This is a genomic window from Oceanicella actignis (assembly GCF_008124525.1).
Taxonomy (GTDB): Bacteria; Pseudomonadota; Alphaproteobacteria; order Rhodobacterales; family Rhodobacteraceae; genus Oceanicella; species Oceanicella actignis.
Genome location: NZ_VNHJ01000001.1, coordinates 390601 through 504159 on the forward strand (window position 1 = coordinate 390601; position 113559 = coordinate 504159).

A 113559-nucleotide genomic window follows, 5' to 3' on the forward strand; every position below is an offset into this window, starting at 1 on the left:
GTCGATCGGCATCGGCTTCGCGGTGCCCTCGGCCATCGTCACCAAGGTGGTTTCGCAGCTGCGCGAGTTCGGCGAGACCCGCCGCGGCTGGCTGGGCGTGCAGATCCAGACCGTGACCGACGAGATCGCCGAGGGGCTGGGCCTTGACGCCGCGCGCGGCGCGCTGGTCTCGGGCGTGGTCGAGGGCGGCCCCGCCGCGCAGGCCGGCCTGCAGGTGGGCGACGTGATCCTGTCCTTCGACGGCAAGGACGTGAAGCAGATGCGCGACCTGCCGCGCATGGTCGCCGACGCCGAGGTGGGCAAGCCCGTGCGCGTGACCGTCTGGCGCAAGGGCAAGACGCACACGCTCAAGGTCACGCTCGGCCGGCTCGAGGAAAGCGAGCAGGCGGCCGCCGGCTCGGACGATGCGCCGCCCGCGCTGGGCGCGGTCGAGGCGCTGGGCATGAAGCTGACGGCCCTGACCCCCGAGCGCCGCGCCGCCGCCGATCTGCCCGAGAATGTCGAGGGCGTGCTGATCGAGGCGGTCGATCCCGAGGGGCCCGCCGCCGAGAAGGGCCTGCGCCCGGGCGACGTGATCGTCGAGGTCGGGCAGGAGCCGGTGCGCAGCCCCGCAGATGTCCGCCGCAAGGTCAAGGAGGCGAAGGAGGCCGGCCGCAAGGCGGTGCTGCTTCTGGTCCATGCGCGGGGCGATCTGCGCTTCGTGGCGGTGCCGCTCGAAGACTGACGCGCCGCCTGGACGCCAAGCGCGGCCCATGGCCCCGCCCGGTTCATCCGGGCGGGGCTTTTCGTTCGGGCGCCTCGTCGGGCCGCGCCGGGCGCCGGTCAGGGGCGGCGCCGGGGCCGGCGCGTTCGGGATCGGCGCGGCAGGGGCGGCGCCTCAGGGGCGGCGCGTCAGGGGGGCGGCGCCGCGGCGGGGGCGCGGCCGGAACGTCATTTGCAACGTCCGGGCCGAGCGGGGCGGCGCGTGCCGGGGCGTGCGGGCCTTGCTCCCCGATCGCCATCGGGGCGGCGGGCGCCGGGGCGTGCGGGCCTTGCGCCTCGATCGCCATCGGGGCGGCGTCGTGGGTCGGCTGCGCGCTCATGCGCACGGGACGCCGCCTTGGGCGGAGCAGGACGCCAGGCGGAACGGCGCGCTGGCGCGGGGCGGCGCCGGGGGCGGGCGGCGTCGCCAAACCGGAGCGCAGGCGACCACGGCCGGCGACCGCGGTCGTCCGGGGCGGGCGGCGCTGCCGCGTCCCGCAAGCCGGGCGTCGTTCCTTGTCCCTGTCCCGCGCCTTTGTTCAGGGCCCGCTTTCTTGTTCGTTCCCTTTCAGCGGCGCCTTGCGGCCTTGGCCGCCCGGCTCCCGCGCGCCGCCGGGGTCCGATGGGCGGCGCCTTGCGCCTGCGGGCGCGGATTGCGCCGGGCGGCGGACCAGCGGCGCGCCCGCGCTGCGTTTGCGCCGCCGGCGATCGCGGCGGCCGGCGCGGCGGGGGCCGGTCGGGCGGTCAGCGGAATTCGCGCGCGGGGAAAAGGCGGCGCGCCTGGGCGCGCGGGTGGCCTGCGGGGCCGCGCGGCGCGCTGGCGGGGGATGCGCGGCGCGCGGCGGGGGATGCGGCATCGGACGAGGCGGGGGCCTCGGGCGGCGCGGCCAGCTCGTCGAGCAGCGCGCTCAGATCCTCGACCCGGTCGGCGACCAGATGCGTCACCTCGCCGTCGCGCTGGATGCGGCCGCGCACGCGCAGCAGCCGCCCGGCGATGACCGCGCGGCGAAAGCGCTCGTAGACCCTGGGCCAGACCACCACGTTGACCACGCCGGTCTCGTCCTCGAGCGTCAGGAACACCACCCCCTTGGCCGTGCCCGGCCGCTGGCGCACCAGCACCAGCCCCGCCGCATGGACCCGCGCGCCGGGCGGCGGGCGGTCCAGCGCGGCGGCGGGCAGCGGCGCGGGCGCGCGACCCATCCCCTGCGCCAGGCGCGGGCGCAGCAGCTCGAGCGGATGCCGGCGCAGGCTCAGGCGCAGGGCGGCGTAGTCGGCGGCCACCTCTTCGCCCGGGGCGACGGGCGGCAGGGCGATGGCGGGTTCGTCCAGCCCCTCGCCCTCGAGCGTGGCGTCGAACAGGGGCAACGGCGAGGCCGCCGCGCGCAGGGCGCGGACCTGCCACAGCGCCTGGCGCCGGGTCAGGCCGAGGGCGGCGAAGGCGTCGGCTTCGGCCAGGCGCTCGAGCGTGGCGGCGCCGATCCCGGCGCGGCGGCGCAGATCCTCGGGCGCGGCGTAGCCGTTGCCGCGCGCGGCGGCGATCCAGCGCGCGTCCTCTTCGGGCACGCCGCGCGCCTGGCGAAAGCCCAGCCGCAGCGCCAGCCCCCCCGCCGAGCGCGCCGATGGTTCGAGCGTGTTGTCCCAATAGCTGGCGTTGACGCAGACGGGGCGGACCTCGACGCCATGGGCGCGCGCGTCGCGCACGATCTGGGCCGGGGCGTAGAAGCCCATGGGCTGCGCGTTGAGCAGCGCGCAGGCGAAGGCGGCCGGGTGATGGCGCTTGAGCCAGGCCGAGGCGTAGACCAGCAGCGCGAAGCTGGCGGCGTGGCTTTCGGGAAAGCCGTATTCGCCGAAGCCCTCGATCTGGCTGAAGCAGCGCTCGGCGAAGTCGCGCGCATAGCCCCTTGCGGTCATGCCCTCGACGAAGCGCTCGCGGAAGGCCGAGACGGTCCCGCTCTTGCGGAAGGCGGCCAGCGAGCGGCGCAGCCGGTCGGCCTCGGCGGGCGAGAAGCCGGCGCCGATGACGGCGATCTGCATGGCCTGCTCCTGGAACAGGGGCACGCCCAGCGTGCGCGCCAGCACCTCGCCCAGCGCGTCGGAGGGAAACGAGACCGGCTCTTCGCCGCGCCGCCGGCGCAGATAGGGGTGGACCATGTCGCCCTGGATGGGGCCGGGGCGGATGATGGCCACCTGGATGACCAGGTCGTAGAAGCAGCGCGGCTTCATGCGGGGCAGGAAGTTCATCTGCGCGCGGCTTTCGACCTGGAACACGCCCAGGCTGTCGGCCCGGCACAGCATGTCGTAGACCGCGGGATCCTCGGGCGGCAGGGTGGCCAGGGTCCAGCGCGGGCCGCCATGGGCCGCGATCAGGTCGAAGCACTTGCGGATGCAGGTCAGCATGCCCAGCGCCAGCACGTCGACCTTGAGGATGCCCAGCGCGTCGATGTCGTCCTTGTCCCACTCGATGACGGTGCGGTCCTCCATGGCGGCGTTCTCGATGGGGACCAGCTCGTCCAGCCGGCCGCGGGTGATGACGAACCCGCCCGTGTGCTGCGAGAGGTGGCGCGGAAAGCCGATGATCTGGCGGCACAGTTCGAGCGTCTGGCGCAGGCGGCGGTCGGCGGGGTCGAGGCCGATCTCGCGCAGGCGCGCCTCGTCGACGCCCTCGGCCGACCAGCTCCAGACCTGCGAGGCCAGGGCGCCGGTCACGTCCTCGGACAGGCCCATGGCCTTGCCCACCTCGCGCACGGCGCGGCGGGCACGGTAGCGGATGACGGTGGCGCACAGCCCCGCGCGGCTGCGGCCGTAGCGGGCGTAGATGTGCTGGATGACCTCCTCGCGGCGCTCGTGCTCGAAATCCACGTCGATGTCGGGGGGCTCGTCGCGGGCTTCGGAGATGAAGCGCTCGAACACCATCGCGGCGACCTCGGGGGCGACGGCGGTGATGCGCAGCGCGTAGCACACCACCGAGTTCGCCGCCGAGCCGCGCCCCTGGCACAGGATGCCGCGGCTTTCGGCGAACTCGACCAGGTCGCGCACGGTCAGGAAGTAGCGCGCGTAGCCCAGCCGGGCGATCAGCGCCAGCTCGCGCTCGGCCATGGCTTGCACGCGGGCGGGGACGCCCTGGGGGTAGCGGCGGGCCAGGCCCTGGCGGGTCAGGCGCTCGAGCCGGGTCTGGGGGTCTTCGCCGCCGGCGACCTCGTCGGGGTATTCGTAGCGCAGCTGGTCGAGCGAGAAGGCGCAGGCGCGGGCCAGCTCGGCGGCGCGGTCCACGGCGCGCTCGTGGTCGGCGAAGATGCGGCGCATCTCGGCCTCGGCGCGCAGGCGCCGTTCGGCGTTGCGCAGGGCGCGGCGGCCGAGGCGGTCGATGACGGTCTTCTCGCGGATGCAGCGCAGCACGTCCGCCAGGCGCCGGCGCGCGCCATGGTGCATGATGGGGTCGGCCGTGGCGACCAGCGGCGCGCCGGCCTCTTCGGCGGCGGCGGCCAGGGCGGCCAGGCGTTCGCGGTCGCGCCCGTCATGGCGGGGGGCGGCGGCCAGGAACGTCTGCCCGGGAAGCCGGCGCGCCCAGCGTTGCGCCGCTTGCGCCGCGGCGCCCGCGCCGGCCGGGTCCGTTTGCGCGTCTTGCGCCGTTTCGGGCGGCGCCGTCAGCAGCAGGAACATGCCCTGGGCGTGGGCGGCGACGTCTTCGGCGCGCAGGATGCAGCCGCCCTTGCGCGCGCGCCGCTTGCCCAGGGTCAGCAGGCGCGTCAGCCGCCCCCAGGCCGCGCGGTCGCGGGGCAGGGCGACCAGGGTTTCGCCGTCCTCGAGCACGAGCCGCGCGGCGGGGATCAGGCGCGGCGGGCGCAGGCCCTGCTCGGCGCATTCGCGCAGGGCCCGGTGGGCGCGCACCACGCCGGCCACCGAGTTGCGGTCGGCGATGGCGATGGCCTCGAGTCCCATGCGCGCGGCGCGCAGGACGTATTCCTCGGGATGCGAGGCGCCGACGAGGAAGGTGTAGTTCGAGGTGGCGCAGAGTTCGGCGAAGGCCATGGCGGAGGAATCCCGGCGCCCGCGGGGTGCGGGCGTGCGTATGTTCTCAATTTGTTCTTGTTTGTGCAAGCCGAGTCCGACCCCTGATGCGCGGCGGCGGGGCGGGGCGGCTCCGGCCCTTGCAAGCCGACGCCCGGGCGCGGCGCGGGGCGCCGTCGCGCGCGGGCCGACGGAGGGCGCAAACCCGCCGGCGTCGCTCTTCCTGCCGGCGGCGCGCCAGGCCGGGTGCGCGTCAATGCGGCCGAGGGCGCGGCGCGTGCGGCGGCGGGCGGCGGTCCAAACCTCGGCGGGGGGCGGTTCGGCCCCTGGCGCGGGCCGGACGAGCGGCGCGGGCGGCGCGGGCGGCCCGGGCGGCCCGGGGGGGGCGCCTGTCGGGCGCGGGCCGGCTCCCGCTTGCCTTGGGGGCGCCTTCGGCGGGGCGACGAGGGGCGTCGGCTCGGCCCGCGCGGCTCGGCCCGCCTGGTTCGGTTTGCCAGCCCGTCCGGCGCGAGCGGCGCGGTGCGGCTGACGCGCCTCGGTTGGCGCGCGTCAGCCGGCGCAGCCCGTCCGGCGCGGCTCGCCCGGCGCGCGTCAGCCGGCGCAGCCCGTCCGGCGTGGCGGCGCGCGGTGCGGGCGGCGCGCGGTGCGGGCGGCGCGGTCCGGGCGGCGCGCTTCAGCCGTCCAGCATGCGCTCGACCATCTCGGACAGATCGCGCGAAAGGCCCGGCTCGGCGGCGATGCGCTGCAGCTGGGCGCGCGCCAGCGCCTGGCGCCCGGCATCGAGGCGCCGCCATGTCTCGAACGCGCCGGCCATGCGCGCCGCCGTCTGGGGGTTGACCTTGTCCATGCGCAAGAGCCAGTCGGCGTAGAAGCGGTAGGGCGCGCCGTCGGCGGCGTGGAAGCGCGCCGGGTTGGCCATGGCGAAGGCCCCCACCAGCGAGCGCAGCCGGTTGGGGTTGCGCCACTGGAAGTCCTCGGCCTCGGACAGCGCCTTGACGCGGGCGAAGGCGTCGGGCTGGGGCGAGGTGGCCTGGATCATGCGCCACTTGTCCATCACCAGCGGATCGTGCGCCCACTGGCGGCGGAAGGCCTCGAGCGCCTCGTCGGCCTGCGGCGCGCCGTTGTGCGTCAGCGCCGTCAGCGCCGCCAGCTTGTCGGTCATGTTGTCGGCGGCGGCGAACTGCGCCGCCGCGTCGGCCTGGCCCTGCGGACGGCGCGCCAGAAGGGCCAGCGCGCCGTTGGCCAGGGCGCGGCGGCCGGCGTCGGCGGCCTCGGGGCTGTAGGGGCCGACGGGGCGGTGCAGGGCGCGCAGCGCGGCCAGGTCGTCGGCCAGCGCGTCGGTCAGCGCGTCCTTCCAGCGCTCGCGCGCGGCGTGGACGACCTGCGGATCGACCACGCCGTCGCGGTCGAACAGGGCTTGGGCGATCTCGTCTTCCGAGGGCGGGGCCAGGATCAGGGCGCGGAAGGCGGGGTCGAGCGTTTCGTCGCGCAGCGCCTTGCCCAGCGCCTCGACGACGCCGGGGGCGATGGGCGCGGGCGTCAGCGTCGGGACTCCGTCGCGCAGCGCCGTCTGCGCGGCGATGGCTTCGGCGGCCAGCGCGGCGCCGGCCTGCCAGCGGTTGAAGGGGTCGGAATCATGGGCCAGCAGGAAGGCGCGCTCGGCCGGATCGGCGTCGCGCTCGAGGATCACGGGCGCCGAGAAGCCGCGCAGCAGCGACAGCGTCGGCCGCTCGGGCAGCTCGATGCGCCAGCTTTGCTCGGCCTCGGTCAGCTCGAACAGGCGCCGGGGCGCGATCTCGTCGCCCGACTGGCCGAGAAAGCCGCACGCGACGGGAATGACCATGGGCTTCTTGTCGGGCTGGCCGGGCGTGGGCGGCACGCGCTGGGACAGGGTCAGCGTCAGCGCGCGCCCGTCCCATTCCTCGCGCACGCGCAGGCGGGGCGTGCCGGCCTGCTCATACCACAGCTTGAACTGCGACAGGTCGCGGCCCGAGACGTCCTCGAACACCTTCAGCCAGTCCTCGACGGCGCAGGCCTGGCCGTCATGGCGCTCGAAATACAGGTCCATGCCCTTGCGCCAGGTCTCTTCGCCCACAAGCAGGCGCAGCATGCGGATGACCTCGGCGCCTTTCTCATAGACCGTGGCGGTGTAGAAGTTGTTGATCTCGCGATAGCTGTCGGGCCGCACGGGATGGGCCAGCGGGCCCGCGTCCTCGCGGAACTGGCGCGCGCGCAGCTGGCGCACGTCCTCGATGCGCTTGACCGCGGCCGAGCGCTGGTCGGCGGTGAACTCCTGATCGCGGAAGACGGTCAGCCCCTCTTTCAGGCACAGCTGGAACCAGTCGCGGCAGGTGATGCGGTTGCCGGTCCAGTTGTGGAAATACTCGTGGGCGACGATGCTCTCGATCAGCTCGTAGTCGCGGTCGGTGGCGGTCTGGGGGCTGGCGAGGACGTATTTCGAGTTGAAGATGTTCAGGCCCTTGTTCTCCATCGCGCCCATGTTGAAGTCGTCCACGGCGACGATGTTGAACACGCTCAGATCATATTCGCGGCCGTATTTCTCCTCGTCCCAGCGCATGGCGCGCTTGAGCGCGTCCAGCGCGTAGGCGCAGCGGTCCTCGTCGCCGGGGCGCACCCACACGTTCAGCGCCACCTTGCGCCCCGAGGCGGTGACGAAGGCGTCCGAGACGGCGCGCAGATCGCCCGCCACCAGCGCGAACAGATACGAGGGCTTGGGCCACGGATCGCGCCAGCAGGCGTAGCGGCGGCCGCCGGGCAGGGGGCCGCTCTCGCCCGGCTCGCCGTTCGACAGCAGCGTTCCCAGCTCGGCCGGGGCCTCGATGCGCACCGAGAACACCGCCATCACGTCGGGCCGGTCGGGATAGTAGGTGATCTTGCGAAAGCCCTGCGCCTCGCACTGGGTGCAATACATGCCGTTGGACAGGTAGAGCCCCTCGAGCGCGGTGTTCGCGGCCGGGGCGATCACGGTCTCGCATTCCCACACGAAGGCGTCGGGCAGGGGGGCGTCCAGCGTCAGCCCCTCGGCGTCCAGCGTCAGGCGGTCGGTGACGTCCTCGCCGTTGACCGAGGCGCGCAGCAGCCGCAGGCCCCGCCCGTCCAGCCGCAGCGGGCCGCCGGGGCCGTCGGGGTTGCGGGTGAAGTCGATGCGCGCGCGCACGCGCGTCGCGTCCGGGTGCAGGTCGAAGGTCAGATCCGTGGTTTCGACCAGCCAGGCGGGGGGCCGGTAGTCGGCCAGCCGGATGAGGGGGGCCTTGGGCGTGTCGTCGCGCCGGTCTGCGGGCATGTCGCTCTCCAGTCCAAAGGGTTCGCGGCACAGTTATGCAAACGCGCGCCCGGCTCAAGCGCCGCGCGCGCTTTCCGTGTGGTGAAATCGCATGTCATTTGCGTGGCGCCGCCGGCCGGGCCGCGCTTAGCTGCGCGCAGCAGGCGCCGACAGGCGCGAATCCGCCGCGAAGTATCCGCCGCAAGAAGGAGCCGCGAACCCATGACCGAGCGCATCGAGGCCGCGGGGCTGAAGGTCGCCCGCGAGCTGCACGACTTCATCGAGAACGAGGCCCTGCCCGGAACGGGCGTGACCTCGGAGGCCTTCTGGTCGGGCCTTGCGCGCATCGTGCGCGAGAAGGGGCCCGCGAACCGCGCCCTTTTGCAGCGGCGCGACGAGCTGCAGCGCAAGATCGACGCCTGGCACCGCGAGCGGCGCGGCGCGCCCCATGACGCGGCGGCCTATCGCGCCTTCCTCGAAGAGATCGGCTATCTGCTGCCCGAGGGGCCGGATTTCGAGATCACGACCGCCAATGTCGATCCCGAGATCGCGCAGGTGCCCGGCCCGCAGCTGGTGGTGCCGGTGACGAATGCGCGCTACGCGCTCAACGCGGCGAATGCGCGCTGGGGCTCGCTCTATGACGCGCTTTACGGCACCGACGCGCTGGGCGATCTGCCGCCGCCGGGCGGCTACGACGCGGCGCGCGGGGCGCGGGTGGTGGCCTGGGCCAAGGCGTTCCTGGACGAGGCCGCGCCGCTGGCCGGCGGCCGGCATGCGCAGGTCGAGGGCTATGCCGTGCGCGACGGCGCGCTGATCGCGCGCGGCCCGTGGGGCGAGACCGGCCTTGCCCGCCCCGAGGCCTTCGTCGGCTGGCGCGGCGCGCCCGACTCGCCCGAAGCGGTGCTGCTGCGCAACAACGGCCTGCATGTCGAGATCGCGATCGACCGCGCCGGCGCGGTCGGCGCCTCGGACCCGGCGGGGGTGCAGGACGTGCTGCTCGAGTCGGCCGTCTCGACCATCATGGATTGCGAGGACAGCGTCGCGACCGTGGACGCCGAGGACAAGACCCGCGCCTATCGCAACTGGCTGGGGCTGATGAAGGGCGACCTGGCCGAAGAGGTCGAGAAGAACGGCCGCCGCTTCACCCGCGCGCTTGCGCCCGACCGCGTCTTCACGCGCCCCGACGGCGCCGAGGGCCGGCTGAAGGGGCGCTCGCTGATGCTGGTGCGCAATGTGGGCCTGCTGATGACCACCCCCGCCGTGCTGGGCCCCGACGGCGCCGAGATCCAGGAGCAGCAGCTCGACGCCATGGTCACGGCGCTGTGCGCCATGCACGACCTCGGGCGGCGCGCGAACTCGGCGACCGGCTCGATCTACACGGTCAATCCCAAGATGCACGGCCCCGACGAGGTGGCGCATGTCGCCTCGGTCCTGGCCATGGTCGAAGAGGCGCTGGGCCTTGCGCCCTGCACCATCAAGATGGGCATCATGGACGAAGAGCGCCGCACCACGGTCAACCTCAAGGAGTGCATCCGCGCCGCCCGCGACCGGGTCGTGTTCATCAACACCGGCTTCCTCGACCGCACCGGCGACGAGATCCACACCTCGATGGAGGCCGGGCCCATGGTCCGCAAGGCTGACATGAAGAGCCAGCCCTGGATCCTGGCCTACGAGGACTGGAACGTGGATGTGGGCCTGGCCTGCGGCCTGCGCGGCAAGGCGCAGATCGGCAAGGGCATGTGGGCCATGCCCGACATGATGGCGGCGATGCTCGAGCAGAAGATCGCCCATCCCATGGCCGGCGCCAACTGCGCCTGGGTGCCCAGCCCGACCGCGGCCACGCTGCACGCCACGCATTATCACAAGGTCGACGTGCTGGCCCGCCAGGCCGAGCTGGCGGGCCGGCGGCGCGCGCGGCTGGACGACATCCTGACCATTCCGCTCGCCCCCGCGCCCGACTGGTCCGACGACGAGATCCAGGCCGAGCTCGACAACAACGCGCAGGGCATCCTGGGCTATGTGGTGCGCTGGGTCGATCAGGGCATCGGCTGCTCGAAGGTGCCCGACATCAACGATGTCGGCCTGATGGAAGACCGCGCCACCTGCCGCATCTCGTCCCAGCACATGGCCAACTGGCTGCATCACGGCGTGGTGGACGAGGCCCGCATCATGGAGACGATGAAGCGCATGGCCCAGGTGGTGGACCGCCAGAACGCCGGCGATCCGGCCTATCGGCCCATGGCGCCCGATTTCGACGGCCCGGCCTTCCGCGCGGCCTGCGAGCTGGTGCTGCGCGGGGTCGAGGCGCCCTCGGGCTACACCGAGCCCACGCTGCACGCCTGGCGCCTGCGGCGCAAGGCCATGGACCGCGGAGAGGCGGCATGAGCGCCCTGACGCTGGAGGCCGCGCGGCGCGTCGTCGACGGCGCGCTGGCGCATGCGCGCGCGGCCGGCTTCAAGCCCATCGCCGTGCTGGTGCTGGATGCGGGCGGTCATCCCCTGGCCTTCGCGCGCGAGGACGGCGCCTCGCCGGGGCGCTGGGCCATCGCCCATGGCAAGGCGCATGGCGCGATCATGCTCGGAACGGGCTCGCGCGCGCTCATGGCCCGGGCCGAGGCGCAGGCCTATTTCGTGGCCGCCGCCAACGGCGCGCTGGGCGGCGCGCTGGTGCCGGTTCCGGGCGGCGTGCTGCTGCGCGCGGCCGATGGCGAGGTGATCGGCGCCGTCGGCGTCAGCGGCGAGACCTCGGACAATGACGAGGCCGCCGCCCTGGCCGGCGCCGCCGCGGCGGGCCTGCGCGCCGATCCCGGCTGATCCTGACGCGGCCCGGCGCATCGGCGGGGCGCAATCGCGCAAGCATTCGGGCGCAAGGCATCCGGGCGCAAGCGCGGGGCGCGAAGCGGCGATGCGCCGGGCGGCCCGTTCGCGGCCGCCGCGCCCCGCGCGCCCAGGGTCCGGCGCCGGCGCTGCGCGGGGCGGGGGCCGCGTCCGTGCGCAGGCATCGCCCGTGCCGATCCTCCGCCTGCGCCTTGCGGGGCCGGGGCTCCGCCCCTGCGGCCGGCCCCCACGGCGCGACGGCGCGCCGATGGCGCCGGCCCGCCAGGCCCCGCTTCGCGGGGCGCGGTCGCCGCGACCTGCATGCGCCGGCTTCGCGCCGAGGCCAGGCGTCCCGTCGCGTCCCCTCGGCGGACGCCCGGCGGCCCCGCGCCCCGGCCGTTCTCCCGGCGGCCTTGCGCCCTGGCCCGCCGCCCCGCGCCTTGGCCTCTCGCCCGACGGCCCCGCCGCGCGTCGACGCGCCGGTCCGCCGCGGCCTTGCCCCCGCGCCCGGCGGCCTTCGGCCTGGCGCTCGGGCGTGGGTCGCTTTCGCCAGGCCGCGCGGCAGGCTATGCTTTCGGGAAACGGCGACGCTCGCGCCGGACAAGCGGAGGAAAACCGACATGCAGCCGATCCAGGTGCAAGGCGTTCATCACATCACCCTGACCGGCGCCGACCGGCGCAGCGCCATCGACTTCTGGCAAGGCGTGCTGGGCATGCCCTTCGTCTTCGAACAGCCCAACCTGGACGCGCCCGAAGAGAACCACCTTTACTTCGACCCCGGAGACGGGCGCCTCATCACCATCTTCACGCATGAGGGGCGCAAGCCCTCGGGCCGCCCGGCGCCGCAGGGGCCGGGCTGCGTGCACCACCTGGCGCTGACGGTCAGCCGCGCCGTCTTCGCCCAGGCGGCGCAGGGGCTCAAGGCGCGGGGCCTGGCCCATTCGGGGCCGAAGGATCGGGGCTTCATGGACTCGATCTACTTCCGCGAGCCGCTCGGCCTTCTGATCGAACTCTCCTGCTGGCGCTTCACGCCGCCCGAGGGCTTCGACCACGCCCGCGTGCTGGCCGAGGCCCACCGCCTGCGCGTGGCGCGCGGCGCCCCGGCCATAGCGGACGAGCATGTGGCCGAGGCCATCGCCGCCCTCGCCGCCGCACGCGGGCGCTGAGGGCTGCGGCCGGCCGGCCCCGCAGAGCCAGACGTTTTCCCCGACGTTTCCCCAAAGGTTTCGATCCAGACCCGGAGCTTGTCGGCATGACCGCCCCCTTCGACGATCCGCGCGCCTTCCTGGCCGAGCTGTTCCACGCCGCCGTCGCCGCCGCCGACCCCGAGCGCGCGCTGGCGGCGCATCTGCCCGCCCCGCCGCGCGGGCGCGCCGTGGTGGTCGGCGCGGGCAAGGGCGCGGCGCAGATGGCCGCCGCGCTCGAACGCCTCTGGCAGGGGCCGCCGCTCGAGGGCGCGGTGGTCACGCGCTATGGCCATGGCTGCGCCACGCGCCGCATCGAGGTGCTCGAGGCGGCGCATCCGGCGCCCGACGAGGCCGGCCTGGCCGCGTCCGAGCGCATGTTCGCGCTGGCGCGGGGCCTGGGGCCGGACGATCTGCTGATCGCGCTGATCTGCGGCGGAGGGTCCGCCCTGCTGCCCGCGCCGCCGCCGGGGCTGACGCTCGAGGACGAGATCGCGGTCAACCGTGCGCTGCTGAACTCGGGCGCGCCGATCGGGCAGATGAACGCGCTGCGCGTGTGCATGAGCCGCATCAAGGGCGGGCGGCTGGCGGCGGCGGCGCATCCGGCGCGGGTGGTCACGCTGGCCGCGTCGGACATTCCGGGCGACGATCCGGCGCTGATCGCCTCGGGGCCGACCATTCCCCAGCGCACCGGGCGCGCCGAGGCGCTGGCCGTTGCGCGGCGCTGGCGGCTGGACCTGCCCGAGGCGGCGCGCGCCTGGCTCGAGCGGGGCGACTGCGAACCGCCGCAGGCGGGCGATCCGGCCTTCGCCCGGGACGAGGCGCATGTGGTCGCCTCGGCGGGGCTTTCGCTCGAGGCCGCGGCGGCGCTGGCCGAGAAGCGGGGGGTGCGCGCGGCGATCCTGTCCGACTCGATCGAGGGCGAGGCGCGCGAGGCGGCGCGCGTGCTGGGCGCCGTGGCGCGCGAATGCGCGTTGCGCGCGCGCCCCTTCGCGCCGCCGGTGGCGCTGCTTTCGGGCGGCGAGACCAGCGTGCGCGTGCGCGGCAAGGGCCGCGGCGGGCGCAACGGCGAGTTCGCGCTGGCGCTGGCGCGAGAGCTGGACGGGCTCGAGGGGGTGTGCGCCCTTGCCGCCGACACCGACGGCATCGACGGCGCGGGCGACAATGCGGGCGCATTCTGCGACGGCGCCAGCTGGTCGCGCCTGGCCGGCGCCGGCGCGGACCCCGCCGCGCTGCTCGACGACAACGACGCATGGTCGGCCTTCGCGCGGCTGGACGACCTGTTCGTGACCGGGCCGACGGGCGTGAACGTGAACGACTTCCGCGCCATCCTGATCGCGCCGCGCGGCGGCTGAGCGCGGAACGCGCGCGTTGGCGCGGGGCGGGGCGCGTGACAGGGTCCGCGGCCAAGGCCGGACCGCGCGATGGTTCGGCCCGCGTCATGCGCAACGCGCGCGCCTGGCCGGCGGGCGTTTTCGGAATTCGTTCGCGTTCCTTGTGAAGTCTTTAAGATGATGGAACCTTTGACATGTTTCGCATTCTCATTGCCGCGGGCATCGCGGCCGCCGCGCTCTCGGCCGAGGCCCACGCGGCGCCGATCTCGGCCAACTTTCGCGCCGAGCTGAGCCTTCCCGAAGCCAGAGGTCCGGACGCGCGGGTCTTCGAAGCTCTGGCCGAGCCGGTCGCGGGCGCGCCCGATCTGGACGCTACGGACGAAATCGCCAATCCCGAAGGCTACAGCGGATTCGCCACGGTGGATCTGGACTCAAGCGGCCACATCACCTTGACCGGCGACCAGTCCGAGGCGGGCTTCGCGGACTACCAGCTTGCGGTGTTCACCATCTCGGACATCGTTTTCGACGCCGGCGAGACCATTCTGGGGGTCGAAGTCGGGTCTTCCGGCCTGCTCGATCCAGACCCGGACTTCGTGGTGATCGCGCCGCTGGTCGAGTTCACGGCGAACAGCGTCACCATCACCTACGACGTGGGCGACGGCGAGCTTTTCCAGTTCCTCGACGGCGGCGCGTCGACCTTCGCGCTGAAGACCGGCGCCGCGGCGGTTCCGCTTCCGGTCGGCGGGGCGCTGCTGCTCGGCGCGCTGGCGGCGCTTGGGGTTGCGCGGCGCAGGCGCGTCGCGGCCTGACGTCGGAGCCGAGTCCGGCCTGGCCGCGCCTTCGGGCGAGGATCCGCGCAAGCGACGGCGCGGCGCGCAGGATGCGGGCCGCGCCGTTTGCTTTGGATCATTGCGCCGCGCGGCGGATGGGGCGAAGCTTGGCGCGCATCATGACCCGCATCATCGACGGAGCGACGACGCCATGTACAAGAACATCCTGATCCCGGTCGCGCTGGACCATGACGACGCCGCGCGCGCCTCGCTCGAGGTGGCGCGGGCGCTGGCGGCCGAGGGCGCGCGGCTGACGGTCATCCATGTGATCGAGGAAACGCCCTCCTACGTCGCGGCCTACATTCCCGAAGAGACCCTGCGCCACAACCGCGAAGAGGCGCGCCGCCACGTCGCCGCGCTGGCCGAGGGCGTGGGCGCGGCCCATGAGGTGGTCTCGGGTCACGCGGCGCGCACGATCGTGCGCTATGCCGAGGATCACGGCGCGGACTGCATCGTTCTGGCTTCGCACAAGCCGGGGCTCGAGGACTATTTCCTGGGCTCGACCGCCGCGCATGTGGTCCGTCACGCGCGCTGCTCGGTGCATGTGATGCGCTGACGCGCGGGGCGCATGTGCCGCGATGACGCGCGGGGCGCCCGTGATGCGCCGACGCGCGGGGCGCCTGTGATGCGCCGACGCGCCGGCCCATGGCGCGGCCCGCGCGCCGGGCCGCGCGGGGAAGAAGGGGCGCGCGGCGGCGCGACGATATCATGACATCATGACGCGCGAGGCCGCGCGCGGCGCCGGCGCGCGGCTCGTTCGGCCGGGCGGCGCCGGCCTCTGCCGCGGCCGACCAGCGAAACCGCGCGAAGAAGGTGGCGCGCGTGGCTGGGCGACGACGCGCGGCGCGTGGACCGGCCGGACCGCGCGATGCGGTTTCGCGACGCGCCGCCGCGCGGCGGGCCGAAACGCGGCCGCCCCCGCGCGGGGCGGGGGCGGCGATCGGCCTGGCCTGACGGTCAGCGGCGCGGCAGGCCGCGCTCGCGCGGGGTCGGGATGTATTCGACCCCGCCGGTCTGGCGCACCGGCTGGGGGTAGAGGGTCATCAGCTCGAGCACCTCGTCGGGGATCTCGGTGTTGACCGGCAGCCCCATCTCGCGCGCCTCGTCCGCCGAGATCGGATAATCATGCGTCCATGCGCCGGTGGCGAGGCGCGCGGCCAGCGCCTTGGCGGCGTCCGGCTCGAGGTGCTTGGACAGCAGGTCCGTCGCCGCCGCCTCGACCTGCGAGATCGCCTTGCGGCCGACATCGGCCATGATCAGCGTCTGGTCGTCGACCTCGGCGATGGGCTTGTCCTCGACCGCCTTGATGATCGAGGCCGCCGGCAGCTGGCCCAGCTGCGGATCGACCGGGCCGAGCACCGCGTGGCGGCTCATCACGATCTCGTCCGCCGCCAGCGCGATCAGCGTGCCGCCGGACATGGCGTAGTGGGGCACGAACACCGTCACCTTGCCCTTGTGGTCGCGCAGCGCGCGGGCGATCTGCAGCGCCGCCAGCACCAGCCCGCCCGGCGTGTGCAGCACCAGGTCGATGGGCATGTCGTCATCGGTCATCTGGATGGCGCGCAGCACCTCTTCCGAGTCCTCGACGTTGATGAAGCGCATCACCGGAAAGCCCAGAAGGCTCATCGTTTCCTGGCGGTGCACCATGAGGATGACGCGCGATTCGCGGCTTTTCTCGATCTGGGCGATCTTGCGCGCGCGCATGGCGTCCAGATAGCGGCGCTGCAGCACGGGCTGCATGGCCGAGACGATGAAGAAGATCCAAAGAAGGTCGATGGGGTTCATGGCCGCTCCTCCGCCGCCCCGCCGGCCAGAAGGCGCGCGAGGTCGATTTCGTCGCCGCCGGCGAGGCCGGCGCGGGTGAGCCGCGCGACCATGAAGGCGCGCGCATGGACCACATGCGCCGCCGCGGTCTGCCGCGGAATGTCGAGGATATGCGCCAGGTCGGGCTCGTCGAAGCCTTCGATCTCGCGCAGCACCAGCGCGCGCCGCCAGAGGGCGGGCAGATCGCGCAGGATGGCGGCGACGAGGCCGCCGCGTTCGAGCGCTGCGTCGGCGGCCTCGATCTGCGCATCCTCGGCGGACATGGCCGACGGATCGGGCAGGATGTCGGCCAGGGACAGATCCTCGTCCGGCTGGTGGAATTCGTAGAACTCCTCCTGCACCATGTCCTCGGCCTGATCCTCGGCGTCGCGGGCCGGGCGCGCCTGAAGCGACAGCGCGTCGACGAAGACGCGGCCGTTCTCGGCCTCGCGGTCCAGCACCTTGAACAGGGTGCGCAGCAGCGCCCGCTCGACCTCTTCGGGCTTCAGGCCCGGGGTCCATGCGGCGCGGGTTTCGGCCAGCGTCTCGTCGATGACGTCGGTCAGGGTCGGATAGGCGGGTTCGAGCTCGCCCATGGCGCGCATGAAGGCCAGCTCGCGGCGGGCGATGCGCTCGAGCCGCGAAAGGTCGAGCCCGGCCAGCCCCGCCTCGGCCTCGCGCGCGATTTCGGGCGGCAGGGCGGCGACGCGGGCCTTGAGCGCGTGCAGACGCTCGCGCCGGGCGCGGCGGCGCCAGCTTTCCTGCCCGCGCAGGCGCTCGAGGGCGCGCTGGGCGCGGCGGCGCAGATGCTCGACGGCCTGCTCGACGACCGAGCCAAGGTCGCGCCCGGTCGCGCGGGCCTCGGCGACGTTGCGGCGCGGCAGGTGCAGGTGCAGGCGCACCTCGATGGGCGCGGCGCCCTTGCCCTCGTCCGTGACGACGGCGCGCAGGGGCTCGTGCGTCCAGCCGGCCGCGGCCAGCAGCGGCGCGATGCGGCGCGCGGCCAGCTCGCGCAGCGCGGCCTCGGCCTCGGCGCGGCGGGCGTCGTCCAGCCCTCGGGCGACGAATTGCAGGGGGATGCTGGCGTCGGTCATGGCGTTTCTCGTTCCTTTCTTGTCGTTTTGTCCGTCTTCGTCCGTCATCGCGCCGCCTTCAGCCCCACGGTCCCCGGACCCTGCGGCGGCTGCCGTCGGGGGCGAAGCCCATGCGCCCCTCGTCGGCGAAGTAGGGCCGGCGCGCCGAAGCGGGCAGCCGCACCCAGGGCGCCAGGACCCAGCCGGCAACGAAGCCGCCGATATGGGCCCACCAGGCGACGCCTCCGACGTCGGCGCTCTGGCCCAGGGTCATCAGGCCCGGCAGGATCTGGCTCAGGAACCAGAAGAGGGCGAAGGCGATGGCGTGAACCTCGAAGAATATGGGGATGAAGCCCAGCGGCGCCATGATGACGATGCGCGCAAGCGGGAACATGCGCACATAGCAGCCGATCACCCCGGCGATGGCGCCCGAGGCGCCCAGCGCCGGCAGCATCGATGTGGGGTTCATGGCCGCATGCGCCCACGAGGCGGCCACCCCGCACGCCAGGTAGAAGGCCAGGAACCGCCCCGGGCCGAGGCGGTCCTCGACGGCGGGGCCGAACAGCCACAGCGTCCACATGTTGGCGATCAGGTGCATCCAGCCGCCATGCAGGAACATGTTGGTCGCGAAGGGCGCCCAGTCGGCCGGGCCCTGCGGCGGCGCGGCCTGGGCGAGCGGCCCGAAGAAGCGCGCCGGGATCAGGGCGTATTCGCGCAGGAACGCTTCGAGCAGGTGCGGGGGCAACGAGATCTGGTGCAGGAACACCAGCACGTTGACCCCGATCAGCGTCCAGACGACGAAGGCGGGATTGCGGGTCGGGACCGAGTCCTGAATGGGGAACATGCGCGCTCCGTTGCTGCGGGCCGTGCGCGCCGCGGCGGGCGGCGCGGCGCTCGGGCACGCTAGCGCATTCGCGCCGCCGTCGCCACAGCCGGATCTGCGGCGCGCTCACAGGCCGAAGGGATAGGTGTCGTCCTCGCCGCCCTGCACGCGGGCGGGCAGGGGGGTGACGGCCGATCCTTCGGCGAACCAGAGCAGGGCGTCGAACTGTTCGGACATCAGCGCGTGGCTGTAGTGGCTCCAGCGCTCGGTCTCGGGGCGGTAGATGACGCCGATGAAGCGCTCGAGCCGCGGCTCGGCCAGCACGGCGCGCGCCGCCTCGTTGACGCCCGCGCGCAGGTCCAGAAGGCAGCGCGCGCCGCCGGCCTCGCGCAAAAGGGCCTCGTGGCTGTCGGGGCGCGAGGGGCGCATCGCCTTGATCTCCATCGGCCCGTCCCAGTCCGTGGCCGCCGCGACCGTGCCGCGGTCGGCGCAAAGGCCGATCAGCGCGACCTCGCGGCCCCATTCCTCGCGGCACAGCTGGCCGATGTTGAGCTCGCCGCGCGCGGCGCCCATCTCGGTGGCGCGGGCGTCGCCGATATGCGAGTTGTGCGCCCACACCACCGCCTTCGCCTCGGGGCCGACATGCGCCAGCGTCGCGCGCAGCGTCTCGAACATGTGGCGGTCGCGCAGGTTCCACGATTCGCGCGCGCCGTAATACATCACGCGGTAGTAGCGTTCGGCGTCGGCCACCAGCTGCGCGTTGCGCTCGGCGTCGAAGAACTGATCGCCGTCCTGGCGGGCGTAGTCCAGCCGCTTGCGCATCAGCTCGGTCAGCACGCGCATGACGGGCTCTTCGCACGCGGCATGGCCCGCGGCCAGCGCCGCGCGGCCATAGGCGGCGGGCTCGGACGCCCAGGGCGCAAGGCAGCCGTAGCGGCGCCGGGCGGCGGCGGCGGCCTCGGGATCGACGCGGTCGAGATAGGCCAGGACCTCGGCCATCGAGGTGAACATGCTGTATAGGTCGAGCCCGCAGAAGCGCGCGCGCGCCTCGGGCGCCAACGCGGCGTTGCGTCGGCGCAGCCAGGCGACGAAGGCGTCCACCTCCTTGTTGCGCCACATCCAGGTGGGGAAGCGGGCGAAGGGCGCGACGTTGCGCCCGCGCGCGGGCAGGCCGCGCACATGGCGGTCGATGGCGGCGGCGTCCGGCCAGTCGGCCTCGACGGCGACGATGTTGAAGCCGTGCCGCTCGATCAGCCGGCGGGTGATGCGGTCGCGCGCGCGGTAGAATTCCGAGGTGCCGTGCGTGCTTTCTCCCAGCAGCACGACGCGCGCGTCGGCGAAGCGGTCGAAGGCGGCGGCGAAGGCGTCGTCCTCGATCTCGGGCAGCGGCTCGGCCGCCTGGCGCAGGATGGCGACGGGATCGCGCGGCGCGGCGGGCCGGACGTCGGCCCCGCTCGGCGCAGGCGCGGCGGCGTCGGCGGCGCGTCCCAGGTGGTGCTGGAACCACGCCCCGGCCAGCTGCGCGACCTGCTCGAGCGCGCCGGGCTCTTCGAACACATGGCCCGCGCCGGGGATGATGCGCAGGAGCTTCTCGCAGCGCAGCTCGGCCAGCGCGCGGCGGTTGAGCGCGAGGGTCTGCGGATCGTTCCCGCCGACGATCAGCAGGGTGGGCGCGGTCACCTCGGCCAGACGCGGGCCGGCAAGGTCGGGCCGCCCCCCGCGCGAAACCACCGCCGACACGCGCTCGCCCAGCTCGGCCGCGGCCAGCAGCGCCGCCCCCGCGCCCGTGCTGGCGCCGAACAGACCCAGCGGCAGCTCGGCCATGCCCGGCTCGGCGGCGACGCGCAGTTCGGCCTCGAGCAGCCTTTCGGCCAAGAGCGGGATGTCGAACACGTTGCGCCGGTCCTCGGCCTCGGCCGGGGTGAGCAGGTCGAGCAGCAGCGTCGCGAAGCCCAGCCGGTTCAGATGCTCGGCCACGGCGCGGTTGCGGGGGCTGAAGCGGCTGGAGCCGCTGCCATGAGCGAAGATGACGACGCCGCGCGGATCGGCCGGCACGCTCAGCTCGCCCGCAAGCCCGGCCGGAGGGACCGTGATCTCGCGCCGCAGGATCGGGCCGGCGGGGTCCTCGGCGGCCTCGGCCCAGACGCTGCGCAGAAGGCCGACGGTCTCTTCGTCGGTCAGCTGGTGGAAGTCGCGGTAAAAGCAGCCGACGCCGCGGAAATGCCGCGCCGGCAACAGGCAGACCACATCGTCCGCCAGCCGCGCCAGCTGGGGGATCTGCTCGGCGGGCGCCACCGGGACGGCCACGATCACGCGCGCCGCGCCCTGCGCGCGCAGCGCGGCCAGGGCGGCCTTCATGGTCGCGCCGGTGGCCAGACCGTCATCGACCACGATCGCCGTGCGTCCGGCGGGGCTGATTCGCGGGCGCTCGCCCAGGTAGCGCGCGCGCCGCCGGCGCAGCTCGGCCAGCTCGCGCGCGCGGGCGCGCTCGAACCACGCCGCATCGGCGCCCGCGGCGCGCATGACCTCTTCGTTGACGATGGTCCGGGGCGGGTCGCCCTCGACCACGGCGGCGGCGGCCACCTCGGGCGCGCCGGGGGCGCCGATCTTGCGCACCATCACCAGATCGAGCGGCGCGCCCAGCGCGTGGGCGATCTCGACCGCCACGGGCACGCCGCCGCGCGGCAGGGCGTAGACGACGGGGTTTTCGGGCGCCATCGCCGCCAGGCGCGCGGCAAGCCGGCGCCCGGCGTCGGCGCGATCCTCGAAGGGAAAGTCTTCGGCGTTCATGGCGGGCTCTCCTGTCGGGTTCTCGTTCGTCGCCAGCATGCCATGCGGCGGCGGCGGCGCCTTGACCCAGCGCAAGGCCGCCGCCATGGTCGCGCCCGGCGCCGAGCGCATGGCCGCTCGCGCCGCCCTTGTCCGCGCCCGGCGAAGGAGGACGCCCATGAGCCAACGCCTGCGCCCCGATCTGCGCCCGTGTCTTGCGACGCCCCGGGATCTGCCCCTGGTCGAGGAAGCCCTGCGCGCGCTGGCGCGCGATCTGGACGATCCGTTCCGCGCGTCGCCGCACGAAGTGGCCCGGGCGCTGTTCGGCCCCGAGGCCTTCGCCGAGGCGCTGATCGCGGCCGAGGGCGCGCGCCCGGCGGGGGTGTGTCTGTTCTGGCCGGTTCTCTCGACCGCGACGGGCGGGGCGGGGGTGCATGTCTCGGATCTGTGGACGGCCCCGAGCGCGCGCGGCGCGGGCCTTGGCCGCCGCCTGCTGGCCGCCGCCGCGGCGCGGGCGCGGGCGCGCTGGGGCGCGCGCTTTGCGCGGCTGAGCGTCTATGCCGACAATCCCCGCGCCGAGGCGCTATACCGGCGGCTGGGCTTCGAGCGCGAGCTGCGCGCCGCGCCCATGGCCCTGAGCGGCGCCGCCTTCGCGGCCCTCGCCCGCGAGGGAGAGGCATGAGCCTTGCGATCGCGCATCTGCCCTCGCCCAATCACGGCCCGCGGCGGGGCGCGGCGGCGCCGGACATGGCGGTGCTGCACCACACGGCGATGGAGCGGCTCGAGGACGCGCTGGCGCGGCTGCGCGATCCGGCGGCCGAAGTCTCGGCGCATTACGTCATCGCGCGCGACGGACGCATCTTCGCCCTTGTGCCCGAAGAGCGCCGCGCCTGGCATGCGGGGGTCTCGTTCTGGGCGGGCGAGCGCGACGTGAACTCGCGCTCGATCGGCATCGAGCTGGACCATCCGGGGCCGCTGGCCGGGGCGCCGCCCTATTTCGCGCCGCAGATGCTGGCGCTCGAGCGGCTGTTGGCCGACATCATGGCGCGCTGGGGCATCGTCCCGTCGCGGGTGGTGGGGCACTCGGACGTCGCGCCGGGGCGCAAGAGCGATCCGGGGCCGAAATTCGACTGGCGGCGCCTGGCGCTGCGCGGGCTGGCGCTGTGGAGCGACGCCGACGGCGCGGGCCGCCGCGACGATCCCGAGGCGAACCGCGCCGCCATCCTGCGCGCCGCCGCGCGCCTGGGCTACGCCCCGCCCGCCGACGCCGCGCAGGAGGCGGCGCTGATGCGCGCCTTGCAGCTGCGCTTCGCGCCGCACGCGCTCGGGGCGCCGCCGGGGCCTCTTCTGGCCGCGCGGCTCGAGGAGGTTGCCGAGCAAGCGCAGGGCCCGGCGCCGCCGGCCTGATCTTGCCGCGCGGGGCCGGCGCCCGGCCTGCCGCGCACAGGCGCGAGCGCCGCCCCGGTGCACGCCGCGCGGGCGCGGGGCCGGCGCCGCGCTTGGGCGGGGCTGCGGCCGCTTGTCCGATCGCGGCCGGCAGGCGAGGGGCGCGGCCGCCCCTGGTCCGGCGCCCTGCGCGCGCGCCGTCGGCCGCGTCTTGCGCGCGGCGCCGCCGTCCGGCCGCGACGGGGCGCTTTTCTTGCCGCCGGCTATTGTCAAACCGGGGCGCGGGCGCCTACATCCATGGCGTGCGGATGGCCGGGCGGCCGCGGCGCGCGGCTGGACCGCGCGGCGAGGAAAGTCCGGGCTCCACGAAGACGCGGCGCCGGATAACGTCCGGCCGGGGAAACCCGAGGGAAAGCGCCACAGAGAACAGACCTCCGTTCCGGGTTCGTCCCGGGGCGGGAAGGGTGAAACGGTGGAGTAAGAGCCCACCGCGCCCCCGGCGACGGGGGCGGCACGGCAAGCCCCGCCGGGAGCAAGGTCAAGTTGCGAGGGAGGCGGCCTTCGGGCCGCCGATGGGTCGTCTTCGCCCTCCCTCCGTGGTGGACCGCGAGAACGCCCGGGCGACCGGGCGTCCAGATGAATGGCCGCCCAGGGGCCGCAAGGCCCTGGACAGAACCCGGCTTACAGGCCATCCGCACGCATCTGACCGCTCACGCGCATCGCTCCGCGGCGCAGCAGGGCTGCGGCCGCGCGGCGCGGGGCCGGGCCCGACCGCGCGCGGGGCAGCATTCGGGCCGGGCATTCGGGCCGGGCATTCGGGCCGGGCATTCGGGCCGGGCATTCGGGCCGGGCATTCGGGCCGGGCATTCGGGCCGGGCATTTGGGCCGCGCATTCGGGCCGAGCATTCGGGTTCGGCATCCGGGTTCGGCATCCGGGTTCGGCATTCGGGCGGAGCATTCCTGGACGGGATCGAATCGACGCCCGGACGTCCGCGCCGCCGCCGATGGCCGCAAGCGGGCGGCGGATGGGGGCGCATGGGTTGCCATGGGACGCCATGGTCCCCGGGCGTCGGCGGGCGTTACTTCCTACATCTGCCATTGTTCTTGCAATGTTCGCCAACATTTGGGGTTTGCGGCGCGGATTAACTTTTGTTAACACCCCTGTTCGCCATTTTTTTCCATGTCATCCCATTTTTGACCGTTGAGAACCATGATTTCCCATGCTACAAGATTCCTGCGGCGGCCAAGGGGTCGGACAAGAAAACGAGCAGGTTTCATACAGGCCCTCCCGCCGCGCGGAAAAACCGACGCCCCGAAAGAAAACCAAGGGGGCGCGAAGCGCGAAGTCGGACACATCCCGAGGGACCAGCGGGTCGCGCTCTGAGGCAGGCGCGGCCCGCTTTTCCTTCCGGCCCCGACGGGCCGGGCGCGCGGACCAGAGGAGAGGGAGCGGCCCATGTGGCAGCGCTTCACATCCAGTTCGGTCCACAAGGTGGACGCCAAGGGCCGGGTCTCGGTCCCGGCCCTGTTCCGCCGCGTGCTCGAGCAAAGCGCCGTTCCCGGCGGGCTGGTGGTCATTCCCAACCTGCGCGGCTCGGAATGCCTCGAGGTCTTCACCCACGAGTTCATGGATCGCCTGGCGCGCAACATCGCGCGCATGAAGCCCTTCTCGAAAGAGCGGCGGCGGCTGGAATACGAGTTCCTGGCCAACGCGCTGCCCATGCAGATCGACGAGACCGGGCGCATCGTGCTCTCGCCCCAGCTCAAGGCGGCGGCGGGCATCCGCGACCAGGCGCGCTTCGTGGGGCTGGGCGACAGCTTCCAGATCTGGGCGCCCGACCGCTTCGAGCGCATGATGGCCGATCTGCGCGAGGCCGAGGACGCCGACGGCGCCGACCCCCTCGACGCCATGCCCTGGGACGATGCGGGCGATCCCTTCGGAGGCGGCGCATGAGCGGCGACGACGCGCTGGCCCGCGCCCGGGCGGCGCACGCGCCCGTCATGCTGGACGAGGTTCTGGCCGCTCTGGCCCCCGAGGGCGGAGGCGCGTGGGAGGGCGCGTGGCTTGACGGCACGCTGGGCGCGGGCGGCTATGCGCGCGCCATTCTCGAACGCGGCGCGCGGCGGCTGGTGGCGATCGACCGCGACCCCGAGGCCGTCGCCCGCGCGCGCGAATGGGCCGGGATCTATGGCGAGCGGCTGGTCCTGGTCCACGGCGCCTTCGGCGATCTCGACCGTCACGCGGCGCCGACGCTGGCCGAGCTGGGCGCGCCGGGGCTGGCGGGGGTGGTGCTGGACATCGGCGTGAGCTCGATGCAGATCGACCAGCCCGAGCGCGGCTTCTCGTTCCAGAAGGACGGCCCGCTGGACATGCGCATGGCGCAGGAGGGGCCCTCGGCGGCCGATCTGGTCAACCGCGCCGAAGAGGCCGACCTGGCCGACATCCTGCATCATTACGGCGAGGAGCGCGCCGCGCGCCGCATCGCGCGCGCCATCGTCGCCGCCCGCCGCGAGGGGCCGATCGAGACCACGCTGCGCCTGGCGCGCATCGTCGAAAGCTGCCTGCCGCGCCCGCGTCCCGGCCAGCCGCACCCGGCCACGCGCAGCTTTCAGGCGCTGCGCATCGCGGTTAACGACGAGCTGGGCGAGCTGATCCGCGCCCTGTCCGCGGCCGAGCGCGCGCTCGCCCCCGGCGGGACGCTGGCGGTCGTCACCTTCCACTCGCTCGAGGACCGCATCGTGAAACGCTTTTTCCAGCAGCGCGCGGGCGGCGCCCCGGGCGGCTCGCGCCATGCGCCGCGCCTCGAGGGGCCGGCGCCCTCGTTCCGCCTGCTCTCGCGCAAGGCGGCGACGGCCTCGGAGGAAGAGCTGGCGCGCAACCCGCGCGCGCGCTCGGCCCGCCTGCGCGCCGCGCGCCGCACCGACGCGCCGCCCGTTCCGGCCGACCCCGCCTCGCTGGGCGCGCCGCGCCTTGGCGATCTTGCCGGTCTGATGAGGAGGATTTCGCGATGAGAAGCCTGCTCTACGTTCTGGCCCTGGCCTTCGTCGCCGCGGTGGCGGTCTGGGCCTATCGGGTGAACTATCAGACGCTCGAGGCCGCCGAGCGCGTGGCCGCCCTTCGCGAAGAGATCGCGCGCGAGCGCGAGGCGCTCGAGATCCTGCGCGTCGAGTGGGCGCATCTGAACGCGCCCGAGCGCCTGGCGCGCCTGGCGCGCCGTCACGCCGATGCGCTGGGGCTGGCGCCCATGGGGCCCGATCATTTCGCCGAGACCGCCATGGCCGCCTTTCCGCCGCCGGCGCCGCTGCCCCCCGCGCCGCCGCCGGTCGAGCCGCCGCTGCTGGCGCCCGACGGGTTCATGATCCTGTCGGCGCTCGAGGTCACACGCCACTTCGGCCGCCCCTCGCTCGAGGTGGCCAGCCTGTCGGCCGGCGCCGAGGCCGAGGCCGCGCCGGACTTCGACGCGCCGCCGGTCTCTTCGCGCGCCGGCGCGGCGCAGCTTGTCGCCTTTGCGCCGGCGCCCGCCGCGCGCGCGGGCGGCGGCGCGGCCCTGGCGGCGCTGGATCTTGGCGCGGCCTTCGGCATGGAGCGGGCCCGATGATGCGCCGCGCCGCGCCCGAGCCGGCCGCCCCCGGCGCCGCGGCCGGCGCGGGGGGCGAGCTGGCGCTGTTCGAGCGCCCGGCGCCGCCCGACGCCCGGGCCGGCGGCGGCCATGGCGCGGGAAATGGCACGGGACATGGCGCGGGGCAGGGCGCGGGGCAGGGCGGGGAACATGGCGCGGGGTGGGCGCCCGATCCCGACCTTGACGACGCCGCGGCCCTGGGCGGCGCGCGGCTGGCCGACGTGATCGCCGCGCGCAGCCAGGGGCGCGACCCCAACGCCGAGGCCGCCCGCCGCCGGCGCGAGCGCGAGCGCCGCCGCCAGGCCGAGCTGCGCCGGCGCGCCCAGTGGCGCGTGTTCATGCTGTGCGGCGTGTTCCTGCTGGCCTATGCCGCGCTGGCCGGGCGCATGGCGCATCTGGCGGGCTCGGACCCGGCCGAGCCCGGCGTCATGGCCGCGGGTCCGGGCTTCAGCGCCGTGCGCGCCGAGATCCGCGACCGCAACGGGGCGGTCCTGGCGGCGAACGTGCCGGTCTGGTCGCTCTACGCCCGCCCGGACGAGATGGTCGATCCCGCCGCGGCCGCGCGCGGGCTGGCGCGCATCTTTCCCGATCTGGACGAGAAGGCGCTGCTGCGCCGCTTCACCGACGGGCGGCGCTTCTTGTGGATCAGGCGCGCCATCACCCCGGCCGAGCGCCTTGCGGTGCATGACCTGGGCGAGCCGGGGCTGAAGTTCGGCCCGCGCGAGGCGCGCGTCTATCCCGCCGGGCGCGCCGCCGCGCATGTGCTGGGCGGCGCGAGCTATGGCAAGGAGGGCGTCGCCGCGGCCGAGATCGTGGGCGTGGCCGGCGTCGAGCGCCATTTCGACGCGCGCCTGCGCGACCCCGCCCGCGCTGCCGAGCCGCTGCGCCTGTCGATCGACCTGCGCGTGCAGGCCGCCTTCGCCGAGGTTCTGGACGAGGCCATGAAGCGGCTGCACGCGCGCGGCGCTGCGGGCGTGCTGATGGACGCGCGCAACGGCGAGGTGCTGGCCCTGGTCTCGCTGCCCGATTTCGACCCCAACCGCCGCCCGCCGCCCCCGGTGCGCGGGCGCCCCGACGATCATCCCACCTTCAACCGCGCCGCGCAGGGGGTGTATGAGCTGGGCTCGACCTTCAAGCCCTTCACCGCGGCCATGGTCATGGAGGCGGGGCTTGCCGGTCCCGACACGCTGGTGGACACGCGCGGCCCGCTCTACTGGGGGCGGTTCCGCATCTCGGACTTCCACCGCATGCCCGACCAGATGACGCTGCGCGAGGTGCTGGTGGAAAGCTCGAACGTGGGCACGGCGCGGCTGGCGATCCTGGCCGGGGCGCGGCGGCTGCAGGACTTCCTGGCCCGTCTGGGCCTGTTCGAGCCGCTGCCGGTCGAGCTGCCCGAGGCGCGCTCGGCGCGGCCGCTGACGCCGCCGAACTGGTCCGAGATCTCGACCATGACGGTGTCCTACGGCCATGGCATCTCGGTCACGCCGCTGCACCTGGCGGCGGCCTATGCGACGCTGGCCAACGGGGGGCTGCGCGTGCGCCCGACCCTCGTCGCCGGCGCCCGCCCGCCGGGCGAGGAGGCGCGCGTGATCTCGGCCGAGACCTCGCGCAGGCTGCGCGAGATGCTGCGCGCCGTCGTCACCGAGGGCACGGGCCGCAACGCCGACGTGCCGGGCTACGAGATCGCGGGCAAGACCGGCACCGCCGAGAAGCCGCGCACCGACGGGCGCGGCTATGACCATGACAAGGTCATAGCCACTTTCGCCGGGTTTTTCCCCGCCCATGATCCGCGCTATGTCATCGTGGCGACCACGGACGAGGCGGTCGAGTCCTCGGGCCGCCGCCCGCGCCGCACCGCGGGCTGGACGGCGGCGCCGATCGTGGCCGAAGCCGTGCGCCGCATCGCGCCCATCCTGGGCATGCGGCCGCTGCCCGCCCCGCGCGCGACGGCCGATGCGGGGGGCGCGCCGGCGCGCGCGGCGCTGCGATGAGCGCCCCGGCCCGCTCGCGCCGCCCCCGCCCGGGCGCCCGCGATCTCACGTGGAACAGGAGCTTCGATGACCGCCGCCGCGCATGACGACGCCCTTTCGCTCGCCGCCCCGTCCCCGCGCCGGCTGGACGAGCTGGGCCTTGCCGCGCCGCCCGCCGCGCCGGCGGACGCCCTGGCGCGCGGGCTGACCGAGGACAGCCGCAAGGTCGCGCCGGGCTGGGTGTTCTTCGCGCTGGACGGCGTGCGCGCGCGCGGGGCCGATTTCGCGCCCTTCGCCCTGCGCCAGGGGGCGCTGGCGGTGGTGTGCTCGGCCGAGGGCGCCGAGCGCATCCGCGCCCTGTGGGCCGCCGAGGGCCGCGCCGAGCCGCCCGGCGGCCTGCCGCTGGTCGTCCGCCCCGACCCGCGCCTTGCCCTGGCGCGGGCGGCGGCCGTCTGGTTCGGCGAGCAGCCGCGCGTGATGGCCGCCGTCACCGGCACCAACGGCAAGACCTCGACCGCCAGCTTCCTGCGCCAGATCTGGACGGCGCTGGGGCGGCGGGCGGTCAACATCGGCACGACCGGCGTCGAGGGCGCGGTCGAGGCGCCCCTGGGGCACACGACGCCCGACCCGCTGACGCTGCACCGGACGCTGGCCGCGCTGGCGGCGCGGGGCGTCGATCACGCGGTCATGGAGGCCTCGTCCCATGGGCTGGTCCAGCGGCGGCTCGACGCGGTGCGCCTGCGCGCGGCGGCGCTGACCAACATCACGCGCGATCACATGGACTACCACCGCGACCATGACGACTACGTGGCCGCCAAGCTCAAGCTCTTCGACCGCGTGCTGGCGCCCGGCGGAACGGCGGTGCTCAACACCGACGATCCGGCCTATCCGGCCGCGCGCCTGGTGGCCGAGGGCCGCCGCCAGCGCGTGCTGGGGGTGGGGCGCTCGGAAGAGGCGCTGCTGCGCCTTCTGGACGTGCGCTTCACGCCGACGGGGCAGGTCCTGCGCTTTCACTGGGCGGGCGACGCGGCCCCCGCGCACGAGGCGCGGCTGGAGCTGATCGGCGCCTTCCAGGGGATGAACGCGCTCATGGCCGCGGGGCTGGCCATCGGCTGCGGCGAGGAGCCGGCCGCGGTCTTCGCCGCCCTCGAGGGGCTGCGCGGCGTGCGCGGGCGCATGGAGCTGGTCGCCCGCCGCGCCAATGGCGCGCCGATCTATGTGGACTACGCCCACACCCCCGACGGGCTGAGCGCGGCCATCGCGGCGCTTCGGCCGCATGTGCGCGGGCGCGTGGTGGCGGTGTTCGGCGCCGGGGGCGACCGCGACGCGGGCAAGCGGCCCTTGATGGGGCGCGCGGCGCTGGCGGCGGACGCGGCGATCGTGACCGACGACAACCCGCGCTCGGAGGACCCCGCGGCGATCCGCGCGCAGATCCTGGCCGGCATGGCCGGCGCCGATCCCGCGCCGCTCGAGATCGGCGACCGCGCCGAGGCGATCCTGGCCGGGGCGGACATGCTGGGGCCCGAGGATTGCCTTCTGATCGCCGGAAAGGGGCACGAGACGGGGCAGATCGTCGCCGGCCGCACGCTGCCCTTCGACGACGCCGCGCAGGCGCTCGCGGCCGTGGCGGCGCTGGACGGCGACGCGGGGCGGGAGATCGGGACGGAGGAGGGCGCATGACCGCGCCGTTGTGGACATCGCAAGAGGTCGCCGCCGCGACGGGCGGGCGCGCGCTCGCGCCCTTCGCGGCGCGGGGGGTGTGCATCGACAGCCGCGCGGCGGCGCCGGGGGATCTGTTCGTGGCGCTCAGCGACCGGCGCGACGGGCACGACTTCGTCGCCGCGGCGCTGGCGGCGGGGGCGGCGGGGGCGCTGGTCTCGCGCATGCCGCCCGGGGTGGCGGCCGACGCGCCGCTGGTGCTGGTCGAGGACACAATGCGCGCGCTGACGGCGCTGGGCGCGGCGGCGCGCGCGCGCTCGCAGGCGCGCGTGGCGGCGGTGACCGGCTCGGCCGGCAAGACCAGCGTCAAGGAGATGCTGCGCGCCATGCTTGCGCCGCAGGGGCCGACCCACGCCGCCGAGAAAAGCTTCAACAACCATTGGGGCGTGCCGCTGACGCTGGCGCGCATGCCGCGCGAGACCCGCTTCGCCGTGATCGAGATCGGCATGAACCATCCGGGCGAGATCGGCCCCCTCTCGCGCCTGGCGCGCCCGCATGCGGCGATCGTGACCACGGTGGCCAAGGCGCATCTGGCCGCGTTCGACTCCGAAGCCGGCATCGCCCGCGCCAAGGCCGAGATCTTCGAGGGGCTCGAGCCCGGCGGGGCCGCGATACTCAACCGCGACAACCCCCACTTCGCCCTGCTGGCGCGGCGCGCGCGCCGGCGCGGGGCGCGGATCCTGCGCTTCGGCGCGGCGCAGCGCTGCCATGCGCGCCTGATCGGGGCCGAGGACGGGCCCGGCGGATGCGCCGTGCAGGCGCGCCTCATGGGCCGGCCGGCGCTGTTTCGCGTCGGCGCGCCGGGGCGGCACATGGCCATGAACGCGCTGGCCGCGCTGCTGGCCGCGCAGGCGCTGGGCGCCGATCCGGGGCGCGCGGCGCTGGAGCTGGCCGCCTGGACCCCGCCCGAGGGGCGCGGCATGCGCTGGCGCGTGGCGCTGGACGAGACCGGGCTCGACGGCGCCATTCACCTGATCGACGAGAGCTACAACGCCAACCCCGCCTCGATGTCGGCGTCGCTGGCGGTTCTGGCCGCCGCGCGCCCCGAGGACGGGATCGGCCGCGTCCCGCGCGGGCGGCGCATCGCCGTGCTGGGCGACATGCTCGAGCTGGGCGAGGAGGAGCGCGCCCTGCACGCCGCCATCGCCGACGACCCGGCCATGCAGGCGATCGACCGCGTGCATTGCGTGGGTCCGCGCATGAAGGCGCTGCACGAGGCGCTGCCGCGCGCGCGCCGCGGCGAATGGACCGAGGACAGCGCCGCCATGGCCGCCATGATGCGCCGGCTGCTTGACGCGGGCGACGTGGTCATGGTCAAGGGCTCGCTCGGCGCGCGCATGGCGCGAGTCGTCGAGGCTGTGATGAAGCTGGGGCGGCCCGAGCCGGCCAGCGCGGATCAAGAGGCGCTCTGAATGCTCTACCACCTGCTCACGCCCCTGTCCGACGGCGGCGACCTGTTCAACCTGTTCCGCTACATCTCGTTCCGCGCGGGGGGCGCGTTCCTGACGGCGCTTCTGTTCAGCTTCGCCTTCGGCCGGCCGATCATCGACGCCCTGCGGCGCCTGCAGAAGAAGGGTCAGCCCATCCGCGACGACGGCCCCGAGCGCCACCTGATCGAGAAGGCCGGCACGCCCACCATGGGCGGGGTGATGATCCTGGGCTCGCTGGTCTTCGCCACGCTGCTGTGGGCGCGGCTCGACGTGGGGCATGTGTGGATGGTGCTGTTCGTGACGCTGGGCTTCGGCGCCATCGGCTTCGCGGACGATTTCCTGAAGGTCTCGTGCTTCAACACGCGCGGCGTGCCCGGGCGCGTGCGCCTGGCGGCGGGCTTCGCCATCGCGGCGGCGGCGGCGGTCTGGGCCATGTGGCTTCAGCCCGAGGCCCTGTCCGGGCGCCTGGCGCTGCCGGTGCTCAAGGGCGCGCTGATCGATCTGGGCTGGCTGTTCGTGCCCTTCGCCATGATCGTCATCGTCGGCTCGGCCAACGCGGTGAACCTGACCGACGGGCTCGACGGGCTGGCGATCATGCCGGCGATGATCGCCGGCGGCAGCTTCGGGGTCATCGCCTATGTCGTCGGGCGCGTGGACTTCACCGAGTATCTGGGCCTGCACTACGTTCCCGGCACCGGCGAGATCGCCGTCTTCTGCGCCGCGCTGATCGGGGCGGGGCTGGGCTTTCTTTGGTACAACGCGCCGCCGGCGATGGTGTTCATGGGCGACACGGGCTCGCTGGCGCTGGGCGGCGCGCTGGGCGCCATCGCGGTGGCCACCAAGCACGAGATCGTGCTGGCGATCATCGGCGGGCTGTTCGTGGTCGAGGCGCTGAGCGTCATCATCCAGGTGCTCTACTTCAAGCTCACGGGCAAGAGGGTGTTCCTGATGGCGCCCATCCACCACCATTTCGAGAAGAAGGGCTGGCAGGAGCCGACCATCGTCATCCGCTTCTGGATCATCTCGGTGATCCTGGCGCTGATCGGCCTCGCCACGCTGAAGGTCCGATGATCCCGGCGCGCGGATATCAGGGCCGCCGGGTCGGCGTGCTGGGGCTGGGGCGCTCGGGCCTGGCGGCGGCGCGCGCGCTGGCGGCGGGCGGCGCGCAGCCGGTGTGCTGGGACGACGCCGAACCCGCCCGCGCCGCCGCCGCGGCCGAGGGGTTCGAGCTGGGCGATCTGACGCGCGAGGGCGCGGCGTGGGAGGGCCTGGCGGCGCTGATCGTCTCGCCGGGGATCCCGCATCTTCACCCCGCGCCGCACCGGGCGGTCGAGATCGCCTTCGCCCGCGGCGTGGCGGTGGACAACGATGTGGGGCTGTTCTTCCGCTCGGCCGCGACCGAGGACTGGGCCGCTTTCGACAGCCCGCCGCGCATCGTGTGCGTGACCGGCTCGAACGGGAAATCGACCACCACCGCGCTCATCGCCCACATCCTGCGCCGCGCCGGGCGCAAGGCGCAGATGGGCGGCAACATCGGGCGCGGGGTGCTGGACCTCGACCCGCTCGAGGACGGCGAGACGGTCGTGCTCGAGCTGTCGAGCTATCAGATCGAGCTGGCGCGGGCGCTGGCGCCGGACGTGGCGGTGTTCCTGAACCTTTCGCCCGATCATCTCGACCGGCACGGCGGCATGGGCGGATATTTCGCCGCCAAGGCGCGCCTGTTCGAGCTGGGCGGCCCCGAGCGCGCGGTCATCGGCGTGGACCAGCCCGAGGGCCGTTTCCTGGCCAACCGCATGCGCGAGAACGAGGGCGACGGCGCCCCGGTCATCGCCGTGTCGGCGCGGCGCGTCGAGGATGCCGGCTGGAGCGTGACCTTCCGCAAGGGCTTCGTCGCCGAGCGCCGCGGCGGGCGCCAGGTGGCCGCCGTCGACCTGCGCCCGGCGCGGGCGCTGCGCGGCGCGCACAACTGGCAGAACGCGGCCTGCGCCTATGCCGCCTGCCGGGCGCTGGGCCTGTCGCCGCGCGCCATCGAGGCGGGGCTCATGGACTTTCCCGGCCTTCCCCATCGGCTCGAAACGGTGGGCGAGGCGGGCGGGGTGCCGTTCGTCAACGACTCCAAGGCCACCAACGCCGACGCGGCCGAAAAGGCGCTGTCCGCCTTCGAGCGCGTGCGCTGGATCGCCGGCGGCGTGCCCAAGGAGGGCGGCATAGCGCCGCTGGCGCCGCTGTTCGGACGCGTGGCCAAGGCGTATCTGATCGGCCAGGCGGCGCCGGAATTCGCCGCCCAGCTGGGCGAGGTTCCGCACGAGATCTGCGGCGATCTCGAGACCGCCTTCGCCCTTGCCGCGCAGGAGGCCCGCCCCGGCGAGGCGGTGCTGCTGGCGCCGGCCTGCGCCAGCTTCGACCAGTTCCGCGACTTCGAGGCCCGCGGCGACGCCTTCCGCGCGCTGGCGCGCGCGTGGATCGCGCGTCATGATGGCCGCCTCGCCGCGGCCGATGAGGAGGATGCCCGATGACCGACATGACGTTCGGCGCCGCGCCCGCCCGCGACGACGTGGAATCGGTGCTGGCGCGCTGGTGGCGCACGGTCGATCGCTGGAGCGTGGGCGCCGTGCTGGCGCTGGCGGTGATCGGCCTGGTGCTGGGGCTGGCGGCCTCGGTGCCGCTGGCCGAGCGCAACGGGCTGGCGCCCTTTCACTACGTCACCCGCCAGGCGGCCTTCGCCGCGGCGGGGCTGGGGCTGATGTTCTGGCTGTCGCTGCAGTCGCCGGCGATGGTGCGGCGCATCGGCGTGATCGGCTTTGCGGGGGCGTTCGCGGCGCTGTGCCTGCTGCCCTTTCTGGGCACCGATTTCGGCAAGGGCGCGGTGCGCTGGTATTCGCTGGGCTTCGCCTCGCTTCAGCCCTCCGAGTTCCTCAAGCCCTTTCTCGTCGTGTTCTGCGCCTGGCTCATGGCCGCGGGGTTCGAGCGCAACGGTCCGCCGGGCAAGACGCTGAGCCTGCTCGTCGCGGCGACGGCGGCGGGGCTGTTGGCGATGCAGCCCGATTTCGGCCAGGCGATGCTGACGCTGACCGCCTGGGGGGTGATGTATTTCGTCGCCGGCGCCTCGCTGCCGCTGCTGGCGGGGCTGACGGCGCTGACGGGGGCGGCGGGGGTCTTCGCCTACACGCGCTCCGAGCACCTGGCGCGACGCATCGACGGCTTTCTGGCCGCCGAGGTCGATCCGCGCACGCAGCTTGGCTATGCGGCGGACGCGATCCGACAGGGCGGGTATTTCGGCGTCGGGGTGGGCGAGGGCTCGGTCAAGACCATCCTGCCCGACGCGCATACCGACTTCATCATCGCCGTGGCGGCCGAGGAATACGGCCTCGTGCTGTGCCTGTTCGTCATCGCGCTGTTCCTTTTGCTGACGCTGCGCGCGCTGGCGCGGCTGGCGCATGAGCGCGACCACTTCGTGCGCCTCGCCGGCTGCGGGCTGGCGGCGCTGATCGGGCTTCAGGCCTTCGTGAACATGGGGGTTGCGGTGCGGCTTCTTCCGGCCAAGGGCATGACGCTGCCCTTCATCTCGTATGGCGGCTCGTCCATGCTGGCGGCGGGCATCGTCATGGGCATGCTGCTGGCGCTGACGCGAAGGCGCCCGCAGCGCGACGTGACCGACGCGCTCGAGGGCGAGGGCTGAGCGCGCCCGGCTCGTCCCCGCGTCCCGACCGTCGCGGGGCCGCGTCCGCCCCCGCCCAGCCCGCCACCGAAGCGCGAAGCCCCCGGCCGGCCCCGTTCGCCCGCCCGCGGCGCCGCCGCGAAGCACAGCAGGATCGCCGCATCATGACCCCGCTCATCGTCATCGCCGCCGGAGGCACCGGCGGGCACATGTTTCCGGCCCAGGCCCTGGCCGAAGAGATGCTGCGCCGCGGCTGGCGCGTGGCGCTCAGCTCGGACGCGCGCGGCCTGCGCTTCGCCGGCGGCTTCCCGCCCGAGGTCGTTCGCCGCCGCGCCCGCGCCGCCACCTTCGCGCGCGGCGGGGCGGCGGCGAAGCTGGCGGCGCCGGGGCTGATCGCGCTGGGCGTGGCCGAGACCGCCGCCTGGTTCGCGCGCGCGCGCCCGGCCGTGGTCGCGGGCTTCGGCGGGTATCCGTCCTTGCCGGCGCTGGCGGCGGCGACGCTGACGGGCCGCCCGCGCCTGATCCACGAGCAGAACGGCGTGCTGGGGCGCGTCAACCGCCTGTTCGCCCCGCGCGTGGCGGCGGTGGCGTGCGGAACATGGCCGGTGGCGAACGCGCCCGCGGGCGCGCGCCTGGTTCGCACGGGCAACCCGCTGCGCGCCGACGCGCTCAGGGCGGCCGCCATTCCCTACGCGCCGCCCGCCCCGGACGGGCCGCTGCGCCTTCTGGTCTTCGGCGGCAGCCAGGGCGCGCGGGCGTTCTCGCGCCTGACGCCCGCGGCGGCGGCGCTTCTGCCCGAGGACATGCGCGCGCGGCTGCGGGTGACGCAGCAGGCCCGCCCCGAGGACGCCGAGGCCCTGCGCGCGGCCTGGGCGGCGCTGGGCGTGCAGGCCGAGGTCGCGCCCTTCTTCGACGACCTTCCCGCCCGCATGGCGCGCGCGCATCTGGCGCTGAGCCGCGCGGGCGCCTCGACCATGGCCGAGCTGACCGCCATCGGCCGGCCCGCCATCCTGATCCCCTACCCGCAGGCGATGGACGATCACCAGAGCGCCAACGCCCGCGGCCCGGCCGAGGCGGGCGCGGCGGTCGCGCTGCGCGAAGACGGGTTGACGGCCTCGGCGCTGGCGTCCCATATCCACGCCATCCTGTCCGACCCCGCGCGGGCGGCGGACATGGCCGCGCGCGCGCGCGCTCTGGGAGTGCCGGACGCCGGGGCGCGTCTGGCCGATCTGGTCGAGCGCGTCGCCGCGCGCGCCCCGATCGCCGCCGCGCCCGGCCCTGCGCCCGTTTCCGCCGCCCCGTCCCGCAAGGAGCCCGACCGATGAGCCCGACCGCCGCTTCCGCTCGCCGCGCCGCCGCAGGCACCCGCCTGCCGCAGGACATCGGCCCGATCCACTTCGTCGGCATCGGCGGCATCGGCATGTCCGGCATCGCCGAGGTGATGCTGAACCTGGGCTATGACGTGCAGGGCTCGGACCTGCGCGACGGCCCGATCCTGGAGCGGCTGCGCAAGCTGGGCGCGCGCATCGCCATCGGCCAGCGGGCCGAGAACCTGGACGGCGCCGAGGTGGTGGTGATTTCCTCGGCCATCAAGCCCGGCAATCCCGAGCTGGACGCCGCGCGCGCGCGCGGCCTGCCGGTGGTGCGCCGCGCCGAGATGCTGGCCGAGCTCATGCGCCTGCGCTCGAACGTGGCGGTGGCCGGCACGCATGGCAAGACGACGACGACCTCGATGGTGGCGGCGCTGCTGGATCGCGGCGGGCTGGACCCGACGGTGATCAACGGCGGCGTCATCCACGCCTATGGCTCGAACGCGCGCCTCGGGGCGGGCGAGTGGATGGTGGTCGAGGCCGACGAAAGCGACGGCACCTTCGTCAAGCTGCCCGCGACGCTCGCCATCGTCACCAACATCGATCCCGAGCATCTGGACCATTACGGCGATTTCGACGGCGTGCGCGCCGCCTTCGAGCAGTTCGTCTCGAACCTGCCCTTCTACGGGGCCGCGATCTGCTGCATCGACCATCCCGAGGTGCAAAGCCTGGTCGGGCGCGTGGACGATCGGCGCGTGGTCACCTACGGCTTCTCGCTGCAGGCGGATGTGTGCGGGGTGAACCTGCGCTATGTCGACGGCGCGGCGCGCTTCGACGTCATCGCCCGCGCCGGGCGCGGGGTGCGGGCCGGCGCGCACGAGCGCCGCCTCGAGGGGCTGACGCTGCCCATGCCGGGCGATCACAACGTGCAGAACGCGCTGGCGGCCATCGCCGTGGCGCTGGAGCTGGGCCTGTCCGACGACGCCATCCGCGAGGGGCTGGCGGGCTTCGGCGGCGTCAACCGCCGCTTCACCCGGGCCGGCAGCTGGAACGGGGTGACGGTGATCGACGATTACGCCCACCACCCGGTCGAGATCGCCGCCGTGCTGCGCGCCGCGCGCCAGGCGACGCGCGGGCGCGTGATCGCGGTGCACCAGCCCCACCGCTACAGCCGCCTGAGCTCGTTGTTCGAGCAGTTCTGCAAGTGCTTCAACGACGCCGACGTGGCGGCCATCGCCGACGTCTACCCGGCCGGCGAGGCGCCGATCGCCGGCGCCGACCGCGACGCGCTGGTGGCGGGGCTGCGCGCCCATGGCCATCGCTGCGCCGTGGCGCTGGAAAGCCCCGAGGCGCTGCCCGATCTGGTGCGCGCGCATGCCGCGCCGGGCGATCTGGTGGTGTGCCTCGGGGCGGGCTCGATCACCCAGTGGGCGCATGAGCTGGCCGAGCGGCTTGCGCAGGGCGGCGATTCCGCCCCCGACCCCGCCCCCGATCCCGCCCCCGGGGCCGATCACGACCCCGGGGCCGCGGCCGACGCGGCGCAGGGCTGAGGCCGTGCGTCCCGCCGCCGACGGCGTCCCGCCGCAGGGCCTGCCGCGCCGGCTCGGGCCCGGGCTGCTGACGCTTTACGGCGTCGGCATCATGGTCGGCGCCGGGATCTATGCGCTGATCGGGCAGGTGGCGGCGCTGGCCGGGGGCTGGGCGCCGGCGGCGTTCTTTCTGGCCGCGCTGGTCGCGCTGCCGACGGCGCTGTCCTATGCCGAGCTGTCGGCGCGTCTGCCCGAAGCGGGCGGCGAGGCGGCCTATCTGCGCGAGGCCTTCGGCCTGCCCATGGCGGGGCTGGCCGTGGCGGCGGCGATCCTGGGCGGCGCGATCATGTCCGGCGCGGCGGTGCTGCAGGCGGGGGCGGGCTATCTGGGCGCGCTGATCGAGGCGCCGCGCTGGGCGCTGATCGTCGCCATGGGCGCGGGGCTGGGCGCGGCGGCGGCCATCGGCGCGGTCGGCTCGCTGGCCATGGCGGCGGCGCTGACGCTGGCCGAGACGGGCGGGCTGGGGCTGGCCATCGCGGCCGGCTTCGTTGCGCCGCCCGCCGCCGACTGGCAGGCGTTGGACGCCCACGGGCCGGGGCCGGTTCCGGCGGGGCTGGGCGCGGCGGTGGTGCTGGCCTTCTTCGCCTTCATCGGCTTCGAGGACATGGTGAACATGGCCGAGGAAACCCGCGATCCGGCGCGCAACATGCCGCGCGCGGTCCTGGGCGCGCTGGCGCTGGTGGCGGCGCTTTACGCGCTGACGGCGCTGGCGGCGATGCGCGCCGTTCCCGTCGCCGAGCTTGCCGCCAGCGACCGGCCGCTGGCGCTGGTGGTCGAGCGGGGCCTGCCCGGCTGGGGCGGCGCGCTGGCGCTGGCGGCGGCGGCCGGGGCGCTCAACGGCATCCTGGCGCAGGTGGTGATGGGCTCGCGCATGCTTTACGGCGTGGCGAAGTCCGTTCCGGCGCTGGCCTTCTTTCGCCATGTGCATCCGCGCCTCGGGGCGCCGGCGCGCGCGGCGGCGGCGGTGGCGGGGGCGCTGACGGCGGCGGCGCTGGCGGCGCCGGTGCTGTCGCTGGCCCATGCCAGCGCGTCGGTCGTGCTGGCGGTGTTCGCGGCGGTGAACGTGGCGCTCATCCGCCTCAAGCGCGCCGGACCGCCGCCGCCCGGCGCGCCGGACGTGCCGCGGGCGGTTCCGTGGATCGGCGTCGCCCTTTCGCTGGCCGCCCTTGCAGGAGGACAGGCATGACCGCCCCCCGCGCCTTCGATCCCGATGCGCTGGCCGCAAGCCTGCCGCGCCCGCGCGGGCGCCTGACGCCCATGCGCCCGCTGGCCGATCTGAGCTGGCTGCGCGTGGGCGGCCCGGCCGAGCTGTTCTTCCAGCCCGCCGACGCCGAGGATCTGCGCGCCGTGCTGGCCGCGGCGCCCGAGGGGCTGCAGGTGACGCCGCTCGGGGTGTGCTCGAACCTGATCATCCGCGACGGCGGGCTGCCGGGGCTGTCGGTGCGCCTGGGGCGCGCCTTCGCGCAGGTGCGCGTCGAGGGCGAGCGCGTGATCGCGGGGGCGGCGGCGCTGGACTCGCATGTGGCGCGGGCGGCGGCGGCGGCGGGCGTCTCGGGGCTCGAGTTCCTGCGCACCATTCCCGGCGCCGTCGGCGGGGCCGTGCGCATGAACGCCGGCTGCTACGGCGCCTACATGGCCGACGTGGTCGAGGAGATCGCCGCCATCGACCGCGCGGGGCGCCTGGTGCGCCTGAGCGCGGCCGAGATCGGCTTCGCCTATCGCAGCAGCGACCTGCCGCCCGACCTGATCGTGATCGAGGCGACGTTGCGCGGCGCGCCGGGCGATCGCGCGCGCATCGAGGCGCTGATGCAGGAATACGTCGCCCGCCGCGAGGCCAGCCAGCCCGTGCGCGCGCGCAGCTGCGGCTCGACCTTCCGCAACCCGGCGGGCTATTCCTCGACCGGGCGGGCGGACGACGTGCACGACATGAAGGCCTGGCGGCTGATCGACCAGGCCGGCTGCCGCGGCCTGCGGCGCGGCGGGGCGATGATCTCGGACAAGCACGCCAATTTCCTGCTCAACGTCGGCGGCGCGACGGCGGCCGATCTCGAGGGGCTGGGCGAGGAGGTCCGAAAAAGGGTTTTCGAGAACAGCGGCGTGCGGCTAGAGTGGGAGATAGCGCGGATCGGCGTTCCGGCTCCGCCCGGGGCCGCCGGCGAAGGGATCGCCGGCGAAGGGGCCGCGGGGCAGGGGGCGCCGGGCGCGCCGGCGGCGCGAGTTAACGGTTCCTAAACCATTTGCCGTCAATGATTCGTCAAACGCCGTGAACAGGGCGTAAACAACGATAAGGCGGCCCGAAAGGCCGCAAGGGAACGAGGCGGGCATGTCGAGCAGGGCATCCACCCGCGTTGCGGTCCTCAAGGGGGGCCGGTCGGCCGAGCGCGAGGTCTCTCTCGTCTCGGGCGCGGCCTGCGCCGAGGCGCTGCGCGCGGCAGGATACGCCGTCGAGGAGATCGACGCCGGAGACGATCTGGACGCGCGCCTGTCCGAGGCCGCGCCCGACGTCGCCTTCAACGCCCTGCACGGGCGCTGGGGCGAGGATGGCTGCGTGCAGGGCCTGCTCGAGTGGCGGCGCATTCCCTACACCCATTCGGGCGTGCTGGCCTCGGCGCTGGCCATGGACAAGCTGCGCGCGCGCCAGGTCTTCGCCGCCGCCGGCCTGCCCGTGGCGCCGGGGCGCGCGCTGTCGCGCGCCGAGCTGGGCGACGCGCACCCCATGGAGCCCCCCTATGTCGTCAAGCCCGTGGCCGAGGGCTCGTCGGTGGGCATCCTCATCGTGCAGGAGGGCGACCCGCCCCCGCCGCCCCCCGGCCCCGACATGCCCGAGCGGCTGATGGTCGAGGCCTTCGTGCCCGGGCGCGAGCTGACCGTGGCCGTGCTGGGCGAGGCAGACGGGCCGCGCGCGCTGACGGTGACCGACATCGTGCCGCGCGCCGGCGCCTGGTATGACTATGCGGCCAAATACGCGCCCGGCGGGTCCGAGCATGTGGTTCCCGCGCAGATCCCCGACGCGGTCTTCGCCGCCTGCCTCGACATCGCCGCGCGCGCCCATGCGGCGCTGGGCTGCCGCGGGCTGAGCCGCGCGGATCTGCGCTGGGACGAGCGCCGCGGCCTCGAGGGGCTGGCGCTGCTCGAGGTCAACACCCAGCCGGGCATGACGCCCACCTCGCTGGCGCCCGAGCAGGCGGCGGCATGCGGCATCTCCTTCGAGGCGCTGAACGCCTGGCTGGTCGAGGACGCCTCATGCGACCGCTGAGCCCGCGCCCCCTCTCGGCCGCGCCCGGCCGGCCGCGGCGCGGGCGGCGCGACCCGTCGCCCTCGCTCTGGCGCTTCCGGCTCGAGCGGCTCATGCGCCGCGCCTCGGTGCGCTTCGCGTTGCGCCGCCTGGCGCCGCCGGCGCTCTTGCTGGCGCTGGGCGCGTGGCTGTGGGGGCAGGAGGCGGCATGGGTGGCGGCGCGCGAGGGGCTGCAGGACCTGCGCCGCGCGCTGGCCGAGCGGCCCGAATTCGCCGTCTCGCGGCTCGAGCTCGAGGGCGGCTCGGCCGAGCTGCGCGCGCGCGTGGCGCGGCGGCTGGACCTGCGCCTGCCGGCGTCGTCGCTGGACCTGGACCTTGCCGCCCTGCGCGCCGAGGTCGAGACCGTGCCCGGCGTGCTGAGCGCCTCGGCCGCGATCACCCCGGCCGGCGCGCTGCGCGTGGCGCTGACCGAGCGCGCGCCCGTCGCGCTGTGGCGCTTCGAGGGGCAGCTGCTGCTGGTCGACGCCGAGGGCGTGGCGATCGGCCCCGTGGCCCGCCGCGCCGACCGTCCCGACCTGCCGCTGATCGCCGGGCCGGGCGCGAACCGGGCCGTGCCCGAGGCGCTGGCCCTGGCGCGCCGCGCCGCGCGGCTGGCCGACCGGGTGCGCGGGCTGGTGCGCGTGGGCGACCGGCGCTGGGACCTGGTGCTGACCGGACCGGCGGCGGCCGAGTATGCCCGCGCCCGCGCGCAGGGCGCGGTCGTCGAGCAGGACAGCCCCGACATGCGCGTCATGCTGCCCGAGACCGGCGCCGAGGATGCGCTGGCGCGGGTGCTGGCGCTGGACGCGGCCGAGGACCTTCTGTCGCGCGACCTTCTGGCGGTGGACATGCGCGACCCGTCGCGGCCGACCCTGCGGCTGACCGGCCGCGCCCTGACGCAGCTGTTGCGGCTGCGCGCGATCAAGGAGGGAGAAGACGCATGAAAAGCGCCGCCTTCGCCGCGCAACGCCACATGCGCGAGCATCTTCGCTCGGCGCTCCGACGCGGGCTTGTGGGGGTTCTGGACGTGGGCACGGCCAAGACGGCCTGCTTCATCCTGCGCGTCGATCCCGCGCGGCTGGCGGCCGCGGGGGCCGAGGACGGACGCCTGGGCGGCTTCGGCGCCATGCGCGTCGTCGGCGCCGGCGTGACGCAGTCGCGCGGCGTGCGCCTGGGCGAGATCGTGGACATGGAAGAGGCCGGGCGCGCCATCCGCACCGCGTTGCAGACGGCCGAGAAGATGGCCGGCGTGCGCGTCGATCAGGTCATCGGCGTGCTGCCGGGCGCGCGGCCGGTCAGCTTCGGCGCCAGCGCCGACGTGGACGTCGAATCGGGCGAGGTGACCGAGGCCGACGTGGCCCGCGCCCTGGCCGCCTGCCCCGAGCCGCCGCTCGAGGAGGGGCGCGAGATCCTGCACGCGCTGCCGGTCAACTTCACCGTGGACGGGCAAAGCTTTCTGAACGATCCGCGCGGCATGAACGGCCGGCGGCTGTCGGTGGACATGCACGTGCTGTCGGTCGCCTCGGGCCCGCTGCGCAACCTGGCGCGCTGCGTGCGCCGCTGCGACCTGGAGCTGGCGGGGGTGGTCTGCGCGCCCTATGCGGCGGGGCTGTCGAGCCTGGTCGAGGACGAGCAGGAGCTGGGCGCCGCCTGCGTGGACATGGGCGCCGGGGTGACCTCGGTCTCGATCTTCCTGCGCAAGCAGCTGATCTACGCCGACGCGGCGCGGGTCGGCGGCGCGCATGTGACGCGCGACGTGTCCGAGGCCTTCTCGATCCCCTTCCAGCAGGCCGAGCGCATCAAGACCCTTCACGGCGGCGCGGTGGCCACCAGCATGGACGACCGCGAGCTGATCGCCGCCCCGCGCCTGGGCGCGGCCGAGGACGAGCGGCGCATCTCGCGCTCGGCGCTGATCGGGGTGATCCGCCCCCGGCTCGAGGAGATCCTCGAGGAGGTGCGCGCCTCGCTCGACCGGGCCGGGTTCGAGGCGCTGCCCTCGCGGCGGGTTGTGCTGACGGGGGGCGGCTCGCAGGTGCCGGGGCTTGAAGAGGTGGCGCGGCGCATCCTGGGCCAGCGCGTGCGCGCGGGGCGGCCGCTGCGCATCGGCGGGCTGCCGCAATCGGCCTCGGGGCCGGCCTTCTCGGCCATCGTCGGGCTGGCCGCCTACGCGGTGCGCCCGCAGGACGAGTTCTGGGACTTCGAGGCGCCCTCGGCGCTGGACGGGGCGACGCGGCTGCGGCGGGCCGTGCGCTGGTTCCGGGACAACTGGTGACCGGCGCGGGCGCAATTCGCGCGTGACCGGCCTGTCGCTTTGAGATACTTTCGTCGCAAAGACAAAAAGAACGACACGAGCAGCAGCAACAAGAACAGGCGGTTCCAATGTCCCTCAATCTGGTAATGCCGGAGCAGTCCGAGCTTCGCCCGCGCATCACGGTGTTCGGCGTCGGCGGCGCGGGCGGCAACGCGGTCAACAACATGATCGACAAGGCGCTCGAGGGCGCCGAGTTCGTCGTCGCCAACACCGACGCGCAGGCCCTGCAGCAGTCGCGCGCCACGCGCCGCATCCAGCTGGGCACCGGCGTCACCCAGGGGCTGGGCGCCGGCGCCAAGCCCGAGGTGGGCTGCGCGGCGGCCGAGGAATCGCTCGACGAGATCGTCGAGCATCTGTCGGGCGCGCACATGTGCTTCATCACCGCGGGCATGGGCGGCGGCACCGGCACCGGCGCCGCGCCGGTCATCGCCCGCGCCGCGCGCGAGATGGGCGTGCTGACCGTGGGCGTGGTGACCAAGCCCTTCCACTTCGAGGGCGCCAAGCGCATGCGCCAGGCCGAGGGCGGGATCGCCGAGCTGCAGAAGGTGGTGGACACCCTCATCATCATCCCGAACCAGAACCTGTTCCGCCTGGCCAACGAGCGCACCACCTTCGCCGAGGCCTTCATGATGGCCGACGACGTGCTGTATCAGGGCGTCAAGGGCGTGACCGACCTGATGGTGCGGCCGGGCCTGATCAACCTCGACTTCGCCGACGTGCGCTCGGTGATGGACGAGATGGGCAAGGCCATGATGGGCACCGGCGAGGCCGAGGGCGAGAACCGCGCCATCCAGGCCGCCGAGAAGGCCATCGCCAACCCGCTGCTGGACGAGATCAGCCTCAAGGGCGCGCGCGGCGTGCTCATCAACATCACCGGCGGCTACGATCTGACGCTGTTCGAGCTGGACGAGGCCGCCAACCGCATCCGCCAGGAGGTGGACCCCGACGCGAACATCATCGTCGGCTCGACCCTGGACCCCGAGATCGAGGGCGTGATGCGCGTCTCGGTCGTGGCCACCGGCATCGACGCCGAGGCCCCCGCGGCCGCGGGCGAGGCGCCGCGCCGCGACGTGGCGACGCCGGTCTCGGACATCGCCGCGCCCGCGCGCCAGGAGGCCGCCCAGGCCCCCGCCGCGCGCGCCGAGGCCCCCGCGGCGCCGGCCCCCGAAGCCGCGCCCGCGCCCGAGGCGGCCCGCGTCGCCCCGGCCGCCGTTGCGCGCGACGACGCCTTCATCGCGCCGCCGCCCGAGACCCCGGCCCAGGCCGCGCGCGAGGTCGAGCCCTCGCCCGAGGTGCTGGCCCGCCTGCGCGAGGCGGTGCGCAAGCAGCCCGAGGACGCCGCCCCGCGGCCCCAGCGCCCGGCCGAGCGTCCCGCCGCCGCGCCCGCCCAGCCCGCCCACCCCGCGCGCCCGGCCGCGTCCGCGGCCCGTCCGGCCGCCCCGCGCGCCGACGACGCCGAGCGCGGCCGCTTCGGCATCAGCAGCCTGATCCACCGCATGACCGGCGGCGCCGAGGCCGCCGCTCCGCGCCCGCATCGCGAGCCGCGCGTGGGCGGCGCCGATCTGACCGACGAGGACCGCCAGCGCGACATCCCCGCCTTCCTGCGCCGTCAGGCCAACTGAGGCGGCGCCGCGCCCCAGGCTATGGCCCGCCCGGTTCGCCGGGCGGGTTTTTCTTTGCGCGCAATGCCTTGCCCCCGCTCCGTGAGCGATGTTGCAAAGCGACATAATGCTTTATTTGCCTTGAACGTTCCCATTCCGTATCTCCACGATCACAACAAGAACGACAGGCGAGAGGACGAAGCGGTGCAGACCACGGTCAAGAGCGAGCTGAGTTTCGAAGGGCGCGGCCTTCACAGCGGCGCGCCCGCGCGCATGCGCATCCTTCCCGCCTCGGGCGAATACGGCATCTGGTTCAAGCGCACCGACCTGCGCGGCGTCGATCCGATGATCCCCGCCCGCTACGACGCGGTGTGCGACACGCGGCTGTGCACGCGCCTGGCCAACGCCGACGGGGCCTCGGTCTCGACGGTCGAGCATGTGATGGCCGCCCTCGCCGGCTGCGGCGTGGACAACGCGCTGATCGAGATCGACGGCCCCGAGGCGCCGATCATGGACGGCTCCTCGCGGCCCTTCGCCGAGGCCATCGCCCGCGTCGGCCTGCGCCTGGTCGAGGGCGAGGACCGCGTCATCCGCATCCTCGCCCCCGTCGAGGTGCGCGAGGGCGGGCGCCTGGCGCGGCTCGAACCCTCGGACAGCTTCGAGATCGACTTCGGCATCGAGTTCGACGATCCCGCCATCGGCGCCCAGTCCAAGCGCCTGCGCCTGGTCAACGGCGCCTTCCTCGAGCATCTGCACGACAGCCGCACCTTCTGCCGCAAGGAAGAGGTGGACATGCTGCGCAGCATGGGGCTGGCGCTGGGCGGCTCGCTCGAGAACGCGATCGTGGTCGATCGCGGCGCCGTCCTCAACCCCGAGGGCCTGCGCCACCCGGACGAGTTCGTCCGCCACAAGATGCTGGACGCGGTGGGCGACCTGTCGCTGGCCGGCGCGCCGATCGTGGGGCGCTACGTCGCGCGCAAGGCCGGGCACGAGATGACCAACCTGCTGCTGCGCGAGCTGTTCCGCCGCCCCGACGCCTGGCGCTACGAAAGCTCCGAGCCGGGCGTGTGGCGCACGCTGGGCATCGCGGCGAACTGAGGCCGCCCGCGCCTCTTGGCGTGACGCGCGGCGCATGGTTGTGCTAACTGACGAGGCCCGCCGCCGGATGCGTTGTCCGGCGCGGGCCTCGTGGCTTGAACAGACCTGCTGGAGAAAGGCGCCCATGCCTCGTTTCGCCCTCATCGCCGCGGCCATTCTGGCGCTGTCCGCCTGCTCGTCGGGCGCCGACAAGGACCCGTTCGCCGACCCTTACGCGGGGCGTTCGGCCGCCAGCATCTATCAGGAGGCCGAGGCGCAGCTGAACGACGGCGACCCGGTCAAGGCCGGCGAAACCTTCGAGGAGCTCGAGCGCGTCCACCCCTATTCGGAATGGGCGCGGCGGGCCATGATCATGGCCGCCTTCGCCTATTACCAGGGCACCGAGTTCGACCGCGCCATCGCGGCGGCGCAGCGCTTTCTGGACTTCTTCCCCTCGGACCCCGACAGCCCCTATGCGCAGTATCTGATCGGCATGTCGTGGTATGATCGCATCCTCGACGTCAAGCGCGACCAGCGCGCCGCGCGCATGGCGCTGCAGGAGCTGGAAGAGGTCGTGCGCCGCTACCCGGATTCGGAATACGCGCGCGAGGCGCAGCTCAAGATCGACCTGACGCGCGACCAGCTGGCCGGGCAGGAGATGCTGGTCGGCCGCTATTACCTGGGGCAGGGCAACTACATCGCCGCCATCAACCGCTTCAAGGTGGTGCTGACGCGCTACCAGACCACCTCGCACACCCCCGAGGCGCTCCACCGCCTGGTCGAGGCCTATCTGGCGCTGGGCGTCGAGGACGAGGCGCGCACCGCCGCCGCCGTGCTGGGCTACAACTTCCCCGGATCGGACTGGTATCAGGCCAGCTACGCGCTGTTGCAGGGCGCCGACATCGCGCCCTTCGAGAACCGCGAAAGCTGGATCAGCCGCGCCTTCCGCCGGGTGGTCACGGGCTCGACTCTCTGACCCATGCTGCGCAGCCTCGAGATCCGCGACATCGTCCTGATCGAGCGGCTGTCGCTCGACTTCGCGCCGGGGCTCAACGTGCTGACGGGCGAGACCGGCGCCGGCAAGTCGATCCTGCTCGACGCGCTGGGCTTCGCGCTGGGCGGGCGCGGGCGGGCGGACATGCTGCGCGCCGGCGCCGCGGAGGGCTGGGCCGCGGCCGCCTTCGAGCTGCCGCCGGGCGCGCCCGCCCGCGCCGTGCTGGACGAGCTGGGCATCGACGCCCCCGATGACGAGCTGGTGCTGCGCCGGCGCGTGGCGGCGGGCGGGCGCAGCGCCGCCTTCGTCAACGACCGCCGCGTCTCGACCGAGGCCCTGCGCCGACTGGCCGAGACGCTGGTCGAGGTCCACGGCCAGCATGACGACCGCGGCCTTCTGAACCCGCGCGGGCATCGCGCCATCCTCGACGCCTATGCCGAGGCCGAGGCCGATCTGGCGCGCCTGCGCGCCGCCTGGCGCGCGGCGGCCGAGGCCGACGCCGCCCTGGCCCGGGCGCGCGCGCAGCTTGAAGAGGCCGCCCGCGACGCCGATTTCCTGCGCCATGCCGTGGCCGAGCTGGACGAGCTTGCGCCCGAGCCGGGCGAGGACGAACGCCTGGACGCCGAGCGGCGCATGCTGCGCGCCGCCGCCCGCATCCGCGAGGACGTCGCCCGCGCCGCCCAGGCGCTGGGCCGCGACGGCGCCGAGGGGGCGATGAACGACGCGCTGCGCTGGCTCGACGGCGCGGCCGAGGCGGCCGAGGGGCGGCTCGACGGGCCGCTCGCCGCGCTCGAGCGCGCGCTGGCCGAGCTGGCCGAGGCGCAGGCGGGGGTCGAGGACGCCCTCGAGGCGCTCGACCTCGACCCGATGCGGCTCGAGGCGGTCGAGGAGCGGCTTTTCGCCCTGCGCGCGCTGGCCCGCAAGCATCGCGTCCAGCCTGACGAGCTGCCCGAGCTGGCGCGCGCCCTGTCGGCGCGTCTGCGCGACCTTGACGCGGGCGAGGACCGCATCGCCGAGCTCGAACAGGCGGCGCGCGCGGCGCGGGCGGATTACGACGCGGCCGCGCAGGCGCTGTCCGAGCGCCGGCGCGCGGCCGCGGCGCGGCTGGACGCCGAGGTGGCGCGCGAGCTGGCGCCGCTGAAGATGGAGCGCGCGCGCTTCGACACCCTGATCGCCCCCGACTCGCCCGGCCCCGAGGGCGTCGATCGGGTCGAGTTCATGGTCGCGCCCAACCCCGGCGCGCCCGCCGGCCCGCTGGCGCGCATCGCCTCGGGGGGCGAGCTGTCGCGCTTCTTGCTGGCGCTGAAGGTGTGCCTGGCCGGGCGCGGCGGCGCGCAGACCATGATCTTCGACGAGATCGACCGCGGCGTCGGCGGCGCCACGGCCGATGCGGTGGGCCGGCGGCTGGCGCGGCTGGCGCAGGGGGCGCAGGTGCTGGTCGTGACGCACTCGCCCCAGGTGGCCGCGCGCGCGGCGCATCACTTCCACATCGCCAAGGCGGTCGAGGGCGGCGTGGCGCGCACCACCGTCAAACCCCTGTCGGCGGCCGAGCGCGAGGACGAGCTGGCGCGCATGCTGGCGGGCGAGTCCATCACCGACGCCGCGCGCGAGGCCGCCCGGGCCCTGCTGGCGGGCTGACCGCCCGGCGCGCACCGAACCGGCGCCCCGCGGCGGCGCGGGCCGAAGGGGCCGGGGGCGCCGGCCCGCGGGAGGCGCGCTCCGGCCGCGCCCCCGGACCCGCTCCGGCGCCGATCAGGATTTCCGTCATCGGCGCCGGGCCTGCGCGGCGCGAAAGACGCGGCCCGGCCCGGCCCGACCCGCAGCCCGTCGCGTCCGGCGCCGGCCCGGCGCGACGCTGGGCGCGCGCCCGGCGGCAGCCTTGGGCGCGCCCCGCGCCGTCGGCGGCGGGCGCCGCGAGCGATGCGGGGCGGTTGCGAAGGCGCGGCCCCTCGCCCCCGCGACCGGCGGACCCGGCGCGGCATTGCGCGTTTGCGCGCGGGAAAGGGGCGCGGCGCCGTCATCCTGGCGATCGTCGCGGCGCGGCCGGGGCGGGCGCGGCGCGGCGCCGGGCCGGGGCGAAGGCGCCCCGACGGCCCCGCCGCGCGTCCGTCAGCCGAAGGCGTCGGCCCCCTCGGCGGGGGCGCAGCGGATGAGGCGCGAGGTGCGCACCGCCGCCTGTCGATGCGTCACCGCGCGGCGGTATTCGGGATCGGTGACCATGGCCAGGAACGCCGCCGCATCGGGATAGCGGGCGACGAAGGCGATGTCCCAGCGCTCGTCCCGTGGGCCGATCAGCGTCAGCTCGGGGCGCCCGCGCCAGACGATGCGCCCGCCCACGCGCTTGAACACGGGCGCCGAGGCGGCGCCGTAGCGCGCATAGGCCTGCGCGCCGGTCAGCCCCTCGGCCGCCTCGGGGCGGTCTTCGGGATAGGCGGCGCGCACGCGCAGGGCGACGAGGTTGAGCATCTCGATCGGCGCGTCGCGGGGCAGGGCCTTGAAGGCCTCGAAGGCCGCGCGCTCGGGGTCGATATGGGCTTCGGCGGGCATGGGCGCTCCTTTCACCGTCAGTTGATCTGCACGACCTTGCCGGGGTTGAGGATGTTCAGCGGGTCCAGCGTGCGCTTGATCTGCGCCATGACCTGCCAGGCCTCGCCATGCTCGGCGGCCATGTAGGGGATCTTGCCGCGGCCGACGCCATGCTCGCCCGTCACGGTGCCGCCCAGCGCCAGGGCGTTGAGGTTCATGCGGTGGGTCAGGCGCCTGGCCTCTTCCAGGTCCTCGGGCGAGTCGGGGTCGAGCAGGTAGGCGACGTGGAAGTTGCCGTCGCCCACATGGCCCAGGATCGAGCCGCTCAGGCGGCTCTGGGCGATGTCGGCGGCGGCCGCCTCGATCGCCTCGGCCAGGCGCGAGATGGGCACGCACACATCCGTCGTCAGCGCCCGCGCGCCGGGGCGCTGCGCCTTGAAGGCGAAATAGGCGTTGTGCCGCGCGGACCACAGGCGGTTGCGCTCCTGGGCGTCGGATGTCCAGCGGAAGCCCTGCGCGCCGTGCTCGTCGGCGATCTCGCCAAAGCGCGCGGCCTGCTCGGCGACCCCGGCCTCGGAGCCGTGGAACTCGAGGAACAGGTGCGGGCGCACGGGCAGGTCGAAGCCGGCGTAATCGTTGAAGGCGGCGATCGAGGCGGCGTCCAGGAACTCGATGCGCGCGACGGGGATGCCGCTCTGGATCGTCTCGATGCAGGCGTTGACCGCGCCGCCCACGGTCTCGAAGGCGCAGGTCGCGGCGCTGACGGCCTCGGGCTGGCCATGCAGGCGCACGGTCAGCTCGGTGATGACCGCCAGCGTGCCCTCCGAGCCCACGATCAGGTTCTTGAGGTCATAGCCCGACGAGGACTTGCGCGCCCGCGTGCCGGCGCGGATCACGCGCCCGTCGGCCAGCACCGCCTCGAGCGCCAGCACGTTGTCGCGCATCGTGCCGTAGCGCACCGCGTTGGTGCCCGAGGCGCGCGTCGCGGCCATGCCGCCCAGCGTCGCGTCCGCGCCCGGATCGACCGGAAAGAACAGGCCCGTGGCGCGCAGCTCCTCGTTCAGGCGCTTGCGCGTCACGCCGGGCTGGACCACCGCGTCCATGTCGGCCTCGTGCACCTCCAGGATCCGGTCCATGCGGCTCATGTCCAGGCTCAGCCCGCCCTCGAAGGCCAGGGCGTGCCCCTCGAGCGAGGTGCCCACGCCCCAGGGCACGATCGGGCAGCGCTCTTCGGCGCACAGGCGCACGATGGCGGCCACCTCCTCGGTCGTCTCGGGAAAGGCGACGGCGTCGGGCGGGGTGACGGGGTAGTAGGTCTCGTTGCGGCCGTGGTGTTCGCGAATGGCGGCGGCGGTCGACAGCCGCGGCCCCAGCATCGCTTCCAGCCGTTCGATGGCGTTCTCGATGGACATGCGCGCCCTCCCTTGCTCGGCTTCGACGATAACGGCGCGCGCGCCCGGCGCAAGGCGCGCGGCGCGGGCGCGGGGCGGGGCGCTTGCCATGGCGCGGAAAAACGTGTGCTCTTCGCGGGCCAAGCGACAGCAAGGAGGACGGACCCCATGACAGATCGCGCGGACGCCGCCCCGCAGGGCGCATCCGGACAAGCCCCGGGCGCCGGCGCGCCCGTTTTCGAGGCCGCGCCCATCCGCGGCCCCGAGCTGGTCGTGCCGCCCGAGTGGATCGACTACAACGGGCACATGAACGTGGCCTATTACACCATGGCCTTCGACAAGGGCGCCGACCACATCTTCGACGAGGTGCTGGGCATCGGCGAGGCCTATGCCCGCGATCACCGCATGGGCCCCTATGTGGTGCAGCAGACGCTGCATTATGTGGGCGAGCTGCTCGAGGGAGAGCGCTTCTTCATCGAGATGCGGCTGCTCGACCATGACGAGAAGAAGCTGCATCTCTACATGGAGATGAAGCGCGCCTCGGACGGGTCGCTGCGCGCGACGACCGAGCAGCTGGTGGTGAACGTGGATCTGGAAAGGCGCCGCTCGACGCCCTATCCCGACTGGGCGCTGGCGCGGATCCGCGCGCTGGCCGAGGCGCAGGCGGGGCTGCCGCGCCCCGAACGGGCGGGGGCCAGCGTGGGCATCCGCCGCAAGGGCTGAGGCCGCACGCGCGCAGGCGAAGGCGGCCGGCGGGGCCGCCCCGCGAAAGGGCGAGAGGGCATGGGGAACGACGAGGCCAAGGCGCGCCGAGGGTTGGCCGCCGCCGGAGGCGACGCGGGGAACGAGGCTGGGGACGACATGGGGGACGACGCGGCGGGCGCGGCGCCCGGGCCGTCAGGCGCGGCCGGCGACGGGTCGGCGCGCGGCGGCGCCGGCGCAGCCGCGCCCCGAGCGCACGAGCGCCTGCGCCGTCATGCCCGACGCCGCGCCGCCGCGGCCCTGCGGCGCGGGCGCGTGGCGGCCCGCCGCGCCGCCGTCGAGGGCTGGAGCGCCTTGCGCCAGCGCGGCCCGGGCCAGGCGCAGTTCTGGCTCATGGCCCTGTTCCTGGGCCTGGCCGCGGGGGGCGCGGCGATCCTGTTCCGCCTGGCGATCTCACAGATCCAGACTCTGATCTACGGCGCCGACGACGTGCGGCTGCACTCGACGCTCGAGCGCACGCACTGGGCCGTGGTGGTGGGCGTGCCGGTGCTGGGCGGGGCGCTGGTGGGATGGATCCTGAGCCGCTTCACCGATGACGGCAAGGCGCGCTCGGTGGCGCATGTGATCGAGGGCGCGGCCCTGCGCCGAGGCAGGGTCGAGCTGCGCGCGGGGCTGGCCTCGGCGGCGGCGTCGCTGGTGACGCTGTCCACCGGCGGCTCGAGCGGGCGCGAAGGGCCGGTGGTGCATCTGGCGGCGGTGATCTCGTCCTGGGTGTCCGAGCGCATCCGCGCCACGCCCATGACCGCGCGCGACCTGATGGGCTGCGCCGTGGCGGCCGCGGTGTCGGCCAGCTTCAACGCGCCCATCGCCGGCGCGCTGTTCGCGCAGGAGGTGATCCTGCGTCACTTCGCCCTGCACGCCTACGCGCCGATCGTCATCGCCTCGATCGCGGGGGCGGCGCTGGGCCGTGCGACGATGGGGAACGTGACCGAGTTCGTTCTGCCGCCCCAGTCGCTGAGCTTCTATCAGGAGCTGCCGGCCTTTCTTCTGCTGGGGCTGGTGTGCGGGCTGACGGCGGTGGCGCTGATGCGCGCCATCTTCCTGGCCGAGGATGTGGGCGACCGGGCGCAGGCGCTGCTGCGCATCCCGGCCTGGGCGCGCCCGGCGGCGGCGGGGCTGCTGCTGGGGCTGATCGCGCTGCGCTTTCCGCACATCATCGGCGTGGGCTACGAGACCACCTCGCGCGCGCTGACCGGCGCGTTGGGCCTGCGCGAGGCGGTGCTGTTCGCCGTGGTCAAGGCCGCGGCGGTGGCGATCACCTTCGGCGGGCGCATGGGCGGCGGCGTGTTCTCGCCCTCGCTGATGATGGGGGCGCTGACGGGGCTGGCCTTCGGCACGGTGGCGGTGGCGCTGTTTCCGGCCATGTCCGGGGGGCAGACGCTTTACGCCCTGGCGGGGATGGGCGCGGTGGCGGCGGCGGTGCTGGGCGCGCCGATCTCGACCACGCTGATCGTGTTCGAGCTGACGGGCGACTGGCAGGCGGGGCTGGCGGTGATGGCGTCGGTGTCGCTCTCGACCCTGGTGGCCTCGCGCATGGTGGACCGCAGCTTCTTCCTCACCCAGCTCGAACGGCGCAACCTGCATCTGGCCGAGGGACCGCATCGCTGGGCGCCCGCCACCATCGCGGTGCGCGACGTGATGCGCCTGGCCGGCGCCGAGGACGGCCCCTCGCTGAGCGCGGCGCAGGCCCTGATCGAGCAGGGGGCGGTTCTGCGCATGGACGACACGCTCGAGCGGGCGCTGCCGATGTTCGCCCGTCATTCTGGCCCGATGCTGCCCGTGGTGGCCGAGGGCGAGGACGGTCGCCCCGAGCTGATCGGCGCGGTCTTTCACCTGGACGCGCTGCGCGCCTATGTGCGCGTGCTGGAGGAGAACCTGCGCGAAGAGCATGGCTGAACGCCCCGCGCCGCCGCCCGTCCGCCGCCCGTCCGCCGCCGCCCCGCGCTTGCCCCCGTGGCGGCCTGGGCCCGCCGGCCTCTGCGCCTTGGGCCGGGACGCGCGCGGCCGCGGCGGCGATGCGGCAAGGCGGCGCTCCGCAGCGCCGCCGCCCCGAAGCCGCCCCGAAGCAGCCCCGAAGCCGCTTCAAGCCGCCGCGCGGCGGCCCGGCGGGCGCGGCAACGCCGCCAGGCGCCGCGTCCGCGCCCGCGTCCCGGCCGGGAGATCGCGCACGGATCGCCAGGCCAGGTCGCCGGGCCAGGATCGCGGGGCCAGGCCGCCGCGTCCGGGCGCGCGCGCCGGCCGGGCCCTGTCGCAAGGCGCATGGCGCGCACGGACCCCGGCGGCGGGATCGCGCCGCCCTTGCGCGCAAGGCGCTCAGAGCGGGGCGCAGGCCTCGGCCAGCCAGGCGGCGTCCTCGTCCTCGAGCAGCGGCCCGATCTCGGCCAGCACCCGCGCGTGATAGGCGTCGAGCCATGCGCGCTCGTCGGGCGCAAGCAGATCGGGCGCGATCATCGCCCGGTCGATGGGCGCAAGGGTCAGCGTCTCGAAGCTCAGCATCTCGCGCTCGCCGCCTTCGGGGATCTGCGCGGGCGCGACGGCCAGCAGGTTCTCGATGCGGATGCCCCATGCGCCCTCGCGATAGACGCCGGGCTCGTTGGACAGGATCATGCCGGGCAGCAAGGGCTCGTCGGTGCGGCGCGACAGGCGCTGCGGCCCCTCGTGCACGCTCAGGAAGGCGCCGACGCCATGGCCGGTGCCGTGGTCGTAATCCAGCCCCGCGCGCCACAACGCCGCGCGCGCCAGCGGGTCCAGATCGCGGCCCGTCAGCCCCTTGGGCCAGCGCGCGCAAGACACCGCGATCATGCCCTTGAGCGCCAGGGTGAAGGCGCGCCGCGCCGCCTCGGGCGCGGCACCGACGGCGACGGTGCGCGTGACGTCGGTGGTGCCCTCGGGATACTGGCCGCCGCTGTCGATCAGCAGCACGTCGCCCGGCCGCACCGCGCGGTTGGTGGCGCGGGTGACGCGGTAATGGACGATCGCCCCATGCGGGCCGGCGCCGCAGATCGTGTCGAACGAGATGTCGTGCAGCCGCCCGGTCTCGGCGCGCATGCGCTCGAGCTGGACGACGACGTCGATCTCGGTCAGCGCGCCGCCCGGCGCCTCGGTCGCCAGCCAGCGCAGGAAGCGGCACAGCGCGGCGCCGTCCATGCGATGGGCGGCGCGCGCGCCGGCCAGCTCGGCGGCGTTCTTGACCGCCTTGGGCAGGATGCACGGATCGCGCCGCCACACGATCTCGGCCCCCGCCGCGCTCAGCCGCTCGGACACCGCCGCCGGCGCGCTGGCGCGGTCCACCGCCACCTTGCGCCCCTTCATGGCGTCGAGCGCGGGGCCGAAATCCTCGGCCCGCGCCAGCGAGACGTCGGGGCCCAGATGCGCGCGCAGCTGCGCGTCGAACTTGGCCGGATCGGCGAAAAGCTGCGCGCGGCCGTCGGCATGCAGCAGCGCGAAGGCCTGCACCACCGGGGTGCGCGGCACGTCGGCGCCGCGGATGTTGAGCAGCCAGCAGATCGAATCGGGCAGCGTCAGCGCGGCGGCGTCCAGCCCCTCGGCAGCCAGCTCGGCACCCAGCCGCGCGCGCTTGGAGGCGGCGCTTTCGCCCGCCAGCCGCTCGGGGTGGATGAAGGCCGGCGCCGACGGGGCCGGGGGCCGGTCGGTCCAGATCGCGTCCACAAGGTTCTCGACCGGCGCCATCTCGCCGCCGCGCGCGCGCACGGCCCTGGCCAGGCGGTCGAGCTCGTCGCGCGGATGCAGCCACGGATCGTAGCCCAGGCGCCCGCCCTCGGGCAGGGCCTCGCGCAGCCAGGCCTCGGGGCGCTCGGTCTCGATGCGGCGGATCTCGAAGCTGGCGGGGTCGGTCTGCGCGCGCGCCTGGATGTCGTAGCGCCCGTCCACGAACAGCGCCGCGCGCGTCTCGAGCGCGACGCACAGCCCGGCCGAGCCGGTGAAGCCGGTCAGCCAGGCCAGGCGCTCGTCGCGGGGGGCCACCTGCTCGCCCATATGCGCGTCGGCGCGCGGGATCAGAAAGCCGTCCAGCCCGGCCGCCTTCATGCGCGCGCGCAGCGCGGCCAGCCGCGCCGGACCCTGCGAGGGATCGGCCGAATCGTCGAAGCTCTGGAACATCTGCTCTCCATTGCGCTGGGCCGCCGCGGGCGGCGGGCTTGTCCGTGGCCGCGCAGGCTAGGCCCGAAGCGGCGCCGGTGGAAGGGGCGGCGCGCGGGGGCTGGCGCCGCGGCGCGCGGGCGCTACCTTCCAACAAGCCCGTCGGCGCGGCGGGCGCAGCAAGGGAGAAGAGCATGCGTTGGTTTGCGTCAGGAGCGGCGGCGGCCATGATCGCCGCGGCGGGCGTTGCGGGGGCGGTCGAGCAGGACCCCGCCTTCGGCGAATGGTTGGTCGAATCGGGTTCGGCGATCGTGCGCATCGCCCCATGCGCGGGCGAATCGGCCTGCGGCGCCATCGTCTGGCTCGCCAGGCCGAAGGACGAAAGCGGCGCGCCGCGGACGGACGCGGCCAATCCCGATCCGGCGCTGCGCGAGCGCCCCCTGTGCGGCATGACGTTCCTTTCGGGCTTCTCGCGCGAGAAGCCGGGCGTGTGGACGGGCGGCCAGATCTACAACGCCGAGGATGGCGAGACCTACAGCGCGCGCATGGAGGTTCGCGACGACGGCAAGCTGCATCTGCGCGGCTATGTCGGCCTGCCCATCTTCGGCAAGTCGCAGACCTGGACGCGGGCCGAAGGCGATCGCGGCGGCTGCAAGGGCTGAGCGCCGCCGCCCTCAGCGCCGCAGCGCGCGGCGCAGCGTCGCGGCGGCGACGGTTTCGAGCGCGGGCGGGGCCAGGCCGGCGGCCACGACCAGCGGCCGGCCCCGCGGATCGCGCAGGGTCAGCACCTCGGCGAAGCGGCCGCGCTCGAGGCCCAGCGCGCGGCGCGATCCGGTCAGCCGCGTCGGCCCGTCCGGGCCGCGCAGCTCGGCTTCGGCCGTGTCGTCGGGCCGGATCAATACGCGCAGCCGCTCGCCCGGAGCGGGGTGGAAGGTCAGCCGCCGCGCGCCGCCTGCGGCGGGCTCCTCGCGCGAGGCGAGGGTCAGCGCCAGGCCCCAGGCCGGCCCCAGAACCCGCGCGCCGGCGCCGGGCGCATAGGCGTAGGCGTCGGGCGGAGCGGTCAGCGCGTCGCCGACCGCGATCAGCGCGCAGCCGCATCCATCCTCGCGCCCGGCTCGGCGCAGCTGCGCGCGGCACGCGGCCAGCGCCGCCATGCCCGCCTGCGCGTCGTCCCCGGAGGCGCCTGCGGATGCGGCGCGGGCCGCCGCGCGGGCCGGGCAGCTTGGGGGCGGCGCGCCGATGGCCAGCGCGCGAGCCGCGGCGGGGGCGGTCAGAAAGGCGCGGCCCTCGGGCGCGCCGAAGATCAGCGGCGCATGGCGCGCGTCGGTCTTGCGCGCGCGCCGCGCGCCCGAGCGCAGCGCATGGGCGTGGGCGGCCGCGGCCTGGGCGATGTTGCCGTCATGCTCGGGCCCGTCCGAGACGAACAGCGCCGGCGCGCGCGCGATCAGCAGCGGCGCGTCGGCCGGATCGGCGGCGACGTGCGGCGCGGCCGTGCGCGCGGGCGCGCAGCCACAGGCGGCCAGCGCGGCGGCCAGCAGCGATGCCGCGATGCGCCCGGTCACGGGCGCGGGCATGGGCGCGCGCCCATGCGACGGCGGCCCCGGAAACGGGCCTGCCGGATTTTTGCCGCATTTGGCCACAATTCATATTGATTCATCTGGTTTCCTTGCGGCGGGTTGTCGATTCGCCGTATAGAGGAACAGGGGCTTGGTCCGCTAGCGGGTTCATAGACATTGGGGGTTCATTTGACTGGGGAAGTTGTCAACGCGTCCCGGCTGATCAAGGGTCGGGTCAAGTGGTACGACGCCGAGAAGGGCTACGGCTTCGTGATTCCGGCCGAGGGGGGGCCGGACGTGATGGTTCATGCGGCGGTGGTGCGCGCCTCGGGGCGCAGCGGCCTCGAGGAAGGGTCGATCGTGACGCTGACCGTCATCCGCGGCGAGCGGGGGCTGCAGGCGACCGAGATCTCGTCGGTGACGGCGCCGACTCCGGCCGAAATCGCCGCCGCGCGTCCGACCGAGATCGCCAAGATCGCCGAGCCCGAGGGCGATTTCCTGCCCGCGCGGGTCAAGTGGTTCAACAAGCAGAAGGGCTTCGGCTTTCTGAACGTGTTCGGCGATCCCGAGGACATCTTCGTGCACATGGAGACCCTGCGCCGCTTCGGCTTCCAGGATCTGCAGCCGGGCGAGGCGGTGTGCGTGCGCCTGGTCAAGGGGCCGCGCGGGGCGATGGCCGGCGAGCTGTGCCGCTGGGAAGAGGTCGTCAACAAGTGAGCCGTCGCCGCGCGGCCGCCCTTGCGGCGGCGCTGGCGCTGGCCCTGGCGGGTGGGGCGCAGGGCGCGCGCGCCGCCCAGCCCGCCGACGCCTGCGCCGAGGACGCCGCCGTTCTGCGCCCGGCCGGGGGCGGCGCGGCGGCGCGATTCTCGGTCGAGATCGCCGACGATCCGGCCGAGCGCGCCCGCGGCCTCATGGGCCGGCGCGCCATGCCCGCCGATCACGGCATGCTGTTCGTCTTCGAGACGCCGCGCCCCGTCGCCTTCTGGATGAAGGACACGCCGCTGCCGCTGGACATCCTGTTCATCGACGCGCGCGGCGTGGTTACGCGCGTGCACGAGCGCTCGACGCCCTTTTCCGAAACCCCGTTGCCCTCGGGCGGCCCGGCGGCGATGACGCTCGAGATCAACGCGGGCCTCGTGCGGCGGCTGGGCCTGGGGCCGGGCGCGCAGCTGCGCCATCCGCGGCTTGACCAGACGCGCGCCGCCTGGCCCTGCGCCGCGCCCGACCAGGCGCGGCGGCCGGGCTGAAGCGGCGGGGCCGACGCGGACGGGCTGAAGCGCGGGGGGCCGCGCTGCGGCGACGCCCCGCGCATGTCCCGCCCCGCGCCTGGCCGGGCTGAAGCGGTCGGGGGCTGGCGCCGCGGCGCGGCTTTGTGTAATCGCTTGAATCGTCGGGGCGTGGCGCAGCCTGGTAGCGCGTCGGTTTTGGGTACCGAAGGTCCTCAGTTCGAATCTGGGCGCCCCGACCATCGCGCCCGCCCGCGCCGGGCGCGGCTCACTCCGGCCCCGAGATCCCGCGCTCGCGATACGGGGTGCGGTTGTAGCGGCTGCGGTAGCATTTCGAGAAATGCGAGGGCGAGGTGAAGCCGCAGGCCAGCGCGATGTTGATCACCGACATGTCGGTCTGCAGCAGAAGGCGCCGCGCCTTCTCGAGCCGCAGCTCGAGGTAGTAGCGCTTGGGCGAGCGATCCAGATAGCGGCGGAACAGCCGCTCGAGCTGGCGCGTGGACATGCCCGCCGCCTCGGCCAGCGCGGCCGCCGAGATGGGCTCCTCGATGTTCTCGTTCATCATGCGGATGACCTGCGCCAGCTTGGGATGGCGCACGCCGATGCGCGCGGGCACGGACAGGCGCTGGGGGTCGCCCTCGGCGCGGGGGGTCGAGTAGACCAGCTGGTCGGCCACCTCGCCGGCCAGCTCGGCGCCGTGCTCGGCGGCGATGATCCGCAGCATCATGTCCGCCGACGAGGCGCCCCCCGCCGCGGTCATCCGGTCGCCGTCCAGCACATAGACATGGCCGCCCAGATCGACCTCGGGGAACTCTTCGGCGAAGCCCTCGCGGTTCTCCCAGTGGATGGTGGCGCGCCGCCCGTCCAGAAGCCCGGCCCTGGCCAGCACATGCGCGCCGGTGCACACCGCGCCCATGGCCACGCCGCGCCGCGCCTCGCGCCGCAGCCAGTTGATGAGCGGCCGCGTCGCGCGCTTCGCCACGTCGATCCCCCCGCATATGATCGCCGTCGCCTCGCGCGGGCATTCCTGCAACGGGCCGTCCACGCGCAGCTCGACGCCGCATGAGGCGCGCACGGGCTCTCCGCTCTCGGACAGGACGCGCCAGCGGTAGAGCGTGCGCCCGGACGCCATGTTGGCGATGCGCAGCGGCTCGATCGCGGCGGCGAAGGCGATCAGGGTGAAGTCCTCGAGCAGGACGAACACGAATTCGCGCGCGGGCTGCGCGCCGGGCGTGGCTTCGGTCATCGCGGGCGGCCTTTGACCATGGGGAAGGCTGTCGACGTCTGGCCGACCATTGCGGCCTGCGCGGCGCGCCGTCAAGCGCGGCTTCGCGCGTGCCTTCTGGCCACGCGGCGCGCGCTGCGCTATAGCGGGCGCGGAAGTTCGAATGAAGGAGAGCCGCCATGACCGCGCCCTGGACCAAGGACGGTTGGCGCGCCCGCAAGGCGCTGCAGATGCCCGAATATCCCGATCCCGCCCGCCTGGCCGAGGTGGAGCGCAAGCTGGCCGGGTATCCGCCGCTGGTCTTCGCGGGCGAGGCGCGCGCGCTCAAGGCCAAGCTGGCCGAGGTGGCGCAGGGGCGGGCCTTCCTGTTGCAGGGCGGCGACTGCGCCGAAAGCTTCGCCGAGTTCTCGGCCGACAACATCCGCGACACCTTCCGCGTGCTGTTGCAGATGGCGGTGGTGCTGACCTTCGGCGCCAAGCGCCCGGTGGTGAAGGTGGGGCGCATGGCCGGCCAGTTCGCCAAGCCGCGCTCCTCTCCGACCGAGCTGGTGGACGGCGTCGAGCTGCCCAGCTATCGCGGCGACATCATCAACGACATGGCCCCGACCCCCGAGGCCCGCACCCCCGACCCCGAGCGCATGCTGCAGGCCTATCTGCAGTCGGCCTCGACGCTGAACCTGCTGCGCGCGTTCAGCCAGGGCGGCTTTGCGGACATTCACCGGGTGCATGCGTGGAACCTGGGCTTCGCCTCGGGCACGCCGGGCTCCGAGCGCTACCAGGCGCTGGCCGCGCGGATCTCGGACGCGCTCGACTTCATGACCGCCGCCGGGGTCAATCCCGACAATTCCGAGCGCATGAAGCGGGTGGACTTCTACACCTCGCACGAGGCGCTGCTGCTGCCCTATGAAGAGGCGCTGACGCGCGTCGACTCGATCACCGGCAAGCCGGTGGCCGGATCGGGGCACATGCTGTGGATCGGCGACCGCACGCGCCAGCCCGACGGCGCCCATGTCGAGTTCTGCCGCGGCGTCATCAACCCGATCGGCCTCAAATGCGGCCCCAGCCTGTCGCCGGACGAGCTGCTGCGCCTGATCGACATCCTCAACCCCCAGAACGAGCCGGGCCGCCTGACGCTGATCGCCCGCTTCGGCGCCGGGCGCGTGGCCGAGCATCTGCCCGGCCTCATCCGCGCGGTCGAGCGCGAGGGCCGTCAGGTGGTGTGGTCGTGCGATCCCATGCACGGAAACACGATCAAGTCCGAGTCGGGCTACAAGACCCGCCCCTTCGACGCCGTGCTGCAGGAGGTGCGCGAGTTCTTCGCCATCCACAAGGCCGAGGGAACCCATGCCGGCGGCGTGCATTTCGAGATGACGGGCCGCGACGTGACCGAGTGCACCGGCGGCCTGCGCGAGGTGACCGACGCCGACCTGTCCGACCGCTATCACACCGCGTGCGATCCGCGCCTGAACGCGGCGCAGGCGCTCGAGCTGGCCTTCCTGATCGCCGAGCAGCTCGAGGAAGAGAACCGCGAGGCCGCGGCCGCCGCGGCGCAAAGCTGAGCGCGGGGGCATGTCGCATCTGATCGTGCTGACCTCGGCCCGGGGCGTGTCCGACGCCCAGGCCGAGGCCGCCGCCAGGGCCGCCGGCGCCGGCGCCCCCCGGCGCCTTGGCCGGGGCGGGGTCGAGCTGGATCTGGACGGCGCCATGACGCCCGAGGCGCGCGCCGAGGCTCTGGCGCGCGCGCGCGCGGCGCTGGCCGACGCCGAGGTGGACGTCAACGCGGTCCCGCGCGAGGGACGGCGCAAGCGCGTTCTGATCGCCGACATGGACAGCACCATCATTCCCGTCGAGTGCATCGACGAGATCGCCGACTTCGCCGGGGTCAAGCCGCGCGTGGCCGAGATCACCGAGCGCGCGATGCGCGGCGAGCTGGATTTCGACGGCGCGCTGCGCGCGCGCGTGGCGCTGCTGGCGGGCCTGCCGGCGGCGGCGCTCGATCGCGTGCTGGCCGAGCGCATCTCGCTCAACCCCGGCGCGCGGACGCTGGCGCGCACCATGGCCGCCCAAGGCGCCGTGACGGCGCTGGTCTCGGGCGGCTTCACGCATTTCGCCGAGCCCGTCGCGCGCATGGCGGGCTTCGCGCGTCATCAGGCCAACCGGCTGCGCATCGCCGAGGGCCGCCTGACGGGCGAGGTCGAAGAGCCCATCCTGGGCCGCCAGGCCAAGCTCGAGGCGCTGCGCGCGCTGTGCGCCGAGATCGGCGCCTCGCCCGCCGAGGCGGTCGCCGTGGGCGACGGCGCGAACGATCTGGCCATGATCGAGGCGGCGGGGCTGGGCGTGGCCTATCGGGCCAAGCCCGCCGTGGCCGCCTGCGCCGACGCGGCGCTGCGCTGGTCGGATCTTTCGGCCATCCTGCACCTTCAGGGCCTCGGCGAAGATCAGTTCGAGAACTGAGCGCCCCCGCGCCCCCCGCGCCCCCTTTCCCCCGCGCCGCCGGCTTCGGCAGGGCGCGCCCGGCCGCGCCGATCGCGACCGCCGATCGGCGGCGCGCGCAAACGGCCGAGCCCGGCCCGTCGCCGGGCGCGATGCCGGCGCCGAGGCGGCGCGGTTCGCCGCGTCGGTCGGGGACGGCGGTCGGCAATGCCCGGGAACGGCTCGTCGCGGCCTGCCGCCGGGGCGATGCCGGCGCCGATGCGAATCGGCCCTCTGCACCGGTCGGGATTGCGGCTCGGCGATGCCCGGGAGCGGCCCGTCGCGGCGCGCCGCGATGGGGCCGCGCGAGCGGCGGCGCGCACAGCTGCGTGATCGCGCGCGCGCGGCCATGGACGCCCCCGGGCCGCGCGCTAGGCTGAAAGGGCGCGCCGCTGGCGCTGCGCAGGCGCGGCCCGCCGCCCGCGCGACTCGTCCGATTCGCAGGAGTTCGCCCCATGTTCATCCACCGCCGCCCCCGCTGGCGCCTGAGCGAGAACCGCGTCACCCCCGAAAGCGTCCATCAGGGCCGCCGCGCGGTCCTTGCCGCGCTGGGCCTTGGAGGCGCGGCGCTGGGGCTGGCGGGCCTGGGCGCCGCATGGCCCGAGGGCGAGGCCGGCGCGGCGCCTTCCGAGGCCCCCATCGCGCCGCCGCCGCCCCGCAATCCGGCCTTCGCCGACGCCGGCCGCCCCCCGACGCCCGAGCGCATCGCCGCGCGCTACAACAATTTCTACGAGTTCGGCTCGCACAAGCAGATCCACGCCCGCGCCCAGGCGCTGGTCGTCGATCCCTGGACCATCGTCATCGACGGGCTGGTCGAGAAGCCCTTCGAGATCGGCTTCGAGGATCTGCTTGCGCGCATGCCGATCGAAGAGCGCATCGTCCGCCATCGCTGCGTCGAGGCCTGGTCCATGGTCGTGCCCTGGATCGGCTTTCCCCTGGCCGAGCTGGTGCGCCTTGCCGCGCCGCGCGCCGAGGCGCGGCATGTGCGCTTCGAGACCGTGCTCGACCCCGAGGCCATGCCCGGACAGCGCCAGAGCTGGTATCCGTGGCCCTATGTCGAGGGCCTGACGCTGGCCGAGGCGACGAACCCGCTGGCCTTCATGGTGACCGGCGCCTATGGCAAGACGCTGCACAAGCAGTTCGGCGCGCCGCTGCGCCTGCACCTGCCGTGGAAATACGGCTTCAAGTCGATCAAGTCGATCCGCCGCATCTCGTTCGTCAAGGAACGCCCCGTCTCGTTCTGGGAAACGCTCCAGCCCGACGAATACGGCTTCTGGGCCAATGTGAACCCCGACGTGCCGCACCGCCGCTGGTCGCAGGCCGACGAGCGCGACATCGCCACGGGCGACCGCATCCCGACCAGGCTGTTCAACGGCTATGCCGAAGAGGTCGCGCATCTTTATGCGGGCATGCCGCAGCAGGGCCGCGATCTGTGGTTCTGAACGCCGCCCCGGCGCGCCCGCCCGCGCCGGCGCAAAAAAAAGCCGAGCGCGAGGCTCGGCCAAGTCCAACAGGGAGGTATGTCACAGCGTCGAAGCATCGTCGCCCTGACGCGGTCGATATATGGCCGCCTTATCGAATGTGCAACTGCAACATAAGTCGAAGGCGCGATTGCATGGCGGATTTGCAACAGGCGCATGGCTCGGCGGTCAGCCCGCCAGCAGGCCCTCGGCTTCCAGCTCCTCGAGCACGAAGTCGCGGAACACCGCCACGCGCTTCGAGCGGCGCAGCTCGGTCGGGTAGACGAAATAGACCGGGATGTCGGCGCTGTGCAGCTCGGGCAGGACGTTGACCAGCGATTCCTCGCCGCGCGTCAGATAGTCGGGCAGGGCGCACACCCCCAGCCCGTTCAGCGCCGCCTTGTAGAGGCCGAAATAGTTGTTCACCGTCATGCGCGACTTGCGGTTCTCGGCCAGGAAGGGGGCCAGGAACTCGGCCCCCGCGGCCACCTGCGGCGCGCCGGGGCTGTAGCCCACAAGCCGGTGCTCGCGCAGCTCTTCGGGGCTGCGCGGCTCGCCATGGGCGGCGATGTAGGCGCGCGAGACGTAAAAGCGCATGCGCACGGTCATCAGGCGACGGCGAATCAGGTCGGCCTGGCTGGGCTCCTTCATGCGGATGGCCACGTCCGCCTCGCGCATGGGCAGGTTCAGCACCGCCTCGGTCAGGTTCAGATCCAGCTTCAGCTCGGGATAGCGCGCGAACAGCTTCGCAAGCCGCGGCGACAGCCACATGGTGCCGAAGCCGATGGTCGTGGTCACGCGCAGCTCGCCGAAGATGTCGTCCTTGCTGTCCTTGATGCGGGCGGCGGCGGTCTCGAGCTGCCGCGCCATCTCGCGCGTGGCGTGATAGAGCAGCTCGCCCTGCTCGGTCAGCAAGAGCCCGCGCGCGTGGCGATGGAACAGCGTCGCGCCGATCTCTTCCTCCAGCGCGCGGATCTGGCGGCTGACGGCGGACTGGCTCAGATGCAGCGTCTCGCCGGCATGGGTCAGGCTGCCTACCTCGGCCACCGCGTGAAACACGCGCAGCTTGTCCCAGTCCATGTTCTTGCCCCGTTCCATCGCGCGATTCGTCTTTCGGTTGGCGCGCCCGGCGCGTCGGGTCCTGTTTGCCCTCCCGGGCGCGGAAAATCGAGTATAGAGTGCCAGCGCGCCGCGCCTGAAAACACGCCGGACCACACAGGGAGGCCGCCCATGCCCGCCATTCGCGCCATTCGCCGCGCCATCCTGCCGGCGCTGGCCGCAGCGCTGACGGCGCTCGGCCCCGGCCCGGCCCCCGCCCAGCAGGGCGGCGCCGCCCCGCCCGCCCCGAGCGCGCCCCCCGCCGCGCGCGCCGAGGCGCTGCTGGGCGCGTTCGAGGGCGCGGGCGACGCGCAGGGCATGCGGATCGTGGTCGAGGACGCCGGCGAGGTTCCGCGCGGGCGCTTCATCGATTCGAACGGCAAGGAGGCCGCCTTCGAGGGCCGCTGGGTCGAGGGCGCGATCGAGGCGCCGCTGATCTTCGACACGCGCGCGCTCTACATCCGCTTCGAGGGCGGGCCGCTCGCCGCCACGCTGACCGCCATTCCGCTGGACGAGAGCGGCGCGCCGCGCGCCGATCAGGCGCGGCGGCTGGCCTTTCTGCGCGAGGGCGTCAAGCCGCCCGAGCAGCCCGCCGGCTATCAGGATCCGCCCGCGCGCGCCGGCGGGGTGATGGACCCGGACGTGTTCCTGATCAGCTACGAGTTCTGGCCCCCCGACGGGGTGGCCCGCGGCTGGCAGGCCATCGGGCCGCGCTATCGGACCATGACGCGGCTGTTCCCGCTTGTTCTGGCGGACGTGCTGTGGAAGCTGTGCCAGGCGCCCGGCGCGCCTGAGGGGCTGGCCGAGGCGCTGCGCGGACAGCGCGTCGATTGCGCCGCGCTCGAGGCCGAGATGGACCGCATCCAGCGCCAGGGTCTGTTCGCGCGCTGGAAGGCGGATGTGGCGGCCGAGCGCCGCGCGCTGACGACCATGGCCCGATGCGCGCGCGGCTATGTCGTCAAGGAAGAGGTCTGCCGCCCCGCGGCGCGGCGGGCGGCCGAGGCGGCGGCCTCGATGCGCACGGTCGCCGACGCGCTGGCCGCCTATCGCTGAGGGCGGCGCCCGGAGGAAGACGATGACCGAACTCATCCTGCACAGCTATTTCCGCAGCTCGACCTCGACGCGGCTGCGCGCGGCGCTCAACCTCAAGGGGCTCGAGGCGCGCTATGTCGCCCATCACCTCGTGCGCGACGAGCACCGCGACCCCGCCTTTCTGGCGATCAACCCGCAGGGGCTTCTGCCCGCGCTCGAGCTGCGCGGCGCGCCGGGGGGCGACGTCGCCCTGACCCAGTCGCTGGCGATCATCGAGTGGCTGGACGAGACCTGGCCCGATCCGCCCCTTCTGCCCGCCGATCCGCTCGGACGCGCGCGCGTGCGGGCGCTGAGCCAGGCCATCGCCTGCGAGGTCCACGCCGTCAACAATCTGCGCGTCCTGCGCCGGCTGCGCGAGCAGTTCGGCGCCGACGACGCGGCGGTGGCCGCGTGGTTCCGCCATTGGGTCGCCGAAACGCTGGCCCCGCTCGAGCGCATGTTGCGCGACGATCCGCGCACGGGCGCCTTCTGTCACGGCGACGCGCCGGGCATGGCCGATCTGTGCCTTTACGCGCAGGTGCTCAACAACCGGCGCTTCGACGTGAACATGGCGCCCTATCCCACCATCATGCGCATCTTCGACGCCTGCGAGGCCGTGCCCGAGATCGCCCGCGCCGCGCCCGCCAACCAGCCGGATGCGGAGTGATGTGCGGGCTTGCCTGCGTTGCGCCGCAAAATTATAACGATTCCAAATTTGGCGGCGGCAATCAGGCAAGGAGCGCGGCATGATCGGCTTCATCACCGGACGCAAGAAGTTCTCCGAGCTCACCGAGCCCGAGATCCTGGCCCTGGCCATTTCGTCCGAGGAGGACGACGCCGCCATCTACCGCAGCTTCGCCGCCCGCCTGCGCGCCGAGTATCCGGCCACCGCCGCCGTCTTCGACGCCATGGCCGAGGAGGAGGATTCTCACCGCGCCAGCCTGATCGAGCTGTTCAAGCGCCGCTTCGACGGGCCCATACCCCTGATCCGGCGCGAGCATGTGGCCGGCTATTACTGGCGCCGCCCGGTGTGGCTGGTCGAGAATCTGGACCTCGACTCCATCCGCGCCGAGGCCGCGCGCATGGAGCGCGACGCGGCCGAGTTCTACGAGCGCGCGGCCAAGCGCGCCTCGGACCCCGACACGCGCCGCCTTCTGGGCGACCTGGCCGCCGCCGAGCGCAAGCACGAGCGCCGCGCCGAAGAGCTCGAGCAGGCTCATCTGTCGGGCGACGTGCGCGACGAAGAGGAGCTGGTCGCCCATCGTCGCTTCGTCCTGACCTGGGTGCAGCCCGGGCTGGCCGGGCTGATGGACGGCTCGGTCTCGACCCTGGCGCCGATCTTCGCCACCGCCTTCGCCACGCAGGACACCTGGACCACCTTTCAGGTGGGGCTGGCGGCGTCGGTGGGCGCGGGCATCTCGATGGGCTTCACCGAGGCCGCCTCGGACGACGGCGTGATCTCGGGCCGCGGCTCGCCCGTCAAGCGCGGGATCGCGGCGGGGGTGATGACGGCGGTCGGCGGTCTGGGCCACGCCTTGCCCTATCTGATCCCGGACTTCCGGCTGGCGACGGCGATCGCGCTGGCGGTGGTGTTCGTCGAGCTGTGGGCCATCGCCTGGATCCAGAATCGCTACATGCAGACGCCGATCGGCCGCGCGGTGTTCCAGGTGGTGCTGGGCGGCGCGATGGTCCTGGCCGCGGGCATCCTGATCGGCGAGACCTGAGCGCCCTGCGCGCGAGGGGCGGGGGCGCGGCTCGCGTGAGTTGAATTTTAGATGAATGCGGTTTGTGAAAACCGCCCCGATCCGCTATGATCGATCCCGACCCGCGCCCCTGCGCGGCCGAAAACGAATGGATCGACCATGTTTGAGCGCATTGGCGGCGCAGCCGTCGCAGCGGCGATCATTGCCGCGCCCGCGGCGGCGATGACGCTGGATTTCGACACGATGAACGGCGGAACGCCCGTCGTCTCGGGGGTTCCGGCGCTGAACGGCGACGAATTCACCGATTATGGCGTGCGCCTCAGCGTGGCTCCAAACAGATCGGGCTCGACTCTGGGCCTGTTCGACTCGAATTGCGGGCCCGATTTCGGAACCACCTGCACCGGCGGCGATTCGGACCTGGCGACGGGGCCGACCTTCGGCACCGCCCCGCAGGGCCGCGTGCTCATCATCAACTGGGGCGGCGCGAACCTCAACGACGATCCGAAGGGCGGCGAGATCACCTTCGATTTCCTCGATCCGGGCGGCGTGTCGTTCTCGGCGCTGACGCTTCTCGACATCGACGAGGCCGACCCCCTTTCGACGTCGGACATCCAGTTCCGCTTCGACTACGCCGACGGGACCAGTTCGGGCTTCTGGTCGGTGGCCGATCTGGGCGCCGCCGGGGCGCTGAGCGTGACCAATCTCAGCTCGAAAGGGCTGACCGGCAACAATTCCCTCTGGCGCTACGCCTTCGTCGGCGGCGGGCCGCTGCCCGTGGGCGCCGATGGCAGCGTCGCGTCGGTCAGCGCCTTCGCGCTGCGCTACGACAACATCAGCGGCGCCGTGGCGTCGATCGAGTACGACCGCCCGACCACCAGCGCCGTGCCCGCGCCTGGGGCGCTGGGGCTGATGGCGCTGGCGCTGGGCGGGCTGGGGCTGGCGCGCGGCGCGCGCCGACGCGCGCGCGGCTGAACGGGGGCGAACGGGGGGCGACGCCGCCCGGGCGTCACTCGCCCCCGGTCCGCGTTGCCGGCCTGCGGCGCGCGGCGCGGCGCCGGGCCAGCATGTTCAGCCCCTCGACGAAGGCCGAGAAGGCCATGGCCGCGTAGATGTAGCCCTTGGGCACGTGCACGCCGAAGCCGTCGGCGATCAGCACCATGCCGATCATCAACAGAAACGCCAGCGCCAGCATCACCACCGTGGGATTGGCGCGCACGAACTCGGCCACCGGCCCCGCCGCCAGCGCCATGATCGCGACGGCGACCGTCACGGCGGCGATCATGACGGGCACGTGCTGCGTCATGCCCACCGCCGTCAGGATGCTGTCGATCGAGAACACCACGTCCAGAAGCGCGATCTGCGCCACGGTCGCCGCCATGCCCGCCGCCGCCGCCGGCGCGAAAAGCATGCCATGCTCGGCGGGCTGGAGCTTTTCGTGGATCTCCATCGTCGCCTTCCAGACCAGGAACAGCCCGCCCGCGATCAGGATGATGTCGCGCCAGGACAGGGCGGTCTCGAAAGCGGGCGCGCCATGCGGGCCGGGCGGGCCGCTCAGCCCCAGGTCGATCACCGGCTCGGTCAGCCCGACGATCCAGGCGATTCCCGTCAGCATGACCAGCCGCAGGCCCAGCGCCAGCGCGATGCCGATGCGCCGGGCGGCGGCGCGGCGCGCCTCGGGCAGGCGGTTCGAGACGATCGAGATGAAGATCAGGTTGTCGATCCCCAGCACGATCTCCATGGTCGCCAGCGCCAGGAACGCCGCCCAGATCGCCGGGTCGGCCAGCATCTGCGCAATGGTCATCCGCGCCTCCGTGCGAAGGCGCCGGCCCAGGCGCGGCGCAGCTCGGCCCACGCCGCCGTTCCGGCCACGAAGCCGGCCACCCCCGCCAGAACCCAGCCGTCGAGCGCCAGGCATGCGCCCACCAGCGCCGCCAGTCCGCACGAGGTGAAGAACCCCTGATTGAGCCGGTCAAGCCCGCTGGCCGTGGTCAGCGCGAACAGCGCCGCGAAGGCCGCGCCGATCCCGAGCCCGGTCAGCGTCGCGCTCATGCCACGCCCTCGCGCACCAGCCGCTCGGCCAGCCGCACGAAGGCCGCGGCCTGCGGGCTGTCGGGCGCGCGCGCGACGATGGGCGCGCCCTCGTCGCCCGAAAGGCGGATCTGCAGGTCGAGCGGGATCTCGCCCAGAAACGGCAGGCCCAGCCGCTCGGCCTCGGCGCGGGCGCCGCCATGGCCGAAGATGTGCGCCTCGTGCCCGCAATTGGGGCAGACATAGGCGCTCATGTTCTCGACCACGCCCAGAACCGGCGTGTTCAGCTTGCGGAACATGGACAGCGCCTTGCGCGCGTCCAGAAGGGCCACGTCCTGCGGCGTCGAGATCACCAGCGCGCCGGTGACCTCGGCCTTCTGGCACAGCGTCAGCTGCACGTCGCCCGTGCCGGGGGGCAGATCGACGATCAGCGCGTCCAGCTCGCCCCAGCGCACCTGGCCCAGCATCTGCTGCAGCGCGCCCATCAGCATCGGGCCGCGCCAGATCACGGCCTCGTCCTCGGGCACCATCAGGCCGATGGACATGAAGCGCACGCCATGGGCCTCGAGCGGCTCGATGGTCTTGCCGTCGGGCGAGACGGGGCGGCGCGACAGCCCCATCATGCGCGGCTGGCTGGGGCCCAGCACGTCGGCGTCGAGCAGCCCGACCTTGCGGCCCGCCCGCGCCAGCGCCGCGGCAAGGTTCGCCGCCAGGGTCGACTTGCCCACGCCGCCCTTGCCCGAGGCCACGGCGATGACGTTGCGCACGCCCTCGATGCGGCGCGAGGCCTGGGGCGTGGGGTGGCGCCCGATCTTGAGCGCGGGCGCCGGGCCTGCCGCGCCCTTCGCGCCGGCCGGCGCGTGCGCGGTCATCACCGCCGAGACCTTGCGCACGCCCTCGAGCCGCCCGGCGGCCTCGCGCGCCGCGTCGAGCAGCGGGCCGAGGCGCGCCGCCCGCTCGGCCGGAACTTCGAGCACGAAGCGCGCCACCCCGTCCTCGACCGCAGGAGCGCGCACATAGTCGGCGCCGACGATGTCCTTGCCGGTCTCGGGATCGAGCACGGCGGACAGGGCCTTGAGCAGGTCTTCGCGGGTGGCGGTCATGGCGGGCCTTCGTTCGGGGAGGTGAGCGTCGCCGCATTACCTATGGCGCGCGGCCGGGCGCGGCAAGCGGCGGGCGGCCTCAGATCTCGAGCTCGGCCCAGATCGGCGCGTGGTCCGAGGGCTTCTCGCCGCCGCGCACATGGCGGTCGATCTCGCAGGCGCGCAGGCGGTCGGCGGCCTGGGGGCTGAGCAGAAGATGGTCGATGCGGATGCCGTGATCGCGCCGCCACGCCCCCGCCTGGTAATCCCAGAAGGTGTAGAGCCCCTTTTCCGGGTGCAGCGTGCGCAGGGCGTCCCACCAGCCCTGGTGCAGGATGCGGCGGAAGGCGGCGCGGCTTTGGGGCAGGAACAGCGCGTCCTCGCGCCAGGCCTCGGGGTCGGCGGCGTCCTCGGGCTGGGGAATGACGTTCCAGTCGCCGGCCAGAACGGTGGGCTCTTCGCGCGCCAGCAGCTCGGCGGCGTGCGCTTCGAGGCGCGCCATCCAGGCCAGCTTGTAGTCGTATTTCGGCCCCGGCGCGGGGTTGCCGTTGGGCGCGTAAAGGCAGCACACGCGCACCGCGCCCGCCTCGCCGGCGACGGTGGCCTCGATCCAGCGCGCCTGCGCGTCGTCGGGGTCGCCGGGCAGGCCGCGGACGACGTCCTCGATGGGGCGGCGCGCCAGGATGGCGACGCCGTTGAAGCCTTTCTGGCCATGGGTGGCGACGTTGTAGCCCAGATCCTCTATGGGCTCGCGCGGGAAGGTCGAGTCCTGGCTCTTGATCTCCTGCAGGGCGACGACGTCGGGGCGCGCTTCGCGCAGCCATTCCAGCAGGGCGGGCAGGCGGGCCTTGACGCCGTTGATGTTGAAGCTGGCGATCTTCATGGGCTTCTCCGCAGGGGGCCGGGCGGCGGAGCATATCCGCCCCTCCGGCGCCGGGGCAAGGGCGCGCGGGGCGCGCGGGGCCGGGGCGCGGTCGGATGCGCGGCGCGCGCGGCTGCGTCCTGGCGCCGGGCGCGTGCGGGCGCGGTTCGGGCGCGTGCGCGCGGCGGGGGCGGCGGAACCGGCGGGGCGTGCGGGCCGTCGCCGCCGCCCTCGGGCGCGCCGGCGCGGGACCGGGGCGCGGCGTCAGGGCGCGTCGTCCTCATGCGCGGCGATGATGCCCAGAAAGGCGGGGCCGAAGCGCTGGGCGCGCGCGGCGCCGACGCCGGGCAGGGCGGCCAGCTCGTCGACGCTGCGCGGGCGCCGGCGCGCGATGCGCGCCAGCGTCGCCGCATCGAGCGACATGGGCTTTCCCGCCCCGTCGGCGCCGCGCGCCAGCGCGATCTGCGCCTCGCGCAGCGCGTCGAACAGGGCGCCGCGGCCCTCGGGCGCAAGGCGCAGGCGGGCGGGGTGCTCGTCGGGGGGCGGCGCGCCGGTCAGCGCCTCGAGAAAGGCGGGGCCGTAGCGCGCCAGCTTGGCCGCGCCGACGCCGGGGCAGGCGGCCAGCTCGTCCAGCGTGCGGGGCTTGCGCGTGGCCATCTCGATCAGCGTCCGGTCGGGAAAGACGACATAGGCGGGCACGCCCTGCTCTTCGGCCAGCTTGCGGCGCAGGCCGCGCAGGCGGGCGAAGAGGGGCTCGTCGGCCTCGTCGAGCAGCGCGGCGGGGGCGGGGCGCGCGTCGCCCGCGCCGCGGCGCGGCGCCGTTTCCTTGCGCAGCATCAGCCGCCGCTCGCCGCGCAGCACCGGGCGCGCCTCTTCGGTCAGCGCCCAGCCGCCGGTGGCGCCGTCGACCCGCGTCAGCCCCAGCGCCAGCAGCTGGCGCAGGATGCTGGTCCATTGCGCGCGCGAGCGCTCGCGCCCCATGCCGAAGACCTTGAGCTGGTCGTGCCCCAGCTGGCGCGCGCGCGCGTCGTCCTCGCCGCGGAGCACGGCCGCGATGTGGCCGGCGCCGAAGCGCTCTCCCGTGCGGTAGATGGCCGACAGCGCCATCTGCGCCGCCTCGGTGGCGTCGAACAGCTCGGGCGGCTGGCGGCACAGATCGCAGGCGCCGCAGGGCTCGGGGCGCTCTTCGCCGAAATAGGCCAGCAGGGTCTGGCGCCGGCAGCGCGGGGCCTCGGCCAGGGCCAGCAGCGCGTTGAGGCGCGCGTGATCGGCGCGTTTTCGCGCCTCGGGGGCCTGGCTTTCCTCGATCTGCATGCGCCGCAGCTTGATGTCCTCGACGCCGTAGAGGGTCAGCGTCTCGGCCGGGGCGCCATCGCGCCCGGCGCGGCCGATCTCCTGGTAATAGGCCTCGACGGATTTGGGCAGGTCGGCATGGACGACGAAGCGGATGTCGGGCTTGTCCACGCCCATGCCGAAGGCCACGGTGGCGCAGATGACCAGCCCGTCCTCGCGCTGGAAGCGGTCCTGGTGCAGGGCGCGCGCCTCGGGGTCGAGCCCCGCGTGATAGGGCAGGGCGGGCACGCCCGCATCGTTCAGCGCCTTGGCCAGGACCTCGGTCTTGTTGCGCGAGCCGGCATAGACGATGCCCGAACGCCCCGCGCGCGGGCGCACGAAGTCCAGCAGCTGCCGGCGCGGCGAGGTCTTGGGCTGGAAGGCCAGGAACAGGTTCGGCCGGTCGAAGCCGCGCAGGAACACGCGCGGCGGGTCGGCGAACAGCTTGGCGGCGATCTCGGCGCGGGTCTCGGCGTCGGCGGTGGCGGTGAAGGCGGCGGTCTGCACGTCGCCCAGCGCCCGCCGCAGCTCGCCGATGCGCAGGTAGTCGGGGCGGAAGTCATGCCCCCACTGGCTGACGCAATGGGCCTCGTCCACCGCCAGCAGCGACACGCCCGCGCGGCGCAGCATGGGGCCGGCCGAGTCGAGCCGCTCGGGCGCAAGGTAGAGCAGCTTGAGCGCGCCGGAGTCGATGGCCTCGAGCACGCGGCGGTTTTCCTCGGGGCCGTTGGCCGAGGTCAGCGCCCCCGCCTCTACGCCCGCCGCGCGCAGGCCCTCGACCTGGTCGCGCATCAGCGCGATCAGGGGCGAGACGACCAGCGTCAGGCCGGGGCGGGCGATGGCGGGAAGCTGGTAGCACAGCGACTTGCCGCCGCCGGTGGGCATGATGGCCAGAACGTCCTCGCCGGCCATGATGGCGCTGACGATCTCTTCCTGGCCGGGGCGGAAGGCGTCGAAGCCGAAGACGGTCTTGAGCAGCGAGCGAACGTGATCCATGCGCGCCTTGTGCCGGATTCGCGCGCGCGGCGCCAGCGCGGCGCTTGGGCCCATCGGGGCGCGCATCGGGCGGGCGCATCGGGGCGGGCATCGGGGCGGCGCATCGGGGCGCGCATCGGGGGCGCGCAAGGCCGCCGCGCGCCGCGGCGGGGCGGGCGGCGGTCGCGCTCGGGCGTCCTGGCGCGGCGCATCCTGCGCCAAGGGCCCGGCCGTGCGGCGATCGGCGCGGCCGGCGCGGCGGCGGGCGGCATGGTCGGTGCACTTGCCCGGCGCGGCGTGCGAGGAGAAATCAGACGCGCCCCACGCGCCCTGCCCCTGCCCCGGCCCCGCGCCGCAAGGGCAGGGGCGGGGCGCGTGGGGCGCGGGGCCTCAGATCGAGAAGGAGGTTCCGCAGCCGCAGCTTGACGAGGCGTTGGGGTTGTCCACCGCGAAGCGCGCGCCGATCAGCTCGCGCGTGAAGTCGATGGTCGCGCCCGACAGAAAGGGCAGCGACACCGGGTCGATCAGCACCATCGCGTCGCCGCGGGCGATGCGCAAATCGTCCTCCTCGGGCGCGTCGGCCAGCTCGATCCGATACTGAAAGCCCGAGCAGCCGCCGCCGTCCACCGCCACACGCAGCAGCGCGGGGCGGCCCGCCTCGCGGGCGATCTGCGACAACCGCTCGAAGGCGCGTTCGGTGACCTTCGGGGGCAGGGCGATGTCCATGTTCCAGCGTCCGATCCTTGTGCGCCGCGCGGGCGCGTTCCCCTAGCGCGGCGATTGCGCTATAGCGTGCCGACCCATCATGTATGCGCCCGCCCCGCCGCGGCAAGGCGCCTTGCGCCGCCGGCGCGCCGACAGGAACGGAAACCGACCATGACCGCCAGCTCTCGGGCCCCGTGGGCCTGCGATCCGGCCCGCAGCCGCGGGCGCCTGCATCCCGAACCCGAAAGCGCCCATCGCTCGCCCTTCCAGCGCGACCGCGACCGCATCATCCACTCGTCCGCCTTCCGCCGCCTCAAGCACAAGACGCAGGTCTTCGTCGAGCATGAGGGCGACTATTACCGCACGCGGCTGACGCACTCGCTCGAGGTGGCGCAGGTGGCGCGCACCATCTCGCGCACGCTGGGCCTGGACGAGGAGCTGGCCGAGGCCGTGGCGCTGGCGCACGATCTGGGCCATCCGCCCTTCGGCCACACCGGCGAGGATGCGCTGCATGCCTGCATGGCGCCTTACGGCGGCTTCGACCACAACGCGCAGGCGCTCAAGATCGTCACCGAGCTCGAGACCCGCTATGCCGAGTTCGACGGCCTCAACCTGACCTGGGAGACGCTCGAGGGCATCGCCAAGCACAACGGCCCGCCCCTGGCGCCGGGGATGGAGCGCGACGGCCTGCCGCCCTGCCTCGCCGAGTGCGACGCGCGCCACGGGCTCGAGCTGACCACCCACGCCTCGGCCGAGGCGCAGGTCGCGGCGCTGTCGGACGACATCGCCTACAACAACCACGATCTGGACGACGGCCTGCGCGCGGGCCTGTTCACGCTGGACGAGGCGCGCGCGCTGCCCATCGTCGGCCCCTGCTTCGCCGAGGTCGAGCGGCGCTGGCCGGGGCTCGAGCCCCAGCGCCTGCAGCACGAGGCGCTGCGCCGCGTCTTCGGCGTCATGGTCGAGGACGTGCTGTGCGAAAGCCGCCGCCGCCTCGAGGCCGCCGCGCCGCGCTCGGCGCAGGACGTGCGCGAGGCGGGGGCGCCCATGATCGCCTTCTCGGATGCGCTGCGCGAGGATCTGCGCCAGATCCGCGCCTTCCTGTTCACGCGCATGTATCGGCACTGGAAGGTGCGGCGCATGCGGCGCAAGGCGGCGGCGGTGGTGCGCGAGCTGTTCGCCATCTTCATGGACTCGCCCGGCGTCCTGCCCGACGACTGGCGCCTGCGCGCCGAGGCGGCGCCCTCGGAGGCGGCGCGCGCGCGGGTGGTGGCCGACTACATAGCCGGCATGACCGACCGCTTCGCGCTGCAGGAGCACAAGGCGCTGACCGACCCGCAGGCGCGGGTCTGAGCGCCGCCCCCCCGCGCCGCTGTCCACGCCGCCGCCCGCGACGCGCGCGATCCGATGCAAGGGCGCGCCCTTGCCGCACGCCGGCCGCCCTCGGCCCGCGGGGGCGCCATGGGGCGCGGCGGGCGCCGCTTTCCCGTTCGCCCCTGGCGGCGCCGCTTTCCCGTTCGCGCCTGGCCGCGCCTCTTTTCCATTCGCGCCCGCCGGCGCGCCCCCGCCTTTCGCGCCTGACGGCCGCCGGGCGGCGCCCGCGCCGCGCGGCGCGCGTTGACCCCGGCGCAGAGCATGATAGGACACGCCCAAGCCGCCGCCGTCCGCCGCCGTCCGCCGCGGGCGGCGCGCCCGACCCTCTGCCGGAGCCGACCCGATGAATCTTTACGCCGACATCAAGACGCTCGTCCTCGACAGCCTGAACGCGCTCGCCGCCGAAGGCGCGCTGCCCCAGGGGCTGGACCTGTCCAACGTCGCGGTCGAGCCGCCGCGCGATCCGGCCCATGGCGACATGGCCACCAACGCCGCGATGGTTCTGGCGCGTCCGGCCGGGCTCAAGCCGCGCGACATCGCCGCCATGCTGGCGCCGCGCCTTCAGGCCGACGCGCGCGTGCTGTCGGCCGAGGTCGCGGGCCCCGGCTTTCTGAACCTGCGCCTGTCGCCGCAGGTGTGGCGCGACGCGGTGGCGGCGGCGCTGGCGGCGGGAACCGATTTCGGCCGTTCGGACATGGGCCGCGGCCAGCGGGTCAACGTCGAATACGTCTCGGCCAACCCCACCGGGCCGCTGCATGTGGGCCACACGCGCGGCGCGGTGTTCGGCGACGCGCTGGCCAGCCTGCTCGATTTCGCCGGCTATGACGTCACGCGCGAATACTACATCAACGACGGCGGCGCGCAGGTGGACGTGCTGGCGCGTTCGGCCTACGAGCGCTACCGCGAGGCGCACGGCCTCGAGCCCGAGATCGCCGAGGGCCTCTATCCCGGCGACTACCTCATCCCCGTCGGCGCCGCGCTGAAGGAGAAATACGGCGACGCGCTGCTGGGCAAGCCCGAATCAGAATGGCTGCCCGATGTGCGCGAGTTCGCCACCGCCATGATGATGGACCTGATCCGCGAGGACCTTGCCGCGCTGGGCGTGCGCATGGACGTGTTCTTCTCGGAGAAGTCGCTCTACGGCACCGGGCTGATCGAAGAGGCGCTGGCCGCGCTCGAGAAGAAGGGGCTGATCTATGTCGGCGTGCTCGAGCCGCCCAAGGGCAAGACCCCCGAGGATTGGGAGCCCCGCCCCCAGACCCTGTTCCGCGCCACCGCCTTCGGCGACGACGTGGACCGGCCGCTGAAGAAGTCGGACGGCTCGTGGACCTATTTCGCCCCCGACATCGCCTATCACTACGACAAGGTGCGGCGCGGCTTCGACCTGCTGATCGACGTGTTCGGCGCGGATCATGGCGGCTACGTCAAGCGCATGAAGGCCGCCGTGGCGGCGCTCAGCGACGAGAAGGTGCCGCTGGACGTCAAGCTGTGCCAGCTCGTCAAGCTCTACAAGAACGGCCAGCCCTTCAAGATGTCCAAGCGCGCCGGCTCGTTCGTGACGCTGCGCGACGTGGTGGACGAGGTGGGCCCCGACGTGACGCGCTTCATGATGCTGACGCGCAAGAACGACGCGCCGCTCGACTTCGACTTCGCCAAGGCGCTGGAGCAGTCGCGCGACAACCCGGTGTTCTATGTGCAATACGCCCATGCGCGGGCGCGCTCGGCCCTGCGCGCGGCCGCCGAGGCGGGGATCGACGTCGCCGCCGTGCCGCAGGCCGACCTGACGCCGCTGGCCCATCCGGCCGAGCTGGCGCTGGCCGCGCGCATCGCCGACTGGCCGCGCCAGGTCGAGGCCGCCGCCCGCAGCCACGAGCCGCACCGCGTCGCCTTCTTCCTGCAGGAGCTGGCCGCCGAGCTGCACGGGCTGTGGAACAAGGGCAAGGACGAGCCGGCGCTGCGCTTCGTCCAGCCCGACGATCCGGCGGGCACGCTGGCGCGTCTGGCGCTGCTGTCTGCCGCGGCGGTTGTCATCGCCGCCGGTCTTGGTATTCTGGGGGTGACCCCGATGGACGAGATGCGGTGAACGCACGCTAGATGTCGGGGCTCGGGCGGCAGGCGGCGCAGCATGGCGCCGCCCTCGATACAGGCGAAGCTCCTCATGGCGCAGCACGCGCAGGATGATCCCATGGACGCCGCGGCGCCGCGCCGCGCCGGCCCCCTTTGGGCGGGGCTGGGCGCGGCGGCGGCGCTGACGCTGATCGGCGCCCTGGCGCTGTGGAGCTGGCGTCTGGTCCAGCGCGACCCCGCCCAGGTGCCGGTCATCCGCGCCGTCGAGGGGCCGATGAAGATCCGCCCCGAAGATCCGGGCGGGCTGACGCTGGACGAGGCCGACCGTGCCGTGACCCGCATCGTCTCGGGCGAGGCCCAGGACGGCGCCGAGCGCCTGGCCCCGCCGCCCGAGCCGCTGGCCGACGAGGATCTGCCCCCCGCGCTGCTGCCCGCCCCGACCCGCTCCCCGGCGGGGACCGAGGGCCCGAGCGCGCCGGCGGACGAGGATGCGGACGCCGCGGCGGATGCTGGCGCCGGCGCGCTCGACGCGCTGGTCAGCCGCGCGCTGGGCGAGGCCGACGACGCGCCCGCCATGCCTTCCGCGCCCGCAGCCCCCGCCGAGTCCGCCCCCGCCGCGTCCACCCCCGCCGCGTCCGCCCCCGCCGCGTCCTCCCCGGCGCCGAACCCCGCCCCGGCCGCGGCCGAGGCGACGCCCGAGCCGGTCGACGCCAGCGCCCTCGCGCCGCGCGTCGCCCCCATCGCCCCCGGACGCCCGGCCGCCGGCCGCGCCGCCGCCGCCCCCGAGGCGCCGCCCCCCGCGCCCCCGGTCATCAAGCCGGGCGACGTTCTGGTGCAGCTGGGCGCCTTCGCCAGCCCCGAGGTGGCCGAGGGCCAGTGGCGCGAGCATCTGCGCCGCAACGGCGCGCTGCTGGGCGGGCTGACCCATGTGGTCGTGCCGGTCCAGTCGGGCGGCCGCACCCTGCATCGCCTGCGCGCCGGCCCCCTTCCCGACCGCGCCCGCGCCGAAGAGCTGTGCGCCGCGCTCAAGGGTCGGGGCGAGGCCTGCATCGTCGCGCGGGCGGGCCGATGAGCGCCCCGCGCGCCGTCATCTTCGGCCTGTCCGGCCCCGAGCTGACCGCGGACGAGCGCGCCTTCTTCGCCGAGGCCGACCCCTGGGGCTTCATCCTCTTCGCGCGCAACGTCGCGGCGCCCGACCAGCTGCGCCGCCTGACCGGCGCGCTGCGCGAGGCGGTCGGGCGCGAGGCCCCGATCCTGATCGACCAGGAGGGCGGGCGCGTCGCGCGCATGCGCGCCCCCCATTGGCGCGAGTGGCCGCGCCTGCCCGATTTCTGCGCCCGCCTGCCCGACGCCGCCGTGCTGACGGGGCTGCGCCTGCGCCATCGGCTGATCGCGCACGAGCTGCGCGCCGTCGGCATCGACGTGAACTGCGCGCCGATGGTGGACGTGGCGCGCCCCGACGCCGATCCGATCATCGCCGACCGGGCGCTGGGCGACAGGGCGGGGCCGGTGGCGCGGCGCGGGCGCGCGGCGGCCGAGGCGCTGCTCGAAGGCGGGGTGCTGCCGGTGGTCAAGCATGTGCCCGGCTATGGCCGCGCCACGCTGGACGCCCACCGCGCGCTGCCGGTTACGGACGCGCCGGTCGACGCGCTCGAAGAGGACTTCGCCCCCTTCCGCGCCCTGGCCGACATGCCCATGATGATGACGGCGCACATGATCTACCGCGCCATCGACCCCGAGCGCTGCGCGACCGTCTCGCCCGACTGCATCGCCCTCATCCGCCGGCGCATCGGCTTCGACGGGCTGCTGATGACCGACGACATCGGCATGGAGGCGCTGTCGGGGCCCGTCCCGCAGCGCGCGGCCGAGGCCATCGCCGCGGGCTGCGACGTGGCGCTGCACTGCAACGGCGACCTTGCCCAGATGCGGCAGGTGGCGGCCCTGACCCCGCTTCTGGCCCGCGACGCCCTGCGCCGGGCCGAGGCCGCGCTGGCGCGCCGGCGCGCGCCCGCCCCCTTCGACCCCGACGAGGCCGACCGCCGCCACGCCTATCTCAATCAGGAGCGCGCCGATGTCTGAGCGCGCGCCGCGCCCCGGCGCGCCGCTTGCGCGCGAGATGGCCGACGGCCGCGCCGGCCCCGAGCCCCTTTCGCCCGAAGCGCGCCGCGCGGCCGAGGCGCTGGTGGTCGATCTGGACGGCTTCGAGGGCCCGCTCGATCTATTGCTGACGCTGGCGCGGACGCAGAAGGTGGACCTGCGCCGCATCTCGATCCTGCAGCTGGCCGAGCAATACCTGACCTTCGTCGAGGCCGCGCGGCGCCTGCGCATCGAGCTGGCCGCCGACTACCTGGTCATGGCGGCGTGGCTGGCCTTTCTGAAATCGCGCCTGCTGCTGCCGCCCGAGCCGTCCGAGGAAGGCCCCGACGCCGAAGAGATGGCCGCGCGCCTCGCCTTCCAGCTCGAGCGGCTCGAGGCCATGCGCCGCGCCGGGGCGCGGCTGATGGCGCGCGACCAGCTCGGGCGCGACGTCTTCGCGCGCGGCGCGCCCGAGAGCGTGCGCGCGGTGCGGCGGGTGGAATACGACGCGCGCCTGATCGACCTGATGCGCGCCTACGCCCGCCTGCGCACGCGCGACGAATACCGCCCGCTGCACCTGCGCCGCGCGCAGGTCTTCACCATGGAAGAGGCGCTCGAACGCTTGCGCGGCGTGATCGGCGAGGCGCTGGAATGGCGCAGCCTGCGCGCCTTCCTGCCGCCCGAATGGCGCGCGCGCCCCGAAAAGCGCCGCTCGGCGCTGGCGGCGGCCTTCGCCGCCTCGCTCGAGCTCGTCAAGCGCGGCGAGGCCGAGATCCGCCAGACCGAGACCTTCGGCGAGATCAGCCTGCGCCGCCGCGCGGGCCCCGCCGCATGAGCGCGCGCGACGACGCCCCGCGCCCGCGCGCCGACGCCCCGCCCGCGCCGGCGGGCCGCGCGCCCTCGGCCGGCGCGGGCCGGGCCCCCGGCGGCGGCGCGCCCGACGCCGGCGCACGCGGGAATGCCGCGAAAGGGCGCGCCGCGCCCGACGCCGCCGCCCCCGGGACCGCGCCCGAAAGCGCCGCGAAGACGCGCGCCGCGCCCCAAGCCGACGCGCCCGAAGCCGGGCCGGACGCCGCGCCCAGCGCCGCGCGCCCGGCGATGGAGGCGCTGTTCTCGCCCCCCTCGCTGGCCGAGCAGGAGCGCATGGTCGAGGCCATTCTCTTCGCCTCGGCCGAGCCGCTGAGCGTCGCCGAGATCGAGTCGCGCATGCCCCCCGGATCGGATGCGCGCGAGGCGCTGCGCCTGCTGGCGCGCCGCTACGAGGGCAGGGGGGTGACGCTGCGCCGCGCCGGCGAGCGCTGGGCCTTTCGCACCGCGCCCGATCTCGGCTTCCTGATGAGCCGCGAAACCGTCGAGACCCGCCCCCTTTCGCGCGCCGCCATCGAGACGCTGGCCATCATCGCCTACCACCAGCCCGTCACCCGCGCCGAGATCGAAGAGATCCGCGGCGTGGCCGTGTCCAAGGGCACGATCGATCTGCTGATGGAGCGCGGCTGGATCCGCCTCGGGCGGCGGCGCGCGACGCCCGGCCGGCCGGTGACCTTCGTCGTCACCGACGCCTTCCTCGACCATTTCGGCCTGGAAAGCGCCAGGGATCTGCCCGGCCTGCGCGAGCTGCGCGAGGCGGGCCTGCTGGACGCGCGCCTGCACGAGGCCGACGAGGACGGCGCCGACGATCCCGGCGCCCCCCAGCAGGACATGTTCGACTGACCCCGGACGGGGCCGCGCTCAGCCGCCCGCGGGGTCGCGGAACTGCTTGGCCAGCTTCAGCCCCTGGCCCTGGTAGTTCGAGCCCAGCCCCGCGCCGTAGAGCACCTCGGGGCGCTCGGCCATGCGCTCGTAGACCAGCCGCCCCACCACCTGCCCGTGCTCGAGCGCGAAGGGCGCCTCGTAGCAGCGCACCTCGAGCACCCCGCGCGAACCCGCGCCCCCCGCCGCCGCATGGCCGAAGCCCGGGTCGAAGAAGCCGGCGTAATGCACGCGGAACTCGCCCGCCATGGCCAGGTAGGGCGCCATCTCGGCGGCGCAGTCGGGCGGAACATGCACGCTTTCGCGGCTGACGAGGATGTAGAACGCGCCGGGGTCCAGAATGACCGAGCCCGAGCGCGCGGGCAGCACCGGCTCCCAGAAGTCGAGGGGGTCGTAATGGCCGATGCGGTCCAGGTCGACCAGCCCCGCATGGGGGCGCGCGCGCCAGCCCGCCGGGCCGCCGCCGGGCATGGACAGATCGACCGAAAAGCCCAGCCCCTGGTCGATCACCGGCTCGACGTCCACCAGCCCGACCCTGGCGTGCAGGGCGCGCAGCTCGTCGTCGGTCAGCGACGCGCGGCCGCGCCGGAAGCGGATCTGGTTCAGCCGCATCCCCGGCCGCACCAGGACCGAGAAGGAGCGCGGCGAGATCTCGGCGTAGAGCGGGCCTTCGTAGCCCGCCTCGACGCGGTCGAATTCCTGCCCGCGATCGGCGATGAGGCGGGTGAGCAGGTCAAGCCGCCCGGTCGAGCTCTTGGCGTTCGCCACCGCGTGCACGTCGGCCGGCAGCGCCAGCGATTCGCGCAGCGGCACGACATAGACGCAGCCCTTCTCCAGCACCGCGCCGGGCGCGAGGTCGATCTCGTGCATGGCGAATTCGTCCAGCCGCCGGGCCACGCTGCGCCCGCGCGCCAGGAACGAGGCGCGCACCCGGTAGGCCCGCGCGCCCAGGCGCAGGTCAAGGCTGGCGGGCTGGATCTGGACCGGCTCGATCGGGCCGTCGGCGCGGATCATGCCGCGGGCGATCATGGCGCGGATGCTTTGGGCCGGCAGCACGCCCGGCCCCGGAGCGATGGCATCGGTCACGGCGTCTCCTCCCTCGCGGTGCGATGCGCGCAAACGCAAGACGCCAGCCCCGCAGGGCTGGCGTCCCATATGGTCGGGCTGGCGAGATTCGAACTCACGACCTTCCGTCCCCCAGACGGACGCGCTACCAAGCTGCGCTACAGCCCGTTGATGGCACGGGGTTTACTGCGCCGCGCGCCGTCTTGCAAGGGGGCAGGGGTTGGAAATTTCGCGCCCGCGCGGGCGCAAGCCGCAAGCCGGGGCGCCCCCGCCGGGCGCGGGCTCAGAGCGCGGCGGGATCGGTGCGCAGGCGCTCGCGCAGGGCCTCGAGCTTGCGGATCACGGCCAGCACCCGCGCCCGGTCCGGCCGCGCCGGGGCGCTCGGGGCGGGCCCGGCGGCGGGATCGGGCGCGCCCTGCGCCGCGGGCGCCGACCGGTCGGGCAGGGCCTGGTCGGGCAGGGATTCGGTGGGCAGGGATTCGGCGGGCTGGGGCCGGGCGGGCGCGTCGGCCGCTTGCGCCGCGCCCGCGCCATCGTGCAGGGCCGCGCCGCGGGCGATCACATGCTTCGCCCCCTTTTGGCGCAGCACCTTCTGCGCGCCGCGAATCGTCAGCCCGTCCTCGTAGAGCATCTCGCGGATGCCCAGAAGCAGGTCCACATCCTCGGGGCGGTAGTAGCGGCGGCCGTTGCCGCGCTTGACCGGCTTGATCTGGGGAAAGCGCGTCTCCCAGAAGCGCAGGACATGGGCGGGCACGTCCAGCAGCTCGGCCACCTCCGAGATGGTGCGGAAGGCCTGGGGCGACTTTTCGACCGATCTCGGCACGTTCCCTCCCTGCGCCCGGATGGGGCGCGCTCATCGCCTTCGCCGCTTCGGGGCGGCGCCTGCCCGCCCTGCGCCCGAGGGGCGCGCCCGTCGTCAGACGGCGTCTTCGCGCTGCGACTCGGGCGCGTCGGCCTTGCCCCCGTTCACCCTGTCCTTGAGGATGTGCGAGGGGCGGAACACCAGCACCCGCCGGGGCTCGATGGGCACTTCCTCGCCCGTCTTGGGGTTGCGCCCCATGCGCGCGCCCTTCTCGCGCACCACGAAGGTGCCGAAGGACGAGATCTTCACCGTCTCGCCACGCACCAGCGCGTCGGAGACATGCCGCAGGATGCTCTCGACGAGCTCGGCCGATTCGTTGCGCGACAGGCCCACCTCTCGATAGACCGCCTCGCTCAGATCGAGCCGGGTGTAAGTCTTGGGCATTGCGCGCCCCTTCCCTGTCGTTGTCCGGCGGACCGTTCTTTGCGGCCCGATCGTTGCGCGCGGCGCGCCGCGCCGCATGGCGCAAAGCCTAGGGGGTGGGGGGAATTGGAGTCAATATCAACGCCTTGGCCCGGCGCGATGCTGCGGCGCGTCAAGCGGCGCCGCGCCTTACCAGCGCACCAGCGCCGCGCCCCAGGCCAGGCCGCCGCCGATGGCCTCCATCAGCAGCAGGTCGCCGCGGCGGATGCGGCCCTCGGCCGCCGCCTCGCTCAGCGCCAGCGGGATCGAGGCGGCCGAGGTGTTGCCGTGATTCTGGACCGTGACCACGACCTTCTCCATCGGCAGGCCGGTCTTGCGCGCGGTGGCCTCGATGATGCGGATGTTGGCCTGATGGGGCACCATCCAGTCGATGTCCTCGGGGCGCGCGCCGACGGCCTCCATGGCCTCGTGCGCCACCTCGGCCAGCTTCTGCACCGCGTGCTGGAAGACCTTGCGCCCCTCCATGCGCAGCACGCCCACGGTCTGCGTGGCCGAGGGGCCGCCGTCGACGTAGAGCAGCTGGTTGTGCGCGCCGTCCGAGTGCAGCCGCGTGGCCAGCACGCCGCGATCGGCCAGGGTGCCCTCGCCCTCGTCCGCCGACAGGATCAGCGCGCCGGCCCCGTCGCCGAACAGCACGCAGGTCGAGCGGTCGGTCCAGTCCATGATGCGGGTGAAGGTCTCGGCGCCGATGACCATGACGTTGCGCGCCTGGCCCGAGACGATCATCGAGTTGGCGGTGGACAGGGCGAAGATGAAGCCCGCGCACACCGCCTGCACGTCGAAGGCGAAGCCGCGCGTCATGCCCAGCGCGTGCTGCACCCGGGTCGCGGTCGAGGGGAAGGTCTGGTCGGGCGTGGCCGTGGCCAGGATGATGGCGTCCAGCTCGTTCGCCTCCATCCCCGCATTGGCCAGCGCCGCGCGCGCGGCGTGGGTCGCAAGATCCGAGGTCTTTTCGTCCGGCGCGGCGAAGCGCCGTCGCTCGATGCCCGAGCGCGAGCGGATCCATTCGTCGCTCGTGTCGAGCGTGGCCGCGAACTCGGCATTCTCGACCACCCGTTCGGGCAGGTAGTGTCCGCACCCCACGGGCGCCGCGCGCCTTACGCTCATGTCTCTCCACCCCTGGACTGTGACGATTCGGCCGCCGCAGTCTCGGGGGCGCGGAGCGCCTTTGCAACCTGCTGCGCCACGCGCTGCGGAAAGCCGGTTCGCGCCATGCGCGCCGCCAGGCGGATCGCGGCGGCGAAACCGGTCGCGTCGGCGCCGCCATGGCTCTTGACCACGGCCCCGTTCAGCCCCAGGAACACGCCGCCGTTCACGCGCCGCGGGTCGATGCGCTTGCGCAGCCTTTGCAGCGAGGTGTAGGCGGCCAGCGCGCCCAGCCGGCTGAGGGGGCTGTGGGCGAAGGCGGCGCGCAGCAGTTCGTTGATGAGACTGGCGGTGCCCTCGGCGGTCTTGAGCGCGATGTTCCCTGTGAAGCCGTCGGTGACGATGACGTCCACCCGGTCGGACAGGATGTCGCCGCCCTCGACGAAGCCGACATAGTCGAAGCCCGCGCCCGGCTCGGCCGCGCGCGCGCCGATCAGCGCCGAGGCCTGGCCGCGCTCGGCCCCGCCCTTGTGCGCCTCGGAGCCGACGTTCAGCAGCCCCACCCGCGGCTTGTCCAGCCGCAGGCCCAGCCGCGCGTATTCGGCGCCCATGACGGCGTATTGCAGCAGGTTGTGCGGGTCGGCGCGGATGTCGGCGCCCACGTCGAGGACGATGTTGTAGCCCGCCGGATTGCGTGAGGGCCAGAACACGGCGATCGCCGGGCGGTCCACCCCCGGCGCGCGCCGCAGACGCAGCACCGACAGCGCTATCAGCGCGCCCGTGTTGCCGCAAGAGACGGCGGCGCCCGCCTCGTCGCGCGCCACGGCGTCGATCGCGCCCAGCATCGAGGTGCCGCGCGCGTTGCGCATCACGCGCGAGGGCTTGTCGTCCATCGACACCTCGCCCTCGGCATGGCGCAGCTCGACCCGCGCCGCCAGGCCCGAGCGCCGGCGCAACAGCCGGCGCAGCTCGGCCTCGTCGCCATGGACGATGAAGCGCAGGTCCGGATCGTGGCGCGCCGCCTTGGCCATGCCGGCGACCACCGCGGCCGGGCCGCGGTCGCCGCCCATGGCGTCGATCGAGATCACCGCCGGGGGCCGCTCTGCGCCCTCCGGCGCCGCGGCGCCGGCGGCGCGGGACGAGGCGCGTTGTGCTTCATCCGTCTCGATCATCCGGCGGGGGCCGCTTCGTCAGAGGGGGGCGATCACGCCTCGTCGTCGAGATCCACGTCCTCGACCATCGCCACGACCTCGCGGCCGCCGTAATGGCCGCAGGCGCCGCAGACATGATGCGGGCGCTTGAGCTCGCCGCAGTTGGGGCACTCGTTCGAGCTCTCAGCCACCAGCGCGTCATGGGCGCGGCGCATGTTGCGCTTGGAGCGCGTGACTCGGTTCTGGGGGACCGCCATGTTCTCAACTCCGCATCTGCGTCGCGCCGGCCTTGGCCGGGCGTCGCCGGTTGTCCGTTCATGTCCATCGGCGCGGGGCGCCGTCCGATCCGGGCGCGGCGCGGCGCGCCAAGCGCCGTCTCCGCCCCCGCGTCATCCCCGCGCCGGCCGCCGCGCGCCCGGTCGGGGCCGACCGCGCCCGCGCCCGCATGCAGCCTCGGGGAAACGAGACGCGGAACATACTCGATCGGCCGCCGAGGGCAAGGGGTTTTCTCCGCCCCCGGGGCGGCTCAGGCGTCGCCCTTGCGGGGCCCGGGGTCGGGCGCGTCGTCCTCGGCGCCCTCGGGGCGCGGGGCGTCCGCCTCGGCGCCGTTCTCGCGCGCGGCGAGGCGCGCGCGCAGCTCGGCCAGCGCGGCGAAGGGGCGCGGGGCGTCCTCCTCGAGCGGCGCGGCGCCCGGCGGAAGGGCCGAGTCGCGCGCCAGCGCCGCGCCGGGCCGGCGCGGATAGGGGTCGATGGCCAGCGCCGCCGCCTCGGCCGCCGCCTCGCCGGGGTCGAGCGTCTCGCCCAGCGGCTCGGGCGGGTCCTCGGCGTCGGGGTCGAGGTCGGGCCCCAGCGTCTCGGGGTCGGGGGCGCCGGGCAGGTAGAGGCGCGAGAAAGGCTCCTCGATCACCTGCTCGACCGGCTCGAGCGAGACGACGCAGCTTTGCGTGACGCGCGCGCGCACCACGCCGCGCATGCGCCAGCCGTTTTTCTCGGGCTCGATGCGCCCGCTGGTCGAAAAGGCCCCGACCTCGAGCACGCCGTAGCGTCGCGCCAGGGCGGCGCGCTCGTCCTCGGTGGCGGTTTCGTCGAAGGCCAGCCCCTCGGCGGGCAGGCGGGCGACGCGCCGCTCGCGCCGCATCTCGGGCCGCTGCGGGGCGGCGGGGCGCGGGGGGGATTTCTTCATCGCATGCTCCTTGCCCGGCGCGTTCGGGCCGCGGCGGTCCGGGGTCGGGGCCATCCTCCGGGCCGGCATCGAGGCCGGCGACCGGCGGGGCGGGACGCGCCGCGATCGCGCCAAGGCTCAGATAGCGCGGCGGCGCGCGCGGCTCAAGGGCGCGCGCCGCCCGGTTCCCGAGGCGGCGCGGGCGCGCGGCGGCGGGGCAGGGCGCGGGGGGCAGGTTCGGGCTGGGCGCGCGGGGGCGGGCGCGGTTTGCGTGCGGCGCAGCTTGCGTGCGGCGCGGGCCGGCTGCGGGCGGTGGTGCAGGGGCGCGGCCGCGGGCGCGGCGGGGCAGGGTTGCGGCGTGGGGGCCGGGGCCCGCCCTGCGCGCCTGTGCGTGCGGACCCTTGCGCACCCTTGCGCCGGCGCCGCCCTGCGCGCCCGCGCATGCGCGCCGGCTCGCCCCGGGGGCTTGCGCGCGCGCTTGAATTCGGGTCCCGCGCGCGCTAGGCATCGCTGCAAGATGAACCGCGGCGGGAGAGCCCCAGTGTCCAGAGCAATCACGGCCGGCGCGTTCGCGCTTGCGCTGGCGGCCGCAGGCTGCACGCCCATCGTCACCACGCATGGCTACGCCCCCGCCCCCGAGCAGCTGGCCCAGATCCAGCCGGGCGTCGACACCCCTCAGACGGTGGCGCGCAAGATCGGCCGGCCGCTGACCGGCGGCGTGCTGCGCGACGATGCGTGGTATTACGCCTCGTCGCGGTTCGAGACGGTGGGCGCCTATCCGCCGCGCGTGACCGACCGGCGCGTGGTGGTGGTGCGCTTCGGCCCCGACGGCTTCGTTCAGGGCGTCGAGACCTACGGGCTCGAGGACGGGCGCGTCATCAACCTCGTCACCCGCACCACCCCGACCTATGGGCGCGAGCTGACGGTGCTGCAGCAGCTGTTCGGCAACCTGGGCAATGTCGGCGCGACCGCGACCGAGGCGGGGCTGGGGCGCCCGGGCGGCTGAGCCCGCGCCCCGCGCCCCGCGCCGCGCTCAGGCCGCCGGGCGGCGCAGGGCGAACCAGATCAGCGCCCCGCCCGCCAGGGTCAGGAAGGGGATCATCGCCAGGTTCACCGCGCTCCACCCCGTCTGCGGGTCGCCGCCCACGCAGTTCATCAGCCCGCCCGAGGCCAGCGACGCCAGCGTGACCATCCCGAACACGGCGAAGTCGTTCAGCCCCTGCACGCGCGCGCGCTCTTCGGGCGCATGGGCGCCGGCCAGCATCGAGGTCGCGCCGATATAGCCGAAGTTCCACCCCAGCCCCAGCAGCACCAGCGCGAGGTAGAAGTTCGACAGCTCGACCCCCGCCAGCGCCGCCGCCCCCGCGCCCGCCAGCAGCAACAGCCCGAGCGCGATGATCCGCGTCTCGCCGAAGCGCGCGATCAGCGCGCCGGTGAAGAAGCTGGGCGCGAACATGGCCAGCACATGGGCCGAGACGATGTCCGCCGCGTCCGAGGCGCCGAACCCGCAGCCGACCACCGCCAGCGGGGTCGAGGTCATCACCAGGTTCATGAGCGAGTAGGACACCATCGCGCAGATCATGGGCGTGAGGATGCGCGGATCGCGCAGCAGCGCGCGCACCGGACGCCCCCGGGGCGCGTCGGCGGGCGGGCGCGGGCGCGGGATGTCCAGCAGCAGGAACAGCGGCGCCCCGAAGATGTTGAGCGCCGCCACCGCCGCATACGCCCCCGCGAAGGGAACCGGCGCCAGTGCGTCGGCGGTCAGCTTGACCAGCTGCGGGCCCAGGATCGCGGCCGCCAGCCCGCCCGCCATCACCCACGAGATCGCCTTCGGCCGAAAGGCGGCCGACGCCGTGTCGGCGGCGGCGAAGCGGTAGAAGCCCTGCGCGCTCATGTAGACGCCGGTGCACAGCGCGCCGGCCAGAAACAGCGCGAACGAGTCGCACATCAGCCCCAGCGCGCACAGCGTCGCGCCCGCCGCGCCGCCCGCCGCGCCGGTCAGGAACCCGACCCGCCGCCCGCGCCGGCCCATGAGCCCCGAAATCGCCGGCGCCGACAGCATCGAGCCCAGCACGATGAGCGAGATGGGCAAGGTCGCCAGGCACTTGTCCGGCGCCAGGATCTGCCCCGCCAGGCCGCCGAGGATGAAGTTCACAGGCATCTGCGCGCCAAGGATCGCCTGCGCGGCCACCAGGGCCAGCACGTTTCGCCGCGCGCGGCGATCGTCGACGGCCTCGGGCGCGGCATCGGCGACGAGGGGCTTTTCGGAAGCGGGGCGTTCGGACATGTCGGTCATGGCCGCGTTCTAGACCCGCGCGGGGCCGACGCAAAGGCGCGGCGCCAGCGGCGCGAGGTCGCGTCCCGGCGCGCAACGGCGCGACATGGCGCCAACGCCCCGGCCGACGCCCCGAGCCCGGCGCATCGCCGCGCCCGCGCCTTGCCAGGCGCCCCGAACCCGGCCCGTCACTTCGCCCGCGGTTCGCGCGGCGCCCCGAACCCGGCCCGCCACTCCGCCCGCGGCTTGCGCGGCGTCCTGGAACCAGCCCGTCACGCCGCCCGCGGCTCGGCCGCCGCCCCGAACCCCGCTCCTCAAACCGCCGGCGCCCCGAACCCGACCCGTCACGCCGCCCGCGCCTCGGCCGGCGTCTCGAGCCGGGCGCGCAGGCGCTTGCGCCGCGCCTCGGCGCGCTGGGCGGCGGCGGCGCGCACATGCCCATAGCCTCGGATCGTTTCGGGCAGCGCCAGCAGCTCGCGCACGGCGTCGAGCGTGTCTGGCGACAGGCGCGCGGCGGCAAGCTCCAGATCCTCCAGATACGCCGCCTCGAGACGCCGGGCCAGCTCGGCCTCTTCGCCGCGGCGGAAGGGGTCGAGCCATGTGCCGCGCAGGAAGCGCAGCGCCGACATGACCTTGAAGGCGCCCATCGCCCAGCCGCCGACCTCGCCCTTGACGTGCTTGCCCGTGGCCGGGTCGAGGCGCCCGAAGGGCCAGGCGCCGATGTGGAAGGTCAGCTTCAGATCGCCCTCGAAGGCGCGCTCGAGCTCGCGCCGGAACTCGGGCCGGGCGTAAAGGCGGGCGACCTCCCACGGATCCTTCGGCGCCATCAGCTTGAAGAGGCCCTGCGCCGCCGCGCGCGACGCCCCGTCGCCCCGCCCCAGCGCGGCCTCGGCCGCCAGCAGCGGCGCCAGCCGCGCGCGGTAGCGGCGCGCCAGACGGCGGCCGCCATAGGCGCGCAGCCGCGCGGCGCGGTCCTCGATCAGCGCCTCGAGCGGCGTCTCGCGGCGCGCGGCCAGATCGACCGGCGGCGCCGGCGCCGCCTCGCGCGCCATGCGCTCGACGCGCTCGGGATCATGCGCAGCCAGGCGGCCCAGGGCGAAGGCGCGGCGGTTCAGCTCGACCTGCACGCCGTTGAGCTCGATGGCGCGCATGATCGCCTCGTGCGAGAGGGGCAGGGCGCCCAGCTGCCAGGCGGCGCCCAGCAGCATCATGTTGGCGTAGATCGCGTCGCCCAGGAGCGCGGCGGCGATGCGCTCGGCATCCAGGATCAGCGCGCGCCCCTCGGCCGCCGCCGCGCGCAGGCGCGCCGTCAGCTCGTCGGCGTTGAGCGCCCAGTCGGGGTTGCGCGCGAAGTCGGCGGTCGGGGTCAGCGTGCGGTCGGCCACCACCCGTCCGCCGTCGGGGCGGAGCGCGGCCAGCGACTCGGCCCCCGCGGCCACCACCAGATCGCAGCCGATCAGCAGGTCGGCCTCGCCCGCGGCGATGCGCGTGGCGGTCAGCTGCGCCGGGTCGCGGGCGATCTTCACATGGCTGTGCACGGCGCCGTATTTCTGCGCCAGACCCGTGACGTCGAGGTTCGAGCTGAACAGCCCGTCGGCATGCGCGGCGATGGCCAGCGTCTGGCCCACGGTGACCACGCCCGTTCCGCCGATGCCCGCGATCAGCACCGCCGTCGCGCCGTCCACCGGCGCGGGGCGCGGGGCGGGCAGGGCGGAATCGTCGATCTGCGCGGCCTCGACGCGCGCCTTGCGCGGGCGCGCGCCCGACACGGTGACGAAGCTGGGGCAGAACCCCTCGACGCACGAGAAATCCTTGTTGCACGAGGACTGGTTGATGCGCCGCTTGCGGCCAAGCTCGGTCTCGAGCGGCTCGATGGCCATGCAGTCCGAGACCGTCGAGCAGTCGCCGCAGCCCTCGCACACCTCGGCGTTGATGAAGACGCGCCGGTCCGGGTCGGGCCATTTGCCGCGCTTGCGCAGGCGCCGGCGCTCGGTGGCGCAGGGCTGGTCGTAGATCAGGGCGGTGACCTCGGGAATCTCGCGCAGCTCCTTCTGCACGGCCTCGAGCTGGGCGCGCGGATGCAGGGTCACCCCCTCGGGCAGGGGCAGGTCCTTGTGGCGCTCGGGCTCGTCCGCCACCAGCGCGATGCGGCGCACGCCCTCGGCGCGCAGCTGCTCGATCATGCGCGCGGGGCTCAGCTCGCCGTCCACGGGCTGGCCGCCGGTCATCGAGACGAAGCCGTTGTGCAGCAGCTTGAACGTGATCGGCACGCCCGCCGCCACCGCCGCGCGGATGGCCAGGATGCCGGAATGGAAATAGGTGCCGTCGCCCATGTTGGCGAAGACGTGGCGCTCCTGGGTGAAGGGCTGCTGGCCGATCCACATCGCCCCCTCGCCGCCCATGTGCGACATGCCGTTGGTGCGCATGGGATCGCGCATCATGGCCATCGAGTGGCAGCCGATCCCCGCCAGCGCCCGGCTGCCCTCGATGACCTTGGTCGAGCGCCCGTGCGGGCAGCCCGCGCAGAACGAGGGCGCGCGCGTCGGCCCGCCCGCCCGCGCGGCCTCGGGCAGGGGCGCGTTGGCGCCGACGACGCCGCAATCGGGGTCGAGCGACAGCGCCGTGCGCGCCACCACCTGCGCCACGCGCCCGGGGTCCAGCTCGCCCACGGCGGGGAAGGCGGGCTCGGCCGCGCCGGCGCCGTAAAGGCGGCCGTCGAAGAACTTGCCGATCAGGCGCGGCGGGTTGGGCGCGCCGTAAAGGATCGAGCGGATCTGGTCCTCGATCAGCGGGCGCTTCTCCTCGACCACGACGATGGCCTCGAGCCCGCGCGCGAAGTCGCGCACGATCTCGTCGTCCAGCGGCCAGGTCATGCCCAGCTTGAGCAGCCGGACGGGCATGCGCCCCAGCATCCCGTCGCGCATGCCCAGCGCGCGCAGCGCCTGGCGCAGGTCCTGCCAGGACTTGCCCGACGAGACGATGCCGATGCGCGCCTCGGCCGGGCCCTCGATGCGGTTGAGGCCGTTGAGCCGCGCGTAGTCCAGCGCCCGGCCGATGCGCCGCTCGTAAAGCATGGCCTCCTGCTGAAGGAAGGGGCGGAAGACCTGCGGGCCGACATCGGCCTTGCCTTCGGGCATGACGATGGGCGGGCTGTCGGGGCCGACCAGCACCGAGCCGCCGCCCTCGATCACGTCGGTGACCAGCTTCATGCCGACAAGGCAGCCCGACCATCGGCTCATGGCGATGCCGTGCAGGCCCAGATCCAGCACCTCCTGCGCGTTCGAGGGGGCCAGCAGCGGCGCGCCGATCGAGACGAAGTTGTAGTCCGAATAGCATGCGACGGTCGAGCTCTTGGCCCCGTGGTCGTCTCCGACCAGCAAGAGCGCGCCGCCGCGCGGGCTCGCCCCGCTGAGATTGGCGTGGCGCAGCGGGTCCATCGAGCGGTCCATGCCCGGCGCCTTGCCATACCAGATCGAGAACACCCCATCGACCGTGGCGCCCGGATAGAGCCCGACCATCTGCGCGCCCCAGGCGGCGGTGGCGGCCAGATCCTCGTTCACGCCGGGGCGGAAGACGATGTTGTGCGCGCGCAGCGCCTCCTGCGCCTGCCACAGCTCGATGTCGTAGCGCCCCAGCGGCGAGCCGCGATAGCCCGAGATGAAGCCCCCCGTGTTCAGCCCCGCCGCCGCGTCGCGCTTGCGCTGCTGGATGGGCAGACGCACCAGCGCCTGCATGCCGGTCATGTAGAGCCATCCCTCTTCGGACTCGATCCGGTCGGCAAGGGTCATGTTCAGGCGCTTGGGGGCGACGTTCACGCTCATGGCTGCTCCTCCGCGGTCGGCGCCCAGCCGCGGCGGGGCGCTTGCAGCATTCAACGGCCCCGGGGCGGGCGCGTCCATCCATTTTCTTTGCGCAGAACGGAATGACGTTTCGCGCCGCCCGCGAATGCCTCCGCCCCCGCCCCGCGCACGGGCGGCGTCGCCTTGCGCGCAAGTGGGCGTGGCTCGCGCCCGCAACGTCGCCGCGCGCGTCGCCGCGCGCGTCGGCGCGGTTGGCGGCGCGGTTCGATGCGCGGGCGGCGCGCCGGTTGCTGTGCGGGGCGGGCCCGTTTGCGGGCGCGCCCTGCGGATTTGCGGCAGATCCGCCGCGCCCCGGCGCCTCGGATCCCGGCGCCTCGGATCCCGGCGCCTCGGAGCCCGCCGCGCCGCGGGCGGACGGGTCCTTGGCCGCGCCGCCGCGCAAGGCCCGCGGCGCCGATCTTCGCCGGCCCGGTCGGCGCGCGGCGGCCGTTGGCCGCGCGCCCTCGCGCGCGTCGGGCCGATGATGGCCGGGGCGGCGCAGGCCGCTCGGCCCGTGTTTCGGGCGGGCGACGCGGATCAGGGAGGCGATCGGCAGGAGCAGGCTTGCGAAAGGGCGCGCGCTTTGGCCGAAGCCGCGGGGGCGTTCGACAGGATCATCCGGTCAAGTCGGTCGGCCCAAACGGATCGGCCAGGTCATGGCGTCGCCGCACGGGCGCGCCGCAGGTCGCCGGAGCTGTCCGCGATCGCCGCCAATGTGGGCGGACGCGCCATTGTTGCGCCTGAGCAGATCGGTTGCCCTTGCGGCCGCCTCGTGCGCGCGCCGTCGCTCAATGGACGCGCCCGCCCGCGCCGCGCGCCCGATGCGCGGGCCACGATCCGGCGCGCCGCCGTGACGAGCCGGCCGAAGGCGCGGGGGCGTTTGCGCAGGGTGCGAGGTGCGCGCGGCGGCGCGGGCTGCGGCGCAGGGGCGCGCGCCGCCACGGCCGGGGGCGCCGCGTGCGCGCGGCGGCGCAGATGAAGCGCGGCGATCGAGACAAAATGCCTTTGGGGCGCGACGTGCGCACGGCGGTGCGTCCGCAAGGCGGCGCATCCGCAAGGGCGATCTCAGCGCGCCGCGCCCAGCCTGCGCGCGCCCGCGGCGCCATCGGCCGCGTCCTCGCCTTCCGATCGGCCCTGTTCGCCGCCGCTGCCCTCGGCGGCGCCCGATTCCGCCCGCGCCGGCGGCTCGGAGGGCCGTCCGGGCGCCGGGCGCCGACGGCGGCGGCGCGCCGAGGCCGGAGCGCCCGATTCCGGTCCGCCTTCGCAGTCGAATGCCCCTTCCGCCGCGCGACGCCCGGGGGCTTGCGCCGGACGTCGCGCGGGCGCGGCCAGCTTGGCGCCGTCATCCGCCGGGCCGGCGCCCGATCCGGCAGCCCCGCCGGCGCCGCCGGCTCCGCCGTTCCCGCCGCCGTCGCCGCCCGTGCGCGCCTTCGCGCCGGCGCCCGTCCGCCGCGCGCGGCGCAGCGTGGCCGAGGGCGCTTCGCCGAAGCGCGCGCGGTAGGCCGCCGCGAAGCGGCCGAGGTGATTGAAGCCGCAGGCCAGCGCGATCTCGCTCACGCCCTCGTGCGGCCCCGGGCTGTCGAGGCGCGCGCGCGCCAGGTCGAGGCGCATGTTCGTCAGCCGCTCGCGCGGGGGTTCGCGGCCCATCTCGCGAAAAGCCATCTGAAGACGGCGCAGCGTCACGCCCACCTCGCGCGCGACGGCGGCCGCGGTGAGCGGCTCGGTCATGCGCGCGCGCATGATCTCTTCCGCCGCCAGGGTCAGCGCGCGCGCGCGGGGCGAGGGCGCCGCGCCTTGCGAGTCGTTCTGTCTGTTCATGGCGCCAAGGACCGCTTCGTTGGAATGTTGCCGTGGCGGAAGCCTGCGCGCCATGAGAGCGCGTCGCGTCTGGGCCTGCTCGGTCCGCCCGGGGGCGTCCGGTTCCGCGCGCCAGCGGCTTCTCCCTTGGGCGCAATGGAAGAATTGCCGCTCAACCTTTGATGAATCGTTGTGGATAACCTTGAAGCCGCGCCCGCAATGCCGAAAAATCGCCGGGAATTTTCCCGATATTTCGCGTTTCGGATTGCGAGAGCCGCCCGCCATCGCCTCAATGCTGCGGCTTTTCGGTCGATGTCAGCGACGCCGCTTCCGCCGATGGTTGAAGCCGGCGGCGCTCGCGCGGCGAGGCTGGCGGGGTTTGCAGGCATGGATGACGGGCAGAGACCGGACCATCGGTTCGCGGCGCGCGCGGCGGCGGCGGGGTTCCTGGCGCTTGCGGCCGCCGCGGCCTTCGCCGGCGCGGCGACGGGCGATTTCTCGGCAAGCCGCTCGCTTGCCGCCCCCTGGGCGCAGTTGGCGCAGCGCGTGGCGGGGGACGGGCCGCCGGCGGTCGAGGGGCTGGGCGTGATGGGCGGCGCGCTGATCAACGCTGTCGTGGTGGGCGCGCTGGTCTGGGTCGGCCTGCGGCGGCGCTGAGCCGCGGCTGTTGACAGCGCGCGCGCCGGCGGCGAAGCATCGCGCATGACCGCCACCAGCCCTTCCGCGCCGACGGCGCGCCCGCTTGCCGACCGCATCCGCCGCCTTCCGCGCGCGCACGACCCGCGCCGCGGCGCCGAGGCGTGGGCGGCGCTCGACCTCGATCCGGCGCTGCGCCCGCTGATCGAGGGCGCCGCGGGCTCTTCGCCCTACCTGCAGGGCCTGATGCGAGCCGAGGGCGCGTGGCTGTCTCGGGCCCTGGCCGCGCCGCCCGAGCAGGCCATGGCCGAGATCCTGGACCAGGTGCGCGCCATGCCGGCGACGGTCGAACGGCCCGATCGCGGCCCCTGGCTGCGCCGGGCCAAGCGGCGCGCGGCGCTCCTCATCGCGCTGTGCGATCTGGCGGGCGCGTGGTCGCTGGAGGAGACGACGGGCGCGCTGTCGGATCTGGCCGACGCGGCCGTGGACGCGGCGCTGCGCGCGCTGGTGGCGGACGAGGCCGCGCGCGGGCGCCTGCCCGGCCCGGACGAGGATCCGGGCGGCTGCGCGGGGCTGACGGCGCTGGCCATGGGCAAGGGCGGCGCGCGCGAGCTGAACTACTCGTCCGACATCGACCTGATCTTCCTGTTCGACGAGTCGCGCTATGGCGCGCGCGACGCGCTCGAGGCGCGGGCGCGGCTCATCAAGGTGTGCCAGCAGGCCACGCGGCTGCTCAGCCAGCCCACGGGCGAGGGCTACGTCTTCCGCGTCGACCTGCGCCTGCGCCCCGACCCCTCGACGACGCCGGTCTGCGTGTCGATGGGCATGGCCGAGCAGTATTACGAGAGCCTCGGCCGCACCTGGGAGCGCGCGGCCTACATCAAGGCGCGCGCGGCGGCGGGCGACGTCGCGGCGGGCGAGGCCTTTCTGCGGCGCCTGACGCCCTTCATCTGGCGCAAGCACCTGGATTACGCCGCCATCGGCGACGCGCAGGGCATCCGCGAGCGCATCCGCGCCCATCGCGGCGTGGGCGGGCCGATCCGCCTGCCGGGGCACGACATGAAGCTGGGCCGCGGCGGGATCCGCGAGATCGAGTTCTTCGTCCAGACGCGGCAGCTGATCTGCGGCGGCCGCGACCCCTCGCTGCGCGCGCGCGCCACGCGCAAGGCGCTGGCCGCGCTGACCGAGGCCGGCTGGGTCGGCGAGGACGAGCGCGCCGCGCTCGACGCCGCCTATGTCGCCCATCGCGAGGTCGAGCACAGGCTGCAGATGATCGAGGACGCGCAGACCCATGTCATGCCCGTTTCGACCGAGGCGCGCGCGCGCGTCGCGGCGCTGTGCGGGCGCGAGGATCAGGCGGCATGGGAGGCCGAGATCATGGCGCGGCTCGAGACGGTCGATCGCCTGACCGAGCCCTTCTTCACGCCGGGCCCGCGCCAGGCCGCCCCCGCGGCCGACGCCGAGGCGCTGGCGGCGATGGGCTTCGCGCGCCCCGACGCCGCCGAGGCGACGCTGATGCGCTGGCGCGACGGCGAGATCCCCGCCACGCGCAGCGCCCGCGCGCGCGAGCTGCTGGGCCGTCTCGAGCCGCTGATCCTGCGCAGCCTGTCGCGCGCCGCCCAGGCCGACGAGGCCCTGGCCCATTTCGACCGCTTCCTGTCGGGCCTGCCGGCGGGCGTGCAGATCCTGTCGCTGTTCGAATCGAACCCGGCGCTTCTGGACCTGATCGCGCAGCTATGCGCCGCCGCGCCGCGCCTGGCCGAGCATCTGGGCCGCAACGCCCAGGTTCTGGACGCGCTGCTCGACCGCGACTTCTTCGAGCCCCTGCCCGCCGCCGACGCGCTGCGCAAGGATCTGGCCGCGGCGCTGGCGGCCGAGCAGGATTACGAGCGCAAGCTCGACCGCGCCCGCCGCTGGCGCAAGGAGGCCGCCTTTCGCGTCGGCGTGCAGCTGCTGCGCGGGCTGGCCGACCCGGCCGAGGCGGCGCGCGGCTTCTCGGCCATCGCCGAGGCCTGCCTGCAGGCGCTGCTGCCCGAGGTCGAGGCCGAGTTCGCCCGCCGCCATGGCCCGCCCCCCGGCCGCGGCGCGGCGATCCTGGCGATGGGCAAGCTCGGCAGCGCCGAGATGACCGCGGGTTCGGACCTGGACCTGATCCTGCTTTACGACGCGGCGGGGCAGGAGACGTCCGAGGGCCCGCGCCCGCTTGCCGCCTCGGCCTATTTCTCGCGCTTCGCGCAGGCGCTGATCAGCGCCGTCAGCGCCAAGACGGCCGAGGGCGCGCTCTACGAGATCGACATGCGCCTGCGCCCCTCGGGCCGGCAGGGCATGGTGGCGACCTCGCTGGCGGGGTTCGAGGACTACCAGCGCGCCAAGGCCTGGACGTGGGAGCACATGGCGCTGACGTGCGCGCGCGCCGTCGCCGGGCGCGCGGATCTGATGGCCGACGTGGACGAGGCGGTGGCGCGCGCCCTGAGCCTGCCGCGCGACGAGGCCGCCATCCTGGCCGACGCCGCCCGGATGCGCGCGCGCGTCGCCGCGGCGCATGGCGCGCGCCGCGCCGATCCGTGGGACGTCAAGCATGCCGCGGGCGGGTTGATGGACATCGACTTCGTCGCCCAGGCCGGCGCGCTGATCCTGGGGCGCGGACGCCCCGCCGGCGCCGAGGCGGCGATCGCGGCGCTGGCCGAGGCGGGGCGGCTCGGCGCCGACGAGGCCGAGGCGCTGATCGCCGCGCGCCGCCTTCAGAGCGCGGTGCAGCAGCTGACCCGCGTCGCGCTGGACGGCGACCCGCGCCCCGAGGCCTTCGGCGCCGAGCTGCGCGGCGTGCTGTGCCGCGCGACGGGGGCCGCCGACGTCGCGGCGCTCGAGGCGCGGCTGGCCGAGGCGCAGGCGCGCGCCGCCGCCGCGGCCGACCGATTCCTGCCCGCCCCGGCGCCCGAGGCGGGCTGAGCGCCGCGCGCGGGCGTCAGGACAGCGCCCGCGGCAGCCACAGGGTCAGCGCCGGCAGGGCGATGAGCAGCCCCACGCGGATCAGCTCGGCGAAGAAGAAGGGCGCCACGCCGAGGAAGGTGCGCCGCATGGGCACTCCGCCCGACAGGGCCGAGATGACGAACACGTTCATCCCCACCGGCGGGGTGATCAGCCCCAGCTCGACCACGATCAGCGCCAGGATGCCGAACCAGACCTTCAGATCCTCGGTCGTCATGCCGAAGGCGGCCTCGGCGGCGGGCACGTAGTCGCCGCCGTTGATCTCGACCAGGGCCGGCCAGAAGAAGGGGATGACCAGCAGGATCATCGACAGGCTGTCCATCAGGCAGCCCAGCGCGATCAGCGCGGCCAGCAGGATCAGCAGCGCCGCCATCGGCGCGAGGCCCGAGTTCGCCATCCACTCGGCCATGGCCTGGGGAACGCCGCCGCGCGACATGAAGATCTTCAGCATCTCGGCGCCCAGCAGGATCAGATAGATCATGCCCGTGGTGCGCGCCGTCTCGAGCAGCGCGCCGCGCAGCGCCTTGAGCCCGACCGTGCCGCGCGCCGCGCCGTAGATCCACACCAGGAACGCCCCGATCGAGGCCGCCGGCGTCGGGTTGAAGAAGCCCAGATAGATGCCGCCGATGACCAGCGCGAAGATGCCCAGAACCGGCAGGACGCGCAGGCTGGCCTCGGTCAGCTCGGCCCTTGTCGGACGCGGCGCGGCGGGGCCCGCTTCGGGGTGCAGGCGCACATACAGGGCGATGGTGGCCAGGAACAGAAGCACCGCCAGGATGCCGGGAATCAACGCCGCCATGAACATGGTGACGATGTTCGCCTCGACGATCACGGCGTAGATGACCAGCACCACCGAGGGCGGGATCAGGATGCCCAGCACGCCGCCCGCGGCCAGCGTTCCCGTGGCCAGCGCATCCGAATAGCCCAGCCGGCGCAGCTCGGGCAGCGCCACCTGGCCCATGGTCGAGGCCGTGGCCAGCGACGAGCCGCACACCGCGCCGAAGCCCGCGCAGGCGGCGATGGCGCTCATGGCCGCGCCGCCGGGCAGCCAGCCCAGCCAGGCCGCCGCGGCGCGGAACAGGTCGCGGCTGAGCCCGGCGCGCGTGGCGATCGCGCCCATGAGCACGAACATCGGCACGACGCTCAGGTCGTAGATCGAGAACTGCCCGTAGGCCAGCGTCTTGAGCTGGCTCATGAAGATGTCGGGGCCGTTCAGCAGCGCGACCCCGACGCCGCCCACCAGGATCATCGCGTAGGCGATGGGCATGCGCAGCGCGATCAGCGCGACCAGGACCGCCAGCCCGCCAAGGCCGGTCGCAAGGGCGTCGTTCATCGCTTCAGCTCCGCAGCAGCGCGCGCAGATCCCGCGCCAGAGTCGCGGCCGAAGCCGCCGCCAGCAGCGCCAGCGAGGGCAGGATCAGCGCGAAGGCCTGCCAGTGCGGGATCTGCAGGATCGCCGTGGTGTATCCGTAGGTCATCTGGTCGGTCATGCCGAACCACATGCGCCACAACAGCAGCGCCGAGAAGCACAGCGCCGCCAGACTGCCCGCCAGCGAGAACGCCGCCAGCCAACGCCGCGAGGCGCCCATGGTGAAGATGTCGGCCGTCACGTTCGCCCCGCTCATCTGGCAATGGGGCAGGAAGGCGAAGGCCGCCACGCACACGCCCATCTCGGTCAGCTCGAAATCGCCCGGAAAGGGCGCCCCCGCCAGCGCCGAGGCGACCACTGACCACACATTCATCAGAACCACCGCGCACAACAGCGCGCCGCCGGCCAGCGCCCACAGCTCGGCCGCGCGGGCCAGCGCGCGCTCGACCGGGCCGGGCGCGCCGTCGGGGGCGTGGTCGGGGGCGTCGTGGGGGCCGCGCGCCGCGCCGCCGGCCATGTCGCCGGCGGCGGGCCGCGCATTCTCGCGCGTCATCGGCTCAGCGGCCCGGGTTCTGCGCCATCAGCGCGCGGGCGCGCGCGATCAGCGCCGCGCCGTCGATGCCGCGGGCCGAGACCTCTTCGATCCAGCGCCGCTGCACGGGCTCGAGCGCGGCCAGCAGCGCGTCGGTCTCTTCGGGGGTGAGGACCACATGCTCGTTGCCCGCCGCGACCGCCAGCGCGATGCCCGCATCGTCGCTGGCGCGCCAGATGCGGCCGACCTCGCGCAGCCAGTCCTCGTCCGAGGCGTCGCGGAAGGCCTTCTTGACGTCGTCGGGCAGCGAGTCCCACCGGGCCTTGTTCATCGAGACCTGGAACGTCGTCGTGCCGAGGCGGGTCTGGTCGTGGCCCTCGATCTGGTAGCGCGTCTGCTGCTGAAGGCGCAGGGGGGCGATGATCTCCCACGGGATCAGCGCGCCGTCCACCACCTTCTTGCTCAGCGCCTGGGGTAGCTCGGGCACGGGCATGGCCACGGGCGCGGCGCCCAGCGCCTCGATCGCCCAGGCGCCGGTGCGGGTGGGGATTCGCAGCTTGAGCCCGGCGAAGTCCTCGGGCTTGCGCACCAGCTTGTCGACCATGTGGATGCCCTGGCCGGCGTGGACGTGCAGGAACATCACCTCGACGCCGTCATAGTCCTTGGACAGCTCGTCGTCGAACATGCGCCGCATGGCCACGTTCGCCGCCGCGGGGTCGTTGAGGAACACGCCCGGCAGCTCGAACGCCTCTGTGCGCGGGAAGGCGCCGGGGGTGTATCCGTTCACGGTCCAGACCAGATCCACGACGCCGTCGCGCACCTGCTGGATCAGCTCGGGCGGCTTTCCGCCCAGCGACATGGCGGGGTAGATCTCGATCTTGACCTTGCCGCCGGAATTGGCCTCGACGCGGCGCGCCCAGGGTTCGAGCATCCTGGCATGCGCCGGCGCCTTGGCCGACAGGAAATGATGCAGCTTGAAGACGTATTCCTGCGCCTGCGCGGCGCCCGACAGCGCGCCCAGCGCGCCCAGCGCGGCGGCGGCGATGCGGATCAGTTTCATGGCGTCGGCTCCCTGTTGCGGTCGTGCTTCGTGTCGATGGCGCGGCGTCGCGCCCGCCCGGCGGCGCGGCCTGCGCGCGCCCGGATCATGAGGCGGCCCACGGCCCGCGCGCCGGCCCCGGGCGGCTGCGGGCCGCGGCGAGGCTGGGACATGAAGTTACCGGCGCGGCCGCCCGCGCGCCATGTCTATTGCGCCATGACGTCATGCCCATGGCGTCAGATTCCGTGGAACCCGCGCACAAGCTGCCGCAGCCCCAGCGCCGCGCCGGCGGCCATGGCCAGCGTCGCCGCGGGCGCGCTCGTCGCCAGCGTCGAGAAGGCCGACAGCCCCTGGCCGACCGAGCAGCCCAGCGCCGTCACGCCCCCCGCGCCCATCAGGAAGGCGCCCAGCATCTGGCGGCCAAGCTCTGCGGCGTCGTCGCAGGCCTCCCAGCGGAATTGCCCGCGCATGAGGCTGCCCGCCAGCGCGCCCAGCGTCACCCCCGCCACCGAGCCGACCCCGAAGCTGGGCGCCGCGCCGGTGGCGGTCATCAGGTAAAGCAGCGTCTCGCCCAGAGGCGCGGCGAAGGTGTGGCTCTCGACCTGGATCGGCTCGAAGGCGCGCGCGGCCAGAACCCCGGTGCAGACCCAGCCCGCGGCCACCGCCGCGCCGGCCGTCGCCGCCCATGCCGCCTGGGCGGGCCTTCGCGCCAGACCGCCCGGCGCGAAGGCCGCCAGCGCCAGCGCCGCCGCCAGCGCGGCGGCCAGCGTTCCGTCCTGCGCCCCGATCAGCGCCGACAGGGTGGGCGGCGTCTCGCCCGGCTCGAGAAAGCGCGGCGGGAACAGCGCCGCGCGCAGCCAGCCCAGCGGCCCGCCGATGGTCATGTAGGCCGACACGCCCATCACCAGCACGATGACCAGCGCGCGCAGATCGCCCCCGCCCAGCCGGGCCAGCGCGCCGTAGCCGCAGCCTCCGGCCAGCGCCATGCCGTAGCCGAAGGCCAGGCCGCCCAGGATCGTCGCGGCCGGGTTCCACGCCTGGCGCAGATAGATCGAATCGGCCGGCGAGAACAGCCCGAGCGCCGCGGCCAGCTGCGTCAGCCCGATCGCCGTCGCCAGCGCCAGCGCCCACATGCGCGCCCGCGTCCAGTCGCCGCCGAGCATCGCATCCTCGACCGCGCCCAGCGTGCAGAACCGCCCCAGCCGCGCCGCAAGTCCAAGCGCGGCGCCTCCCGCCAGCCCCGCAAGCGCGGCAAGTTCGGGTTCGGAGATGAAAGCCATGCCTGACCTCGTGCGATCGGATGCGGGCTTGGGCCCCGCGCCTCGTTCCGATCATGCCTTTCGCGGGGCCGGGCGCAACTGCCCGGCGCGGGCTTGGCGACAAGGCGCCTTGGGCGCGGCGCGCCGGGCATGGCGCGGCGCCGCGGGCGCGGGCCTGCGACGGGCGACGCCCGGCGCGTCGAAAGGGCCGGCGCGAGGCCCGGCGGCGTGGCGCGCGGTCAGCTGGCGGGGGCCTCCGCGCCGGGCTGGCTCGGGGCGGGCGCCCGGGCCGGCAACCGGTCGAGCAGCCTGCCCAGCAGCGGCCAGAAGAAGTCCGGGCCGGGATAGCCCTCGATGCGGCCGATCTCGCGCCCCTCATTCATGAGGATGAAGGTCGGGGTGAAGGGCGCGCGCCGCGTCAGCCCGAGCGCATCCTGCGCATGCGCCTCGACGCGGCGCAGCGGGGCGCGGCGGCCCTCGTCGGTGCGGTCGTAGATGCCGCCGATCTCGGCGTTCCAGCGCTCGCACCAGCCGCAGCCGGGCTCTTCGATCATCACCAGCTCGGCGGCGCGGGGCGCGGCGGCGGCGCCCAGCGCGCACAGGGCCGCAAGGATCAGGAGGCGCGTGAATCGGGGCATGCCTTCTCCGTCGGTGGGGCGGTGGGTGGGGTGGCGGACGCAAATATCGACAAAAACATATATGAAAATGTAACGTGGCGCAAAGGACGCGCCGGGGAGGATGCGCATGGATTTCGACATAGGCTTGTGGAGCGCGGCGGGGGCGGGGCTCTTGTCCTTCCTGTCGCCGTGCATTCTGCCGATCGTTCCCTTCTATCTGGCCTACATGGCGGGGCTGTCGGTGGCCGAGCTGGGCGCCGAGGGGCGCCCGCGCCCGGGCGCGCGCCGGCGGGCGGTGACCGCGGCGCTGCTTTTCGCGCTGGGGGTGGCGACGATCTTCGTGGGCATGGGCGCGGCGGCCTCGAGCTTCGGGCAGGCGCTGCGCGAATGGTTCGACGTCCTGCGCTGGGCGGCGGCGGGCGTGATCCTGCTGATGGGGCTGCACTTTCTGGGCGTGTTCCGCATCGCGCTGCTCTTTCGCCAGGCGCGGATCGAGACCGAGACAAGGGCGCTGGGGCCGCTCGGCGCCTATGTCGCGGGCCTCGCCTTCGCCTTCGGCTGGACGCCTTGCGTGGGGCCGGTGCTGGCGGCCATCCTGTTCGCGGCGGCCGGAACCGAGACGGCCGCCCGCGGCGCGGCGCTTCTGGCGGCCTATGCGGCGGGCATGACGCTGCCCTTCGTCCTGGCGGCGGCCTTCGCGGGGCCGTTCATGCGCTGGGCGGCGCGCTTTCGCCGCCATCTGGGCCTGGTCGAGAAGATCATGGGCGCGGCGCTGGTGCTGTTCGCGGCGCTGATCGCGACGGGCAGCGTGAACCGCATCGCCCAGTGGATGCTGGACGTGGCGCCCGACATCGGGACGCTGCGCTGAAGAGGAGAGACGACGATGCTGCGATGGAAAACCCTGCGCGCGGCCGCCCTGGCGCTGGCGGCCCTGGCGGCGGCCGGCGCCGCCCGCGCGGTCGAGATCGGCGAGGACGGCCTGCACAAGCAGCCCTGGTTCTCATACACCTTCAAGGACCTGCGCGAGGACATCCAGACCGCGCGCGAGCAGGGCAAGCGCCTTGTGCTGTTCATCGAGCAGCGCGGCTGCATCTACTGCAAGAAGATGCACGAGGAGGTCTACTCGGACCCCGAGATCGCGGACTTCATCGCCCGCAACTTCATGGTCGTGCAGATCAACATGTTCGGCGACGAGGAGGTGACCGACCTTGACGGCGCGACGCTGACCGAGAAGGAGGCCGTGCGCCGCTGGGGCGTGCTGTTCACGCCGACGGCGCTGTTCATGCCCGATACCCCGCCCGAGGACGGCCGCAACGCCGCGCAGGCCGCCGTGGCCACCGTGCCCGGCGCCTTCGGCAAGGGCACGACGCGCGACATGTATCAATGGGTGCTCGACAAGGGCTACGAGGGCGACGAGCCCTTCCAGCGCTACCACGCCCGGATGATCGAGGCGCGGCGCAAGGGCCAGTAGCCGGGCGCGCGGCGCAATGATGTTGCGCCGCAGCGCGACGCGGCGGGCGAATCGAAAAATTCGATTTCTTGAATTTAATGTTTGCCCGCTCGTCCCGGCCCGTTTAGTTTCACACACAACCCTTGGGCAACCCATGGGCGGCCCGGCGGCAGGCCCGGCGCCGGAACGAGAAAGACGAAGGGGGAGGAACAGCAATGGCTGCACCGCGAATTCTGACCGCGGCCGCTCTGACGGCGGCGTTGGCCGGCGGCGCCTGGGCGGCCGAAACCGCGCCCGCCGAGGTGCGCTTCGACGGCTCGGCCGTGCCGCAGCGCCTGACCGACGCGCCCGGCGATCCGGCCCGCGGCAGGGCCGTGTTCATCGACCGCAAGCTGGGCAACTGCCTGGCCTGCCACGCCAATTCCGACATGGCCGACGAGCCCTTCCACGGCGAGATCGGCCCCCCGCTCGACGGCGTGGCCGATCGCTGGAGCGAGGCCGAACTGCGCGGCATCCTGGTCAACTCGAAGAAGGCCTTCGAGGGCACGATCATGCCCGCCTTCTACAAGGACAGCGGCTTCAACCGGCCGCTCAGGAAATTCGCGGGCAAGCCCATCCTCACCGCCCAGCAGGTCGAGGACGTGGTCGCCTATCTGCTCACGCTCAAGGAAGAATGACGCGGATCCGGCGCCCGGCGCCGCTCCGCAGCACCATCAGGAGGAACACCGCATGAAACTCAACCGACGCGACGCGCTGCAGCTGGCGGCCGCAGGGGCCGCGCTTGCGGCCCTGCCCGCGGGGGCGCTTCGGGCCGCCGAGCACGCCGACGTCGAGGCGGCCATCGCCGCCTTCGCCGGAGGCGCGCCGGTCAAGGAGGGCGGCGTCGAGGTCGAGGCCCCCGAGATCGCCGAGAACGGCAACACGGTGCCGATCTCGGTCGCCGCCGAGGGCGCCGAGGCGATCCTCATCCTGGCGGCGGGCAACCCCAATCCCGACGTCGCGACCTTCCATTTCGGCAAGCTGGCCGTTCCCGCCGCCTCGACCCGCATCCGCCTGGCCGGCACGCAGGACGTGATCGCGGTGGCGAAATTCGCCGACGGCAGCTTCGGGCGCGCCGCGCGCACGGTGAAGGTGACCATCGGCGGCTGCGGCGGCTGACCCAGGGATCAGGAGAGCACTCATGGCCAAGATCAAACCCCGCGTGAAGGCGCCCAAGAAGGCCGCCGTCGGCGAGATCATCGAGATCAAGACGCTCATCAGCCACCCGATGGAATCGGGCCAGCGCAAGGACAGCAAGACCGGCGAGCGCATTCCGCGCAAGATCATCAACAAGTTCGTCGCCACCTTCGAGGGCGAAGAGGTCGTCAGCGCCGATCTGCATCCGGCGGTCTCGGCCAACCCCTACATCCGCTTCGAGATGAAGGTGCCCGGCCCGGGCGAGCTGCGCTTCGCCTGGACCGACGACGACGGCTCGGTCTACGAGACCTCGAGCAAGATCGCCATCGCCTGACGCGCGCCGGCCCCGTGCGCGGGGCCGGGCCGAAGAACGCCCCGCCAAAGGGGCGGCACATACGGGGAGGAACACCGACATGACGGCACGCATCATCAAGAGGGCGGCGGCCCTGGGCGTGATCGCGGCGATGGGCGCCGGCGCCGCCCTGGCCGATTACGACGATGACGAGCTGGTGATCGACGGCGTCAAGATCGCGACCAAGGTGCCGGCGCCGCCGGGCCACCCGCTGCCCGAGATCGTGTCCGGCTGGCGCTTTCGCAGCGACGAGACCCAGGCGCTCGAGGCCGACGACTTCGAGAACCCGGCCATGGTCGCGGTCGATTACGGCCAGTCGCTGTGGGACGCGGTCGATGGCGAGGCGGGCAAGTCCTGCGCCTCGTGCCATGGCGACGTCGAGGAAAGCATGAAGGGCGTGCGCGCCGGCTATCCCAAGTGGAACGAGAAGGCCGGCCGCCCCTTCACGCTCGAGAACCAGATCAACGCCTGCCGCACCGAGAACATGAAGGCCGAGCCCTGGAAGTGGGAATCGCGCGAGATGCTGGCCATGACCGCGCTGGTCGGCAAGCAGGCGCGCGGCTACCCGATGAAGATCCGCAAGGACGGCCCCATGGCCGAGTGGATCGAGAAGGGCAAGGAGCTCTACTACACGCGCTTCGGCCAGCTCGACATGGCCTGCTCGAACTGCCACGAGGACAATTACGGCAAGATGATCCGCGCCGACCATCTGAGCCAGGGGCAGATCAACGGCTTTCCGACCTACCGCTTCAAGTGGCAGGGGCTGGGCTCGCTGCATCGCCGCTTCTCGGGCTGCATGAAGAACATCCGCGCCGAACCCTTCAAGCGCGGCTCGGACGAGTTCGTCGCGCTCGAGGCCTATCTGGCCGTCCGCGGCGAGGGGCTGGGCATCGAGACCCCGGCCGTTCGCAACTGACCGGCGCGCGCCGCGCCTTGACGCGCGGCGCGCCCTCGCCCCTTTGCCAGGGGCGCGAAGAAGACCTCATCACAGGAGAGCGACGCATGATTTCCCGCCGGGATTTCCTCCAGGCCGCCGCGGCGGCGTCCGCCATCATCGGCGGCTCGGCCGCCGGAGGGTGGGGGCGGCTGATGGCCGCGCAGTCCCTGACCCAGGATCAGCTGCTGGAGTTCGAGACCACCGGGAACGTGACGCTCATCCACGTCACCGACATCCACGCGCAGCTCAAGCCGATCTGGTTCCGCGAGCCCGAAATCAACATCGGCGTCGGCGAGGCCGCGGGCCAGCCGCCGCACGTCACGGGCGCCGACTTCCTGCGGCTGTTCGGCTTCAGGCCCGGCACGCCCGAGGCCTACGCCTTCACCTATCTCGATTTCGTCGCCCTGGCGCGCAGCTACGGGCGCATGGGCGGGCTCGACCGCGTGGCCACGGTCGTCAACGCCATCCGCGCCGACCGGCCCGACGCGCTGCTTCTGGACGGGGGCGACACCTGGCAGGGCAGCTACACCGCCAACGCCACGCGCGGGCAGGACATGGTCAACGTCATGAACGCCCTGCGCCCCGACGCCATGACCTCGCATTGGGAATTCACCTACGGCGTCGATCGCGTCAACGAGATCGTCGAGACGCTGGACTTCCCCTTCCTCGGCGCCAACATCTTCGACGCCGAGTGGGAAGAGCCCGCCTACGAGCCCTACAGGATCTTCGAGCGCGGCGGCGTGCGCATCGCGGTCATCGGCCAGGCCTTTCCCTACCTGCCGGTGGCCAATCCGCGCTGGATGTTCCCCAATCTGAGCTTCGGCGTGCGCGAGGAGCGCATGCGCGAGGTCGTCGCCCAGGTGCGCGAAGAGGAAGGCGCCGATCTGGTGGTGCTGCTCTCGCACAACGGCTTCGACGTGGACCGCAAGATGGCCGCGCGCGTGCCCGGCATCGATGTGATCCTGACCGGCCACACCCATGACGCGCTGCCCGAGCCGCTCGTCGTCGGCAAGACGCTGCTGCTGGCCTCGGGCTCGAACGGCAAGTTCGTGGCGCGGCTGGATCTGGACGTGCGCGACGGCGCGCTGCGCGGCTGGCGGCACAAGCTGATCCCCGTCTTCTCGGACGTCATCGCGCCCGACCCCGAGGTGGCGGCGCTGATCGAGGCCGAGCGCGCGCCCTTCAAGGCGCAGCTCGAAGAGGTGCTGGGCACGACCGAAAGCCTGCTCTACCGGCGCGGCAACTTCAACGGCTCGTGGGACGATCTGATCTGCAACGCCCTCATCGAAGAGCGCGAGGCCGACATCGCCCTGTCGCCCGGCTTCCGCTGGGGGCCCAGCCTTCTGCCCGGCGAGCCGATCACCCGCGAGGACCTGTTCAACGCCACGGCCATGACCTATCCGGCCGCCTACCGCACCGAGATGACGGGCGAGCAGCTCAAGGCCGTGCTCGAGGACGTGGCCGACAACCTGTTCAACCCCGACCCCTACTATCAGCAGGGCGGCGACATGGTGCGCGTGGGCGGCATGGGCTACGCCATCGACCCGAACGCGCCCATGGGGCGGCGCATCTCGTCCATGACGCTGCTGCGCGACGGCAGCCCGATCGATCCGCAGCGCAGCTATGTGGTGGCGGGCTGGGCCTCGGTGAACGAGGGCACGGAAGGCCCCGCCATCTGGGACGTGGTCGAGAGCTTCGTCAAGCGCAAGGGCGTGGTGCGCATCGACCCCAACGCCACGGTGCGCGTGGCGGGCCGCTGAGGGGTGCGGAGCGCGGGGCCGCGTCGCGGCATTGATATGCGTAAAGTCGAATAAGAGAATGCGAGATCGGAGCGAACCCCCGGGTTCCCACGACCATCGGAGGATGAAGATGAGCGACGAGAGCAGGCAGCCCAAGGCGTCGCGGCGCGCCTTCCTGACCGGAAGCCTCGCCGCCGGCGGCGCGCTGGCGGCGGTGGGCGCGGCGCGGGCGGCGGGCGATCCGGCGATCCTCGAGCTGCCGGACTGGACGACGACCCTGGGCGAGGGCGTGGACGCCAACCCCTATGGCATGCCCAGCGAATACGAGGCGCATGTGGTGCGCCGCAACGTGCCCTGGCTGACGGCCGATCCGGTCAGCTCGGTCAACTTCACGCCGCTGCACGAGCTGGACGGCATCATCACCCCCAACGGCCTGTGCTTCGAGCGCCACCACGGCGGCGTGGCGCAGGTGGACCCGGCGCAGTGGCGGCTGATGATCCACGGGCTGGTCGAGACGCCGCTGGTCTTCACCCTCGAGGACCTCAAGCGGTTCCCGCGCGTGAACAAGGTCTATTTCCTGGAATGCGCGGCCAATTCGGGCATGGAGTGGCGCGGCGCCCAGCTCAACGGCGTGCAGTTCACCCATGGCATGATCCACAACGTCATGTATACGGGCGTGCCGCTGCGCACGATCCTCGAGGAATGCGGCCTCAAGCCGGCGGGCAAGTGGATGCTGGCCGAAGGGGCCGACGCGGCGGCGATGACGCGCTCGATCCCGATCGAGAAGGCGCTGGACGACTGCATGGTCGCCTTCAAGATGAACGGCGAGGCGCTGCGCCCCGAACAGGGCTATCCCGCGCGGCTGGTCGTGCCCGGCTGGGAGGGCAACATGTGGGTCAAGTGGCTGCGCCGGCTCGAGATCGGCGACAAGCCCTGGCACCACCGCGAAGAGACCTCGAAATACACCGACCTTCTGCCCGACGGGACCGCGCGCCGCTTCACCTGGGAGATGGACGCCAAATCGGTCATCACCAGCCCCAGCCCGCAGGCCCCGATCACGCATGGCAAGGGCCGAACCGTCATCACCGGCATCGCCTGGTCGGGGCGCGGCACGATCCGGCGCGTGGACGTCTCGCTCGACGGCGGGCGCAACTGGCTTCCGGCGCGGCTCGACGGCCCCAGCTTCGACAAGTCGATCCACCGCTTCTATCACGAGTTCGACTGGGACGGCCGGCCGCTTTACCTGCAAAGCCGCGCCATCGACAGCACCGGCTACGTCCAGCCCACCAAGGACGCGCTGCGCTCGGTGCGGGGCGTGAACTCGATCTACCACAACAACGGCATCCAGACCTGGTATGTGAACGAGAACGGAGAGGCGGAAAATGTCGAGGTTTCCTGAGCTTGGCCTGATCCTGGCCCTTGCCGCGGGCCTGCAGGCGGCCCCCGCATCGGCCGGCCCGCTGGGGCTGGGCCGCCCGGCGACGCCCGACGAGATCGCCGCCTGGGACATCGACGTGCGCCCCGACGGCGTCGGCCTGCCCGAGGGGCGGGGCGGCGTGGCCGAGGGCGAAGAGCTCTATTCCGACAACTGCGCCGTCTGCCATGGCGATTTCGGCGAGGCGGTCGGCCGTTGGCCCGTTCTGGCGGGCGGTCAGGGCACGCTGACCGCGGACCGGCCGATCAAGACGATCGGCTCCTACTGGCCCTATCTGTCGACGGTGTATGACTATGTGCACCGGGCCATGCCCTTCGGCGCGGCGCAGTCGCTGTCGAATGACGAGGTCTACGCCATCACCGCCTACCTGCTTTACCTCAACGACCTGGTGGACGAGGATTTCGTGCTCTCGCGCGAGAACTTCCTGTCGGTCCGGCTGCCCAACGAGCCGAACTTCAAGGATGACGACCGCCTGCAGACCGAAACCTTCGTGTTCGACGAGCCCTGCATGAAGGACTGCAAGCCGGGCGAGCCGACCATCACCATGCGCGCGGCGGTGCTGGACGTGACCCCCGAGGGCGACGGCGAAGGCTCGCTGGAATGAGGCGGCGCGCGCCCCGGACGTGCTCGCTTCCGGGGCGCGGGGCGGCGGGCGCGGCCCCTCTGGCCGCGCGCCGCGGCTCAGGCCCGGGCGCGGCGGCGGCGCGCGGCGGCGCCCAGCGCCAGCAGACCCGCGCCCATCAAGAGGCCCGCGCCGGGCAGCGGCACGGCCGAGGCGCCCGAGGGCGTGCGCTCGAAGCTGATGGCGCTCAGATAGAACTCGTCATCCACATAGCGCAGCAGGATGTCGGTGAAGGCCGACACGCGCGCGGAAACCGGCAGATCTCCGGCCAGGGCGTATCTGCTGTAGTTGTCGCCGCCGTCCCACGAGATGTCCACGCTGCCCGAGAAGACCGGCCGGTGGACCGAGTTGCGGAAGGACAGCCCCGTGATCTCGAGATTTTCGAGGAAGGCGACGCTCAGGATCTCGCCCGTCGTCACGTTGTCGTCGCTCGAGGGGCTGCACTGCGCGCTCGCGGTCACGGTCTTGCAAACGCCCACGCCCGCGCCGCCGCGGTCGAAATAGGCATAGGCCGGATCGCCCCCGGCGGTTCCGCCCAGCACCATGCTCACGCCGCCGATGACGACGGGGTTGGCATGGCCGTTCGGCGCGCCCACGGCGGCTTCGCCGGCGACGTTGTCGATATGGTCGATGAAATCGATCACCGCCGCGCCCGCGGGCTGGGCGGCCGAGACGAGGCTTGCCGCGGCAAGCGAAAGAAGAGCGGTCCTGAACATGGCGGTTCCTGGTTATCGACGTTTCGCGCGTTCCCCGATTGCGGAACGCGGGCGGAAATCACGACGCATGGTCTTCGAACGCGGACGATGAGAGGAATATCGGATGTGAACGGCGAATGATCAAGATGAACCAACCTTAACGCCGCCCCCCTGCGGCAAAGGCCGCATTGCCCCGCCCGCGCGTGGGGGGTAACTTGATCGAAGTCAATGCAGCCACGCAACCATTCGGGCGATACAGCCGCCTGCGACCCACGCGCCGCGCCCCGCGCGGTCAGCCGGAGGACCTGATGGATTACGAAGCTTTCTTCCAGAGCGAGCTGGATTCGCTGCGCCGCGAGGGGAACTACCGCATCTTCGCCAATCTCGAGCGCGAGGCCGGCGCCTTTCCGCGCGCGCGCCGCCGTGCCGACGGGCGCGAGCAGGAAGTGGTGGTCTGGTGCTCGAACGACTATCTGGGCATGGGGCAGCATCCCAAGGTGCGCCAGGCGATGAAGGACGCCATCGACCGCTGCGGCGCGGGGGCGGGCGGCACGCGCAACATCTCGGGCACCAACGTGCATCACGTCGAGCTGGAGCGCGAGCTGGCGGATCTGCACGGCAAGGAGGCGGCGCTTCTGTTCACCTCGGGCTACGTGTCGAACTGGGCGGCGCTGGGCACGCTGGCCGCGCGCCTGCCGGGCTGCGTGGTGCTGTCCGACGCGCTCAACCACGCCTCGATGATCGAGGGCATCCGCCATTCGCGCGCGCAAAAGCGCATCTGGAAGCACAACGACGTCGAGGATCTGGAACGCAAGCTGGCCGATCTGGACCCCGACGCGCCCAAGATCGTGGCCTTCGAATCCGTCTACTCGATGGATGGCGACATCGCCCCGATCAAGGAGATCTGCGACGTGGCCGAGCGCTACGGCGCCATGACCTATCTCGACGAGGTGCACGCCGTCGGGCTTTACGGCCAGCGCGGCGGCGGCGTGGCCGAGCGCGAGGGGCTGATGCACCGCCTGACCGTGATCGAGGGCACGCTGGGCAAGGCCTTCGGCGTGATGGGCGGCTACATCGCCGCCTCGGCGGCGCTGTGCGACTTCGTGCGCAGCTTCGCCTCGGGCTTCATCTTCACCACCTCGCTGCCGCCGGCGGTGGCGGCGGGCGCCTGCGCCTCGATCCGCCATCTCAAGACCAGCGACGTCGAGCGCAAGGCCCATCAGGAGGCCGTGCGCAAGCTGCGCCGGCGGCTCGATCAGCTGGGCATCCCGCACATGGACAACCCCAGCCACATCGTGCCCGTGATGGTGGGCGATCCGGTCAAGTGCAAGATGATCTCGGACATCCTGCTCGAGGATTACGGCATCTACGTCCAGCCCATCAACTACCCCACCGTGCCCAAGGGCACCGAGCGGCTGCGCTTCACGCCCTCGCCCTACCACACCGACGCCGACATCGAGCATCTGGCGCAGGCGCTGCACGCGCTCTGGAGCCAGTGCGCCCTGTCGCGCGCCGTCGCCTGAGCGCGGCGGCGCCCGCGCCCGGCCGGCGCGGCGGGCGGCGGCGCCGCCGGACGGCGCGGGGCGGCATGGCGCGCGGGGCGATGGCCGGG

Annotated in this window: 93 protein-coding genes, 2 tRNA genes, 1 other RNA gene and 1 pseudogene (1 of these 97 only partly in view); 62 read left to right on the forward strand and 35 right to left on the reverse strand. The window is 74.0% G+C overall.

Annotation, left to right across the window (positions count from 1 at the left end; all coding sequences use genetic code 11):
- A protein-coding gene (locus LY05_RS01810; protein WP_170258776.1) for a DegQ family serine endoprotease crosses the window boundary here: on the forward strand, nt 1-724 show its 3' portion. It extends 692 nt beyond the left edge of the window; only the last 724 of its 1416 coding nucleotides appear in the window; its start codon lies beyond the left edge, outside the window; its stop codon occupies nt 722-724.
- A gap of 761 nt (nt 725-1485) precedes the next feature.
- Here the strand turns inward: LY05_RS01810 and LY05_RS01815 are convergent.
- A complete protein-coding gene (locus tag LY05_RS01815) occupies nt 1486-4770 on the reverse strand; it encodes an error-prone DNA polymerase (protein WP_148921884.1) in 3285 nt (1094 codons plus the stop codon).
- Nucleotides 4771-5422: 652 nt separating this feature from the next.
- Nucleotides 5423-8053 carry an aminopeptidase N gene (gene pepN / locus LY05_RS01820; RefSeq protein WP_148921885.1) on the reverse strand — a complete coding sequence of 877 codons (2631 nt, stop codon included), beginning with the start codon at nt 8051-8053 and terminating at the stop codon, nt 5423-5425.
- A gap of 201 nt (nt 8054-8254) precedes the next feature.
- Here pepN and LY05_RS01825 point away from each other — a divergent pair, with 201 nt between their 5' ends.
- From LY05_RS01825 to LY05_RS01850, 6 genes are all read left to right on the forward strand, one after another.
- Nucleotides 8255-10417: a malate synthase G gene (locus tag LY05_RS01825; protein WP_148921886.1), complete on the forward strand. Its 2163-nt coding sequence runs from the start codon at nt 8255-8257 to the stop codon at nt 10415-10417.
- Nucleotides 10414-10845, forward strand: a complete 432-nt coding sequence (locus LY05_RS01830) for a GlcG/HbpS family heme-binding protein (protein WP_072746259.1) — start codon at nt 10414-10416, stop codon at nt 10843-10845. Before LY05_RS01825 ends, LY05_RS01830 begins: the two co-directional genes overlap by 4 nt.
- Nucleotides 10846-11468: 623 nt before the next feature.
- On the forward strand, nt 11469-12014 hold the full coding sequence (locus tag LY05_RS01835; RefSeq protein ID WP_072746258.1) for a VOC family protein: 546 nt from the start codon (nt 11469-11471) through the stop codon (nt 12012-12014).
- Nucleotides 12015-12100: 86 nt separating this feature from the next.
- On the forward strand, nt 12101-13387 hold the full coding sequence (locus LY05_RS01840) for a glycerate kinase type-2 family protein (RefSeq protein WP_148921887.1): 1287 nt from the start codon (nt 12101-12103) through the stop codon (nt 13385-13387).
- Nucleotides 13388-13560: 173 nt separating this feature from the next.
- Nucleotides 13561-14175: a hypothetical protein gene (locus tag LY05_RS01845; protein WP_148921888.1), complete on the forward strand. Its 615-nt coding sequence runs from the start codon at nt 13561-13563 to the stop codon at nt 14173-14175.
- A 172-nt stretch (nt 14176-14347) separates the two neighbouring features.
- A complete protein-coding gene (locus LY05_RS01850) occupies nt 14348-14752 on the forward strand; it encodes a universal stress protein (RefSeq protein ID WP_072746255.1) in 405 nt (134 codons plus the stop codon).
- A 401-nt stretch (nt 14753-15153) separates the two neighbouring features.
- Here the strand turns inward: LY05_RS01850 and LY05_RS01855 are convergent, their stop codons facing one another.
- The 4 genes from LY05_RS01855 to LY05_RS01870 all read right to left on the reverse strand — a co-directional run bounded on the left by LY05_RS01855 (nt 15154) and on the right by LY05_RS01870 (nt 20685).
- The gene (locus LY05_RS01855) at nt 15154-15981 is read right to left on the reverse strand and encodes an SDH family Clp fold serine proteinase (protein ID WP_072746254.1); all 828 of its coding nucleotides are present in this window, start codon (nt 15979-15981) and stop codon (nt 15154-15156) included.
- Nucleotides 15978-17093: an RNA polymerase sigma factor gene (locus LY05_RS01860; protein ID WP_148921889.1), complete on the reverse strand. Its 1116-nt coding sequence runs from the start codon at nt 17091-17093 to the stop codon at nt 15978-15980. The genes LY05_RS01855 and LY05_RS01860 overlap by 4 nt, the downstream gene beginning before the upstream one ends.
- 58 nt (nt 17094-17151) lie before the next feature.
- Nucleotides 17152-17916, reverse strand: a complete 765-nt coding sequence (locus LY05_RS01865) for a rhomboid family intramembrane serine protease (protein WP_148921890.1) — start codon at nt 17914-17916, stop codon at nt 17152-17154.
- Nucleotides 17917-18021: 105 nt separating this feature from the next.
- Nucleotides 18022-20685, reverse strand: coding sequence for an erythromycin esterase family protein (locus tag LY05_RS01870; RefSeq protein ID WP_148921891.1), 2664 nt, complete (start codon nt 20683-20685; stop codon nt 18022-18024).
- 157 nt (nt 20686-20842) lie between these two features.
- Between LY05_RS01870 and LY05_RS01875 the strand changes: the two genes are divergently transcribed.
- The 23 genes and pseudogenes from LY05_RS01875 (at nt 20843) to recN (ending at nt 48241) form a co-directional block, all read left to right on the forward strand.
- Complete coding sequence (locus LY05_RS01875; RefSeq protein WP_148921892.1) at nt 20843-21346, forward strand: GNAT family N-acetyltransferase; 504 nt, start codon at nt 20843-20845, stop codon at nt 21344-21346.
- Nucleotides 21343-22071, forward strand: coding sequence for an N-acetylmuramoyl-L-alanine amidase (locus LY05_RS01880; RefSeq protein WP_072746250.1), 729 nt, complete (start codon nt 21343-21345; stop codon nt 22069-22071). Before LY05_RS01875 ends, LY05_RS01880 begins: the two co-directional genes overlap by 4 nt.
- 283 nt (nt 22072-22354) lie before the next feature.
- Nucleotides 22355-22750, forward strand: an RNA gene (gene rnpB, locus LY05_RS01885) — RNase P RNA component class A.
- A gap of 756 nt (nt 22751-23506) precedes the next feature.
- Nucleotides 23507-24004 (forward strand): division/cell wall cluster transcriptional repressor MraZ, encoded by a 498-nt coding sequence (locus LY05_RS01890; protein WP_072746249.1) that lies wholly within the window; start codon nt 23507-23509, stop codon nt 24002-24004.
- Nucleotides 24001-25062, forward strand: a complete 1062-nt coding sequence (gene rsmH / locus LY05_RS01895; RefSeq protein WP_091764176.1) for a 16S rRNA (cytosine(1402)-N(4))-methyltransferase RsmH — start codon at nt 24001-24003, stop codon at nt 25060-25062. The genes LY05_RS01890 and rsmH overlap by 4 nt, the downstream gene beginning before the upstream one ends.
- Entirely contained in the window at nt 25059-25649 is a 591-nt protein-coding gene (gene ftsL, locus LY05_RS01900) for a cell division protein FtsL (RefSeq protein WP_148921893.1), read from the forward strand. Before rsmH ends, ftsL begins: the two co-directional genes overlap by 4 nt.
- On the forward strand, nt 25646-27661 hold the full coding sequence (locus tag LY05_RS01905; RefSeq protein ID WP_249041826.1) for a peptidoglycan D,D-transpeptidase FtsI family protein: 2016 nt from the start codon (nt 25646-25648) through the stop codon (nt 27659-27661). Before ftsL ends, LY05_RS01905 begins: the two co-directional genes overlap by 4 nt.
- 66 nt (nt 27662-27727) lie before the next feature.
- Nucleotides 27728-29320, forward strand: a complete 1593-nt coding sequence (locus tag LY05_RS01910) for a UDP-N-acetylmuramoyl-L-alanyl-D-glutamate--2,6-diaminopimelate ligase (protein ID WP_148921894.1) — start codon at nt 27728-27730, stop codon at nt 29318-29320.
- On the forward strand, nt 29317-30771 hold the full coding sequence (locus LY05_RS01915) for a UDP-N-acetylmuramoyl-tripeptide--D-alanyl-D-alanine ligase (protein WP_148921895.1): 1455 nt from the start codon (nt 29317-29319) through the stop codon (nt 30769-30771). Before LY05_RS01910 ends, LY05_RS01915 begins: the two co-directional genes overlap by 4 nt.
- A complete protein-coding gene (mraY, locus tag LY05_RS01920; RefSeq protein WP_148921896.1) occupies nt 30772-31860 on the forward strand; it encodes a phospho-N-acetylmuramoyl-pentapeptide-transferase in 1089 nt (362 codons plus the stop codon).
- Entirely contained in the window at nt 31857-33305 is a 1449-nt protein-coding gene (gene murD, locus LY05_RS01925; protein WP_148921897.1) for a UDP-N-acetylmuramoyl-L-alanine--D-glutamate ligase, read from the forward strand. The genes mraY and murD overlap by 4 nt, the downstream gene beginning before the upstream one ends.
- Entirely contained in the window at nt 33302-34468 is a 1167-nt protein-coding gene (locus LY05_RS01930) for a peptidoglycan glycosyltransferase FtsW (protein ID WP_148921898.1), read from the forward strand. The genes murD and LY05_RS01930 overlap by 4 nt, the downstream gene beginning before the upstream one ends.
- Nucleotides 34469-34611: 143 nt before the next feature.
- Nucleotides 34612-35772: a UDP-N-acetylglucosamine--N-acetylmuramyl-(pentapeptide) pyrophosphoryl-undecaprenol N-acetylglucosamine transferase gene (locus LY05_RS01935; RefSeq protein WP_072746242.1), complete on the forward strand. Its 1161-nt coding sequence runs from the start codon at nt 34612-34614 to the stop codon at nt 35770-35772.
- A pseudogene (gene murC, locus LY05_RS01940) lies at nt 35769-37220 on the forward strand (UDP-N-acetylmuramate--L-alanine ligase); the annotation flags it as partial. The gene LY05_RS01935 and the pseudogene murC, both read left to right, overlap by 4 nt.
- 91 nt (nt 37221-37311) lie before the next feature.
- Nucleotides 37312-38532 (forward strand): APC family permease, encoded by a 1221-nt coding sequence (locus LY05_RS01945; protein WP_072746572.1) that lies wholly within the window; start codon nt 37312-37314, stop codon nt 38530-38532.
- Nucleotides 38529-39578 (forward strand): UDP-N-acetylmuramate dehydrogenase, encoded by a 1050-nt coding sequence (murB, locus tag LY05_RS01950; RefSeq protein ID WP_148921899.1) that lies wholly within the window; start codon nt 38529-38531, stop codon nt 39576-39578. Before LY05_RS01945 ends, murB begins: the two co-directional genes overlap by 4 nt.
- Before the next feature lie 91 nt (nt 39579-39669).
- Nucleotides 39670-40602, forward strand: coding sequence for a D-alanine--D-alanine ligase (locus LY05_RS01955; protein ID WP_148921900.1), 933 nt, complete (start codon nt 39670-39672; stop codon nt 40600-40602).
- Nucleotides 40590-41564: a cell division protein FtsQ/DivIB gene (locus LY05_RS01960; protein WP_148921901.1), complete on the forward strand. Its 975-nt coding sequence runs from the start codon at nt 40590-40592 to the stop codon at nt 41562-41564. Before LY05_RS01955 ends, LY05_RS01960 begins: the two co-directional genes overlap by 13 nt.
- Nucleotides 41561-42892: a cell division protein FtsA gene (gene ftsA, locus LY05_RS01965; RefSeq protein ID WP_148921902.1), complete on the forward strand. Its 1332-nt coding sequence runs from the start codon at nt 41561-41563 to the stop codon at nt 42890-42892. The genes LY05_RS01960 and ftsA overlap by 4 nt, the downstream gene beginning before the upstream one ends.
- 107 nt (nt 42893-42999) lie before the next feature.
- Entirely contained in the window at nt 43000-44553 is a 1554-nt protein-coding gene (gene ftsZ, locus LY05_RS01970; RefSeq protein ID WP_148921903.1) for a cell division protein FtsZ, read from the forward strand.
- A 120-nt stretch (nt 44554-44673) separates the two neighbouring features.
- Nucleotides 44674-45630, forward strand: coding sequence for a UDP-3-O-acyl-N-acetylglucosamine deacetylase (gene lpxC, locus LY05_RS01975; RefSeq protein WP_249041827.1), 957 nt, complete (start codon nt 44674-44676; stop codon nt 45628-45630).
- Between the two features lie 124 nt (nt 45631-45754).
- Nucleotides 45755-46585, forward strand: coding sequence for an outer membrane protein assembly factor BamD (locus tag LY05_RS01980; RefSeq protein ID WP_148921904.1), 831 nt, complete (start codon nt 45755-45757; stop codon nt 46583-46585).
- 3 nt (nt 46586-46588) lie between these two features.
- Nucleotides 46589-48241 (forward strand): DNA repair protein RecN, encoded by a 1653-nt coding sequence (recN, locus tag LY05_RS01985; protein WP_148921905.1) that lies wholly within the window; start codon nt 46589-46591, stop codon nt 48239-48241.
- Between the two features lie 471 nt (nt 48242-48712).
- On the opposite strand, the gene LY05_RS01990 is transcribed toward recN, so the two are convergent.
- Nucleotides 48713-49150, reverse strand: a complete 438-nt coding sequence (locus LY05_RS01990) for a DUF1330 domain-containing protein (RefSeq protein WP_148921906.1) — start codon at nt 49148-49150, stop codon at nt 48713-48715.
- Nucleotides 49151-49167: 17 nt separating this feature from the next.
- Entirely contained in the window at nt 49168-50541 is a 1374-nt protein-coding gene (locus tag LY05_RS01995) for an FAD-binding oxidoreductase (protein WP_148921907.1), read from the reverse strand.
- A 147-nt stretch (nt 50542-50688) separates the two neighbouring features.
- On the opposite strand from LY05_RS01995, the gene LY05_RS02000 reads away from it, so the two are divergent.
- Nucleotides 50689-51243, forward strand: coding sequence for a thioesterase family protein (locus LY05_RS02000; protein ID WP_083581134.1), 555 nt, complete (start codon nt 50689-50691; stop codon nt 51241-51243).
- A 294-nt stretch (nt 51244-51537) separates the two neighbouring features.
- Entirely contained in the window at nt 51538-53178 is a 1641-nt protein-coding gene (locus LY05_RS02005) for a chloride channel protein (RefSeq protein ID WP_072746570.1), read from the forward strand.
- A gap of 417 nt (nt 53179-53595) precedes the next feature.
- Here LY05_RS02005 and LY05_RS02010 read toward each other — a convergent pair whose 3' ends face one another.
- On the reverse strand, nt 53596-55401 hold the full coding sequence (locus LY05_RS02010; RefSeq protein WP_148921908.1) for an aminopeptidase P family protein: 1806 nt from the start codon (nt 55399-55401) through the stop codon (nt 53596-53598).
- A gap of 173 nt (nt 55402-55574) precedes the next feature.
- Here LY05_RS02010 and LY05_RS02015 point away from each other — a divergent pair, with 173 nt between their 5' ends.
- Nucleotides 55575-56042: a DUF2147 domain-containing protein gene (locus LY05_RS02015; protein WP_148921909.1), complete on the forward strand. Its 468-nt coding sequence runs from the start codon at nt 55575-55577 to the stop codon at nt 56040-56042.
- A gap of 12 nt (nt 56043-56054) precedes the next feature.
- On the opposite strand, the gene LY05_RS02020 is transcribed toward LY05_RS02015, so the two are convergent.
- Nucleotides 56055-56954, reverse strand: coding sequence for a hypothetical protein (locus LY05_RS02020; RefSeq protein ID WP_148921910.1), 900 nt, complete (start codon nt 56952-56954; stop codon nt 56055-56057).
- A gap of 171 nt (nt 56955-57125) precedes the next feature.
- Between LY05_RS02020 and LY05_RS02025 the strand changes: the two genes are divergently transcribed.
- The 3 genes from LY05_RS02025 (at nt 57126) to LY05_RS02035 (ending at nt 58404) form a co-directional block, all read left to right on the forward strand.
- Nucleotides 57126-57653 (forward strand): cold-shock protein, encoded by a 528-nt coding sequence (locus LY05_RS02025; protein ID WP_249041828.1) that lies wholly within the window; start codon nt 57126-57128, stop codon nt 57651-57653.
- Complete coding sequence (locus tag LY05_RS02030; RefSeq protein ID WP_249041829.1) at nt 57650-58183, forward strand: DUF192 domain-containing protein; 534 nt, start codon at nt 57650-57652, stop codon at nt 58181-58183. Before LY05_RS02025 ends, LY05_RS02030 begins: the two co-directional genes overlap by 4 nt.
- 144 nt (nt 58184-58327) lie before the next feature.
- Nucleotides 58328-58404 (forward strand) — tRNA-Pro (locus LY05_RS02035).
- Nucleotides 58405-58430: 26 nt separating this feature from the next.
- Here LY05_RS02035 and LY05_RS02040 read toward each other — a convergent pair.
- Nucleotides 58431-59408, reverse strand: a complete 978-nt coding sequence (locus LY05_RS02040; RefSeq protein ID WP_072746228.1) for a GlxA family transcriptional regulator — start codon at nt 59406-59408, stop codon at nt 58431-58433.
- Between the two features lie 158 nt (nt 59409-59566).
- On the opposite strand from LY05_RS02040, the gene LY05_RS02045 reads away from it, so the two are divergent.
- From LY05_RS02045 to msrP, 3 genes are all read left to right on the forward strand, one after another.
- A complete protein-coding gene (locus tag LY05_RS02045; RefSeq protein WP_148921911.1) occupies nt 59567-60946 on the forward strand; it encodes a class II 3-deoxy-7-phosphoheptulonate synthase in 1380 nt (459 codons plus the stop codon).
- Nucleotides 60947-60956: 10 nt separating this feature from the next.
- The gene (gene serB, locus LY05_RS02050) at nt 60957-61841 is read left to right on the forward strand and encodes a phosphoserine phosphatase SerB (protein WP_072746226.1); all 885 of its coding nucleotides are present in this window, start codon (nt 60957-60959) and stop codon (nt 61839-61841) included.
- A gap of 473 nt (nt 61842-62314) precedes the next feature.
- The gene (gene msrP / locus LY05_RS02055; protein ID WP_148921912.1) at nt 62315-63301 is read left to right on the forward strand and encodes a protein-methionine-sulfoxide reductase catalytic subunit MsrP; all 987 of its coding nucleotides are present in this window, start codon (nt 62315-62317) and stop codon (nt 63299-63301) included.
- Between the two features lie 207 nt (nt 63302-63508).
- Here the strand turns inward: msrP and LY05_RS02060 are convergent, their stop codons facing one another.
- Nucleotides 63509-64399 carry a LysR family transcriptional regulator gene (locus tag LY05_RS02060; RefSeq protein ID WP_072746567.1) on the reverse strand — a complete coding sequence of 297 codons (891 nt, stop codon included), beginning with the start codon at nt 64397-64399 and terminating at the stop codon, nt 63509-63511.
- A 150-nt stretch (nt 64400-64549) separates the two neighbouring features.
- On the opposite strand from LY05_RS02060, the gene LY05_RS02065 reads away from it, so the two are divergent.
- The 4 genes from LY05_RS02065 (at nt 64550) to LY05_RS02080 (ending at nt 68163) form a co-directional block, all read left to right on the forward strand.
- A complete protein-coding gene (locus LY05_RS02065) occupies nt 64550-65470 on the forward strand; it encodes a hypothetical protein (protein ID WP_148921913.1) in 921 nt (306 codons plus the stop codon).
- Nucleotides 65471-65492: 22 nt separating this feature from the next.
- Nucleotides 65493-66155, forward strand: a complete 663-nt coding sequence (maiA, locus tag LY05_RS02070; protein WP_072746223.1) for a maleylacetoacetate isomerase — start codon at nt 65493-65495, stop codon at nt 66153-66155.
- A gap of 79 nt (nt 66156-66234) precedes the next feature.
- Entirely contained in the window at nt 66235-67212 is a 978-nt protein-coding gene (gene mbfA, locus LY05_RS02075) for an iron exporter MbfA (protein ID WP_148921914.1), read from the forward strand.
- Nucleotides 67213-67350: 138 nt separating this feature from the next.
- Nucleotides 67351-68163, forward strand: a complete 813-nt coding sequence (locus LY05_RS02080; protein WP_148921915.1) for a hypothetical protein — start codon at nt 67351-67353, stop codon at nt 68161-68163.
- A 34-nt stretch (nt 68164-68197) separates the two neighbouring features.
- Here LY05_RS02080 and LY05_RS02085 read toward each other — a convergent pair whose 3' ends face one another.
- From LY05_RS02085 to LY05_RS02110, 6 genes are all read right to left on the reverse strand, one after another.
- The gene (locus LY05_RS02085) at nt 68198-68992 is read right to left on the reverse strand and encodes a TerC family protein (RefSeq protein ID WP_072746220.1); all 795 of its coding nucleotides are present in this window, start codon (nt 68990-68992) and stop codon (nt 68198-68200) included.
- Entirely contained in the window at nt 68989-69240 is a 252-nt protein-coding gene (locus LY05_RS02090; RefSeq protein ID WP_148921916.1) for a hypothetical protein, read from the reverse strand. Before LY05_RS02090 ends, LY05_RS02085 begins: the two co-directional genes overlap by 4 nt.
- Complete coding sequence (locus LY05_RS02095; RefSeq protein ID WP_072746218.1) at nt 69237-70322, reverse strand: Mrp/NBP35 family ATP-binding protein; 1086 nt, start codon at nt 70320-70322, stop codon at nt 69237-69239. The genes LY05_RS02090 and LY05_RS02095 overlap by 4 nt, the downstream gene beginning before the upstream one ends.
- Nucleotides 70323-70401: 79 nt before the next feature.
- The gene (gene xth, locus LY05_RS02100) at nt 70402-71184 is read right to left on the reverse strand and encodes an exodeoxyribonuclease III (protein ID WP_072746217.1); all 783 of its coding nucleotides are present in this window, start codon (nt 71182-71184) and stop codon (nt 70402-70404) included.
- 243 nt (nt 71185-71427) lie between these two features.
- Nucleotides 71428-73491 (reverse strand): DNA helicase RecQ, encoded by a 2064-nt coding sequence (gene recQ, locus LY05_RS02105; RefSeq protein WP_148921917.1) that lies wholly within the window; start codon nt 73489-73491, stop codon nt 71428-71430.
- Between the two features lie 369 nt (nt 73492-73860).
- Nucleotides 73861-74196: a HesB/IscA family protein gene (locus tag LY05_RS02110; protein WP_211356256.1), complete on the reverse strand. Its 336-nt coding sequence runs from the start codon at nt 74194-74196 to the stop codon at nt 73861-73863.
- A gap of 150 nt (nt 74197-74346) precedes the next feature.
- On the opposite strand from LY05_RS02110, the gene LY05_RS02115 reads away from it, so the two are divergent.
- The 6 genes from LY05_RS02115 to scpB all read left to right on the forward strand — a co-directional run bounded on the left by LY05_RS02115 (nt 74347) and on the right by scpB (nt 81402).
- Nucleotides 74347-75528, forward strand: coding sequence for a deoxyguanosinetriphosphate triphosphohydrolase (locus LY05_RS02115; protein WP_148921918.1), 1182 nt, complete (start codon nt 74347-74349; stop codon nt 75526-75528).
- 364 nt (nt 75529-75892) lie between these two features.
- Entirely contained in the window at nt 75893-77632 is a 1740-nt protein-coding gene (argS, locus tag LY05_RS02120) for an arginine--tRNA ligase (RefSeq protein ID WP_148921919.1), read from the forward strand.
- 75 nt (nt 77633-77707) lie between these two features.
- A complete protein-coding gene (locus tag LY05_RS02125) occupies nt 77708-78688 on the forward strand; it encodes an SPOR domain-containing protein (protein WP_170258750.1) in 981 nt (326 codons plus the stop codon).
- On the forward strand, nt 78685-79695 hold the full coding sequence (locus LY05_RS02130) for a glycoside hydrolase family 3 N-terminal domain-containing protein (RefSeq protein WP_148921921.1): 1011 nt from the start codon (nt 78685-78687) through the stop codon (nt 79693-79695). Before LY05_RS02125 ends, LY05_RS02130 begins: the two co-directional genes overlap by 4 nt.
- Nucleotides 79696-79732: 37 nt before the next feature.
- Nucleotides 79733-80527, forward strand: a complete 795-nt coding sequence (locus tag LY05_RS02135; RefSeq protein WP_072746564.1) for a segregation and condensation protein A — start codon at nt 79733-79735, stop codon at nt 80525-80527.
- Nucleotides 80528-80790: 263 nt separating this feature from the next.
- Nucleotides 80791-81402: an SMC-Scp complex subunit ScpB gene (scpB, locus tag LY05_RS02140; RefSeq protein ID WP_148922016.1), complete on the forward strand. Its 612-nt coding sequence runs from the start codon at nt 80791-80793 to the stop codon at nt 81400-81402.
- Between the two features lie 18 nt (nt 81403-81420).
- On the opposite strand, the gene LY05_RS02145 is transcribed toward scpB, so the two are convergent.
- From LY05_RS02145 to LY05_RS02180, 8 genes are all read right to left on the reverse strand, one after another.
- Complete coding sequence (locus LY05_RS02145) at nt 81421-82527, reverse strand: 2'-deoxycytidine 5'-triphosphate deaminase (RefSeq protein WP_170258752.1); 1107 nt, start codon at nt 82525-82527, stop codon at nt 81421-81423.
- A 70-nt stretch (nt 82528-82597) separates the two neighbouring features.
- Nucleotides 82598-82674 (reverse strand) — tRNA-Pro (locus LY05_RS02150).
- A 115-nt stretch (nt 82675-82789) separates the two neighbouring features.
- Nucleotides 82790-83329 carry a MerR family transcriptional regulator gene (locus LY05_RS02155; RefSeq protein ID WP_148921923.1) on the reverse strand — a complete coding sequence of 180 codons (540 nt, stop codon included), beginning with the start codon at nt 83327-83329 and terminating at the stop codon, nt 82790-82792.
- 93 nt (nt 83330-83422) lie between these two features.
- Nucleotides 83423-83752: an integration host factor subunit alpha gene (gene ihfA, locus LY05_RS02160; protein WP_148921924.1), complete on the reverse strand. Its 330-nt coding sequence runs from the start codon at nt 83750-83752 to the stop codon at nt 83423-83425.
- A 168-nt stretch (nt 83753-83920) separates the two neighbouring features.
- Nucleotides 83921-84898: a beta-ketoacyl-ACP synthase III gene (locus tag LY05_RS02165; protein WP_072746209.1), complete on the reverse strand. Its 978-nt coding sequence runs from the start codon at nt 84896-84898 to the stop codon at nt 83921-83923.
- Nucleotides 84895-86049, reverse strand: coding sequence for a phosphate acyltransferase PlsX (plsX, locus tag LY05_RS02170; RefSeq protein ID WP_148921925.1), 1155 nt, complete (start codon nt 86047-86049; stop codon nt 84895-84897). The genes LY05_RS02165 and plsX overlap by 4 nt, the downstream gene beginning before the upstream one ends.
- 32 nt (nt 86050-86081) lie before the next feature.
- Nucleotides 86082-86285: a 50S ribosomal protein L32 gene (rpmF, locus tag LY05_RS02175; protein ID WP_072746208.1), complete on the reverse strand. Its 204-nt coding sequence runs from the start codon at nt 86283-86285 to the stop codon at nt 86082-86084.
- Nucleotides 86286-86554: 269 nt separating this feature from the next.
- Nucleotides 86555-87211, reverse strand: coding sequence for a YceD family protein (locus LY05_RS02180; RefSeq protein WP_170258754.1), 657 nt, complete (start codon nt 87209-87211; stop codon nt 86555-86557).
- Between the two features lie 520 nt (nt 87212-87731).
- Here LY05_RS02180 and bamE point away from each other — a divergent pair.
- Nucleotides 87732-88196 carry an outer membrane protein assembly factor BamE domain-containing protein gene (gene bamE, locus LY05_RS02185; protein ID WP_170258756.1) on the forward strand — a complete coding sequence of 155 codons (465 nt, stop codon included), beginning with the start codon at nt 87732-87734 and terminating at the stop codon, nt 88194-88196.
- Nucleotides 88197-88223: 27 nt separating this feature from the next.
- Here bamE and LY05_RS02190 read toward each other — a convergent pair whose 3' ends face one another.
- The 3 genes from LY05_RS02190 to LY05_RS15240 all read right to left on the reverse strand — a co-directional run bounded on the left by LY05_RS02190 (nt 88224) and on the right by LY05_RS15240 (nt 95122).
- Nucleotides 88224-89477 carry an MFS transporter gene (locus tag LY05_RS02190; RefSeq protein ID WP_148922017.1) on the reverse strand — a complete coding sequence of 418 codons (1254 nt, stop codon included), beginning with the start codon at nt 89475-89477 and terminating at the stop codon, nt 88224-88226.
- A 332-nt stretch (nt 89478-89809) separates the two neighbouring features.
- Nucleotides 89810-93286: an indolepyruvate ferredoxin oxidoreductase family protein gene (locus LY05_RS02195; RefSeq protein WP_148921928.1), complete on the reverse strand. Its 3477-nt coding sequence runs from the start codon at nt 93284-93286 to the stop codon at nt 89810-89812.
- A gap of 1083 nt (nt 93287-94369) precedes the next feature.
- On the reverse strand, nt 94370-95122 hold the full coding sequence (locus LY05_RS15240) for a helix-turn-helix transcriptional regulator (RefSeq protein WP_211356257.1): 753 nt from the start codon (nt 95120-95122) through the stop codon (nt 94370-94372).
- 366 nt (nt 95123-95488) lie between these two features.
- Between LY05_RS15240 and LY05_RS02205 the strand changes: the two genes are divergently transcribed.
- Both LY05_RS02205 and LY05_RS02210 read left to right on the forward strand, forming a co-directional pair.
- Nucleotides 95489-95758: a hypothetical protein gene (locus tag LY05_RS02205; protein WP_148921929.1), complete on the forward strand. Its 270-nt coding sequence runs from the start codon at nt 95489-95491 to the stop codon at nt 95756-95758.
- A gap of 45 nt (nt 95759-95803) precedes the next feature.
- Nucleotides 95804-98686: a bifunctional [glutamine synthetase] adenylyltransferase/[glutamine synthetase]-adenylyl-L-tyrosine phosphorylase gene (locus LY05_RS02210; protein WP_148921930.1), complete on the forward strand. Its 2883-nt coding sequence runs from the start codon at nt 95804-95806 to the stop codon at nt 98684-98686.
- Nucleotides 98687-98702: 16 nt separating this feature from the next.
- Here the strand turns inward: LY05_RS02210 and LY05_RS02215 are convergent, their stop codons facing one another.
- From LY05_RS02215 to LY05_RS02235, 5 genes are all read right to left on the reverse strand, one after another.
- Nucleotides 98703-100058, reverse strand: coding sequence for a TRAP transporter large permease (locus tag LY05_RS02215; RefSeq protein WP_148921931.1), 1356 nt, complete (start codon nt 100056-100058; stop codon nt 98703-98705).
- A gap of 4 nt (nt 100059-100062) precedes the next feature.
- Nucleotides 100063-100647 carry a TRAP transporter small permease gene (locus LY05_RS02220; RefSeq protein WP_249041830.1) on the reverse strand — a complete coding sequence of 195 codons (585 nt, stop codon included), beginning with the start codon at nt 100645-100647 and terminating at the stop codon, nt 100063-100065.
- Between the two features lie 4 nt (nt 100648-100651).
- Nucleotides 100652-101686 carry a TRAP transporter substrate-binding protein gene (locus LY05_RS02225; RefSeq protein WP_148921932.1) on the reverse strand — a complete coding sequence of 345 codons (1035 nt, stop codon included), beginning with the start codon at nt 101684-101686 and terminating at the stop codon, nt 100652-100654.
- A 215-nt stretch (nt 101687-101901) separates the two neighbouring features.
- Nucleotides 101902-102945, reverse strand: a complete 1044-nt coding sequence (locus tag LY05_RS02230) for a YeeE/YedE family protein (RefSeq protein WP_211356258.1) — start codon at nt 102943-102945, stop codon at nt 101902-101904.
- 218 nt (nt 102946-103163) lie between these two features.
- Nucleotides 103164-103562 (reverse strand): thioredoxin domain-containing protein, encoded by a 399-nt coding sequence (locus LY05_RS02235; protein WP_211356259.1) that lies wholly within the window; start codon nt 103560-103562, stop codon nt 103164-103166.
- Nucleotides 103563-103668: 106 nt separating this feature from the next.
- On the opposite strand from LY05_RS02235, the gene LY05_RS02240 reads away from it, so the two are divergent.
- From LY05_RS02240 to LY05_RS02280, 9 genes are all read left to right on the forward strand, one after another.
- Nucleotides 103669-104409: a cytochrome c biogenesis CcdA family protein gene (locus tag LY05_RS02240; RefSeq protein ID WP_148921933.1), complete on the forward strand. Its 741-nt coding sequence runs from the start codon at nt 103669-103671 to the stop codon at nt 104407-104409.
- 15 nt (nt 104410-104424) lie between these two features.
- Nucleotides 104425-105012, forward strand: a complete 588-nt coding sequence (locus LY05_RS02245) for a thioredoxin family protein (RefSeq protein ID WP_148921934.1) — start codon at nt 104425-104427, stop codon at nt 105010-105012.
- A gap of 194 nt (nt 105013-105206) precedes the next feature.
- Nucleotides 105207-105668: a sulfur oxidation c-type cytochrome SoxX gene (soxX, locus tag LY05_RS02250; RefSeq protein ID WP_148921935.1), complete on the forward strand. Its 462-nt coding sequence runs from the start codon at nt 105207-105209 to the stop codon at nt 105666-105668.
- Nucleotides 105669-105720: 52 nt separating this feature from the next.
- On the forward strand, nt 105721-106149 hold the full coding sequence (gene soxY / locus LY05_RS02255; RefSeq protein ID WP_072746196.1) for a thiosulfate oxidation carrier protein SoxY: 429 nt from the start codon (nt 105721-105723) through the stop codon (nt 106147-106149).
- A 22-nt stretch (nt 106150-106171) separates the two neighbouring features.
- A complete protein-coding gene (gene soxZ / locus LY05_RS02260) occupies nt 106172-106501 on the forward strand; it encodes a thiosulfate oxidation carrier complex protein SoxZ (protein ID WP_072746195.1) in 330 nt (109 codons plus the stop codon).
- Nucleotides 106502-106580: 79 nt separating this feature from the next.
- Nucleotides 106581-107435 carry a sulfur oxidation c-type cytochrome SoxA gene (soxA, locus tag LY05_RS02265; RefSeq protein ID WP_148921936.1) on the forward strand — a complete coding sequence of 285 codons (855 nt, stop codon included), beginning with the start codon at nt 106581-106583 and terminating at the stop codon, nt 107433-107435.
- A gap of 86 nt (nt 107436-107521) precedes the next feature.
- The gene (gene soxB, locus LY05_RS02270; RefSeq protein ID WP_148921937.1) at nt 107522-109216 is read left to right on the forward strand and encodes a thiosulfohydrolase SoxB; all 1695 of its coding nucleotides are present in this window, start codon (nt 107522-107524) and stop codon (nt 109214-109216) included.
- Between the two features lie 109 nt (nt 109217-109325).
- The gene (gene soxC / locus LY05_RS02275; RefSeq protein ID WP_072746193.1) at nt 109326-110594 is read left to right on the forward strand and encodes a sulfite dehydrogenase; all 1269 of its coding nucleotides are present in this window, start codon (nt 109326-109328) and stop codon (nt 110592-110594) included.
- Nucleotides 110578-111234 (forward strand): c-type cytochrome, encoded by a 657-nt coding sequence (locus LY05_RS02280; RefSeq protein ID WP_148921938.1) that lies wholly within the window; start codon nt 110578-110580, stop codon nt 111232-111234. The genes soxC and LY05_RS02280 overlap by 17 nt, the downstream gene beginning before the upstream one ends.
- A gap of 77 nt (nt 111235-111311) precedes the next feature.
- Here the strand turns inward: LY05_RS02280 and LY05_RS02285 are convergent, their stop codons facing one another.
- Nucleotides 111312-111968, reverse strand: coding sequence for a hypothetical protein (locus LY05_RS02285; protein ID WP_072746191.1), 657 nt, complete (start codon nt 111966-111968; stop codon nt 111312-111314).
- 287 nt (nt 111969-112255) lie between these two features.
- Between LY05_RS02285 and hemA the strand changes: the two genes are divergently transcribed.
- Nucleotides 112256-113470, forward strand: coding sequence for a 5-aminolevulinate synthase (gene hemA, locus LY05_RS02290; protein ID WP_148921939.1), 1215 nt, complete (start codon nt 112256-112258; stop codon nt 113468-113470).
- Nucleotides 113471-113559: the final 89 nt, after the last annotated feature.

Excerpts from the sequence above, each read along its gene's own strand:
- LY05_RS01840 (WP_148921887.1), top strand. The coding sequence starts at position 12,101 with ATGACCGCCCCCTTCGACGATCCGCGCGCCTTCCTGGCCGAGCTGTTC.
- LY05_RS02165 (WP_072746209.1), bottom strand. The coding sequence starts at position 84,898 with ATGAGCGTAAGGCGCGCGGCGCCCGTGGGGTGCGGACACTACCTGCCC.
- LY05_RS01865 (WP_148921890.1), bottom strand. The coding sequence starts at position 17,916 with ATGTTCCCCATTCAGGACTCGGTCCCGACCCGCAATCCCGCCTTCGTC.
- murB (WP_148921899.1), top strand. The coding sequence starts at position 38,529 with ATGACCGCCCCCCGCGCCTTCGATCCCGATGCGCTGGCCGCAAGCCTG.
- soxX (WP_148921935.1), top strand. The coding sequence starts at position 105,207 with ATGGCTGCACCGCGAATTCTGACCGCGGCCGCTCTGACGGCGGCGTTG.
- LY05_RS02090 (WP_148921916.1), bottom strand. The coding sequence starts at position 69,240 with ATGAGCGCGACGCTGACCGGGCTCGGGATCGGCGCGGCCTTCGCGGCG.
- ftsL (WP_148921893.1), top strand. The coding sequence starts at position 25,059 with ATGAGAAGCCTGCTCTACGTTCTGGCCCTGGCCTTCGTCGCCGCGGTG.
- rsmH (WP_091764176.1), top strand. The coding sequence starts at position 24,001 with ATGAGCGGCGACGACGCGCTGGCCCGCGCCCGGGCGGCGCACGCGCCC.
- hemA (WP_148921939.1), top strand. The coding sequence starts at position 112,256 with ATGGATTACGAAGCTTTCTTCCAGAGCGAGCTGGATTCGCTGCGCCGC.
- LY05_RS02225 (WP_148921932.1), bottom strand. The coding sequence starts at position 101,686 with ATGAAACTGATCCGCATCGCCGCCGCCGCGCTGGGCGCGCTGGGCGCG.
- LY05_RS02215 (WP_148921931.1), bottom strand. The coding sequence starts at position 100,058 with ATGAACGACGCCCTTGCGACCGGCCTTGGCGGGCTGGCGGTCCTGGTC.
- LY05_RS01890 (WP_072746249.1), top strand. The coding sequence starts at position 23,507 with ATGTGGCAGCGCTTCACATCCAGTTCGGTCCACAAGGTGGACGCCAAG.
- LY05_RS02040 (WP_072746228.1), bottom strand. The coding sequence starts at position 59,408 with ATGACCGAAGCCACGCCCGGCGCGCAGCCCGCGCGCGAATTCGTGTTC.
- LY05_RS02045 (WP_148921911.1), top strand. The coding sequence starts at position 59,567 with ATGACCGCGCCCTGGACCAAGGACGGTTGGCGCGCCCGCAAGGCGCTG.
- rpmF (WP_072746208.1), bottom strand. The coding sequence starts at position 86,285 with ATGGCGGTCCCCCAGAACCGAGTCACGCGCTCCAAGCGCAACATGCGC.
- murD (WP_148921897.1), top strand. The coding sequence starts at position 31,857 with ATGATCCCGGCGCGCGGATATCAGGGCCGCCGGGTCGGCGTGCTGGGG.
- scpB (WP_148922016.1), top strand. The coding sequence starts at position 80,791 with ATGGAGGCGCTGTTCTCGCCCCCCTCGCTGGCCGAGCAGGAGCGCATG.
- LY05_RS01875 (WP_148921892.1), top strand. The coding sequence starts at position 20,843 with ATGAGCCAACGCCTGCGCCCCGATCTGCGCCCGTGTCTTGCGACGCCC.
- LY05_RS01815 (WP_148921884.1), bottom strand. The coding sequence starts at position 4,770 with ATGGCCTTCGCCGAACTCTGCGCCACCTCGAACTACACCTTCCTCGTC.
- LY05_RS02000 (WP_083581134.1), top strand. The coding sequence starts at position 50,689 with ATGACAGATCGCGCGGACGCCGCCCCGCAGGGCGCATCCGGACAAGCC.
- LY05_RS02210 (WP_148921930.1), top strand. The coding sequence starts at position 95,804 with ATGACCGCCACCAGCCCTTCCGCGCCGACGGCGCGCCCGCTTGCCGAC.
- LY05_RS01860 (WP_148921889.1), bottom strand. The coding sequence starts at position 17,093 with ATGACCGACGCCAGCATCCCCCTGCAATTCGTCGCCCGAGGGCTGGAC.
- LY05_RS02195 (WP_148921928.1), bottom strand. The coding sequence starts at position 93,286 with ATGAGCGTGAACGTCGCCCCCAAGCGCCTGAACATGACCCTTGCCGAC.
- recN (WP_148921905.1), top strand. The coding sequence starts at position 46,589 with ATGCTGCGCAGCCTCGAGATCCGCGACATCGTCCTGATCGAGCGGCTG.
- pepN (WP_148921885.1), bottom strand. The coding sequence starts at position 8,053 with ATGCCCGCAGACCGGCGCGACGACACGCCCAAGGCCCCCCTCATCCGG.
- LY05_RS02065 (WP_148921913.1), top strand. The coding sequence starts at position 64,550 with ATGCCCGCCATTCGCGCCATTCGCCGCGCCATCCTGCCGGCGCTGGCC.
- LY05_RS01855 (WP_072746254.1), bottom strand. The coding sequence starts at position 15,981 with ATGAACCCCATCGACCTTCTTTGGATCTTCTTCATCGTCTCGGCCATG.
- LY05_RS02280 (WP_148921938.1), top strand. The coding sequence starts at position 110,578 with ATGTCGAGGTTTCCTGAGCTTGGCCTGATCCTGGCCCTTGCCGCGGGC.
- LY05_RS02135 (WP_072746564.1), top strand. The coding sequence starts at position 79,733 with ATGGCCGACGGCCGCGCCGGCCCCGAGCCCCTTTCGCCCGAAGCGCGC.
- LY05_RS02080 (WP_148921915.1), top strand. The coding sequence starts at position 67,351 with ATGTTTGAGCGCATTGGCGGCGCAGCCGTCGCAGCGGCGATCATTGCC.
- LY05_RS01880 (WP_072746250.1), top strand. The coding sequence starts at position 21,343 with ATGAGCCTTGCGATCGCGCATCTGCCCTCGCCCAATCACGGCCCGCGG.
- soxY (WP_072746196.1), top strand. The coding sequence starts at position 105,721 with ATGAAACTCAACCGACGCGACGCGCTGCAGCTGGCGGCCGCAGGGGCC.
- LY05_RS02060 (WP_072746567.1), bottom strand. The coding sequence starts at position 64,399 with ATGGACTGGGACAAGCTGCGCGTGTTTCACGCGGTGGCCGAGGTAGGC.
- LY05_RS02110 (WP_211356256.1), bottom strand. The coding sequence starts at position 74,196 with ATGGACATCGCCCTGCCCCCGAAGGTCACCGAACGCGCCTTCGAGCGG.
- LY05_RS01870 (WP_148921891.1), bottom strand. The coding sequence starts at position 20,685 with ATGAACGCCGAAGACTTTCCCTTCGAGGATCGCGCCGACGCCGGGCGC.
- argS (WP_148921919.1), top strand. The coding sequence starts at position 75,893 with ATGAATCTTTACGCCGACATCAAGACGCTCGTCCTCGACAGCCTGAAC.
- LY05_RS02130 (WP_148921921.1), top strand. The coding sequence starts at position 78,685 with ATGAGCGCCCCGCGCGCCGTCATCTTCGGCCTGTCCGGCCCCGAGCTG.
- LY05_RS01960 (WP_148921901.1), top strand. The coding sequence starts at position 40,590 with ATGCGACCGCTGAGCCCGCGCCCCCTCTCGGCCGCGCCCGGCCGGCCG.
- ihfA (WP_148921924.1), bottom strand. The coding sequence starts at position 83,752 with ATGCCCAAGACTTACACCCGGCTCGATCTGAGCGAGGCGGTCTATCGA.
- LY05_RS02180 (WP_170258754.1), bottom strand. The coding sequence starts at position 87,211 with ATGAAGAAATCCCCCCCGCGCCCCGCCGCCCCGCAGCGGCCCGAGATG.
- LY05_RS02220 (WP_249041830.1), bottom strand. The coding sequence starts at position 100,647 with ATGACGCGCGAGAATGCGCGGCCCGCCGCCGGCGACATGGCCGGCGGC.
- ftsZ (WP_148921903.1), top strand. The coding sequence starts at position 43,000 with ATGTCCCTCAATCTGGTAATGCCGGAGCAGTCCGAGCTTCGCCCGCGC.
- LY05_RS01845 (WP_148921888.1), top strand. The coding sequence starts at position 13,561 with ATGTTTCGCATTCTCATTGCCGCGGGCATCGCGGCCGCCGCGCTCTCG.
- LY05_RS01995 (WP_148921907.1), bottom strand. The coding sequence starts at position 50,541 with ATGTCCATCGAGAACGCCATCGAACGGCTGGAAGCGATGCTGGGGCCG.
- LY05_RS01980 (WP_148921904.1), top strand. The coding sequence starts at position 45,755 with ATGCCTCGTTTCGCCCTCATCGCCGCGGCCATTCTGGCGCTGTCCGCC.
- LY05_RS01850 (WP_072746255.1), top strand. The coding sequence starts at position 14,348 with ATGTACAAGAACATCCTGATCCCGGTCGCGCTGGACCATGACGACGCC.
- LY05_RS02015 (WP_148921909.1), top strand. The coding sequence starts at position 55,575 with ATGCGTTGGTTTGCGTCAGGAGCGGCGGCGGCCATGATCGCCGCGGCG.
- LY05_RS02240 (WP_148921933.1), top strand. The coding sequence starts at position 103,669 with ATGGATTTCGACATAGGCTTGTGGAGCGCGGCGGGGGCGGGGCTCTTG.
- LY05_RS02235 (WP_211356259.1), bottom strand. The coding sequence starts at position 103,562 with ATGCCCCGATTCACGCGCCTCCTGATCCTTGCGGCCCTGTGCGCGCTG.
- plsX (WP_148921925.1), bottom strand. The coding sequence starts at position 86,049 with ATGATCGAGACGGATGAAGCACAACGCGCCTCGTCCCGCGCCGCCGGC.
- msrP (WP_148921912.1), top strand. The coding sequence starts at position 62,315 with ATGTTCATCCACCGCCGCCCCCGCTGGCGCCTGAGCGAGAACCGCGTC.
- ftsA (WP_148921902.1), top strand. The coding sequence starts at position 41,561 with ATGAAAAGCGCCGCCTTCGCCGCGCAACGCCACATGCGCGAGCATCTT.
- LY05_RS01830 (WP_072746259.1), top strand. The coding sequence starts at position 10,414 with ATGAGCGCCCTGACGCTGGAGGCCGCGCGGCGCGTCGTCGACGGCGCG.
- maiA (WP_072746223.1), top strand. The coding sequence starts at position 65,493 with ATGACCGAACTCATCCTGCACAGCTATTTCCGCAGCTCGACCTCGACG.
- LY05_RS01825 (WP_148921886.1), top strand. The coding sequence starts at position 8,255 with ATGACCGAGCGCATCGAGGCCGCGGGGCTGAAGGTCGCCCGCGAGCTG.
- LY05_RS02190 (WP_148922017.1), bottom strand. The coding sequence starts at position 89,477 with ATGTCCGAACGCCCCGCTTCCGAAAAGCCCCTCGTCGCCGATGCCGCG.
- soxC (WP_072746193.1), top strand. The coding sequence starts at position 109,326 with ATGAGCGACGAGAGCAGGCAGCCCAAGGCGTCGCGGCGCGCCTTCCTG.
- LY05_RS02010 (WP_148921908.1), bottom strand. The coding sequence starts at position 55,401 with ATGTTCCAGAGCTTCGACGATTCGGCCGATCCCTCGCAGGGTCCGGCG.
- soxB (WP_148921937.1), top strand. The coding sequence starts at position 107,522 with ATGATTTCCCGCCGGGATTTCCTCCAGGCCGCCGCGGCGGCGTCCGCC.
- LY05_RS02085 (WP_072746220.1), bottom strand. The coding sequence starts at position 68,992 with ATGACCATTGCGCAGATGCTGGCCGACCCGGCGATCTGGGCGGCGTTC.
- LY05_RS01910 (WP_148921894.1), top strand. The coding sequence starts at position 27,728 with ATGACCGCCGCCGCGCATGACGACGCCCTTTCGCTCGCCGCCCCGTCC.
- LY05_RS02125 (WP_170258750.1), top strand. The coding sequence starts at position 77,708 with ATGGCGCAGCACGCGCAGGATGATCCCATGGACGCCGCGGCGCCGCGC.
- LY05_RS02245 (WP_148921934.1), top strand. The coding sequence starts at position 104,425 with ATGCTGCGATGGAAAACCCTGCGCGCGGCCGCCCTGGCGCTGGCGGCC.
- mbfA (WP_148921914.1), top strand. The coding sequence starts at position 66,235 with ATGATCGGCTTCATCACCGGACGCAAGAAGTTCTCCGAGCTCACCGAG.
- LY05_RS01915 (WP_148921895.1), top strand. The coding sequence starts at position 29,317 with ATGACCGCGCCGTTGTGGACATCGCAAGAGGTCGCCGCCGCGACGGGC.
- LY05_RS01935 (WP_072746242.1), top strand. The coding sequence starts at position 34,612 with ATGACCCCGCTCATCGTCATCGCCGCCGGAGGCACCGGCGGGCACATG.
- LY05_RS02285 (WP_072746191.1), bottom strand. The coding sequence starts at position 111,968 with ATGTTCAGGACCGCTCTTCTTTCGCTTGCCGCGGCAAGCCTCGTCTCG.
- LY05_RS02205 (WP_148921929.1), top strand. The coding sequence starts at position 95,489 with ATGGATGACGGGCAGAGACCGGACCATCGGTTCGCGGCGCGCGCGGCG.
- LY05_RS15240 (WP_211356257.1), bottom strand. The coding sequence starts at position 95,122 with ATGAACAGACAGAACGACTCGCAAGGCGCGGCGCCCTCGCCCCGCGCG.
- LY05_RS02115 (WP_148921918.1), top strand. The coding sequence starts at position 74,347 with ATGACCGCCAGCTCTCGGGCCCCGTGGGCCTGCGATCCGGCCCGCAGC.
- LY05_RS01835 (WP_072746258.1), top strand. The coding sequence starts at position 11,469 with ATGCAGCCGATCCAGGTGCAAGGCGTTCATCACATCACCCTGACCGGC.
- xth (WP_072746217.1), bottom strand. The coding sequence starts at position 71,184 with ATGAAGATCGCCAGCTTCAACATCAACGGCGTCAAGGCCCGCCTGCCC.
- LY05_RS01955 (WP_148921900.1), top strand. The coding sequence starts at position 39,670 with ATGTCGAGCAGGGCATCCACCCGCGTTGCGGTCCTCAAGGGGGGCCGG.
- soxZ (WP_072746195.1), top strand. The coding sequence starts at position 106,172 with ATGGCCAAGATCAAACCCCGCGTGAAGGCGCCCAAGAAGGCCGCCGTC.
- LY05_RS02230 (WP_211356258.1), bottom strand. The coding sequence starts at position 102,945 with ATGGCTTTCATCTCCGAACCCGAACTTGCCGCGCTTGCGGGGCTGGCG.
- LY05_RS02020 (WP_148921910.1), bottom strand. The coding sequence starts at position 56,954 with ATGCCCGCGCCCGTGACCGGGCGCATCGCGGCATCGCTGCTGGCCGCC.
- LY05_RS01905 (WP_249041826.1), top strand. The coding sequence starts at position 25,646 with ATGATGCGCCGCGCCGCGCCCGAGCCGGCCGCCCCCGGCGCCGCGGCC.
- LY05_RS01930 (WP_148921898.1), top strand. The coding sequence starts at position 33,302 with ATGACCGACATGACGTTCGGCGCCGCGCCCGCCCGCGACGACGTGGAA.
- LY05_RS01990 (WP_148921906.1), bottom strand. The coding sequence starts at position 49,150 with ATGCCCGCCGAAGCCCATATCGACCCCGAGCGCGCGGCCTTCGAGGCC.
- mraY (WP_148921896.1), top strand. The coding sequence starts at position 30,772 with ATGCTCTACCACCTGCTCACGCCCCTGTCCGACGGCGGCGACCTGTTC.
- soxA (WP_148921936.1), top strand. The coding sequence starts at position 106,581 with ATGACGGCACGCATCATCAAGAGGGCGGCGGCCCTGGGCGTGATCGCG.
- serB (WP_072746226.1), top strand. The coding sequence starts at position 60,957 with ATGTCGCATCTGATCGTGCTGACCTCGGCCCGGGGCGTGTCCGACGCC.
- LY05_RS02095 (WP_072746218.1), bottom strand. The coding sequence starts at position 70,322 with ATGACCGCCACCCGCGAAGACCTGCTCAAGGCCCTGTCCGCCGTGCTC.
- recQ (WP_148921917.1), bottom strand. The coding sequence starts at position 73,491 with ATGGATCACGTTCGCTCGCTGCTCAAGACCGTCTTCGGCTTCGACGCC.